This window comes from Nonomuraea sp. NPDC049655, assembly GCF_044465465.1.
GTDB lineage: Bacteria > Actinomycetota > Actinomycetes > Streptosporangiales > Streptosporangiaceae > Nonomuraea.
The window spans coordinates 225,634-338,722 of the sequence record NZ_JBITLS010000004.1 but is presented as its reverse complement, the minus strand read 5'-3'; the positions used below and the strand labels follow the sequence as shown (position 1 = coordinate 338,722).

General features: G+C 72.0%; 101 protein-coding genes and 1 tRNA gene (2 of these 102 running past the window's edge). 55 read left to right on the top strand and 47 right to left on the bottom strand.

The features are described 5' to 3' along the window. Nucleotides 1-619 carry the 3' portion of an aspartate-semialdehyde dehydrogenase gene (locus ACIBQ6_RS15510; RefSeq protein ID WP_387671721.1) on the top strand. 440 nt of this gene lie to the left of the window's left edge, so only the last 619 of its 1,059 coding nucleotides appear in the window; the start codon falls outside the window, past its left edge; its stop codon occupies nt 617-619. A gap of 142 nt (nt 620-761) precedes the next feature. On the opposite strand, the gene ACIBQ6_RS15505 is transcribed toward ACIBQ6_RS15510, so the two are convergent. Continuing rightward, entirely contained in the window at nt 762-1,511 is a 750-nt protein-coding gene (locus ACIBQ6_RS15505) for a hypothetical protein (protein WP_358291302.1), read from the bottom strand. Between the two features lie 319 nt (nt 1,512-1,830). Between ACIBQ6_RS15505 and ACIBQ6_RS15500 the strand changes: the two genes are divergently transcribed. The 4 genes from ACIBQ6_RS15500 (at nt 1,831) to ACIBQ6_RS15485 (ending at nt 5,364) form a co-directional block, all read left to right on the top strand. Next, nucleotides 1,831-2,499, top strand: coding sequence for a TetR/AcrR family transcriptional regulator (locus ACIBQ6_RS15500; RefSeq protein WP_397035889.1), 669 nt, complete (start codon nt 1,831-1,833; stop codon nt 2,497-2,499). Nucleotides 2,500-2,565: 66 nt separating this feature from the next. Then, nucleotides 2,566-3,531, top strand: a complete 966-nt coding sequence (locus ACIBQ6_RS15495) for an LLM class F420-dependent oxidoreductase (protein WP_397212512.1) — start codon at nt 2,566-2,568, stop codon at nt 3,529-3,531. Beyond that, the gene (locus ACIBQ6_RS15490; RefSeq protein WP_397212510.1) at nt 3,531-4,949 is read left to right on the top strand and encodes an amidase; all 1,419 of its coding nucleotides are present in this window, start codon (nt 3,531-3,533) and stop codon (nt 4,947-4,949) included. The genes ACIBQ6_RS15495 and ACIBQ6_RS15490 overlap by 1 nt, the downstream gene beginning before the upstream one ends. Nucleotides 4,950-5,013: 64 nt before the next feature. Continuing rightward, a complete protein-coding gene (locus tag ACIBQ6_RS15485; protein ID WP_397178722.1) occupies nt 5,014-5,364 on the top strand; it encodes a YkvA family protein in 351 nt (116 codons plus the stop codon). Here the strand turns inward: ACIBQ6_RS15485 and ACIBQ6_RS15480 are convergent. The 4 genes from ACIBQ6_RS15480 to ACIBQ6_RS15465 all read right to left on the bottom strand — a co-directional run bounded on the left by ACIBQ6_RS15480 (nt 5,361) and on the right by ACIBQ6_RS15465 (nt 8,803). Continuing rightward, nucleotides 5,361-6,557 (bottom strand): amidohydrolase family protein, encoded by a 1,197-nt coding sequence (locus ACIBQ6_RS15480; protein ID WP_352362172.1) that lies wholly within the window; start codon nt 6,555-6,557, stop codon nt 5,361-5,363. The genes ACIBQ6_RS15485 and ACIBQ6_RS15480 overlap by 4 nt on opposite strands. 158 nt (nt 6,558-6,715) lie before the next feature. Then, nucleotides 6,716-7,459, bottom strand: a complete 744-nt coding sequence (locus ACIBQ6_RS15475) for a tyrosine-protein phosphatase (RefSeq protein WP_358291310.1) — start codon at nt 7,457-7,459, stop codon at nt 6,716-6,718. 10 nt (nt 7,460-7,469) lie between these two features. Then, the gene (locus ACIBQ6_RS15470; protein ID WP_397212508.1) at nt 7,470-8,291 is read right to left on the bottom strand and encodes an SURF1 family protein; all 822 of its coding nucleotides are present in this window, start codon (nt 8,289-8,291) and stop codon (nt 7,470-7,472) included. Between the two features lie 32 nt (nt 8,292-8,323). Next, nucleotides 8,324-8,803 carry a helix-turn-helix domain-containing protein gene (locus tag ACIBQ6_RS15465; protein WP_358291314.1) on the bottom strand — a complete coding sequence of 160 codons (480 nt, stop codon included), beginning with the start codon at nt 8,801-8,803 and terminating at the stop codon, nt 8,324-8,326. Between the two features lie 58 nt (nt 8,804-8,861). Here ACIBQ6_RS15465 and ACIBQ6_RS15460 point away from each other — a divergent pair, with 58 nt between their 5' ends. The 3 genes from ACIBQ6_RS15460 to ACIBQ6_RS15450 are packed head-to-tail and all read left to right on the top strand — an operon-like array spanning nt 8,862 to nt 10,981. Then, entirely contained in the window at nt 8,862-9,374 is a 513-nt protein-coding gene (locus ACIBQ6_RS15460) for a GNAT family N-acetyltransferase (RefSeq protein ID WP_358291316.1), read from the top strand. Beyond that, a complete protein-coding gene (locus ACIBQ6_RS15455; RefSeq protein WP_352318387.1) occupies nt 9,371-9,970 on the top strand; it encodes a TetR/AcrR family transcriptional regulator in 600 nt (199 codons plus the stop codon). The genes ACIBQ6_RS15460 and ACIBQ6_RS15455 overlap by 4 nt, the downstream gene beginning before the upstream one ends. A 33-nt stretch (nt 9,971-10,003) precedes the next feature. Next, complete coding sequence (locus tag ACIBQ6_RS15450) at nt 10,004-10,981, top strand: NAD(P)-dependent oxidoreductase (RefSeq protein ID WP_387671706.1); 978 nt, start codon at nt 10,004-10,006, stop codon at nt 10,979-10,981. On the opposite strand, the gene ACIBQ6_RS15445 is transcribed toward ACIBQ6_RS15450, so the two are convergent. Beyond that, on the bottom strand, nt 10,953-11,255 hold the full coding sequence (locus tag ACIBQ6_RS15445; protein WP_352318383.1) for a hypothetical protein: 303 nt from the start codon (nt 11,253-11,255) through the stop codon (nt 10,953-10,955). The genes ACIBQ6_RS15450 and ACIBQ6_RS15445 overlap by 29 nt on opposite strands. A gap of 124 nt (nt 11,256-11,379) precedes the next feature. On the opposite strand from ACIBQ6_RS15445, the gene ACIBQ6_RS15440 reads away from it, so the two are divergent. Continuing rightward, nucleotides 11,380-12,792 (top strand): methyltransferase, encoded by a 1,413-nt coding sequence (locus ACIBQ6_RS15440; protein WP_397212506.1) that lies wholly within the window; start codon nt 11,380-11,382, stop codon nt 12,790-12,792. Between the two features lie 255 nt (nt 12,793-13,047). On the opposite strand, the gene ACIBQ6_RS15435 is transcribed toward ACIBQ6_RS15440, so the two are convergent. From ACIBQ6_RS15435 to ACIBQ6_RS15425, 3 genes are all read right to left on the bottom strand, one after another. Next, nucleotides 13,048-16,068, bottom strand: a complete 3,021-nt coding sequence (locus ACIBQ6_RS15435) for an AfsR/SARP family transcriptional regulator (RefSeq protein WP_397212504.1) — start codon at nt 16,066-16,068, stop codon at nt 13,048-13,050. A 255-nt stretch (nt 16,069-16,323) separates the two neighbouring features. After that, nucleotides 16,324-16,968, bottom strand: a complete 645-nt coding sequence (locus ACIBQ6_RS15430) for a GNAT family protein (RefSeq protein ID WP_352318377.1) — start codon at nt 16,966-16,968, stop codon at nt 16,324-16,326. A gap of 141 nt (nt 16,969-17,109) precedes the next feature. Beyond that, nucleotides 17,110-18,396, bottom strand: a complete 1,287-nt coding sequence (locus ACIBQ6_RS15425; RefSeq protein ID WP_397212502.1) for a pyridoxal phosphate-dependent aminotransferase — start codon at nt 18,394-18,396, stop codon at nt 17,110-17,112. A gap of 79 nt (nt 18,397-18,475) precedes the next feature. Here ACIBQ6_RS15425 and ACIBQ6_RS15420 point away from each other — a divergent pair, with 79 nt between their 5' ends. The 3 genes from ACIBQ6_RS15420 to ACIBQ6_RS15410 are packed head-to-tail and all read left to right on the top strand — an operon-like array spanning nt 18,476 to nt 21,090. Next, a complete protein-coding gene (locus ACIBQ6_RS15420) occupies nt 18,476-19,411 on the top strand; it encodes a LysR family transcriptional regulator (RefSeq protein ID WP_352362154.1) in 936 nt (311 codons plus the stop codon). Between the two features lie 9 nt (nt 19,412-19,420). Then, nucleotides 19,421-20,092, top strand: a complete 672-nt coding sequence (locus ACIBQ6_RS15415) for a ribonuclease HII (RefSeq protein ID WP_358291326.1) — start codon at nt 19,421-19,423, stop codon at nt 20,090-20,092. A 17-nt stretch (nt 20,093-20,109) separates the two neighbouring features. Next, a complete protein-coding gene (locus tag ACIBQ6_RS15410) occupies nt 20,110-21,090 on the top strand; it encodes an LLM class flavin-dependent oxidoreductase (protein ID WP_397212499.1) in 981 nt (326 codons plus the stop codon). Nucleotides 21,091-21,125: 35 nt separating this feature from the next. Here ACIBQ6_RS15410 and ACIBQ6_RS15405 read toward each other — a convergent pair whose 3' ends face one another. The 3 genes from ACIBQ6_RS15405 to ACIBQ6_RS15395 all read right to left on the bottom strand — a co-directional run bounded on the left by ACIBQ6_RS15405 (nt 21,126) and on the right by ACIBQ6_RS15395 (nt 23,892). After that, nucleotides 21,126-21,512: an SCO5389 family protein gene (locus ACIBQ6_RS15405; RefSeq protein WP_358291377.1), complete on the bottom strand. Its 387-nt coding sequence runs from the start codon at nt 21,510-21,512 to the stop codon at nt 21,126-21,128. A 77-nt stretch (nt 21,513-21,589) separates the two neighbouring features. Beyond that, entirely contained in the window at nt 21,590-22,519 is a 930-nt protein-coding gene (locus tag ACIBQ6_RS15400; RefSeq protein ID WP_397212497.1) for an ATP-binding protein, read from the bottom strand. A 98-nt stretch (nt 22,520-22,617) separates the two neighbouring features. After that, nucleotides 22,618-23,892: an LCP family protein gene (locus ACIBQ6_RS15395; RefSeq protein WP_397212495.1), complete on the bottom strand. Its 1,275-nt coding sequence runs from the start codon at nt 23,890-23,892 to the stop codon at nt 22,618-22,620. Nucleotides 23,893-24,124: 232 nt separating this feature from the next. On the opposite strand from ACIBQ6_RS15395, the gene ACIBQ6_RS15390 reads away from it, so the two are divergent. Together ACIBQ6_RS15390 and ACIBQ6_RS15385 are read left to right on the top strand one after the other, a co-directional pair. Further along, nucleotides 24,125-24,853: a class I SAM-dependent methyltransferase gene (locus ACIBQ6_RS15390; protein ID WP_397212493.1), complete on the top strand. Its 729-nt coding sequence runs from the start codon at nt 24,125-24,127 to the stop codon at nt 24,851-24,853. A gap of 41 nt (nt 24,854-24,894) precedes the next feature. Next, nucleotides 24,895-26,325, top strand: a complete 1,431-nt coding sequence (locus ACIBQ6_RS15385; protein ID WP_358291383.1) for an MFS transporter — start codon at nt 24,895-24,897, stop codon at nt 26,323-26,325. Here ACIBQ6_RS15385 and ACIBQ6_RS15380 read toward each other — a convergent pair. From ACIBQ6_RS15380 to ACIBQ6_RS15370, 3 genes are all read right to left on the bottom strand, one after another. Then, nucleotides 26,303-26,863 (bottom strand): hypothetical protein, encoded by a 561-nt coding sequence (locus ACIBQ6_RS15380; RefSeq protein ID WP_358291385.1) that lies wholly within the window; start codon nt 26,861-26,863, stop codon nt 26,303-26,305. The genes ACIBQ6_RS15385 and ACIBQ6_RS15380 overlap by 23 nt on opposite strands. Before the next feature lie 48 nt (nt 26,864-26,911). Then, entirely contained in the window at nt 26,912-27,586 is a 675-nt protein-coding gene (locus ACIBQ6_RS15375) for a hypothetical protein (RefSeq protein WP_358291387.1), read from the bottom strand. 84 nt (nt 27,587-27,670) lie between these two features. After that, nucleotides 27,671-28,654, bottom strand: a complete 984-nt coding sequence (locus tag ACIBQ6_RS15370; RefSeq protein WP_397212490.1) for a polyprenyl synthetase family protein — start codon at nt 28,652-28,654, stop codon at nt 27,671-27,673. 124 nt (nt 28,655-28,778) lie between these two features. Between ACIBQ6_RS15370 and ACIBQ6_RS15365 the strand changes: the two genes are divergently transcribed. Further along, nucleotides 28,779-29,729 (top strand): serine hydrolase, encoded by a 951-nt coding sequence (locus ACIBQ6_RS15365; RefSeq protein ID WP_358291391.1) that lies wholly within the window; start codon nt 28,779-28,781, stop codon nt 29,727-29,729. A gap of 5 nt (nt 29,730-29,734) precedes the next feature. Here ACIBQ6_RS15365 and ACIBQ6_RS15360 read toward each other — a convergent pair whose 3' ends face one another. After that, complete coding sequence (locus ACIBQ6_RS15360) at nt 29,735-30,688, bottom strand: zinc-binding alcohol dehydrogenase family protein (protein ID WP_397212488.1); 954 nt, start codon at nt 30,686-30,688, stop codon at nt 29,735-29,737. An 84-nt stretch (nt 30,689-30,772) separates the two neighbouring features. Between ACIBQ6_RS15360 and ACIBQ6_RS15355 the strand changes: the two genes are divergently transcribed. Further along, nucleotides 30,773-31,360, top strand: coding sequence for a helix-turn-helix domain-containing protein (locus ACIBQ6_RS15355; RefSeq protein ID WP_358291395.1), 588 nt, complete (start codon nt 30,773-30,775; stop codon nt 31,358-31,360). Nucleotides 31,361-31,391: 31 nt separating this feature from the next. Here the strand turns inward: ACIBQ6_RS15355 and ACIBQ6_RS15350 are convergent, their stop codons facing one another. Beyond that, nucleotides 31,392-32,261, bottom strand: a complete 870-nt coding sequence (locus tag ACIBQ6_RS15350) for a LysR family transcriptional regulator (RefSeq protein WP_397212486.1) — start codon at nt 32,259-32,261, stop codon at nt 31,392-31,394. 71 nt (nt 32,262-32,332) lie between these two features. Between ACIBQ6_RS15350 and ACIBQ6_RS15345 the strand changes: the two genes are divergently transcribed. From ACIBQ6_RS15345 to ACIBQ6_RS15335, 3 genes are all read left to right on the top strand, one after another. Further along, nucleotides 32,333-33,211, top strand: a complete 879-nt coding sequence (locus tag ACIBQ6_RS15345) for a 4-hydroxy-tetrahydrodipicolinate synthase family protein (RefSeq protein WP_387671679.1) — start codon at nt 32,333-32,335, stop codon at nt 33,209-33,211. Nucleotides 33,212-33,454: 243 nt separating this feature from the next. Continuing rightward, nucleotides 33,455-33,895, top strand: a complete 441-nt coding sequence (locus tag ACIBQ6_RS15340; RefSeq protein ID WP_358291403.1) for a MarR family transcriptional regulator — start codon at nt 33,455-33,457, stop codon at nt 33,893-33,895. Nucleotides 33,896-34,053: 158 nt separating this feature from the next. Beyond that, nucleotides 34,054-35,721, top strand: a complete 1,668-nt coding sequence (locus tag ACIBQ6_RS15335) for an ABC-F family ATP-binding cassette domain-containing protein (protein WP_397212483.1) — start codon at nt 34,054-34,056, stop codon at nt 35,719-35,721. 44 nt (nt 35,722-35,765) lie between these two features. Here the strand turns inward: ACIBQ6_RS15335 and ACIBQ6_RS15330 are convergent, their stop codons facing one another. From ACIBQ6_RS15330 to ACIBQ6_RS15320, 3 genes are read right to left on the bottom strand one after another with little or no spacing between them, the layout of a single operon-like run. Beyond that, nucleotides 35,766-40,616 carry a DNA repair ATPase gene (locus tag ACIBQ6_RS15330; protein ID WP_397212481.1) on the bottom strand — a complete coding sequence of 1,617 codons (4,851 nt, stop codon included), beginning with the start codon at nt 40,614-40,616 and terminating at the stop codon, nt 35,766-35,768. Between the two features lies 1 nt (nt 40,617). Continuing rightward, nucleotides 40,618-42,714, bottom strand: a complete 2,097-nt coding sequence (locus tag ACIBQ6_RS15325) for a flotillin family protein (protein ID WP_397212479.1) — start codon at nt 42,712-42,714, stop codon at nt 40,618-40,620. Then, the gene (locus ACIBQ6_RS15320; protein WP_397212477.1) at nt 42,714-43,265 is read right to left on the bottom strand and encodes a hypothetical protein; all 552 of its coding nucleotides are present in this window, start codon (nt 43,263-43,265) and stop codon (nt 42,714-42,716) included. The genes ACIBQ6_RS15325 and ACIBQ6_RS15320 overlap by 1 nt, the downstream gene beginning before the upstream one ends. A 155-nt stretch (nt 43,266-43,420) precedes the next feature. On the opposite strand from ACIBQ6_RS15320, the gene ACIBQ6_RS15315 reads away from it, so the two are divergent. Then, complete coding sequence (locus ACIBQ6_RS15315) at nt 43,421-44,335, top strand: NADP-dependent oxidoreductase (RefSeq protein ID WP_397212839.1); 915 nt, start codon at nt 43,421-43,423, stop codon at nt 44,333-44,335. 78 nt (nt 44,336-44,413) lie between these two features. Here the strand turns inward: ACIBQ6_RS15315 and ACIBQ6_RS15310 are convergent, their stop codons facing one another. After that, nucleotides 44,414-44,935: a CGNR zinc finger domain-containing protein gene (locus tag ACIBQ6_RS15310; protein ID WP_397212475.1), complete on the bottom strand. Its 522-nt coding sequence runs from the start codon at nt 44,933-44,935 to the stop codon at nt 44,414-44,416. A gap of 97 nt (nt 44,936-45,032) precedes the next feature. Here ACIBQ6_RS15310 and ACIBQ6_RS15305 point away from each other — a divergent pair, with 97 nt between their 5' ends. Then, nucleotides 45,033-45,893: an alpha/beta fold hydrolase gene (locus ACIBQ6_RS15305; protein ID WP_397212473.1), complete on the top strand. Its 861-nt coding sequence runs from the start codon at nt 45,033-45,035 to the stop codon at nt 45,891-45,893. A 12-nt stretch (nt 45,894-45,905) separates the two neighbouring features. Next, nucleotides 45,906-46,553, top strand: a complete 648-nt coding sequence (locus ACIBQ6_RS15300) for an HPP family protein (protein WP_397212471.1) — start codon at nt 45,906-45,908, stop codon at nt 46,551-46,553. A 4-nt stretch (nt 46,554-46,557) separates the two neighbouring features. On the opposite strand, the gene ACIBQ6_RS15295 is transcribed toward ACIBQ6_RS15300, so the two are convergent. From ACIBQ6_RS15295 to ACIBQ6_RS15285, 3 genes are read right to left on the bottom strand one after another with little or no spacing between them, the layout of a single operon-like run. Beyond that, nucleotides 46,558-47,475 (bottom strand): aminoglycoside phosphotransferase family protein, encoded by a 918-nt coding sequence (locus ACIBQ6_RS15295; protein WP_397212469.1) that lies wholly within the window; start codon nt 47,473-47,475, stop codon nt 46,558-46,560. A gap of 34 nt (nt 47,476-47,509) precedes the next feature. Beyond that, on the bottom strand, nt 47,510-48,388 hold the full coding sequence (locus tag ACIBQ6_RS15290) for a 1,4-dihydroxy-2-naphthoyl-CoA synthase (protein ID WP_352366206.1): 879 nt from the start codon (nt 48,386-48,388) through the stop codon (nt 47,510-47,512). Nucleotides 48,389-48,398: 10 nt separating this feature from the next. Beyond that, entirely contained in the window at nt 48,399-48,911 is a 513-nt protein-coding gene (locus tag ACIBQ6_RS15285) for a PadR family transcriptional regulator (RefSeq protein WP_357702057.1), read from the bottom strand. 76 nt (nt 48,912-48,987) lie between these two features. Here ACIBQ6_RS15285 and ACIBQ6_RS15280 point away from each other — a divergent pair, with 76 nt between their 5' ends. Continuing rightward, entirely contained in the window at nt 48,988-49,551 is a 564-nt protein-coding gene (locus ACIBQ6_RS15280) for a hypothetical protein (RefSeq protein WP_358291420.1), read from the top strand. Here ACIBQ6_RS15280 and ACIBQ6_RS15275 read toward each other — a convergent pair. Continuing rightward, on the bottom strand, nt 49,544-49,876 hold the full coding sequence (locus tag ACIBQ6_RS15275; RefSeq protein WP_090938046.1) for a helix-turn-helix transcriptional regulator: 333 nt from the start codon (nt 49,874-49,876) through the stop codon (nt 49,544-49,546). The genes ACIBQ6_RS15280 and ACIBQ6_RS15275 overlap by 8 nt on opposite strands. Before the next feature lie 86 nt (nt 49,877-49,962). Here ACIBQ6_RS15275 and ACIBQ6_RS15270 point away from each other — a divergent pair, with 86 nt between their 5' ends. Next, the gene (locus tag ACIBQ6_RS15270) at nt 49,963-50,133 is read left to right on the top strand and encodes a DUF3073 domain-containing protein (protein ID WP_358291422.1); all 171 of its coding nucleotides are present in this window, start codon (nt 49,963-49,965) and stop codon (nt 50,131-50,133) included. A 152-nt stretch (nt 50,134-50,285) separates the two neighbouring features. Here the strand turns inward: ACIBQ6_RS15270 and ACIBQ6_RS15265 are convergent, their stop codons facing one another. After that, nucleotides 50,286-51,113 (bottom strand): alpha/beta hydrolase, encoded by an 828-nt coding sequence (locus tag ACIBQ6_RS15265; protein WP_358291424.1) that lies wholly within the window; start codon nt 51,111-51,113, stop codon nt 50,286-50,288. 115 nt (nt 51,114-51,228) lie between these two features. Between ACIBQ6_RS15265 and ACIBQ6_RS15260 the strand changes: the two genes are divergently transcribed. Beyond that, nucleotides 51,229-51,795: an NAD(P)-binding domain-containing protein gene (locus tag ACIBQ6_RS15260; RefSeq protein ID WP_358291426.1), complete on the top strand. Its 567-nt coding sequence runs from the start codon at nt 51,229-51,231 to the stop codon at nt 51,793-51,795. Between the two features lie 76 nt (nt 51,796-51,871). Here ACIBQ6_RS15260 and ACIBQ6_RS15255 read toward each other — a convergent pair whose 3' ends face one another. The 3 genes from ACIBQ6_RS15255 to ACIBQ6_RS15245 all read right to left on the bottom strand — a co-directional run bounded on the left by ACIBQ6_RS15255 (nt 51,872) and on the right by ACIBQ6_RS15245 (nt 55,215). After that, nucleotides 51,872-53,281, bottom strand: coding sequence for an LCP family protein (locus ACIBQ6_RS15255; protein ID WP_358291428.1), 1,410 nt, complete (start codon nt 53,279-53,281; stop codon nt 51,872-51,874). Between the two features lie 147 nt (nt 53,282-53,428). After that, complete coding sequence (locus tag ACIBQ6_RS15250) at nt 53,429-54,088, bottom strand: response regulator (protein WP_397212466.1); 660 nt, start codon at nt 54,086-54,088, stop codon at nt 53,429-53,431. After that, complete coding sequence (locus ACIBQ6_RS15245; RefSeq protein WP_358291432.1) at nt 54,085-55,215, bottom strand: sensor histidine kinase; 1,131 nt, start codon at nt 55,213-55,215, stop codon at nt 54,085-54,087. Before ACIBQ6_RS15245 ends, ACIBQ6_RS15250 begins: the two co-directional genes overlap by 4 nt. A gap of 166 nt (nt 55,216-55,381) precedes the next feature. Here ACIBQ6_RS15245 and ACIBQ6_RS15240 point away from each other — a divergent pair, with 166 nt between their 5' ends. Further along, complete coding sequence (locus ACIBQ6_RS15240) at nt 55,382-56,419, top strand: carboxymuconolactone decarboxylase family protein (RefSeq protein ID WP_397212464.1); 1,038 nt, start codon at nt 55,382-55,384, stop codon at nt 56,417-56,419. Here ACIBQ6_RS15240 and ACIBQ6_RS15235 read toward each other — a convergent pair. After that, nucleotides 56,408-56,890, bottom strand: a complete 483-nt coding sequence (locus ACIBQ6_RS15235) for an MSMEG_6728 family protein (RefSeq protein ID WP_358291436.1) — start codon at nt 56,888-56,890, stop codon at nt 56,408-56,410. The genes ACIBQ6_RS15240 and ACIBQ6_RS15235 overlap by 12 nt on opposite strands. 88 nt (nt 56,891-56,978) lie before the next feature. On the opposite strand from ACIBQ6_RS15235, the gene ACIBQ6_RS15230 reads away from it, so the two are divergent. Next, entirely contained in the window at nt 56,979-59,258 is a 2,280-nt protein-coding gene (locus tag ACIBQ6_RS15230) for a xanthine dehydrogenase family protein molybdopterin-binding subunit (RefSeq protein ID WP_397212462.1), read from the top strand. A gap of 61 nt (nt 59,259-59,319) precedes the next feature. Next, the gene (locus ACIBQ6_RS15225; RefSeq protein WP_358291440.1) at nt 59,320-60,003 is read left to right on the top strand and encodes a DUF2267 domain-containing protein; all 684 of its coding nucleotides are present in this window, start codon (nt 59,320-59,322) and stop codon (nt 60,001-60,003) included. 35 nt (nt 60,004-60,038) lie between these two features. Here the strand turns inward: ACIBQ6_RS15225 and ACIBQ6_RS15220 are convergent, their stop codons facing one another. Beyond that, nucleotides 60,039-60,299: a hypothetical protein gene (locus ACIBQ6_RS15220; protein WP_397212460.1), complete on the bottom strand. Its 261-nt coding sequence runs from the start codon at nt 60,297-60,299 to the stop codon at nt 60,039-60,041. 194 nt (nt 60,300-60,493) lie between these two features. On the opposite strand from ACIBQ6_RS15220, the gene ACIBQ6_RS15215 reads away from it, so the two are divergent. The 5 genes from ACIBQ6_RS15215 (at nt 60,494) to ACIBQ6_RS15195 (ending at nt 70,179) form a co-directional block, all read left to right on the top strand. Then, a complete protein-coding gene (locus tag ACIBQ6_RS15215; RefSeq protein WP_397212458.1) occupies nt 60,494-60,961 on the top strand; it encodes an ATP-binding protein in 468 nt (155 codons plus the stop codon). Between the two features lie 47 nt (nt 60,962-61,008). After that, on the top strand, nt 61,009-64,299 hold the full coding sequence (locus ACIBQ6_RS15210; RefSeq protein ID WP_397212456.1) for a BTAD domain-containing putative transcriptional regulator: 3,291 nt from the start codon (nt 61,009-61,011) through the stop codon (nt 64,297-64,299). A gap of 51 nt (nt 64,300-64,350) precedes the next feature. Continuing rightward, nucleotides 64,351-66,066, top strand: a complete 1,716-nt coding sequence (locus ACIBQ6_RS15205; protein ID WP_358291448.1) for an acetolactate synthase large subunit — start codon at nt 64,351-64,353, stop codon at nt 66,064-66,066. 90 nt (nt 66,067-66,156) lie between these two features. After that, nucleotides 66,157-68,943: a BTAD domain-containing putative transcriptional regulator gene (locus tag ACIBQ6_RS15200; protein ID WP_397212454.1), complete on the top strand. Its 2,787-nt coding sequence runs from the start codon at nt 66,157-66,159 to the stop codon at nt 68,941-68,943. A gap of 45 nt (nt 68,944-68,988) precedes the next feature. Further along, entirely contained in the window at nt 68,989-70,179 is a 1,191-nt protein-coding gene (locus tag ACIBQ6_RS15195) for an alpha/beta hydrolase (protein WP_397212452.1), read from the top strand. On the opposite strand, the gene ACIBQ6_RS15190 is transcribed toward ACIBQ6_RS15195, so the two are convergent. Further along, nucleotides 70,171-71,550: an MFS transporter gene (locus ACIBQ6_RS15190; protein ID WP_397212450.1), complete on the bottom strand. Its 1,380-nt coding sequence runs from the start codon at nt 71,548-71,550 to the stop codon at nt 70,171-70,173. The genes ACIBQ6_RS15195 and ACIBQ6_RS15190 overlap by 9 nt on opposite strands. Before the next feature lie 85 nt (nt 71,551-71,635). Here ACIBQ6_RS15190 and ACIBQ6_RS15185 point away from each other — a divergent pair, with 85 nt between their 5' ends. From ACIBQ6_RS15185 to ACIBQ6_RS15175, 3 genes are all read left to right on the top strand, one after another. Beyond that, nucleotides 71,636-72,616: an AsnC family transcriptional regulator gene (locus ACIBQ6_RS15185; protein ID WP_358291456.1), complete on the top strand. Its 981-nt coding sequence runs from the start codon at nt 71,636-71,638 to the stop codon at nt 72,614-72,616. Nucleotides 72,617-72,677: 61 nt separating this feature from the next. Then, nucleotides 72,678-73,652 carry a zinc-binding dehydrogenase gene (locus tag ACIBQ6_RS15180; protein WP_397212448.1) on the top strand — a complete coding sequence of 325 codons (975 nt, stop codon included), beginning with the start codon at nt 72,678-72,680 and terminating at the stop codon, nt 73,650-73,652. 40 nt (nt 73,653-73,692) lie between these two features. Next, nucleotides 73,693-75,924: a polysaccharide lyase 8 family protein gene (locus tag ACIBQ6_RS15175; protein WP_397212446.1), complete on the top strand. Its 2,232-nt coding sequence runs from the start codon at nt 73,693-73,695 to the stop codon at nt 75,922-75,924. 5 nt (nt 75,925-75,929) lie between these two features. Here the strand turns inward: ACIBQ6_RS15175 and ACIBQ6_RS15170 are convergent, their stop codons facing one another. The 6 genes from ACIBQ6_RS15170 to ACIBQ6_RS15145 form a co-directional block, all read right to left on the bottom strand. After that, nucleotides 75,930-78,068, bottom strand: a complete 2,139-nt coding sequence (locus ACIBQ6_RS15170; protein ID WP_397212444.1) for a peptidase domain-containing ABC transporter — start codon at nt 78,066-78,068, stop codon at nt 75,930-75,932. Further along, nucleotides 78,068-78,310, bottom strand: coding sequence for a hypothetical protein (locus tag ACIBQ6_RS15165; RefSeq protein WP_358291463.1), 243 nt, complete (start codon nt 78,308-78,310; stop codon nt 78,068-78,070). The genes ACIBQ6_RS15170 and ACIBQ6_RS15165 overlap by 1 nt, the downstream gene beginning before the upstream one ends. A gap of 154 nt (nt 78,311-78,464) precedes the next feature. After that, on the bottom strand, nt 78,465-79,151 hold the full coding sequence (locus ACIBQ6_RS15160) for a hypothetical protein (protein ID WP_397212442.1): 687 nt from the start codon (nt 79,149-79,151) through the stop codon (nt 78,465-78,467). 151 nt (nt 79,152-79,302) lie between these two features. Next, complete coding sequence (locus ACIBQ6_RS15155; protein WP_397212440.1) at nt 79,303-80,505, bottom strand: cytochrome P450; 1,203 nt, start codon at nt 80,503-80,505, stop codon at nt 79,303-79,305. A gap of 9 nt (nt 80,506-80,514) precedes the next feature. Further along, nucleotides 80,515-81,174, bottom strand: coding sequence for a TetR/AcrR family transcriptional regulator (locus ACIBQ6_RS15150; RefSeq protein WP_397155341.1), 660 nt, complete (start codon nt 81,172-81,174; stop codon nt 80,515-80,517). A 79-nt stretch (nt 81,175-81,253) separates the two neighbouring features. Continuing rightward, a complete protein-coding gene (locus ACIBQ6_RS15145) occupies nt 81,254-82,132 on the bottom strand; it encodes an NAD(P)H-binding protein (RefSeq protein WP_358291471.1) in 879 nt (292 codons plus the stop codon). Between the two features lie 111 nt (nt 82,133-82,243). Here ACIBQ6_RS15145 and ACIBQ6_RS15140 point away from each other — a divergent pair, with 111 nt between their 5' ends. The 3 genes from ACIBQ6_RS15140 (at nt 82,244) to ACIBQ6_RS15130 (ending at nt 85,278) form a co-directional block, all read left to right on the top strand. Continuing rightward, nucleotides 82,244-83,131 (top strand): LysR family transcriptional regulator, encoded by an 888-nt coding sequence (locus ACIBQ6_RS15140; RefSeq protein WP_397212437.1) that lies wholly within the window; start codon nt 82,244-82,246, stop codon nt 83,129-83,131. A gap of 177 nt (nt 83,132-83,308) precedes the next feature. Next, nucleotides 83,309-84,640 carry a sensor histidine kinase gene (locus tag ACIBQ6_RS15135; RefSeq protein WP_397212435.1) on the top strand — a complete coding sequence of 444 codons (1,332 nt, stop codon included), beginning with the start codon at nt 83,309-83,311 and terminating at the stop codon, nt 84,638-84,640. Then, entirely contained in the window at nt 84,625-85,278 is a 654-nt protein-coding gene (locus tag ACIBQ6_RS15130) for a response regulator transcription factor (protein ID WP_358291475.1), read from the top strand. The genes ACIBQ6_RS15135 and ACIBQ6_RS15130 overlap by 16 nt, the downstream gene beginning before the upstream one ends. Nucleotides 85,279-85,316: 38 nt before the next feature. Here the strand turns inward: ACIBQ6_RS15130 and ACIBQ6_RS15125 are convergent, their stop codons facing one another. The 3 genes from ACIBQ6_RS15125 to ACIBQ6_RS15115 all read right to left on the bottom strand — a co-directional run bounded on the left by ACIBQ6_RS15125 (nt 85,317) and on the right by ACIBQ6_RS15115 (nt 87,894). Further along, nucleotides 85,317-86,759, bottom strand: coding sequence for an MDR family MFS transporter (locus ACIBQ6_RS15125; RefSeq protein ID WP_397212433.1), 1,443 nt, complete (start codon nt 86,757-86,759; stop codon nt 85,317-85,319). 108 nt (nt 86,760-86,867) lie between these two features. Next, nucleotides 86,868-87,629, bottom strand: a complete 762-nt coding sequence (locus ACIBQ6_RS15120; protein WP_397212431.1) for a hypothetical protein — start codon at nt 87,627-87,629, stop codon at nt 86,868-86,870. Between the two features lie 115 nt (nt 87,630-87,744). Next, the gene (locus tag ACIBQ6_RS15115; protein WP_397212429.1) at nt 87,745-87,894 is read right to left on the bottom strand and encodes a hypothetical protein; all 150 of its coding nucleotides are present in this window, start codon (nt 87,892-87,894) and stop codon (nt 87,745-87,747) included. A gap of 693 nt (nt 87,895-88,587) precedes the next feature. Between ACIBQ6_RS15115 and ACIBQ6_RS15110 the strand changes: the two genes are divergently transcribed. After that, the gene (locus ACIBQ6_RS15110; RefSeq protein WP_397212427.1) at nt 88,588-88,767 is read left to right on the top strand and encodes a hypothetical protein; all 180 of its coding nucleotides are present in this window, start codon (nt 88,588-88,590) and stop codon (nt 88,765-88,767) included. 28 nt (nt 88,768-88,795) lie between these two features. Here the strand turns inward: ACIBQ6_RS15110 and ACIBQ6_RS15105 are convergent, their stop codons facing one another. Together ACIBQ6_RS15105 and ACIBQ6_RS15100 are read right to left on the bottom strand one after the other, a co-directional pair. Further along, entirely contained in the window at nt 88,796-89,446 is a 651-nt protein-coding gene (locus tag ACIBQ6_RS15105; protein WP_397212425.1) for a hypothetical protein, read from the bottom strand. A gap of 4 nt (nt 89,447-89,450) precedes the next feature. Beyond that, entirely contained in the window at nt 89,451-90,017 is a 567-nt protein-coding gene (locus ACIBQ6_RS15100; protein ID WP_397212423.1) for a hypothetical protein, read from the bottom strand. A gap of 632 nt (nt 90,018-90,649) precedes the next feature. Between ACIBQ6_RS15100 and ACIBQ6_RS15095 the strand changes: the two genes are divergently transcribed. Next, a complete protein-coding gene (locus ACIBQ6_RS15095; RefSeq protein WP_397212837.1) occupies nt 90,650-91,141 on the top strand; it encodes a hypothetical protein in 492 nt (163 codons plus the stop codon). 527 nt (nt 91,142-91,668) lie between these two features. Here the strand turns inward: ACIBQ6_RS15095 and ACIBQ6_RS15090 are convergent. Continuing rightward, nucleotides 91,669-91,754: transfer RNA gene (locus ACIBQ6_RS15090), tRNA-Leu, on the bottom strand. A gap of 373 nt (nt 91,755-92,127) precedes the next feature. Between ACIBQ6_RS15090 and ACIBQ6_RS15085 the strand changes: the two genes are divergently transcribed. Further along, entirely contained in the window at nt 92,128-92,655 is a 528-nt protein-coding gene (locus ACIBQ6_RS15085; RefSeq protein ID WP_358291479.1) for a hypothetical protein, read from the top strand. A gap of 198 nt (nt 92,656-92,853) precedes the next feature. Beyond that, entirely contained in the window at nt 92,854-95,022 is a 2,169-nt protein-coding gene (locus ACIBQ6_RS15080) for a chaplin family protein (RefSeq protein ID WP_397212421.1), read from the top strand. Nucleotides 95,023-95,144: 122 nt separating this feature from the next. Here ACIBQ6_RS15080 and ACIBQ6_RS15075 read toward each other — a convergent pair whose 3' ends face one another. Beyond that, entirely contained in the window at nt 95,145-95,312 is a 168-nt protein-coding gene (locus ACIBQ6_RS15075) for a DUF5703 family protein (RefSeq protein ID WP_379478577.1), read from the bottom strand. 207 nt (nt 95,313-95,519) lie between these two features. Between ACIBQ6_RS15075 and topA the strand changes: the two genes are divergently transcribed. The 9 genes from topA to ACIBQ6_RS15030 all read left to right on the top strand — a co-directional run bounded on the left by topA (nt 95,520) and on the right by ACIBQ6_RS15030 (nt 108,533). Continuing rightward, the gene (gene topA, locus ACIBQ6_RS15070; RefSeq protein WP_397155353.1) at nt 95,520-98,204 is read left to right on the top strand and encodes a type I DNA topoisomerase; all 2,685 of its coding nucleotides are present in this window, start codon (nt 95,520-95,522) and stop codon (nt 98,202-98,204) included. A gap of 13 nt (nt 98,205-98,217) precedes the next feature. Next, nucleotides 98,218-99,447: a metallophosphoesterase gene (locus ACIBQ6_RS15065; protein ID WP_397212419.1), complete on the top strand. Its 1,230-nt coding sequence runs from the start codon at nt 98,218-98,220 to the stop codon at nt 99,445-99,447. A 72-nt stretch (nt 99,448-99,519) separates the two neighbouring features. Continuing rightward, nucleotides 99,520-100,092, top strand: coding sequence for a helix-turn-helix transcriptional regulator (locus ACIBQ6_RS15060; protein WP_358291487.1), 573 nt, complete (start codon nt 99,520-99,522; stop codon nt 100,090-100,092). 141 nt (nt 100,093-100,233) lie between these two features. Then, entirely contained in the window at nt 100,234-102,270 is a 2,037-nt protein-coding gene (tmk, locus tag ACIBQ6_RS15055) for a dTMP kinase (RefSeq protein WP_397212417.1), read from the top strand. A 9-nt stretch (nt 102,271-102,279) separates the two neighbouring features. Further along, entirely contained in the window at nt 102,280-103,461 is a 1,182-nt protein-coding gene (locus tag ACIBQ6_RS15050; RefSeq protein WP_358291491.1) for a DNA polymerase III subunit delta', read from the top strand. A gap of 179 nt (nt 103,462-103,640) precedes the next feature. Then, on the top strand, nt 103,641-104,168 hold the full coding sequence (locus ACIBQ6_RS15045; RefSeq protein WP_397212415.1) for a SigE family RNA polymerase sigma factor: 528 nt from the start codon (nt 103,641-103,643) through the stop codon (nt 104,166-104,168). An 8-nt stretch (nt 104,169-104,176) separates the two neighbouring features. After that, the gene (locus ACIBQ6_RS15040; RefSeq protein WP_397212413.1) at nt 104,177-105,211 is read left to right on the top strand and encodes a permease-like cell division protein FtsX; all 1,035 of its coding nucleotides are present in this window, start codon (nt 104,177-104,179) and stop codon (nt 105,209-105,211) included. 114 nt (nt 105,212-105,325) lie between these two features. Then, nucleotides 105,326-106,192: a stage 0 sporulation family protein gene (locus ACIBQ6_RS15035; protein WP_397212835.1), complete on the top strand. Its 867-nt coding sequence runs from the start codon at nt 105,326-105,328 to the stop codon at nt 106,190-106,192. 1,168 nt (nt 106,193-107,360) lie between these two features. After that, nucleotides 107,361-108,533 carry an AI-2E family transporter gene (locus ACIBQ6_RS15030; protein ID WP_397212411.1) on the top strand — a complete coding sequence of 391 codons (1,173 nt, stop codon included), beginning with the start codon at nt 107,361-107,363 and terminating at the stop codon, nt 108,531-108,533. Between the two features lie 102 nt (nt 108,534-108,635). On the opposite strand, the gene ACIBQ6_RS15025 is transcribed toward ACIBQ6_RS15030, so the two are convergent. Continuing rightward, entirely contained in the window at nt 108,636-108,992 is a 357-nt protein-coding gene (locus ACIBQ6_RS15025; RefSeq protein WP_397212409.1) for a hypothetical protein, read from the bottom strand. 371 nt (nt 108,993-109,363) lie between these two features. On the opposite strand from ACIBQ6_RS15025, the gene ACIBQ6_RS15020 reads away from it, so the two are divergent. From ACIBQ6_RS15020 to ACIBQ6_RS15010, 3 genes are all read left to right on the top strand, one after another. Further along, a complete protein-coding gene (locus ACIBQ6_RS15020; RefSeq protein WP_358291499.1) occupies nt 109,364-109,858 on the top strand; it encodes a DUF1269 domain-containing protein in 495 nt (164 codons plus the stop codon). A gap of 188 nt (nt 109,859-110,046) precedes the next feature. After that, nucleotides 110,047-110,565 (top strand): hypothetical protein, encoded by a 519-nt coding sequence (locus ACIBQ6_RS15015; RefSeq protein ID WP_397212407.1) that lies wholly within the window; start codon nt 110,047-110,049, stop codon nt 110,563-110,565. 294 nt (nt 110,566-110,859) lie between these two features. Further along, on the top strand, nt 110,860-112,260 hold the full coding sequence (locus tag ACIBQ6_RS15010) for an MFS transporter (RefSeq protein WP_397212405.1): 1,401 nt from the start codon (nt 110,860-110,862) through the stop codon (nt 112,258-112,260). Nucleotides 112,261-112,369: 109 nt separating this feature from the next. Here the strand turns inward: ACIBQ6_RS15010 and ACIBQ6_RS15005 are convergent, their stop codons facing one another. After that, nucleotides 112,370-113,089: the final stretch of a glycoside hydrolase family 15 protein gene (locus ACIBQ6_RS15005; protein WP_397212403.1), read on the bottom strand. Its footprint extends 1,113 nt past the window's final position; the window shows 720 of its 1,833 coding nt (coding positions 1,114-1,833); its start codon lies off the right edge, out of view; the stop codon is at nt 112,370-112,372.

Here is a 113,089-nt window from a genome sequence, read left to right as displayed (position 1 = left end):
GCTCAAGGAGCTCGTCGTCGCCTCCTACCAGGCGGTGTCGGGCGCGGGCGTGGCCGGCTCGGCCCGGCTCTACGACGAGGTCGAGGCCCTGGCCGGCGACCGTTCGCTCGGGCAGACGGCCGGCGACGTGCGTAAGGCGCTGGCCGGCAAGCTGCCCGACGAGTCGCCGTTCCCGGCGCCGATCGCGTTCAACGTGGTGCCGTGGGCGGGCTCGTACAAGGACGGCGGCTGGGCGTCCGAGGAGCTCAAGCTGCGCAACGAGTCGCGCAAGATCCTCGGCATCCCCGACCTGAAGGTCTCGGCGACCTGCGTCCGCGTGCCGGTGATCACCACCCACTCGCTGGCCGTGCACGCCCGCTTCGAGCGTGAGATCACGGTCGAGGACGCCCACCGCGTGCTCTCGGCGGCGCCGACGGTGGTGCTGATGGACGACCCGGCCAACGGCGTCTTCCCGACGCCGCTCGAGGTGGTCGGCAACGACCCGACCTACGTGGGCCGCGTCCGCCAGGCGATCGACTTCCCGAACACGCTCGACCTGTTCGTCTGCGGCGACAACCTGCGCAAGGGCGCCGCGCTCAACGCGGCTGAGATCGCCGAGCTGGTGGCCTCCGAGCTGTAGCCCGGCCCGACTCCGTGGGGACGCCGTGCGGGTGTGCGGCGTCCTTCGCGTTTTCCCGGAGAGTTCTGTCGTCCCGGAAGAGTCGCGTTTCCCGGCGATTCGTGCTTCCGAGGGAGTCGTGTTCTCCCGCGGGCGGGGCCTGTCACCGGAAGAGGATGTCCCAGTGGCTGCTCTCGTTGGCGAAGACGGTTCCGGTGGCGGAGCGGTAGAGCGCGGCGCCGTCGCCGCGGACCCCCGTCTTGCGGTGGTGCCTGGTGATGTAGCGGTCGATGCACGCGTTGTGCGTGATGTCGAGCTTGTAGCCGTTTCCGTGGCTGTACTGGCCGGGCGCGTGACCCGCCTCGGTGCCGCCGGTCACCATGACCGGGCAGCCGCTGTCATGCTTGAGGTCGATGATCCGGGCGATCGTGCCGGCCCTTACGGAGTCGAGCGAGGTGCAGTGGTGCATGTGGCGGCTCGTACAGTGGCCCGACGACTTCGTGCGCAGGCCCGAGCTCTTGAGCCAGCGGGCGGCCAGGGCGTGGGTCATGTGCATGGCGGCCTGCCTGGGCAGCACACGCGCCAGATCAAGCTGAGATCGCTTCTGCGACCTCTGCGGCCGACTCTGAGGCGCCACCGCCTCCTCGACGCTCGCGGGCCTCGTGACGGCTTCTGAGCGCTCGGCGTGGTCCTGCAGGTCCGACTGCGCGGCGAACGCGTCCTCGGCCTCGGCCCAGGCGTCCTCCGTCTCCTCGGAGTCCTCCTTCGACAGCTGTGACTTGGCGGACGCGGGGTCCGCCTGGTGCTGCTCGACCTGGTATGTCTCCGCCAGGGCCGCCTCGACGGCGGCCTGCCGGATGTTCGTCCACGGTCCGTCGATCCCCTCCGGGAACCACAGGGACAGGTCGAGCATCCCCCCGGTCTCGTCAGGACGGTTGAACGGTGTTGGCGCCTGAACCCGCTCTCCACCTGATGGGTGGGAGGCGGCGGAAGCGGCCGACGCCAGCGCGATTATGGTGATCTGAATGCCGAGGAGCGCCACCACGAAGGTGCGCGCTGTTCCACGTATCCACATGTCGATGCCTTTTCGCGGAAAAGAGCCCTTCCGCCTGAAACGACAATCCCACCATTCCCAGGAGATAACTCATGTCTCATAGTCATCTTTGCCCTGTGGCGGCGATCACCGTGCCACTCCATGACCCACCGCGCTTTCAAGACGTAAAGTGACGAACGTGTCCGAAGCCCGAAACAGAGGATCGGAGAGCACCCGAGAGGTCATCGTCGAGACGGCCTTGCGACTGTTCCGTGAGCGTGGCTTCGACGCGACGACCATGCGCGCCATCGCCGCCGAGGCAGGGGTGTCAGTGGGCAACGCCTACTACTACTTCGAGAGCAAGGAGGCGCTGATCCAGGCCTACTACGACCGTGCGCAGGCCGAGCACGAGCAGGCCTGCCGGGAGTTCCTGGCCACGGAGAGGTCGTTCGCCGCGCGGCTGAGCGGGGTGCTGTGCGAGTGGGTGCGCGTGTCGGAGCCGTACCACGAGTTCGCGGTGAAGTTCTTCAAGCACGCGGCCGAGCCGACGAACCCGCTGAGCCCGTTCAGCGCGCAGTCGTCGCCGGCGCGGGAGGCGTCCATCGGGATCTACCGCGAGGTGGTCGAGGGGTCGAAGGACCGGATGAACGCCGAGCTGCGGGCGGAGCTGCCCGAGCTGCTGTGGTTGTTGTCGATGGGCATGGTGCTGTTCTGGGTGCACGACACCTCGCCGGGGTGCGTGCGGACGTACCGGCTGATCGAGGTCACGGTGCCGCTGGTGGACCGCCTGGTCGGGCTGTCGCATCTGCCCGGGTTGCAGGGGATAACGAAGGACTTCATCGCCGCGGTGCACGAATTGCGCGCCTAGGGGGCTCCTTCTGGCGACATACCGCTTGGTATGGTCGGCTCACCGTCGCCGAACCGGAGGCCATGAATGACGCCGAACTGGGGCATGACCATCCCCTTCTACGACCGTTCCCTGGCCAGGTCGCAGGAGCTGATCGCGGAGCTGCCTGGCCTCGGCTACACCGACGCCTGGTCGGCCGAGGTCAACGGGAACGACGGGTTCGTCCCGTTGGCGATGGCCACGCAGTGGGCTCCGGGGATGAGGCTCGGGAGCGCGATCGTCCCGGTCTCCACGCGGGGGCCGGGGCTGCTGGCCATGTCCGCGGCCACCCTGGCCGACCTGGCCCCGGGCCGGTTCGTGCTCGGCATCGGCTCCTCCTCGCCGGCGATCGTCGAGCGGTGGAACGCCGTGGAGTTCGCCAAGCCGTACGCCCGCACCCGCGACACGCTGCGCTTCCTGCGGAGGGCGCTGGCGGGGGAGAAGGTCTCCGAGCGGTACGAGACGTTCGAGATCAAGGGCTTCAAGCTGGAACGGGCGCCGAAGACCGCTCCCAAGATCGTGCTGGCCGCCCTGCGGCCCCGGATGTTGCGCCTGGCCGCCGAGGAGGCCGACGGCGCGATCACCAACTGGCTCGCCCCCGAGGACGTGCCCAAGGTGCGCGCTGAGATCGGCCCGGACACCGAGCTGATCGCCCGCCTGTTCGTCTGCGTGAGCGAGGACGCCGACAAGGTGCGCGAGATGGCCAGGTGGATGCTGGCGAGCTACCTGACCGTGCCCGCCTACGCCGCCTTCCACGACTGGCTGGGCCGGGGCGAGGTGCTGCGTCCCATGCACGAGGCGTGGGCGGCGGGCGACCGCCAGGCCGCGCTCAAGGCCATCCCCGACGAGGTGGTCGACGCCCTCGTCGTGCACGGCGACGCCGCCACCTGCCGGGCCAGGATCCGCCAGTACGTCGACAACGGGCTCGACACGCCGGTGCTCGCGCCCATCCCCGGCGGCGAGGTGCCGATCGAGCAGGCCGTGCGCGACCTGGCCCCGGTCCGGGAGGGCTGATGGACGACGTGCTGCGGCTCGACGCCGTCGGCCAGGCCCAGGCGGTCAGGGACGGGCAGGTGTCGGCCCGCGAGCTGGCCGAGGCCGCCATCGCCGCCGTCGAGGCGCACGACGGCGAGCTCAACGCCGTCGTCCACCGGCGGTTCGAGCGGGCGCTGGCCGACATCGACGGCCTCCCGGCGGACGCGCCCTTCCGCGGCGTGCCGATCCTGCTGAAGGACCTGGGCTGGCGGCAGGCCGGCGAGCCGTACGCCGCGGGCTCGCGGGTGCGCGACGACCTGGACGCCGCCGAGGACGGCCATGGCGTGGTCCGCCTGCGCCGGGCCGGTTTCGTGCTGCTGGGCCGGACGAACACCCCCGAGTTCGGCAGCACGGTCACGACCGAGCCGGTGGCGTACGGCCCCACCCGCAACCCCTACGACCCGGCGTACTCGGCGGGCGGGTCGAGCGGCGGGTCGGCGGCGGCGGTGGCCGCGGGCATGGTCGCGCTGGCCACGGCGAGCGACGGCGGCGGCTCGATCCGCGTCCCGGCCTCGCTGTGCGGCCTGGTGGGGCTCAAGCCGACGCGCGGGCGGTTGAGCATGGGCCCGTCCATGGGCGAGGGCTGGAGCGGGTTCTCCTGCCCCGGCTTCGTGAGCAGGACCGTGCGCGACACGGCGGCCGCGCTCGACGCGGTCTCCGGCTACGAGCCGGGCGACCCCTACGACGCCCCCGCGCTGCCCGGCCCCCTGACCGCCGAACTGCACGCCGACCCGGGACGGCTGCGCATCGGCTTCCTGACCGCCCACCCGAGGCCGGACGTGCCCGCCGACCCCGACCTGGCCGAGGCCGTCACCCGGGCGGCGGCGCTGCTGGAGAGCCTCGGTCACGACGTGACCCCCGGCGGCCCGCCGGCGCTCGCCGAGCCGGAGTTCGCCCGGCACTTCGGCGCCATCGTCGCCAACAACCTCGCCGCGCACGTCGTGAGCCTGGGCGCGGCCCGCGGCAGGCCGGTGGAGCTGCACGAGCTCGAACCGCGCAACGCGGCCATGGTCACCGCCGCCCGCGCCAACAGCGCGGCCGACCACATACTGGCCACCCAGTGGGTGGACGGCTTCCGCCGCCGCATGGCGTCCTGGTGGGCCGGGGGCAACGACCTGCTGCTGATGCCGTCGTCGGGGGCGGCGCCGTTCCGGCTCGGCTGGATCCCGCCTGCCGATCTCAGCACCGCCTTCGGCAGGACCGCGCAGGTGGTGGCCTACACCTCGCCGATCAACGCGACCGGCCAGCCCGCCGTCTCGCTGCCGCTGCACAGGGACGCGGCGGGCATGCCGGTCGGCGTGCAGCTCGTGGCGGCGGCCGGACGGGAGGATCTGCTGATCCGGGTGGCCGCGCAGATCGAGCAGGTCAGGCCGTTCGAGCACGCCGCCATGCGCTGACGTCAGGAACCCCTCACCCGGCTGACGCGTTATGTCGTGAGAAGCCGGGGGTAGGAGGATCCTCATGATGGCGAAGGCAGCACGGGCAGCGGCGGCGTGGCGGACGTACCGCGAGGTGACCAAGCCTGGCACGCCGGGGATGTTGACCAGGGTGCGGGCGATCCCGCGCATGATCGGCGCGGTCACCCGCGGCCGCTACGACGGCATGGGCAAGGGCAAGCTCGCCCTGATGGCGCTCGGCGTGGTCTACATCCTGTCGCCGGTCGACGTCATCCCCGACTTCCTGGTGCTCATCGGGGTGGCCGACGACTTCGGCGTGTTCCTGTGGCTGATCGCCTCGCTGCTCGGCGAGAGCGGTCGCTACGTCGAGCACGAGCGCAGGATCATCCAGGGCAGGCTGGCGGAGGAGGGTTAGATCTCCTCCATCCGCAACCAGGCGCGCGAGGGCAGCGGGTGCCCGAACAGGCGGGCGGCGTTGCCGTAGGCGACCCTGGCGATGTCGGCGGGCGGCAGCGCGCCGAGGTTCGCGGCCACGGCCTTCTGGGTGTCCGGCCAGGTCGAGTCGGAGTGCGGGTAACCGCTCTCCTGGAGCACGTGGTCGAGGCCGACCGCGAGCCGCACGCCGGACAGCGCGTGGTCGTCGAGCGTGCCGAAGAAGAAGTTGCGGCGCAGCACCTCGCTGGGCTTGAGGCCGCCGTCCCAGGCGGCCTCGCCCGCGACCGGGTGGTCGAGCGCGTAGTCGGCGCGCTCGGCCAGCATCGGCAGCCAGCCGACGCCGCCCTCGACGATGAGGATGCGCAGCCCGGGGAAACGCAGCGGCAGGCCCGACCAGAGCCAGTCGGCGCAGGCGAACATGGCGCTGGTGGGCATCAGCGTGGTGATCGCCTCGATGGGCGTGTCGGGCGAGGGCACGGGCGACCAGGAGGAGTCGCCGGTGTGCAGGGCCACGACCGTGCCGGTCTCCTCGCAGGCGGCGAAGAACGGGTCCCAGTGGCCGGTGTGGATCGACGGCAGCCTGAGCCTGGTCGGGAACTCGGGGAAGACCACGGCCTTGAAACCGCGGGCGGCGTTGGCCCTGATCTCCTTGGCGGCGATGTCGGGATCGGGCAGCCAGGGCAGTTGCAGGCCGATGATCCGCTCGGGGTAGGTGCCGGCCCAGACGTCGATGTGCCAGTCGTTCCACGCCTTGACCAGGGCGAGGCCGAGCTCCTGGTCGCGGGTGCGGGCGAACGGCATGCCCGCCTGGCCGGCCAGCATGCCGGGGAAGCACAGCGCGGCCCAGATGCCGGCGACGTCCATGTCCTGGACGCGGGCCTCGATGTCGTGGCAGCCGGGACGCATCTGCTCGAACCTGACCGGATCCAGGGTCCACTGCTCGCGCGGCAGCCCGGCGCCCACGTCGATGCCCGCGCACGGGTACGTGGCCCCGCCGTAGCGCCAGACCTGGTGACCGGCGTCCGTCTCCACGACCTTGGGCGCGACGTCGGCGTATTTCTCCGGGAGCCTGTCCTCGAAGAGGTCAGGAGGCTCGATCAGGTGATCGTCGGCAGAGATGATCACATAGTCGCGCCGCCGGGGGTCAGGGTCGGGGAGCAGCGGCGTAGTCACGCAGGTAACCGTACGACGGCGGCATAACGTCGAACAAGCTGCGACGTATCCGTTGGGTATCCATGCATTCGTACCCGGGACCGCCTGGAGGGGGATGGGGGCGATCCCGGGCTTGTGGGGTCCTTGAGGATGCTGCCCCTTGCGGACCCCGGCGCCTTCTACCCGCGGGAGATCGAATCAGTCAGGAGATTTTCGCGAAGTTCGGCGATGGTGGCCCGGTCGACCTGGAGCACGCCGGTGACGTAGCCCTCGACGGAGCCGTGCCGGTCGATCAGGTCGTCCAGGAACAGGCGCATGGCCTGGGCGGGGGCCCGGCCGAACCCCGGCCACAGCAGGGCGTCCGGGTGCCTGGTGCGCTGGTCGGCGATGAAGCGCTCGGTCGCCAGGCCGGTCAGGGCGTAGTCGGCGACGATGTCGTCCTCGGCGACGCCGACGAGCGAGAGGATCAGCGCGGTGAGCAGGCCGGTGCGGTCCTTGCCCACCGCGCAGTGGATGACGACCGGCGCGTTGTCCGCGACGGCGACCGTCTCCACGGCGGCGCGCAGGTTCTCCACGCCGTCCTCGGTCACCTCCAGGTACCGGTCGGCGAGGTAGCGCTCGACGCCGATCTCCTCGCTGAACCGGGCGATGTCCCAGGGACGGCCCTCGATCGGCAGGTTGCGGTAGTGCAACCCCTCGGTCTCCGGCACCCGGCCGGCCCGCTCGACCTCGGCGGGATGCCTCAGGTCGATCACGGTGCGCACGCGCAGCGCGTGGAAGGCCCGCAGGTCGTCGCCGGCCAGCCAGCCCAGGGAGTCGGCCCGGTAGAGCCGCTGCCACCGGACGGTGCGCCCGTCTTCGGTGGCATATCCACCTACGTCACGAAAGTTGCGGAGATTGGTGAACTCAATGTGGCGGATCACCCTTCACACCTTAGTTGGCGGCGGTTTCCGCTTCCTGGGTCGCCGCCGTCTCACCGGCGGGTTTCCCGGACTTCCGCTCGGCCACCTCGCGCCGGATCAGCAGGATCCAGCCGCCGATCGCGATGCCGATGAACAGCCACCATTGGACCCCGTAGGCCAGGTTGAGGCCGCCGCCGGAGCCGACGTCGGGGGCGGGCACCAGAGCGGGCGCGGCGGCGGCCTGCGGCTGCTGCCCGGTGAGCTCGACATAGCCGCCCACCAGCCGGTACGGCATGCGCTGCCCGATCTTGGCCGCGTCGATCAGCAGCACCTGGCCGTCCGGCAGCCCGGACCGCTCGCGGATGCCGGTGGAGTCTTCGGTCTCGCTCTGACGTAGCCGCCCGGTGACAGTTACCTGTCCGGTGGGCGGGGCGGGGACCTCGGGAGCCGCGTCGGCGCTGGCGGCGGCCGGGATCCAGCCGCGGTTGACGATCACGGCGCTGCCGTCGCCGGTGACGAGCGGGGTCAGGACGTAGAAGCCGTTGCGGCCCTCCTGCGGGCGGCGGCGGACGAGCAGGCCGTGGGAGGTGTCGTACGTGCCGGAGGCGACGACCGTGCGGTAACGGTCGCCCTCGCCGACCTGCCGGCCGGGAGCCGCGAGCCGGTCGAGCGGGACGGCGGGGGCCTCGATGTTGGCGGTCACCCTGTCCTTGTTGTCGGACCGCTCCTCGAAACGCCCGAACTGCCACCTGCCCAGGAACACGAAGGCGGGGATGACCAGCAGCACCACGACGTGGAGCGCCAGCCACCGGGGCGTCAGCAGGAACCGGTACACGCCTTCAAGGTTAGGCACCGGGGCGGGTGCTCCCTCACGCGGCTCGCCCGCTAGACGCTCCGCACCCCGGGGCCCGGCCCCGGGACCGGCGTGACCTCGCGCGGCCCGGCCACCTCGTGGCCCTCGGCGCAGCGGAAGTGCAGCTCGATGGGGGCGCCGCAGTCGCGGTGGGTGAGCAGCACCGGCGGGCCCTCCTCGTCGGCCAGGTATTTGTCACCCCAGTGCATGAGCGCGACGAGCAGCGGATAGAGGTCGCGGCCCTTGTCGGTCAGCCGGTATTCGTCGCGCTGGCGCTGGCCGGGCTCGCGGTAGGGCACCTTGCGCAGCAGGCCCTCGTCGACCAGCCGGGCCAGGCGCGCGCTGAGCACCTGGCGGGGTGCGCCGGTGACCGCCTGCATGTCGGCGAACCTGCGCACGCCGCTGAACGCCTCGCGCAGCACCAGGAAGGTCCACTTCTCCCCGACGATGTCCAGGGTGCGCTCGATCGAGCAGTTGTCCACCCGGAAGCCCAATCGGAACGGCACGTTCATCTCGGCATTATATCTGAGTTCAATTGACAGACTCAGCTTCGAGGAGCAGGCTGAGTCTATGCACGGAACCCAGATCCGCCCGGTCCGCCCGGACGACGAGGAACGGATCAGACGCTTCCTGACGGGGTTGTCGCTGCACACCCAGACGCTGCGCTTCTTCACCGGCGTGACCGTCCCGGCCGCCCACCTGGTGCGCACTCTGCTGACCCTGGACGAACGCCGCGACGCGCTCGTCGTCACCGCCGGGGACGAGATCGTCGGGCACGCCATGAGCTACCGGGGCGGCTGCGCCGACGTCGAGGTGGCCGTCGTCGTGGCCGATCGCTGGCAGGGGAACGGGCTCGGCCCGCGACTCGTCGACACCTTGCTGCTCAGGGCCGCCGTGCGGGGGGCGCGTACGGTCGGGATGGACGTGCTGGGCGAGAACCGGCGGGTGCTCAGGCTGGTCCGCAGGCTGTGGCCGGACGCCGAGATGAAGGTCGCGTCCGGTACGGTCGAGGTGACCGCTATGATCGATCTGGCCGGAGTATTTGCGGAACAACGTTCTGGTAGCACACCATTGACAGTGTGAAGAGTGTCAAGAACGGACGCGACGGCCGCACCCGCATCATCGAGGGCGCCCTCCGCCGCTTCAGCCAGGACGGTGTCTCGGCCACCACGCTGGCCAGTCTGCGCGAGGAGAGCGGTGTAAGCGTCGGCAGCTTCTACCACCACTTCGCCAGCAAAGAGCACGTCTACGGCGTCCTGTACGCCGAGATCCTCGACGCCTACCAGCAGGAGTTCCTCGCCGAGCTGGTCCGGCACGACGACGCCCGCGCCGGCATCGAGGCCGTCGTCGCCTTCCACATGCGCTGGGCCGGCGAGCACCCCGAGCGGGCCAGGATCCTGGTCAGCGAGCGCCCGCCGCGCAAGCACGAGCCAGGCGGCGCCGAGGTGGCCGAGGCCAGGCGCGCGTTCTTCCGCCAGGTCTCCGACTGGTGGAAGCCGCACATGAAGAACGGGCAGCTCCAGCCCGTCCACGCCACCATGTGCTACGTCCTGTGGCTCGGGCCGGCGCAGGAGATGTGCCGCCTGTGGTTCGCCGGGGCGCACACCCCGACCGAGGAAGAGATCAAGGGCCTGGGCGAGGCGGCCTGGCAGAGTCTCCGCCAGCGCGGGGAGCAATGATCTGAGTACCGTCTGTGGTGTTATTGTCCAAATGTGAGAAGACCTCGGGCGCTCGTGCTGCCCGACCTGCCGGAGAGCGCGCTCGCCCGTCTGGGCGAGGTCGCCGACGTGGCCGAGGCTCCTCCCCGGCCGAGCGTCGGCTTCACCGACGAGCAGCTCGCCGACCTGGTCATCGAGACCGGCGCGAACGTGCTCATCACCGACGGCGACCAGGTTCGCACCTCGGTGCTCGGACTCCACATCGACATCGTGGCCAGCCTCGGCGCCCCCACGGGGGTCGACCTGCGCCTGGCCGCCGAACGCGGGGTCACCGTCCTGCACGCCCCCGACCGCGACCCCGAGGCGGTGGCCGAGCTGACGCTCGCGCTGCTGTTCGCGGTCAGCAGGAACATCGTCACCGCCGACCGTGAGGTGCGCAGAGGCCGCGCCCATCGCGGCAGGGTGCCCCCCGCCCAGCGCCACCGCGGCAGACGGCTCACCGGACGCACGTTCGGCATCGTCGGCCTCGGCCGGGTGGGCCGGGCCATGCGGTGGCGCTGCCAGGGGCTGGGCATGCGGGTGGTCACCTGCGACCCGTACGTCCCCGAGGCCACGCACACCCTGCCCGCGCTGCTGGCGGAGGCCGACGTGGTGTCGCTGCACGTGCCGCTGACCGCGGACACGCGGGGCCTGTTCGGCTACAGCGAGTTCGGCGCGATGCGCCAGGGCGCGATCTACCTCAACACCTCGCGCGGCGCCCTGCACGACCTGACCGCCCTGGTGGACGCGCTGCGCCAGGGCCAGGTGGGCGGCGCCGGGCTCGACCACTTCGAGGGCGAATGGCTCGATCCGGCCCACCCGCTGACCAGGCTGCCGAACGTGGTGCTCACGCCCAGGCTCGGCGAGGCCACCGGGGAGAGCCTGGAGGAGCTGGCGGAGGCGCTGGTGGAGGACATCGCGCGGCTGCTGCGCGGCGAGCCGCCCGCGTACGCGTGCGCGCCGGTCAGGCCGGTTGCCGGATCCGCGTCCTGACCTGCCAGCGGGAGCGGTCGAGGGAGATGTCCAGCCGCAGGTCGCCGCGCTGCCTGCGCAGGCCGGGCACGCGCAGCCGGTCGTGCACGTCGAACCTGCCCCGCGAGGGGTAGCCGAACCCCAGCTCGCCGGGCAGCACCCGCAGGTCGTCGCGGTTGCCGCAGCGCGGGCAGGTCCACGAGACCAGGTCCAGGCCCCGGTTGTAGTCGGAGCAGGCGTTGAAGTACTCGTCAGGCCCGAATCGCGACTCGCAGGCCAAGCAGGGGATCAGCATGGGGGCGCGCTCCTCGGTACGGCGTCTTGCACCCCTAGAGATACCGCCACCCACTTGTCCATGGCTTGCAGAACGCTTGGGCGCGTAAGTAACAGTATGAGCACTGTCGGTGGCTGGTGAAAGGATGGTGTCCGTGGAACGACTGCGCCATCACCTCCTCGAAACCGGCTACACGATCGACGGCGTCCGCGACCGGCTCGGCGCCATGGCGGCCTCGGCCCTGGCGCGGGAGGAGCTCGTCCCGGCCCTGCGGGCGACCGCCGACGGCGACCCCTTGGGCACCCTGATCAGGCTCTGGTGGCTCGGCGTGCCGGTGCCGGCCAAATCCGTGCCGGCCGCCGTCCTGGAGTCGGGGCTGGTGTCGGCCGACGGCGACCTGATCAGGGCGACCGTGCACCTCCAGCCGTGGGAGACCGGCGGCTACGTGGTCTCCGACCGCAAGGTCCGGCCCGGCGACCCGGCGCTGCGGGCCGACCACGTCGTGGGAGCCGGGGGCGCCTCGGCCAACCTGGCCCAGCTCGTCAGCCGCCGGCCCGTCACGCGCGCGCTCGACCTCGGCACGGGCTGCGGCGTCCAGGTGCTCCACCTCGACGGGCGGGCCGAGCAGGTGGTGGCCACCGACCTCAACCCGCGCGCCGTGGAGCTGGCCCGGCTGAGCTGGGAGCTGTCCGGCGTGACGGGCGTCGACGCGCGGGTGGGGTCGATGTTCGAGCCGGTCGAGGGCGAGCTGTTCGACCTGGTCGTCAGCAACCCGCCGTTCGTCATCGCCCCCGGGGCCGAGCGCACGCTGACCTACCGCGAGTCCGGCGGCGAGGCCGACGACTTCTGCCGCGACCTGGTCCGGCGCACCCCGCGCCACCTCGCGCCCGACGGGCAGGCCCACTTCCTGGCCAACTGGCTGCACGTCGAGGGCGAGGACTGGCACGACCGGGTCGGCGGCTGGCTGCGCGAGACCGGCTGCGAGGCCTGGGTCGTCCAGCGTGACGTGCAGGATCCGGCCGAATACGTCGAGCTGTGGCTCAAGGACGCGGCCGAGCAGGGCACCAAGGGCTACACCGACCACTACGACCGGTGGCTGGCCTGGTTCGACGAACGCAAGGTCGAGGGCATCGGCTTCGGCTGGATCACCATGCGCAACTCGGGCACCCTCGACCCGGTCGTGCGCGTGGAGCACCTGCCCCACCAGGTGGCCCTGCCGGTCGGCGACTACGTCGACGACGTGCTCGACTCCATCGCCGCCGCCCACCGCGCCGCCGACCTCGACGCGGCGCTGCTGCGCACGGCCGACGGGGTGCTCGACGAACGCGTCGGCCTGCCTGGCGCCGAGGACCCGATCCGCATCGTGCTGCGCCAGACGCAGGGGCTGCGGCGCAGCAGGGAGGTCGGCACCGTCGAGGCCGCCCTGGCCGGCGTGTGCGACGGCGAGCTGGCGCTCGGCCCGCTGCTCAACGTGATCGCCGAGCTGGTCGGCGACGGCGAGATCCCCAACGCCGACGCGATCCGGCCGCTCATCGCCGAGGGTTATTTCCTGCTTTGATTCACCGTTGATCCGACGTTGACCGCGCCGGTGGAGGCTTCTGACCGAGACGCGGGCCTGGGGGGTTCGAAGGTCCGCGTCGAGTCCGGCCGGTCGTCTGTGTGAGGCGGCTAGCCGTCACGCGAAGCATCCGGATGACCGGGCCCCCTGGCGACGCGTGGCGGTCAGGATGACCGGCCGGGCTGCCATCGGCATTGACTAAGGACAGCCTTGATCAACCATGTGTGGATGACACGTCTGGACGACGAGCTGTACTCAGGACTCGACGACGGACCGTTCGACGGCGAAGCCGTCCAGCAGGAGCTTCAGGTCACCGGCCTCGGGGGCGCCGAGCCTGGTGAAGACGTCGTAGGCCTGCCTGAGGCAGTCGAGGCTCCGCGCGGTGCTGCCCAGTCCGCGTAGCGCCCGGCCGAGCACGGTGAGCGAGAGCGCCTCGCCGTAGGGGTGGCCGATCTCGCGCGAGACCATGAGCGCCTGCTCGGCGTGGCGTACGGCGTCGGGGTAGCGCCCGGCGGCGATGAACGTCTCGGCCAGCCGGGAGCACACGCGTTGCTCCCAGACCCGCTGCTTGCTGGAGCGGAAGAAGGCCAGGCACTCGGCGTGGTGGTGCACCGCCTCGGTGAGCCGGCCGACCCGGCTGAGGACGATGCCCAGGTGGTAGCGGGCGCGGGCGGTGCCGGCGCCGCTGCCGATCTCGGTGAAGATGGCCAGGCCCTTCTCCGCCGCGGCGATGGCGTCCTCGGCGTGACCGAGGCCCAGGTGGTCGCGGGCCGAGTAGCTGAGCACCAGGGCCTCGCCGGCGGGGACGCCGTTCTCGCGGTAGTAGCGGGAGGCGGCGTCGAACAGGGCGAGGGCCTCGGTGTGGCGGCGCTGCCGGCCGACGACGACGGCCAGCGCGTTGAGCACCTCGCCGGTGACGATCTTCTCGCCGCGGGTGTCGGAGAGCTCGTACACGCGGCGGAAGTGGGTCTCGGACTCCGAGAGCTGGTTGCCGGCGAACAGCACCCGGCCCAGCACGTACCGGGAGCGCAGCTCGCTGGCCTCGTCGCCCAGGTTCAGCGCGGCGGTGAGCACCGCGCGGGTGCCCTGGTCGAACTCGCGGGTGTGGGTGCCGGCCTCCAGCAGCGGTTCCATGGCCACCAGCATGTCGGCGGCGGGCAGGAGCTGCTCCCCGGCTGCCGGAGCAGGGGCGGTGGACGTGGTCGCGGCCTGGTTGATGGCCGCGAACAGCGAGTCGCCCTCGGAGATCAGCCAGGCCACGGCCTCGTCGACGGTGGTGAAGGTGAGCCCGCTGCCGACCACGGCCAGGTTGTCGGGGATCATGCTGCCCTCGTAGGCCAGCCGGTGGGCGGACCGGGACGAGGCCAGGTAGAAGCCGAGCAGCCGGCGCAGCGCCAGCGTCTTGTCCTCGGGACGCTCGGTCTTGTCCAGGACGCGCCTGGCGAACAGCCTGAGCAGGTCGTGGAAGCGGTAGCGGCCGGGCGCGGTGGCCTCCAGGAGGCTCATGTCGACCAGCGACTCCAGCAGCTCCTCGGTCTCGTACATGTTCATCGCCAGGACGGCCGCGGCGGCCCCGATCGAGATGTCGGGGCCCTTCGGCAGGGACAGCAGGCGGAAGGCGCGGGCCTGGGCCGGTTCGAGCTGGCCGTAGCCGAGCGCGAAGGTGGCCTCGACGGCCAGGTTGCCCACGCGCAGCTCGTCGAGGCGGCGCTGCTCGTCGGCCAGCCTGGGCGCCAGGGAGGCGACCGTCCAGGAGGGGCGGGCGGCCAGCCGGGCGGCCACGATCCGGACGGCCAGCGGCAGGAAACCGCAGGCGGCGACCACGTCCATGGCGGCGCCGTGCTCGGCGGCCACCCGCTCGGGCCCGGCCACGGAGGAGAACAGCGACAGCGCCTCGTCCGGCTCCATGACGTCGAGGTCGATCAGCCGGGCCGCGGGCAGGTCGGCCAGCTTGGCCCGGCTGGTGACGATCGTCGCGCAGCCCGGCGAGCCCGGCAGCAGCGGGCTGACCTGGTCGGCGTCGCGGGCGTTGTCCAGCAGCACGAGGATGCGCCGGTCGGACAGCAGCGAGCGGTAGAGCGCCGAACGTTCGGCCAGGCCGTCGGGGATGACGTCGGGCGGGATGCCGAGCGCGCGCAGGAAGCCGCCGAGCGCCGACTCCGGAGCGGTCACCTCGTCGCTGTGGCCGCGCAGGTCGGCGTAGAGCTGGCCGTCGGGGAACAGGTCGTCGGCCGCGTGCGCCACGTGGACGGCCAGCGTGGTCTTGCCGACGCCGCCGATGCCGCACAACGCCACCACCGGCACGCCCTCGGCCGACGACTGCGCGGACAGCAGGGTGTGGACGCGGACGGCCACCTCCTTGCGCCCGGTGAAGTCGCTGACCGCGGCCGGGAGCTGCGCCGGGCGGGGCAGTTCGAGCGCGGGCGGCTCCTCCTCGGCCGCGGGCTCGCCGGCGGCCTGCTCGGCCGGGGCGGCGGCCGGCGGCACGAGGGTGAGCGCCGGGTCGGCGGCCAGGATGCGCTGGTGGAGGGCGGTCAGCTCGCTGCCGGGCTCGATGCCCAGCTCGTCGATCAGCGCCTCGCGGGTCTCGGTGAACACGTTGAGGGCGTCGCCCTGCCGTCCGCACCGGTAGTAGGCCAGCATGAGCTGGGCGCGCAGCCGTTCGCGCAGGGGGTGCTCGGCGGTGAGCGCGATCAGCTCGGACACGACCGCGGCGTGCCCGCCCAGCTCCAGGTCGAGGTCCATGAGCGTCTCGATGACGCTGACGCGGCGTTCGGCCAGGCGGTCGCGCTGGTGCTCGGCGTACGGGCCGACGGCCCCGGCCAGCGGCTCGCCCTCGAACAGGGTCAGCGCGGCCCGCATGCCCTCGGCGGCGGCGGAGAGCCGGCCGGCCTTGCGGGCGCTCTCGGCCTCGGCGAGGCCGCGTTCGAAGCGGGTCAGGTCGAGCGCGTCGTCGGGCAGGCGGAGGGCGTAGCCCCGGCCGATGGAGGTCAGCAGCTCGGGACGGGAGCGGGCGGGCCTGTCGGGTTCCAGCACCGTGCGCAGGCGGGAGACGTAGGTGCGCAGCGCGCCCAGGGCGCGGGGCGGCGCGTCCTCTCCCCACACGGCGTCGATCATCTCGGCGGGAGTGACCGCGCGGCCTTCCCGCAGGAGCAGCATGCCGAGGATCGAACGTTGCAGCGGGGTGCCCAGGTCGAGTTCCTGCCCCTCGCGCCACGCGCGGACGGGACCGAGCACGGCGAACCGCAGCCCGCCCTCAACGCTCTGACCAGCCATGCCGTCTGTCTCCCGGGCAATGGAACGATTTGTGTCCAAATGATAGATCCAGTACCGCTTACCACCTAGAACTGGGCTGATCGCCGGAACGAACCGTTGATCCGCCTTTGATCAGGTGTTGACCGTGCCTCCGCATGCTGATGGCAGGCCGTACATGGCGCACCGACACGGGGGCGTGTCATGTAGAGCCGATGGGGACGCAGAAAAATACAGGCCCCGCCCGGAAAAGTATGGGCGGGGCCGTTGCCGATGTTCCTACGCTGCCTCTACCAGTCCGAGCCGCATGGCCAGCCGTTCTCGGACGAGCGGCCATTCGGAGTTCAGGATCGAGTAGAAGGCCGTATCTCGGACCGTGTTGTCGGCGCCTCGGCTATCCGCTCGCCGCACCCCGTCGAAGTGTGCGCCGAGGGCCTCGATGGCGGCCCGGGATCGGACGTTCCTGACATCTGCCTTGAGTGTGATGCGGTGGACGTTCCAGGTCTCGAAGGCGAGTGAGAGCATGAGGAACTTGCTCTCCCGGTTGACGCCGGTGCCCTGGGCGCAGGCGCCCAGCCAGGTGTAACCGATGTCCGCCACGGACGGGATGTCGCCCACCGCACCCCGTGTACCCGGAGGCCAGGGCATGGGGCCCTGCCAGTACTCCAGGTGCATGAGACGGGTGGCACCGACCACGCGGTCGGTGTTCAGCCACCGGATGGCGAAGGGCAGCGTGCGGCCCTCCGCCTGCTCAGCCATGGCGGCCTCCACATAGGAGACCATCTCGTCCCGGCCGTCCGGGACGCGAGTGAAGGCGTAAGTGGAGCGGTCTTCACTCGCCGCGGCGACGAGATCGTCGATCACCGCGTGGCTGAGAGGTTCCAGGCGCACGGAGCGCCCGGACAAGGTGACAAGAGCGGGCATGAGCACATGATGAGGCTCGCGCGGCGCGCGCGTAACCAGGCTCTCGAAGCCATCTTTCCCGGGTTTCTGGATGTGCGGTGTTTCCGCAGGTCAGAGGGCTGATTTGGTGGATGGTAAACCAGCTCTTGGGGAAAGATTCGCCTAACCGTGACATGGTGCCGGCACCAGCGCCGGGTGACGTTCACCCACGACGCCGTGACGGACCAGAGCGAGCTCCTTCAGACCCATGGACAGATGGTTCAGATTCGCTGCGATCCATGGCAGTTGAAGGGGATCTGTGCTGTTCAGCGCGGTCAGTCGTTCTTCGGGCGAGTCGCCGTAGAGCAGGCTCACCGCCACGCGTACCCGGGCGGCCGACGGGTCGTCGCCGAAGGCGTGTCCGGGCAGGACGCCGATGCCGTGCTCGTCCAGCAGGATCCGGGTGATCTCGGCGGAGCCGCCGAGCCTGAGGTGGCTCAGGTCGGGATAGAGGTAGAAGCCTCCCTGGGGTCGCGGCACCGAGGCGCCGATCTCCGTGAACCGCTCGTGGACGGCCCGCGCCACGAGGCCGTGCAACCTCCGGCTGCCGGCGACCCGGTCGGTCAGCTCACGCGGCTCGTCGAAGGCGTAGGACGCGGCCTCCTGGACGGGCGCGGCCGGCGCCGACCAGATCTCGCTGGCCACCGCCAGCAGCCGGGCACGCAGCCCGTGCGCGCCCTCGGGCAGCCGGGCCACGCCGATCCGCCACCCGCCGAGCGCCAGGCTCTTGCTCAGCCCGGTGGTGATGATCGTGCGCTCGGGCGCGAGGTCGGCCGGCGAGGTGTAGCCGGCCGACTCGTCGTGGACCAGGTCGCGGTAGATCTCGTCGGAGATCACGATCAGGTCCAGCTCGCGGGCCACGGCCGCCAGGCGGGCGACGGTCTCCGGCGTGGCCAGCCGGCCGGTCGGGTTGTCGGGCAGCGTGACCAGCAGGGAGCTGACCGTCCTGCCCGCCGACCGGGCCTTGCGGACCGCCGCGACGACCAGGTCGGGGTCGGGCACCCCGCCCTCTCCTGGCGGTGCGGGCACCAGGATGGGGCGGGAGCCCACCAGATCGGCCTGCGCGGCGTAGCTGACCCAGCTGGGCATGGGCAGGACGATGTCGCCGCCGATCGCCAGGAGCAGGCCGTACAGCAGCGACTTGCTGCCAGGTCCGCAGACGACCAGCTCGGGGTCGGTCAGGAGCCCCCGTCGTGTCCAGTAGCCCGCTGCCGCGGCCCGGAGCCCGGACGCGCCCGCGACCGGCCCGTAGCCGTTGCGCTCGGAAGCGGCGGCCAGCTTGTCGCGCAGCGCCGGGTGGACGGGCAGACCGGCCTCGCCGAAGGCCAGGTGCAGCACGCGTTCCCCAGCGCGCCGTCTTCGTTCGATGTCTTCGTTCGCCGCCAAGGTGGCGGACAAGGTCACGGTCATGTTTGTCACGTTCCCAGGGTGATTGTATGAAGGCATCAGTACAAGCGAGGCTTTTTGTGGGTAGGCGTAAGGAAGTCTGATGCTCGAATTCCGGCGTTTGGCGCTGATCTGTGAGTTCGCTCGCCGGGGCAGCATCGCGGCCGCCGCCGAGTCATTGGGCTACAGCCCCTCGGCCGTCTCCCAGCAGCTCGCGGCGCTGGAACGGGAGACCGGCACCGCGCTGATCGACAGAACCGCGCGCAGCGCGGAGCTGACCGACGCCGGACGCCGGCTCGTCCAGCACGCCGAACGCATCCTGTCAATGGTCGAGGAGGCCGAGTCCGACCTCTCCGCCCATGCGGGCACCCCCTCGGGGCGCGTCGTCGTCACCGCCTTCCCCACAGCGGCCGTGGCATTCGCGCCGGCGCTCGCGCGTTCGCTGCGCCGCCACACCGAGCTGACGCTCCGCCTGGGCCAGAGCAGGTCGGGGCGCGGCATGCGGGAGGTCCAGTCGGGCGAGGTGGACATCGCCCTCGTCGACGACTGGTACGGGTCGGTCCGCGAGAGCGAGAGCCTGCGGGTCTTCCCCCTGCTGCGCGACCCCATCGTGCTCGTCGTGCCGCGCAGGCACCGGCTGGCCGACCCCGGAGTGCCGCTCGACCTGCGCGAGCTGCGCGACGAGCCGTGGATGGCCACCCCCGACGGCGAGCCCTCGCGCCTGGCCGTGGACCGGCTGTTCGTGGACGTCGGCGGCACCCGGCCGACGCCCTGGGAGTTCGAGGGGCTCGGGACGATCCTGTCCCTCGTCGCCAAGGGCATCGGCATCGCCGCGGTGCCCGCGCTCGCGCTGGCCGCCGGGGTGCGCGGGCTGGCGGTCAGGGAGTTCCCCGGCAACCCGGTCGGCCGCGACGTGCACGCGGTCGCCCGCAGGTCCAGCGTGCACCGGCCGTCGGTGTCGGTGACGTTGCGGGCGATCCACGTGGCCGCCCGGTACATCGCCGGCGATCTGGAACCGGTGACCCCGGCCGAGCGGTAGCGTCTGCCCATGGCGCCGACGTACGAGATCGAGCAGCTCCTGCTGTCCATGCCGAGCACCCGCACGGTCGCGGGCGTCGACGAGGTGGGCAGGGGCGCGTGGGCGGGGCCGGTGACGGTCTGCGCCGTCGTGACCGATCTGTCCGAGCCGCCGCCCGGCCTGACCGACTCCAAGCAGGTCTCGGCCGCCAAGCGCGGCCCGCTCGCCGGCGAGCTGGCCGCATGGGCGGCCGGCATCGGGTTCGGCGAGGCGAGCCACGCCGAGATCGACGCGCTCGGCATGACCGAGGCGCTGCGCAGGGCCGCCCGCCGGGCGCTGGAAGCCCTGCCGGTGCGCCCCGACGCCGTGATCCTCGACGGCAAGCACGACTACATCGGCGCACCCTGGCCGGTCCGCCTGGAGATCAAGGGCGACGCGGCCAGCGTCTCGGTCGCGGCGGCCTCGGTCCTGGCCAAGGTGCGGCGGGACGCCTACATGGGCACGATCGGGCATGAGGAGTACGGCTTCGCGGAGAACGCCGGATACCCCTCGCCCGCGCACCAGGACGCCCTGGCCCGGCTCGGCCCCACACCGCATCACCGGCTCTCCTGGTCCTACCTGGACGACCTGCCGCAGTGGCGGCATCTGAAGCAGGTCAGGGATCCGCTCGTGGGTGAAGGGCAGGCCGCGCTGTTCGGCTGAGCCGTAGGATCGGGGGAGTGCGGATCGGGATCTTCGTCATCGCGGCCTGCTTTCCCGGCCAGGATCCAGGGCAGGTCCTGCGGAACTCGGTGGAGCTGATCGAGGCCGCCGAGGCGGCCGGGTTCCACGACGCCTGGATCGCCGAGCACCACTTCATGTCCTACGGCGTGTGCCCGTCGGCGGTCACGCTGGCCGCCGTGGCGGCGGGGCGTACCAGCCGGATCGGGCTCGGCACGGCGGTCAGCGTGCTGTCGTCCCAGCATCCCGTGGCGCTGGCCGAGCAGGCGGCCATGCTCCACCACCTGTCGGGCGGGCGGTTCACGCCCGGCGTCGGCAGGGGCGGCCCGTGGGTCGACCTGGAGGTGTTCGGCACCGGGCTCGACCGGTTCGAGCGGGGCTTCGCCGAGTCGCTCGACCTGCTGGTCGAGGCCCTGTCCGCGGGGTCGGTGGCGGCCGAGGGGGAGTTCTTCCGGTTCAGGCAGGTCGCCGTGGTGCCGCGGGCCCGGCTGCGGCCCGTGGTGGCGTGCACGTCGGGCTCGACGGTGGCGCTGGCGGCCGAGCGCGGGCTGCCGATGCTGCTCGGCATGCACATCGGCGACCACGACAAGGCCCTGCTGGTCGCCGAGCACGTCGCGCGGGGCGGGAGCCCCGTGGGGCACCTGGCGGCCGGGGTGGCGCACGTGGCCGACTCGACCGAGGCGGCCGTCCGGGAGCTGAAGGAGTCGATGCCCGCGTGGCTGGGCCCCGGGCTGGCCGGTTACCTGCCGGTGGACGGCCGGCCGCGCCCCTCGCGGGACGTCACCGCCTACGTCGACCTGCTGACGCGCATCCATCCGGTCGGCACGCCCGCCCACTGCGCCGAGGTGTTGCGGCGCACGGCCGAGAGCACCGGGATCGAGCACGTGATCCTGACCGTGGAGGGCATCGGAGACCACCGGCGGGCCCTGGAGGACGTGCGCCGCATCGGCGCCGAGGTCCTCCCCCTGTTGGCGGACTGACGGGCGAGCCGGGACGGCCCGGCTCGCCCATGGGTTCAGCAGTCGACCAGCTCCGGTTTCTGGTTGAGGATCTGGGCCCGCGGGGTGACGAACTCGTCGAGGGCCTTGGTGGCCGACGGGTCGAAGACGGCGACCCGGTGGCAGTTCTGGAAGGCCAGCCGTACGCCGAAGTGGCGTTCGAGCGCGCCGCGCATCGCGTCGCTCGCCAGACACCGCAGGAGCTGGCCGCGTGCCTCCTCGGACGGCGGTGGCACCTGGTTGTCGGCGAACTCGGCTCCGCTCTGCGCGCGCTCGGCGACCAGCTCGCTGATCAGCGACCACGCGTAGGGGAGTGAGTCGCGGACGCAGGCGACGAACGCGGCGTCGTCCACGTCTCCGGCTCGGGCCTGGTCCAGCAGATCGTTCGGGACGGTCAGCGACATGCTGTCTCCTCTCGAAGGGGATCGAATCTGACGTTATGTGGGAGAAGTGGGTAGCTCCAGAGGCTTGGAGGTGCGTTTTAGGGGCCGTAGACGAAGTCAGGATCGATCTGCTCGGCCAGGTCGGCTCCCGTGCGGGCGTTGGCCCACGCGCGGGCGTTGCGCAGGTGGAACTCCGCGGTCTGGCGGCCGAAGCGCGGCCAGTCCTTCTCCTGCGCGTCGAGGGTCTTGCGCAGGACGGCCAGCGCCTCGGTGTTGGCCGGCTCCAGGTCGTCGAGCGTGAAGTGGCGGCCCTGCTCCATCGCGCGCACCGCCGAGGAGTGCTCCATCCAGGTCAGCAGGTCGTCGCCCACGTGCGCGCGGAGGAACTCCACGTCGGACGGGCCGTGGACCTTGTTGCCGACCACGGCGAGCGCGACGTCGTACTTGGCGGCGTGGTCGCGGTACTGCTGGTAGACGCTCACGCCCTGCCTGGTGGGCTCGGCGACGAGGAAGGTCAGGTCGAACCGGGTGAACAGGCCGGAGGCGAAGGAGTCGGAGCCGGCGGTCATGTCGACCACGACGTATTCGCCCTGGCCGTCGATCAGGTGGTTGAGCAGCAGCTCCACCGCGCCGACCTTCGAGTGGTAGCAGGCCACGCCGAGGTCGTCGTCGTCGAACGGGCCCGTGGCCAGCAGGCGCAGGCCATGGGGGGTGGTCACGGCGTAGTCGAGCGCGGCCAGGTCGTCGAAGCCCAGCAGGCGCGAGCCGCGGCCCGGCGGGGTGGTCTTGACCATGGTCTCGGCCGAGGCGATGCGCGGGTTGTCGCCGCGCAGCAGGTCTTTGATCTCGGTGAGGTGGGCCCCGAGCGGCTCGGGCTGGGCGTCGAGGCCGAGCACCAGGGCCAGGTGCTGGTTGATGTCGGCGTCCATGACGACCACCGGGTCGCCCTGGGCCGCCACGTGCCGCGCGAACAGCGCCGAGATCGTCGTCTTCCCGCTGCCGCCCTTGCCGACGAATGCCACTCTCACGTGCGCTCCTGAAATGACGATGAAAATCGTTTCCGTTGGGCCCGTGCATCATCATGCCACACTCCGTGCTGGGGTGATGGCTGTCGGAAAGGTGAGGTTCAGCCGCAGGCGGCGTCCAGGCTGACCGGGTTCTCCGGGTCCTGGGTAGGGGCGGCGGAGTGGTGCGCGCTCGCCGACCGGTTGGCCGGGCGCTCGTCCAGGGCCTCGGAGACCTTGCGCCTGATCAGGTACCAGTCGGGCGTGACGGTGCTGATCAGCGGCGGGACGAAGCTGAGGCTCCGGATCCTGGTGTCCTTCACCTTGTCCGACAGCTCGATCAGGGCGGGCAGCAGGTCCTGGGGCACGTCGCTGGAGATGGCCCGCTTGGTGGCCGCGGCCAGCTTCTCGAAGCTCTTGAGCACGGTCATCGGATCGGCCTGCTTGGCGACCGCGTTGAGCAGGCACTTCTGGCGGCCCATGCGGACGTAGTCGTCGCTGTCGGTGCGGGACCGGCCGTACCAGAGGGCCTCCTCGCCGGACAGTTTGCGGGTGCCGGCGGGCAGCAGGCCCTCGCGGTACTTGCCGTACACGATGGGGTCCTTGACGGTGACCCGGACGCCGCCCATCGCGTCGACGATCTCGGCGAAGCCCTTCATGTCGACCATGGCGTAGTAGTTGACCGGGATGCCGAGGATGTCGCTGACGGTGCGCTTGAGCAGCGACGGGCCGCGCTTGCCCTTGCCCACGCCGGGGACCGTCTCCGGGTGGTCCTCGGCGTACTGGAAGATCTCGTTGAGCAGGCCGGGGGTGCTGGGGCCGTCGCCGGTGAAGCCGAAGGGGAAGCGGCTCCTGGCCGGGCCGTGCGGGAGCTGGACCTTCTGCAGGTTGCGCGGCAGGCCGAACAGGGTGGTGGCGCCGGTCTCGGTGTCCACGCTGGCCACCGTCATGCTGTCGGTGCGCACGCCGGGGCGGCCGGGGGCGGCGTCCGCGCCGATCAGCAGGAAGTTGACGCGCTTCGCGCCGTTCCACGGGTCCTGGGCGACGACGGGGGCGCTGCTGGTGGTGGTGGCGAAGACGTGGCTGACGACGTCGCGGGACAGGTAGGCCATGCGGGTGGCGTACGCGGTGGGGGCCAGGACGAGCGCGCAGAGGGCGGCCGCGAGCGTGGTGGTCAGGAAACGTCCGGCGGTGTCGGAGGAGTCGGGACGGACGAGCAGGAACGACCGGATGATCACGGCGGTCCACGCCAGCGCGATCCCGACCAGCGCCACGGTGAGCACCGTGAGCCAGCCGGGCTGGACCGCCAGCGACAGCAGCCGGGTGCTGAACGCGGTGAACACCGTCAGGACGCCGGCGAGCATCAGCACATAGGCCGCCATGAGGGCGATGCCCATCCGGTGACGGTGGGTGGCCAGGTGCGCCACCCCCCAGAGCGCGGCCGACGCCACCGTCAGTGCGATGCTCGCTCCTAGGCCGAATTCGCGTTGTTTCCCTGTCATGCCTGGTCAAACCCCCAATGCCAGCCCATCCAAGTCACCATAGTTATTGCGTTGCGGGCCAATTGAGGGTGAAGGGGAAGTGTTTGCTCAATTCCCGGTCAAGACCCTCTTGAGATATAACGTGTGAGTGAGCACTCGACACGGTAGCTACGGATTCGACGCACCGTGGGCCCTCGGCGGACTGCTCTTCGGGGCGATCGTCCTGCTGGCTCTCGCGGCGCTCTCCTTCGGGCTGGACATCCCCGCCGCCGGGATCGCCTTCGCCTTCGGCGGGCTCTACACGCTGGCCAGCGCGGCCAGCTACCTCTACACCACGCGCCGGGGCAAGTTCGCCGTCTGGGCCGAGCTGCTGGAGCCGCTCGAAGGCGGTGAGCGGGTGCTCGACCTCGGCTGCGGACGCGGCGCTGTGCTGCTGGCCGCCGCCGCCCGGCTCACCTCCGGACGGGCGGCCGGCGTCGACCTGTGGAGCTCGAAGGACCAGTCGGGCAACGCCGCGGCCGTCACCCTGGCCAACGCCGCGGCCGAAGGCGTCGCCGACCGGATCGAGCTGGTCACGGGCGACATGCGTGACCTGCCGTTCGAGGACGGCGCGTTCGACGTCATCGTGTCGAGCCTGGCGATCCACAACATCCCCTCCACCGAAGGCCGCCGGCGGGCGATCGGCGAGGCCCATCGGGTGCTGCGGCCCGGCGGGCTCATGCTGATCGCGGACTTCCGGCACGCGTCCGACCACGAGGACGCCCTGCGCGACCTGGGGGTGATCGACATCCGCCGGCGCGACCTGGGCGCCCGCCTGTGGTACGGCGGCCCCTGGTTCGGCACCACCCTGGTCGAGGCCAGAAAACCTGCCTTGTAGGGAACGTTTGCCGTCCGTTTACCGGGTACCCAAGTGCCCTTATGAGCGACGTGGATACCGGCACCGTAACTACCAAGGTGCCCGCACGGCTGGACCGGCTGCCGTGGTCCCGCTGGCACTGGATGATCGTCATCGGTCTCGGCACGGTATGGGTGCTCGACGGGTTGGAGGTCACCATCGTCGGCAACCTGTCCGGGCAGCTCGCCAAGCCCGGCAGCGGCCTGGACATCACCCAGGCGCAGGTCGCCGGCCTCGCCGCGGCCCTCTACGTGGCCGGGGCCTGCGTGGGGGCGCTGTTCTTCGGCTGGCTGACCGACAGGTTCGGCAGGAAGAAGCTGTTCCTGCTGACGCTCGTGGTCTACCTCGCGGCGACGCTGATGACCGCCCTGTCCTTCGACGCGTGGTGGTTCTTCCTGTTCCGCTTCATGACCGGTTTCGGCATCGGCGGCGAGTACGCGGCCATCAACTCGGCCATCGACGAGCTGATCCCGAGCCACCACCGGGGACGCATCGACATCATCATCAACGGCAGCTACTGGCTCGGCGCGGCGGGCGGCGCCCTGCTGACCGTGCCGCTGCTGAACGACCTGCCGGTCAACATCGGCTGGCGGGTGGCGTTCGGGCTGGGCGTGGTGCTCGGCCTGGCCATCCTCCTGGTGCGCAGGAACGTCCCGGAGAGCCCGCGCTGGCTGTTCATCCACGGCCGTGACCGCGAGGCCGAGCAGATCGTGGACGACATCGAACGCCAGATCGGCCGGGACCTGCCCGAGCCGCAGGAGTCGATGACCATCCACCAGCGCAGGTCGATCGGCTTCCTGAGGATCGCGCACACGATGGTCGCGCTCTACCCCAAGCGCACGGTCCTCGGGTTGTCGCTCTTCATCGGCCAGGCGTTCCTCTACAACGCGATCACCTTCGGGTACGCCCAGATCCTGACCACGTTCTTCAAGATCGACTCGCACACGGGCTACTACTTCGCGATCATCGCGGTCGGCAACTTCCTCGGCCCGCTGCTGCTCGGCAGGCTCTTCGACACCGTCGGCCGGGTCCCCATGATCTCGGCGACCTACATCGGCTCCGGGGTGCTGCTGCTCGGCACCGCCTGGCTGTTCAACCAGGGCGCGCTGACCGCGATGACGCTGACCCTCTGCTGGTCCGTGGTGCTCTTCGTGGCCTCGGCGGGGGCCAGCGCGGCGTACCTGACGGTGAGCGAGATCTTCCCCATGGAGACCCGGGCGATGGCCATCGCGTTCTTCTTCGCCATCGGCACGGCCGCCGGCGGCATCGCCGGCCCGCTCGTGTTCGCCTCGCTGGTCGAGAGCGGCGCGCCGGGCGACACGGCGCTGGCGTTCTCGATCGGCGCGATCGTGATGATCGTCGCGGGGCTGGTCGAGCTGGCCTTCGGGGTCAAGGCCGAGCGCAAGGGGCTGGAGGAGATCGCCGCGCCGCTCACCGCCGCGCGGGCCGCATGACCCGCAGCACCTGGGTGCTGTCGGCCAGGTACAGGTGCGGCACGTCCACGAACACCCGCATCGGCCCGCGGTCCAGTTCCAGGTCGCGGGCCATGGTCGCGTGCACCTCGGCGAGCGGCAGGTAGTTGAGGTAGCTGGTGAAGGCGTTCTGGGAGCGGAAGGTCGCGGTCATGGCGAGCGCGCCGTCCCGGATCCGGAACGCCACGCCGATCAGGCAGGGCACCGCGTCGTACGGCTCGCCGGGGATGGTCAGCGAGATCCACGCGCTCTTGCTGTACGGCTTGACCCGCAGCAGGTCGGCCGCCCAGGCGAGCTGCCCCCTGATCCGGGCGCCGTAGCTGTACTTGAACGGCGGCACGACCACGTCCTCGCTGAACTTCCTGCTGTACAGGGCCAGCCGCTCCGCGTCGCCGTACCGCGCGATGATCGGGTCGTCGCCCCGCACCTCGGCGATCTCGAACAGCACGGACGGCGCCTCGATCACGGGGCCGCGGTCGTCGTCGGCGAGTGTGCCCGCCGTCCAGACATGTCGCATCATCCACATCCACGCCTCCCCACATGACGCCCATGACGCAGGGCCGGGCATTCAGGTCTCCTGATCCGGGAACTCGTAGGGGTCGCGCGGGAGCCGGCGCCGCCTGGTCACGTTGCAGCGCACGTAGTAGACGGCGTAGTGGACCAGCGTGACGAGGAGGATGCCGAAGGTGAGCAGGAGCAGGCTGGGCGCCTGCCCGCACAGGCCGGTGAGGCCCACCGTCAGGTAGGCCGAGTTCGCCAGCGCCAGCGTCGTCACGTTGATCCCGGGCCAGGCCAGCGGCGCGTACGTCTCCGGGAAGCGGGGGTCGATCGGCAGGTTCGGGCTCCAGCCGAGCCGGTCCTTGAGCCTGGTGGCGTACAGCAGGCGGAAGTTGTTGATCGCGCGGGCCGTCCTGGCGTGCGCGCGGACCGCCTCGATCAGCCGCAGGAACGGCAGCACGCTGAGCACCCCGAACGCCGTGACCAGGGCGAACAGGTACCACGGCACGCGCTGCCACTCCGTGAGGCTCTGCGGGTCCACCACCTTGGCGCTGGTCAGGGCGATGGCCGCGAGGAACGGCCCCGACAACAGGCTCATGGCGAGCCTGGTCATCTTCAGTCGTTCTTCCTTCGCGGCCAGGTGGACCGCGTAGATGCCGGTGAAGTCCACGGCGGCGAGCTGGAGGAAGTGACTGGACTCAAGCCCGTCGTCCCGGATCATCATGCGAGGGGGGATCTTTCGCATGTGCGCTCCTGTAGTGCGTGACTCCAGTATTAGCGCGATTCGCCGGGTTGTGGAGGAGATTCCTACCAATTGTTCCAACAAATCTCAACTGACGCCCGTCAACTGCGACGACACCTCCGCGACGTGGTCGATGTAGGCCGTCGGGAGGCCGTACAGCAGGGCCGCGATCTCCCTGTCGTGGATCACCGGGAGGGCGGCCAGCGCGTCCGAGGCCAGGCCGCGGCAGAACTCCAGTGTGTTGGCCACCAGGTCGCCCGCGCGCAGCCGGCGCAGCGCCTCGTCCACCTGCTCGTCGCTAATGTCGCGGCCGAGCAGGTCGCCGAGATCGGTGCCGGACAGGAGCAGCGGCAGGCTGTAGACGCCCTGCCGCAGGTCGTTGCCGGCCGGCTTGCCGAGCTGGGCGCTGGAGGCGGTCAGGTCGAGCAGGTCGTCCAGCACCTGGAAGATCAGCCCGAACTTCTCGCCGTACGCCGCCACGCGCGCCCGGTCCTCGGTCGAAGCCCGCGCGCAGACGGCCGCCACCAGGCAGCCGGCCCGGAACAGCGCGGCGGTCTTGCCGGTGATCGAACGCAGCGCGCTCTCCCTGGTCCTGGCCGGGTTGAACAGGTCGCTCGTCTCCAGGTACTGGCCCTCGGCCAGCTCCACCACGGTGGCCGCGAGCACCTCGGCGACCGGCCTGGACACCGCGGTGATGGCCGCCAGACCCGCCCTGGCCAGCATGAAGTCGCCGATCACCAGGGCCTTGCCCTCGCCCAGCTCGGCGTTGAGCGTACGGGTGCCGCGCCGCTCGGTCGCCCGGTCCATGAGGTCGTCGTGCACGAGCGAGCCGGCGTGGATCAGCTCCACGCACGCGGCGGCCGTGATCACCCGGCGGTCGGGGGCCTTGCCGAGGGCGAGCGAGGTCGCCAGCGTCAGGGCCGGACGCAACCGCTTGCCTCCGGCGCTGACGATCCGCCCGGCGCCCGCGTTGATCCCCGGCAGCGCGGACGAGCCGCTGAGCCGCCTGATCCTGGCCTCGACCTTGCGCAGACCCTGGCTGACGGCGGGGCTGTTCACGAGTTGCTCCATGGGGCCAAGCCTGCTCCCGCGCCGCTGTGCCCCTCCTGAGAGACGCTGAGGACGCTCTCAGCCCTTGACCCTGACATCGTGGGAGCGGGTACGACAGGATGTCCCCCGGGCTTAGGAGGACATCATGGGAATGGCGGAGCGGGTCGAGGCGGTCCTGAAGGCCGGCACGGCGCCCAATCTGCACGGGGTCGTGGTCATGCGGGGCGGCGAGGTCGTCGTCGAGCACTACGGCGCGGGCGTCGACGAGCGGATCGGCGAGGACCCCCGGCACGCCGTCTTCGACCGCGACACGCTGCACGACGTGCGGTCGGTCACCAAGAGCGTGGTCGCGCTGCTGTACGGCGTGGCCCTGCGCGACGGGCTGGTGCCGCCGCCGGACGCCAGGCTGGTGGAGCAGTTCCCCGAATATCCGGACCTGGTGGCTGATCCGGGCCGGGCGCACCTCACCGTCGCGCACGCGCTCACCATGACGCTCGGGATCGACTGGAACGAGGACCTGCCGTACACGAGCCCGGCCAACAGCGAGATCGCGATGGAGCTCGCTCCTGACCGGTACCGGTTCGTCCTGGAACGTCCGGTGGTCGAGGAGGCCGGGAAGCGGTGGCTGTACTGCGGTGGCACCGCGGCCCTGCTCGGCGGGCTCATCGCGCGGGGGGCGGGCGAGCCGCTTGAGGAGTACGCCGCCAAGGCGCTGTTCGAGCCGCTCGGGATCACCAGGACCGAGTGGGTCAAGGGGATGGACGGCGTGGCGATGGCCGCGGCCGGGCTGCGGCTGCGGCCCCTCGACCTGGCCGCGCTCGGCCGGCTGGTGCTCGGCGGCGGGCTGGGCATCGTCCCCGAGCAGTGGGTGCGCGAGATGACGCGGCCCCGCGTCGTCATCGACGGCGACTTCCGCTACGGCTACCAGTGGTACGTGAGCACCGGCGACCGGCCGTGGACCGAGGCCATCGGGAACGGCGGCCAGCGGCTGCTCGTGCTGCCCGGCGAGGAGCTGGTCGTCGCGGTGACGGCCGGCGACTACAACGCCGAGCAGGTCAGCGCCACGGCCGTGCTGGACGCCGTCCTCGACCGCTGAGCCGCTCACGGCACCAGCAGGACGCGGCCCGTGACCGCGCGCGACTCCAGGAGGCGGTGGGCCTTCGCCGCCTCGGCCAGCGGCAGGGTCTCGTGGACGACGGCGCGGCTGCGTCCTGAGCCGAGCCGGGCCAGCATCTCGGGATAGTGCGTGCCGAACACCTGGCCGGCCCAGCCGGGGCCGCCGCAGCCGACGACGGTCACGCCGCGTTCCATCAGGTCGGCGGCCGTGACGGCGGCGGGCTCGCCGCTCAGCATGCCGTAGAACAACATCCGCCCGGTGCCGGGCACGAGCCGTTCGAGCACCCGCCGGGCCGACGCGCCGCCGATAGACTCGAAGGCCACGTCGACGTCCGGCAGCGCGTCCGGCCAGGTCGGGTCGCCGTGGTCCAGGGCCTGGTCGGCGCCCAGGTCGAGGGCCCGCTGCCGCTTGGCCGGCGAGCCCGCGGTGGCGATCACCCGGGCCGCCCCGAACTCCTTGGCGTGCGCGACCAGGTAGCCGCCGATCGTGCCGGCGCCCGCCTCGACCAGCACGGTCTCCCCGCCGCCGAGCCGCGCCCGGTGCAGCAGGGCGAGGGCGATCGCGCCGGGCGCGGCCCCGGCCAGGGCCTCCAGGGGCGTCACGTCCTCGGGGACGGGGCAGGTCAGGGCCGCGGGCATGGCCACGTACTCGGCGTAGGCGCCCAGGCCGCCGGTCACCCCCACGCGTACGGTGCCGAGCAGGCCGTCGTCCACGCCCTCGCCGATCTCGACGACCTCGCCGACCGCTTCCGCGCCGGGCACGACGGGCAGCGGCAGCGGGAACGGCAGCGCGCCCGAGCGGATCCGCGTCTCGGCGTAGCTGACGCCGATCGCCTGTGCGCGGAGGAGGACCTGGCCCGCCTCGGGGCGCGGGCGGGGCAGGTCCACCGGCCGCAGGGTCTCGGGGCCGCCGAGGGCGTCGAGCTGGATGGCGCGCATGGTTGTTCCCGTCTCTATCTGAACCGTTGGTCCAGTTAATATATGGACCGCTGGTCAAGTTTGTCCATGGGCAACAATGACCGGATGGAACGTCAAGAGCGGGCCGACGCCGCGCGCAACAGGCGGGCGATCCTGCGGGCGGCGGAGGAGCTGCTCCGCCGCCACCCGCCCGAGCAGGTCTCCGTCGAGCGGGTGGCGGTGGCCGCCGGCGTGGGCAAGGGGACGGTGTTCCACCGGTTCGGCAGCCGTACCGGGCTGATGCGGGAGCTGATGAGCGAGCGGGCCCGCGAGCTGGACAAGGCGGTGGCCGAGGGCCCGCCGCCGCTCGGCCCCGGAGCGCCGCCCGTCGAGCGGCTGGTCGCCTTCCTGGGCGCGGTGGCCGAGCTGGCGGCGCGCAACGGCAACCTGGTGGCCGCGCACGAGCACGCGGTCGCGACCAGCAGATCCGAGCCCCGGGAGACCAACCCGATCTACACCGGCTGGCACCGGCACGTCACCGCCCTGATCACCGAGGGCCGCCCCGACGTGGACGCGGACGAGATCGCGCACCTGCTGCTCGGGTCCCTGCACATGGAGCCGATCGCGAGCCGGTTGCGGGCGGGGGACAGCGCGCGGCTCGCCCGCAGCTTCGCCGCCCTCGCCGAGGGCCTGCTCGGCCGGCCCGCCCCGTAGACCTCAGGACCGGCGGGCGCCGGAGGGGCCGTCAGAGGGGGAGGGTGGTGGCGGCGGTGTGGAAGGCGGCGACGGCCGCGCGGACCGCCGGGTGGTCGCCGTAGCCGCGGCGGAAGGCCGCCCGCGTGCGGCGGCTCAGGGGCAGGCGGGTCAGCGAGACGCCGTCCGGCGGGGTGAGCGCCGCCAGCCTGGGCACGAGCGCGACGCCCTGACCGGCGGCGGCGAAGGCGAGCACGGTGTCGAAGTCGTCGATGTGATGCCGGACCCTGGGCTCGAACCCGGCCGCCTGGCAGGCCCTGATCGCCATGGTGTGGCAGAGCGTGCCCGGCTTGCCCATGATCCACGGGTCGTCGCGGGCGTCGAGGACGCGGGCCCGGTCGGTCAGGTACATCGGCTCGGTGAACAGCGGCTCGGTCTCGATGGAGGCGTCGGTGACCGGGGGCACGAAGTCGTACTCGTGCACGAGGGCGACGTCGAGCTCGCCCGCCCGCAGCGCCGCCGAGACGTCGGCGGGGTCGATCTCGGCCACCATCGGCTCCAGCCCCGGACAGTCCGCGGCCAGGCGGGCGAGCGCAGGGGGCAGCAGCACGCGGGTGGCCGTCGGGAACGCGCCGATCCGCAGGGGCCCCGACGGCCCGCCCCGGGCCGCGGCGAGCGCGGCCGAGGCGCGTTCGAGCTGTTCCAGGACGGCCTGCGCGTGCTCGACCAGCAGCAGCCCGGCCGGGGTGAGCGTGACCGTGCGCCCGGTGCGTTCCAGCAGCGGCACGCCCGCCTCCCGTTCCAGGGCGCTGAGCTGCTGCGAGACCGACGAGGGGGTGAACGTGACCGCCTCGGCCACGGCGGTGATCGTGCCGCGCCTGGCCAGCTCGCGGAGCAGGTGGAGCTTGCGTGGATCGAGCATAAGTCCATCTTAAGCTCGAACGAAGAAATCCGAACTGGACCTAACAGGTCTGCGGGCGGCAGGCTCGGAGCATGCTGAGAGGAATCCACGTACCGCTGGTCACGCCGTTCACGTCGTCGGGGGAGGTGGCCGCCGACGCGGTCGAGAAGCTCGCCCGGCAGATGCTCGACGAGGGCGCGGCCGGTCTGGTGGCGCTGGGGACGACGGCCGAGGTGGCCGCCCTCGACCCCGGCGAGCGGGCCCTGGTGGTCGAGACCTGCGTACGCGTGTGCGCCGAGCGCCGGGCGCTGCTGACCGTCGGCGTGACCGGGAACGACACCCGCACGACCGCCGCGGCGCTGCGCGAACTGCCCGCCGGGGTGGACGCGGCCCTGGTGACCGTGCCGTACTTCCTGCGGCCCGGCGAGCGCGGCGTGATCGCGCACTTCGAGGCGCTGGCCGAGGCGTCACCCGTGCCGCTGGTGATCTACCACATCCCCTACCGGACCGGCCAGGCCGTGGGCGCCGCGACGCTGCGGGCCGTCGGGGAGCACCCGAACATCGCGGGCGTCAAGTACGCCGCCGGCGGCATCGACCAGGACACGGTGGACCTTCTCGCGGACCTGCCCGACGGCTTCGAGGTGCTGGGCGGCGACGACGCGTTCGTCTCGCCGCTGCTCGCGCTCGGCGCCACCGGCGGCATCCTGGCCTCGGCGCACGTGCTGACCAGGAGCTTCGTCGAGCTGGTCGACGCCTGGCTGGCCGGCGACGTGGCCACCGCGCGTCCGCTCGGGCACCGGCTGGCCCAGGTCTCCCGCGCGCTCTTCGCCGAGCCCAACCCGACCGTGATCAAGGGCGTCCTGCACGCCAGGGGCCTCATCCCGACGCCGGACGTGCGGCTGCCGCTGCTGCCCGCCTCCGCCGCCGCGGTGTCACAGGCCGACCTGGTGGCGGTACATCCAGGCCAGTGACTCCTGGCTCGCGCCGCGCTTCAGGAACATCGGCGGCATCAGCCGACGTTCTCGGCGCCCCGCGGGTACGCCTCGTGGATCTCGGCGTCGATGCCGGCCGCCTGAAGGGCGATCGCCGTGACGGGCCCGCCGATCCCGCAGCCTATGATGAGCCTTCATGCTGGTTTCCTTTCGTTCGGCCGAACGAAATATGTGAGCGCGGGTGGCGGGATGTCCAGGGATATTTCGGAGCATCGAAAGAAATTGTTGGACGAACTGGTCGAGGCGGGCCGGGAGAGCAGCAACGCCGCGGTCATGTACCACAGCGCCATGGGCGAGCGGCTGGGCCTGGGGATGACTGAGGAGAAGACGCTCGATCTGCTCCAGCGCCTCGGGCCGCTGACCGCCGGGGAGCTGTCCCAGCACACGGGCCTCGCCCCGGCCTCCGTCAGCGGGCTGATCGACCGGCTGGAGGCCAAATGGCTGGTCCGCAGGGTGCGCGACACCAAAGACCGCCGCCGGGTCATCGTCGAGATCAACTGGGAGCGGCTGGCCGGCTTCGGCGAGCTGTTCGAGCCGTTCGTGGCCGCCATGTCCGGCCTGTACGACCGCTACACCGACGACGAGCTGGCCCTGATCGTCGACTTCCTCCGGCGGTCCACGGCCCTGCAACGGGAGGCCACCACGTCGCTGCGCACCGAATAAAGGGCTGTACACAATCCCGCTTATGGGCTACGGTGTCCGCCGATATGGGTTACTGCTTCCTGTGATTCTCACGCCCGAGGCGCATACGCGTTGAGCCGACCGCTCCGCCGCGCCTCGTACCGGTCATGTCCGCGTTGAGACAAGGAGGTGGAGCCTCTATGCGTACCGCTGCCCAATTGGCACTGAACGAGATCACCAAGCGTTACGACACCCGAATCGTCCTGGACCGGGTGTCGCTCACCGTCCGGCCCGGCGAGAAGGCCGGGGTGATCGGCGACAACGGCTCGGGCAAGTCCACGCTGCTCAGGCTCATGGCGGGCGTCGAGCGTCCGGACAACGGCGAGCTGACCGTGGTCGCGCCCGGCGGCGTGGGGCACCTGCCGCAGTCGCTGGAGCTGCCGCCGCACGCCACCGTGGCCGACGTCGTCGATCTGGCCCTGGCCGAGCTGCGCGAGATCGAGGCGCGCATGCGCGCGCTCGCCGGCACCGACCTGGACGCCTACGCCGCCGCCGTCGCCGAGTTCGAGGCGCGCGGCGGCTACGAGGCCGACACCCGGGTGGACGTCGCGCTGCACGGCCTGGGCCTGCCCGGCCTGGACCGGGACCGTCCGGTCGCGACGATGTCGGGCGGCGAGCGGTCCAGGCTCGCCCTGGCCGCGACGCTGGCCGCCGCGCCTGAGCTGCTGCTGCTCGACGAGCCGACCAACGACCTGGACGACCAGGCCGTCGCCTGGCTCGAACAGCACCTGCGCGAGCACCGCGGCACGGTCGTCGCGATCAGCCACGACCGGACGTTCCTCGACCGGGTCACCACGGTGATCCTGGAGGTCTCCGACGGGCGGGTGCGCCGCTACGGCGACGGCTACTCGGGCTACCTCGCGACCAAGGCCGCCGAACGGGCCGCGCACGTGCGGGCCCACGAGGAGTGGCGGTCCGAGCTGGCCCGGCACGCCGGGCTGGTGGCGGCCAACGCGGGGCGGATGGCGGCCATCCCGCGCGGGATGGCCAAGGCCGGGATGGGCACCGGCGCGTGGCGGGCGCGGTCGCGTACGCACGGCGCCGCCGGACGCGTCCGGCAGTCGCACGCGCGGCTGCGATGGCTCGAAGAGCACGCGGTGCCGCCGCCTCCCGTGCCGCTCCGCTTCACCGCCGCCATCACCGCCCCGCCCCCCGCCGACGCGCTCCCGCCGGATCACCCGCAGGGCGCGGGCGTCCCGGCCGACGTGTTCGGGGCGGGGCGGTCCATGGTGGTCGTGCTCGACGGGGTGCGGGTGGCGGGGCGGCTGCGGATCGACGGGCTCGCCGTACGGCGGGGGGAGCGGCTGCTCGTCACCGGGCCGAACGGCGCGGGCAAGACCACGCTCATGCGGGTGCTGGCCGGCGAGCTGCGTCCCGACGAGGGGACCGTGCGCCGGACCGGACGGGCCGGTCTGCTGCGTCAGGAGGACCGGGCGGCCCGGCTGGACCGCACCGTCCTCGCGGCCTTCGCCGAGGGACGGACGGGCAGCCCCGACGAGCACGCCGACCGGCTGCTCGGCCTGGGCCTGTTCCGGCCGGACGACCTGCGGCGGCGGCTGGCCGACCTCTCGTACGGACAGCGCCGCCGGGTCGAGCTGGCCCGCCTGGTCACCGAACCGGTGGACCTGCTGCTGCTCGACGAGCCGACCAACCACCTGTCGCCGATGCTGGTGGAGCAGCTTGAGGAGGCGCTGGCCCACTACGAGGGCGCGCTGGTGGTCGTCACCCACGACCGCCGCCTGCGCGCCGCCTTCACCGGCACCCACCTGGAGCTCGCACCCGCCCCGCCCAGCGAGCGGGCCCGCTGAGGGCCGGGCCCGCTCCCCTCAGGGATCGGGCCTGACGGGCGCGGTCAGCGGTCCGACTCCCTGATGGCCGTGCCCACCTCGCTCACCCGGTCGGCGAGGAGGCCGAGGGCGCCCACGGCCCTGGTCATCGGGTCGTCGCCGGAGCCGCCGAGCGCCCTGGCCCGGAGGAAGGCCGCCTTGATCTCCGCCCAGCGCGCCGCCTGGGCGGCGGTGAGGCGGCCGCGCAGCTCGGCCAGCTTGAGCAGGTTGGCCTCGGCGTCCTGGGTGAGGGTCTGCGCCTCGCCCAGGTAGTGGTCGTCGATCACCGCCTCCAGCTCCTCGTCGTTCATGGCGGGCACGATGCGCTCGGCCAGCTTGTTCATGTTCCGGTACGACCCCTGCAACCGGTACGGCGGCTCGGTCCTGGACGCCTCCGCCTGGGACGCCGACGCGATGTAGGCCGCGTTGTTGGCCAGCACCACCTCCTGCGCCCGCACCAGCTTGCCCAGCACGCCGAGCACCTGCTCCAGCTCGGCCTTGCCGTACGGGTGCCGGAGCTGGTCAGGCCGGACGGCCGGGTCGCCCTTGGCCAGGCGCACCAGGAGCTCGACGTCGGCCCGGTCGCGGCCCGAGAGGGGGGCGAGCACCGGGTTGGAGGTCAGCGCGTTGTCCACGTAGCTCAGCGCGAACAGCTCGTCCTTGCCGGAGAGCACGTCGCCCAGGTTCCACACGTCGGCGCGGTTGGCCAGCATGTCCGGGATGCGGAAGCGCTGTCCGGACTCGGTGTACGGGTTGCCCGCCATGCACACCGCGAAGCGCTTCCCGCGCAGGTCGTACGTGCGGGTCCGGCCGTTCCAGACGCCCTCGATGCGGCGCTGGGCGTCGCACAGCGAGATGAACTTCTGCAGCAGCTCCGGCGAGGTGTGCTGGATGTCGTCCAGGTAGAGCAGGGTGTTGTTGCCGCTCTCCAGCGCGAAGGAGATCTTCTCGACCTCCTGCCTGGCCGTGGCGTCGGGCGCGTCGGCCGGGTCGAGCGAGGTGACGCCGTGGCCGAGCGCCGGGCCGTTCACCTTGACGAAGACCAGGCCGAGGCGGCTGGCGACGTACTCCATCAGCGTGGTCTTGCCGTAGCCGGGCGGTGAGATGAGCAGCAGCAGGCCCATCTGGTCGGTGCGCTTGCCCGCGCCCGCCGCGCCGAGCTGCTTGGCCAGGTTGTCGCCGATCAGCGGCAGGTAGACCTCGTCCAGCAGCCGGTTGCGGACGAACGCGCTCATGACCTTGGGCCGGTACTCCTCCAGGCGCAACCGGCGGCGTTCCTGCTCGATCAGCTCGTTGCGGCGGCGCTGGTAGGCCCGGTAGGCCGGGACCCGGTCCTGCCTGAAGGCGCGCGCCCTGGTCAGCAGCTCGTCGAGCCTGACCCGCAGCCTGCGGTCCTGCACGCGCGGATGCGCGCCGAGCAGCCCCTCGACGGTCTCCTCGACGGCGGCGCCGGAGTCGTGCCGCGGCAGGTCGCACAGGAGCACGGCGACGGCCTCGGCCACCTCGGGGCCCTGCCGGTAGGCGCCGATCCAGGCGTGGGCGAGCTGCAGCCGCTCGGGCAGGGGGAGCCCGGCCAGCTCCTCCTCGAACTCGCGGGTCCTGGCCGGGCCGAGCGCCTGCCTGAAGCCGTCGAGGAGGTCGCGCGCCGCCTTGCCGGTCACGAAGCCCGACGGCGTCGCGCCCAGCTCCTCGACCAGGTACTCGCCGGCCAGCGCGGCCGTGCTCTGCCCGGCGTCCCGGCCGGTGTCTTGGCCGGTGTCGTGGCCGGTGTCGTGGGCGGTGTCGTGGCCGGGGGAGAAGGCGGCGATCCGGCCGCCGAGCTCGGCGGCCAGCGCCTCCAGGGCGGGCGTCCGGCCGAAGACCGCGCGGGCGCGGACCAGGGAGGCGGCCCTGGTGGCCAATGTTTTACGTGAAACCTCGTCCGTGCCGAAGGCCCAGAAGAGCTGCGCCGCCGCGCGGGCCTCGGGCGGGTAGCGCAGCAGGCCGGCGCCCTCGCGCAGGCGGACCAGGCTCTCCAGGACGAGGATCGCGTCGTGGTCGTGCACGCCGCGCTCGTAGCCCTCGTCGTAGCGCTGCTCGGCGGCCTGGCGTACCAGGTCGGCCAGGGGAGCGCCGGGCTCCGCGGAGTCCAGGAGCGAGGCGGCCAGGTGCTCGGCCCGGTACATCTCCGGCGTCTCCGACACCAGCAGCTGCTCCCAGAACGGCCGCGTGTCGGCGAACGACGCCGGCACGGGCGCGCGGTAGTCGGTGCCCGTGATCGCGAAGTGCATCTCGCCGTCGTGCGGGACCAGCGTCAGGTCGATCGGCTGGGTGTTGACGGCGAACAGGTGACGGCCGAGGCGCAGCGTCTCGCCGCCGTCGGTGAACAGGTCCAGCCGGTCCCGCAGGGCGCGGCCGGCCTCCTGCTGGGCCGCCTTGACCCGGCCGTCCAGCTCCTCGGCCCGGACGGCGTCGCCCAGGGAGCGCAGCTCGGCCGCCGCCGTACGGACCCTGCCGACCATCGGATCAGTGGCGAAGTACGTGTTGACCTCGTCCATCGACCCCAGCGACGCCAGCCGCCTCGTCACGCTGCCCAGGATGCGCTCGGCCGAGGCGAAGACCCGGTCGGCCCGCCGGGCCAGGCCGTCGAGCTGGGTCTGCTTCCTGGCCGAGAACGCCTCGTAGACCTCGTCCCGCTTGCCCGCGAGCTGGGCGGCGAAGTCGTCGAACTCGCCGAACCGCGCCTCCAGGTTCTCCACCTGGAGCATCAGGCGGCCGAGCTGCTCGTCGCACTTGTCCGGCGTGTCGGCCATCGCCAGCGCCCCCGAGACGGCCTGCCCGAACAGGGCGAACTCGGCGGCGAAGGCCGCGCGCCCCTCCGAGCCGAGCAGCTCGCGCCGCCGCCCGTCGAGCACGGCCCGCGCCCGGTTCACCCCGGCCAGCACCTCGGCGATCCGGCCCAGGATCGACGTGCGGACCGTGGCGTCGGCGATCTCCAGCGAGCCGACGACCTCCGTCACCACCTCCAGGCCCTCCGCCTGCTCGGCCAGCCGGTCGGCGACGGGCGCGGCCTCGGCCACGGTCGCGATCGCGGCAGCGTCGGCGGCCAGCCGTTCGACCGCCACGTGGTAGGCGGTGAACGCCTCCGCGCCCTCCAGGAAGGCGACCGCGCGCCGGCCGGTCGCGGCCAGCTCCGCGGTCACGGCGGCGGACAGCTCGTCCAGGCGGGCGAGGTCCAGGTAGCGGACGTCGCGCAGGGTCACCAGGCGGCCCTGCTGCCTGCGCAGTCCGGCCAGCGTGGTGACCCAGGCGTCGGCGGTGGCGGGGGTGTCGGCGGCGGCCGCGCGTACCAGGTGGGCGGTCTCCTCGGCGGCCGCGGCCAGGGCGTCGGCGGCCTGGCGGGTGAGCTGCTCGACGTTCTCGTACTCGTCGAGCACCTGCTCGGCGGTGGCGCGCATGTCGGCGAGCGGCTCGGCGAGCCCGTGCTCGCCGAGCCAGTGGTAGGAGTCGGCGGCGCGGGTGCAGGCGGCGATCAGCGCCTCGAACGTGGCCTCCGACGCCGCCATCTCCTCGACCATGCGGGCCACGGACAGGCAGTCGGAGATGCCGCGCACCAGCTCGGCGTTGCCGATGCGCTCCAGGGGACCGGTCCCGGCGGGCTGGGCGGCGGCGTAGGTGTCGGACACGTACGGCGTCTGCCACACCTGCATCGGATGGACCCGGGTCGGCTCCTCGGAGAGGGCGCGGAAGACCACCATCGTGCCGTCGTCGAACAGGGAGTACCCGTGGCAGACGATGGGGTTGGCCACCTCCTTCCTGATCACGTTGTACGGCAGCAGCAACGAGCGGCCGTCGCCGCGGGCGTGGAAGACGTACAGGACGTCCTCGCCGTTGGGCGAGCGCACGACCCGCTCGAACTCCAGGTCCGCCACGTCCGTGTCGAAGGTCTTGCTGATCCCGGTGGCCAGGTAGTAGCCGCCCGGGAAGATCAGCCCCTGGTCCTCGGGCAGCCGCTGGCAGGACTGGCCGATGCCGTCGAGCCTGGTCACCGCCTTGGTACGGGTGTTGAACACCAGATGCCGCCAGTCCGGCTCCTTGTACGGCCTGATCCGCATGAGGACGAGCGGCCCGACCCTGGCGTACTCGACGTCGGCGTCGGCCAGCGACTGGAGGCGTTCGGTGACCGGCTCGGAGTAGACGCCCGCGCCGGTCTCGGTGTTGTTCTCGACCTTGATGGTGAGGTCGCCGCCGATCGTCTCGACGAAGACCTCGCCCTCGATGGAGATGTGCGGATGGCGGCCGAGGACGTGGTCGTCGCGGGTGGTCGGCGTCCACTCGAAGTCGTGGGACGGGGGGAAGACGTGGTCCCGCTCCCCCCTGTTATCCAGATATTTCGGGACACCGCCGTTGCTGACCGTCCACCTGAGCACCCGCGTGTCCGCCGGGCCCGTCCGGAACACCGCCAGCAGTTTGCCCTCGACCCGGCGCAGCTGCTGGAGCCTGGTCTCCTTGTAGTACCGGTACAGCTCGGCGAAGTCCTTCCTGAACGCCGGCTCCTCCAGCGTCTCCAGCTTCCCCGTCTCGAACGTGAACGCGTCCCCGTCCCTGGTGAAGCGGTGCACGGCGAACACGTCGGCCACGGTCGTCTCCGGCTTGAGCCCGATGAAGACGTTGTAGCCGAACAACATCACCTCGCCCAGCGAGACGATGTCCCTCGGGACGCAGTTGTTCTCGGTCCTGATCCGCTCGGTGCCGAGCAGGCGCAGCTCCGCGCCGCCGAAGACGCGCAGCCGCTGCCCGTTGACCTCCTCCGCCGCCACCGCGAGGGCCTTGGCCTGCGCCTGGAGACGGTTCCGCAGAACCTCGTAGGTCCCGGCTTCCAGCTCGGTGGTGCTCACGTCAGCCCTTCGCCGCCGCCAGCGCGGCCACGGGGGAGTCGGCCACGCCCAGCCGGCGCGCTGTCTCCAGCAGCTCGCCGAGCGCCGTCGACTGCGGGCCGCCGTCCTGGATGAGCCGCATGAGCAGGGCCGAGACGGTCAGGTTCTTGATGTCCTCGGTGCGCACCCCGCCGACCACGCTCGCGATGTCCGCCGCCAGGCTGGCCGTCCCGTTGAGGTACGGCGCCGCGAGGGCACTCGCGACGTTCGAGTGGCCGACGAAGCCGTCCACCGCCTTGCCCGTGGTGATCGAGCCGACCACCTTGTCGAAGAACATCGTGTCGCCGCCGACGATGTCGATGTTGGCCTTGGCCAGCCCCGCCGCCAGCACGCTGGCCTGCGACTCGGCCACCTGGCGGGTGACGTCGATGTGCTTGAGCCTGATCTCCTTGTCGGCCTCCAGGCGCAGGCGGTACTCCTCGTGGCCCCGGCTGGCCTCGTCCAGGGCGGCCATCGCGGCGGCCTTCTGGGTCAGGCCCTCGGCCTCGGCCTTCAGCTTCTCGCCGATCGCGGTGGCGCCGGCCAGCGCCATGGCCTGCTCGCCCTCGGCCTGCGCCTTGAGCCGGTCGCCCTCGATCAGCGCCATGGCCCGCGCGCCCTCGGCCTCGGCCCGCAGCCTCTCGCCCAGGGACAGGGCCTCGGCGCGGCCGACCTTCTCGATGGCGTCCGCGTCGCGCTCCTTGACCTGCACCTGCGCCAGCCCGGCCGCGGCGGACTCGGCCTGCACGCCCTCCGCGAGCCGGATCTTGGCCCGCGCCTCCAGCTCCGCGGCCTGCTGCCGGGCCTCGGCCAGCACCAGCTCCTCGCGGGCCCTGAACTTCGAGGCCGCCTCGGCGGCCTCGGCCGCCTTGATGTCCTTGACCAGGTTCTCCTGCGCCTCGGCCTCGGCCGCGATGATCACCTGCTGACGGGTGCGCTCGGCCTCCTCGACCACCCGCAGCCGCTTGATGCTCTCCTCCTGCTCGGCCACGGTCTTGTCGACCGCGATGCGCTCCCGGATGACCTCGGCGATCGACCGCTTCTCGGTCTCGACCTCCTTGTCCTTGGCGATGCGCGACAGCTCGGTCTCCCGCTCGCGGGCGATGACCTCCAGCAGGCGGTCCTTCTCGATGCGCTCGCTCTCGATCGCGATCACCCGCTCGCGGTTCTTCTCGGCGACCGCCACCTCGCGGGCCTGGTTCTCCCGCTGCACGCCGATCTGCTCGTCGGTCTTGATGCCGGCCGTCTGCGCACGCAGCCGCTCCTCGGCCTGCACGCGGGCGATCTCCGCCTCCTCGCGGGCCTTGACGGTCTCGATCTCGCGGCGCTGCTTGAGCTCGGCGTCGGCCTGGCGGCGCTGGAGCTCCAGGATGGCCTCGCGGGCGTCCACGTTCTGGCGGGTGATCTCCTTCTCCTCGGCCCGCTGGAACTCGTTGGTCCGTACGTGCTCCAGCGCGGTCAGCTCGGTGATCTTCCTGATGCCCTGGGCGTCCAGGATGTTGCTGGAGTCGAGCTGGGTGAGCGCGGTCTGCTCCAGGTAGTCGATGGCGGCGTCTTCGAGGCTGTAGCCGTTCAGGTCGGTGCCGATGAGCCGGATGATCTCGTCGCGGAACTCGTCCCGCTTGGTGTAGAGGTCGACGAAGTCGAGGTGCTTGCCGGCCGTCTTCAGCGCCTCGGAGAACTTGGCGCTGAACAGCTCCTGGAGGGTGTTCTCGTCGCTGGCCCGCGCGGTGCCGATGGCCTGGGCGACCTTGATGACGTCCTCGGCGGTCTTGTTCACCCGGACGAAGAACGTGATCTTGATGTCGGCCCTGATGTTGTCCCGGCAGATCAGCCCCTCACGGCCGGTACGCGTGATCTCGATGGTCTTCACCGAGATGTCCATGGTCTCGGCCTTGTGGACGACCGGCAGCACGATGGCGCCGGTGAACGTCACGTCCACCTTGTTGACCTTCGACACGATCAGCGCCTTGCCCTGTTCCACCTTGCGGAAAAGGCGGCCGATGATGACCAGCAGGCCAATCACGATGACCAGGACGACGGCGAGAAATACGCCGAAGCCCGTGGAGATGACGTCCATCAGATCTCGCTTTCGTAGGGCATGACCCAGAAGAATTCGCCGTCTTTGTCGTATTCGAAGATGAGTGCTTTGTCGCCGCGGCCCAGGCGGTCCCGTCCGGTCGTCCGGACCTGGACGACCGCGGTCGAGCCGTCCTCGGCGGTGACCTCGGCCTGGCCGAAGTCGGCGGTGGCGGCGCCGGTGCGGATGACGCACGGGCGGCCCACGAGGTCGCCGCGCGAGTGCTGCCCGCCGTCCTGGAAAGCCCTGCGCAGCGGCCCGATCAGGGCGCGCGTGGCGAGCCAGCCGCCCGCCGCCGCGGCGAAGGGCACGGCGGCCAGCGCGGCGTCCGGCAGCACCTGGCCGCCGACCAGACTCAGCAGCCACGCGACCGCCACCAGCAGGGAGATGACGATCCCGGCGGGGACGCCCCCGAATCCCAGCCATGGCGCGTCGTGGTCGAGGTCCAGCAGGCCCGCGATGACGGCCAGCCAATAAGCCAGGACCGCCGCGAGGAGGAAAGTGAAAATGACGGTCGGAAAGCCCAGAGCGGCGTGGAAGAACTCGGTCATCAGCCCTCGGTTTGCCCCATCCCCCGGTGTGTCCTGACGGACTATATACATATAAAGCGCGACTAAAGCGGAAAGTTCCCGACTTCATATCGAAAGTTAGCCGACTTGACCTCAAGGGCGGTTGAGGTAGCACGCTCGACGGCATGACTGACGTGATGAGGGCGGCGGCGTTCGCCGAGCCGGGCGGCCCCGAGGTGCTGAAGGTGATGGAGGTGCTCGCGCCGCAGGCGGGCCCGGGACAGGTGCGCGTCCGCGTGCGGGCGGCCGGGGTGCAGCCGTTCGACACGGCCGTACGGGCGGGGTGGCTGCCGCCGTACCTGGGGGACGTGCCGTGGCCGCGCATCCCGGGCAACGAGTTCGCCGGCGTGGTCGACCAGGTGGGCGAGGGGGTCGCCGGGGTGTCGGCCGGGGACGAGGTGCTCGGCTTCTCGCGCCTGTTCGCCTACGCCGAGTACATCGTGGTCCCGGCGGCCGACGTGGCCCCCAAGCCCGCCGGGACGCCCTGGGAGGTGGCCGGCGGGCTGACCTCCGGCGTGCAGACGGCCGAGCTGGCCCTCGACGCCTTGGCGGTCGGCGCCGGCGAGACGCTGCTCGTGCACGGCGCGGCCGGGTCCGTGGGCACGGCGGCCGTGCAGATCGCCCGCATGCGCGGCGCCACGGTGATCGGCACCGCCCGCCAGGCCAACCACGACCACCTGCGCGACCTCGGCGCGATCCCGGTCGCCTACGGTGACGGGCTCGCCGACCGGGTCCGCGCGCTCGCCCCCGGCGGCGTGCACGCGGCCCTCGACGGCGCCGGCGGCCACGCCCTGGAGGTCTCGCTCGACCTGGTCGCCGACCGCGGGCGCATCGTCACGCTGGTCGAGCACGGCCGGGCGGCCGAGCTGGGCGTCAGGGTCGTCCAGGGCGAGCGCACGGCCGAACGGCTCGGCCGGTACGCCGCCCTGTACGCCGAGGGCCGCTTCGCCTTCCCGGTGCGGCGGACGTATCGGCTGGAGGAGGCCGCCGACGCCCACCGCGAGATCGAGACCGGCCACGGCCGGGGGAAGGTCGTCCTGGTGACGGACTGAGGTCCGCCCCGAATCCCCGGACGGGCCGGTTCGGACGGCGTTCCTGTGACGCCGGCCGAGCCGGCCCGCCTTCGCGGTTCAGACGGCGTTCCTGTGGCGCTGGTTGAACCGGCCCGCCTTCGCGCGGTTGCCGCACACCTCCATCGAGCACCACCTGCGGCTGCCGTTCTTGCTCACGTCGAGGAACCACAGGACACAGGCCGGGTTCGCGCACTTGCGCAGCCGTTCGGGACGTTCGCGCAGGAGCCGGACGAAGTCGGCGGCCGCCGTCCAGGCCGCCTCCCAGGCCGGATCGCTCACCACGACGCTCTCGCGCGGCCCGTCGGAGTCCACCCGCGGCCTGGTCGAGCCCTCGGCGAGCACCGCGTTGAGCGCGTCGTGCCCCCGGCCTTCGAGCGAGCCGCGCAGCGCGTCCCGCGTCCGGACGAGCCGGTCGCGCACCCGCTCCAGATCGTCCTCGCCCGGCAGGCCGTGGTCGCCGAGCCAGGAACGCACGCCTTCCAGGTCGTCGAACTGGTCGAGCAGGGCGCCGTGCTCCACCCAGACGGTGTCGACCAGGTCGAGCGCCATGGGCTCGTCGCGAAGCGGCCGTATTCTCACTGCCTCTAACCCCCCAAAGCGATTTGACCGGTTACGGATCGCCATGCTACCACTTAACCAGCAAAACGAATTTAGCCGGTTATAGCTGGAGGATGAGATGACTGTTCGGTACCGCACCGCTGTGGTGGACGGCCTCGACGTGTTCTACCGGGAGGCCGGTGACCCGTCGGCGCCCACGCTGGTGCTGCTGCACGGGTTCCCGACCTCGTCGGTGGCCTACCAGGAGCTGATCGCCGACCTGGCGGACGAGTTCCATCTGATCGCGCCGGACTACCCGGGCTTCGGTCACAGCTCGGCCCCCGCGGCCGAGGAGTGGGAGTACAGCTTCGACCACCTGGCCGACGTGGTGGACAGCCTCCTGGACACCCTGGGCGTCACCAAGTACGCCCTCTACGTGCACGACTACGGCGCCCCCGTCGGCTTCCGCCTCGCCGTCCGGCACCCGGAGCGCATCACCGGCATCGTCACCCAGAACGGCAACGCGTACGAGGAGGGCCTGACGCCGTTCTGGGAGCCGCTGCGCAAGGCGTGGGCCGACCCCTCCGAGGAGAACACCTCCGCACTGCTCGGCCTGCTCACCCCCGAGGCCACCCACTGGCAGTACACGCACGGCGTCCCCGACGCCGCCATGGTCAACCCCGACAAGGCGGCCCTCGACCAGGCCCGCCTCGACCGGCCCGGCAACCACGCCGTCCAGCTCGCCCTGTTCGTGGACTACGGCCGCAACCCGGGCCTCTACCCGCAGTGGCAGGAGTACCTGCGCACGCACCAGCCGCCGGTGCTGGCCGTGTGGGGGCGGCACGACGAGATCTTCGGCCCCGACGGCGCCCTCGCCTTCGACCGGGACACCAAGCGCGCCGAGATCCAGCTCATCGACGCGGGCCACTTCGCCCTGGAGACCCGTGGCCGGCAGATCGCCGCGCTGGTCCGCGACTTCCTCCGCCGCCTCTCCGACTGACGGGAGCCTCCGATGCCCCAGCCCCGCCGCCGCGGGAACACCACGGCCCGCCCCGGCCTGTCCGCCGCGGCCGTCCACACGCACCGATCCCTGGGCTCCCGCCGCGCGCCCGCCCCCCACGGGCGCGCGGCGGGCCCGACGGACGGGCCGCCGCCCACCCGGAGGTGGGGGTGGGCCGGGACGTCGGGGGCGCCCGCCCGTCCGTCCGGCAGGGCGGTGGCCCTGGCCACCGCGGCGGCGCTGGCCGGACTGTCGTTACTGGCCCTGCTGGCCGGACTCACCGGCATGGAGCTGTTCGCGCTGCCGTTCGCCGCCACCGCCGGGATCGTGGCCCTGGCGCCCGCCGCGCCGTTCGCCCAGCCGCGCAGCATCCTCCTCGGCCACCTGAGCGCCACCGCGCTCGCCCTGGCGCTCACCGCCCTCACCGGCCCCTCGGTGTGGACGGCGGTCGCCGCGGCGGCGCTCTCCACGGCCCCGATGCTGCTGCTGCGGGCCCCTCACCCGCCGGCCGGGGCCACGGCGGCGCTGATCGGGCTCACCGCCCCCGACCCGGTGTACCTGCTCGACCCGGTCCTGGTCGCGAGCGTCGTGGTGATCGCCGCCGGGGTGGCGCTCGGACGGGCGCTGCCGGGCCACAGATATCCCGCCTACTGGCGGTGAACCGTCACTGCCGGTGGCGCACGGCCTCGGCGATCACCAGGGCGGTCTCGTCGAGCTCGTGCTCGCCGTCCTCGACGTCCCACAGGGCGTTCTGCAGGATCCGGCCGAGGGTCCAGCCGGCCGCCCTGGCGGGGTCGAGGCCCAGCCCGTCCACCATCAGGTCGAACCGCCGCAGCACGCCCCTGATCGGGTCGCCGGTGGCGACGACGGCGTCCCAGCGGTTGTCCAGGGCGGGCCACAGGTCGAACCCGGGGTCGCCGGCCAGCGGCTTGGGGTCGATGGCCAGCCACGGCTCCCGCTCGGCGGCCAGCACGTTGTCGTAGTGCAGGTCCCAGTGCAGCAGCCGGTCGCCCGGCTCGGCGACGAGCTCGGCGACCGCGTCGGCGCACCAGCGCAGCCAGTACCTGTCCTGCTCGCGGGGCAGCGCGGCGGTCGCGCGGTCGACGTCGGCCAGCATCTGCGCGGCGATGTCGCCCAACCGGCGCAGCCCCGGCGGGGCGGGGAAGGCGGTCAACCGGCCCAGCAACCCGGTCAGGATCGTCAGCGCCTCGGTGTCGTCCGGGACGGCCGACAGCGGGCGGCCGGAGTCGAGGCGTTCCAGCAGCAGGGTGCCGGTCTCGGGGTCGTCGTCGAGCAGCAGGACCGAGCCCTTCCCGGCCCACGTGCGCAGGCCGGGCGCCTCGGTGGCGTTCTCGTCGGTGACGGGCTGGAGCTTGAGCGCCGCCCTGGCGCCGTCCTCCCGTACGACGGGCAGCACGAGGGAGACCACGCCGTGCATGGGGCGGCCCTCGTCCAGCCGCAGCCCCCACTCCTCCAGGTAACGCTCGGCCAGCGCGGGCAGGCCGGCCGACCAGGCCCGCCCCCGCTCGCCGTCGATCTTCACATGTGATGCGGTCAACGCCTCGGGAACCATGATTCTCATCGCCCCAGTCTGCCTCCGGCCGGGGCGCCCGCGGCTAGAAGTGCCAGGGGAAGGGCGACCAGTCGGGCGCCCGCTTCTCCAGGAAGGAGTCGCGCCCCTCGGCCGCCTCGTCCGTCATGTACGCCAGCCGCGTCGCCTCGCCCGCGAACACCTGCTGCCCGACGAGCCCGTCGTCGATCATGTTGAAGGCGAACTTCAGCATGCGCTGCGCGGTCGGCGACTTGCCGTTGACCTTGCGCGCCCACTCCAGCGCCGTGGCCTCCAGCTCCGCGTGCGGGACGACGGCGTTGACCATGCCCATGCGGTGGGCGTCGGCCGCGCTGTAGGTGTCGCCCAGGAAGAAGATCTCGCGGGCGAACTTCTGCCCGACCTGCCGCGCCAGGTAGGCCGAGCCGAAGCCGCCGTCGAAGCTGGCCACGTCGGCGTCGGTCTGCTTGAAGCGGGCGTGCTCGGCGCTGGCCAGGGTGAGGTCGGCCACGACGTGGAGGCTGTGCCCGCCGCCCGCGGCCCAGCCGGGCACCACGCAGATCACGATCTTGGGCATGAAGCGGATCAGGCGCTGCACCTCCAGGATGTGCAGGCGCCCGGTGGCGGGGGTGCCGTCGGCGTACTGGTAGCCGTCTTTGCCCCTGATGCGCTGGTCGCCGCCGGAGCAGAAGGCCCACCCGCCGTCCTTGGGCGAGGGGCCGTTGCCCGTGAGCAGCACGCAGCCGACGTCGGTGGCCTGCCTGGCGTGGTCGAGCGCCCGGTAGAGCTCGTCGACCGTCTGGGGCCTGAAGGCGTTGCGCACTTCGGGCCGGTTGAACGCGACCCGCACCGTGCCCTGGTCGAGGGCCCGGTGGTAGGTGATGTCGGTGAAGTCGAAGCCCTCGACGACCTGCCACATCTTCGGATCGAACAGCTCGGAGACCATGGGGGCGAGCCTAACGGATCTGCCCCTCGGCCCACTCGGCCCACTCCTTCTGCACGGCGCCGAGCCGCAGGCCGTACTCCAGGGCGAGCCGGCCGTAGACCGACAGGTTGTCCTGGCCGCTCTCGACGAAGCCCTTGATGGCCTCCATGTGCTCCAGGTGCTTGCCCACCACCTCGGCCTGGCGGCGCAGGTAGGCGCGGGCCTGCTCGGGATCGACCTGGCCGAGGAAGAACACGCGCAGCAGCATGTCGCTGCGCCCGACCCTGACCGGCTCGACCTCGGTGATCCAGCGGCGCAGCTCGGCCCGGCCCTCCTGGGTGATCGCGTACTCCTTGCGGCCGCGCGGGCCCTCGGCCGCGACGCTCACGAGACCGGCGTCGGCCAGCTTGCCGAGCTCGGCGTAGAGCTGGCTCTGCGTGGCCGGCCAGACGTTGGACAATGAGACGTCGAAGGTCTTCAGCAGGTCGTAGCCGCTGGCCGGCCCCTCGGCGAGCAGACCAAGCACGGCGTGTCTCAAGCTCATATTCCTATATTGACATATCTCCACAGGAGGTTCTACATTCGACATGTCTACTTAGGAATGTCAAAGGAGTTGCGCGATGCGCGGTCTGCTCGGTTTCCTCCCCTGGGTCGTCTACGCGGTCATCGCCACGGGTGACGAGTGGCGCTGGGGCGCCATCACCGGCCTCGTGATCGCCCTCGCCCTCGTGGTCATCGACCGGCGGTCCGGCCGGGCCTGGGACGAGATCGTGATCGAGACGAGCGCCGCCGCCTTCTTCGCCCTGCTCACGGTGCTCTCCCTGGCGGCCCCGCACTCGCCGCTCACGCCGTACGGGCCCGCGCTGGTCAACGTCTGGCTGGCCGGCACCGCCTGGGGCTCGCTGGCCATCGGCAAGCCGTTCACGCTGGGCATCGCGCGCACGATGGCGCCGAAGGAGATCTGGGAGACCCAGGCGTTCCGCCGCGTCAACGTGGTGATCACGACGGTGTGGGCGGTGGCGTTCACGCTCGCCGCCGTCGCGCTGACGTTCGTGCTGGCCGCGACCCCCCACGCCACCACGGTCGTCATCGCGATCAAGGTGCTCTCGTTCGTCGTCCCCGCCGTCTTCACCGCCCGTTACCCGAAGGTGGTCAGGCGCCGCGCCGAGGCCGCCGCTAAGTGACCTCCGCCCGCAGCTCGGCCAGGAGCTCCCCCTGGTCGGCCAGCATGTCGGTGAGGATGCGGCGGGCGGCCCCGAGCAGGTCTGCCAGCTCGGGAGTGGCCAGGGTGTAGACCACCGTGCTGCCTTCGCGGATTGCGCTCACGATCCCGGCCCTGCGCAGGACCGCCAGCTGTTGTGAGAGGCTCGACGCCTCGATGTCGATCTGGGCCAGCAGGTCCCTGACGGGCAGTGGACCTTCCTGGAGTAGCTCCAACACTCTGATGCGAGCGGGGTGGCCGAGCGTCCTGAAGAAGTCGGCCTTGGCCTGGTGGACCTCCACGTGCATATTGCAAGACTAATCGAGCGCAGTTGCATAATTCTTCAAGTCGTAACGTTGTTGGATAGCATGACAGCGGGGACTAGGGAGTAGCCATGGGCCGAGGAAGAGCCAAGGCGAAGCAGACGAAGGTCGCTCGCCAGCTGAAGTACGCCAACCACAACATCGACTACGACCGGCTGCGCGAGGAGCTGGGTGCGGACACGCCGCGCGAGGAGATGTACACGTCCACGGCGTCCGAGCAGGAGTCCGAGCGCGCGCAATGACGCGCGCCGGCTTCGCGGGGGCGTCCGCGACGTTCTCGGGCCGCCTGGCCTCCGGCGCCTGACCGGTCGCCGCGAGTTCCAGGCGGTGTTCCCGTGCCCGCCCGGCGGCGTGCCGCAGGGCGCGGGCCGGGCCACGGTGGTCCGGCGGGCTGCTAGCCCGTCACCGCTTCGAGCAGGCGGCGCGCGTCGGCGAGCAGGCGGCCGGTGGCGGCCCGCGACACCGGGTCGGCGTTCTGCTGGAAGCCGTGCGTGAGGCCGGGCTCCCTGCGGCACGTGACCGGCACGCCCGCCTCGGCCAGCCGGCGGGCGTACGCCTCGCCCTCGTCCCTGAGGGCGTCGTGCTCGGCGGTGACCACCAGCGTGGCGGGCATCCCGCTCAGGTCGGGCACGAGCAGCGGGCTCAGCCTGGGGTCGGCGCGCCGCGCCGGATCGGGCGCCCACTGCCGCACGGCCCAGGCGAGGAAGCTCTCGTCGAGGCCGTGACCGGTGCCCTTCTCCCGCACGCTCGGGCAGGAGAGCGTGAGGTCGGTGTTGGGGCAGACCAGGATCTGGGCGGCGGGCGACGGGTCGCCCGCGTCCCGCAGCGCCAGGCAGGCCATCGTGGCCAGGTAACCGCCCGCGCTGTCCCCGGCCACCGCGACCGGACGGGCCTCGCGCAGCACGTCCACGACGTCCTCGACGGCCGCCGGGTACGGGTGCTCGGGCGCCAGCCGGTAGTCCACGGCCAGCACCTCCACGTCGCACTCGCGGGCCAGCAGGCGGCAGATCCGGTCGTGCGTGTCCAGGTCGCAGAGCACCCACGCGCCGCCGTGCACGTACACCACCAGCGGCCGCCGCTCCCGCGCGGGCCGGTAGTGCCGCAGCGGCAGCCCGCGCGGCCCGGCCAGGTCGGTCACCTGCGGCAGCTCGGGCCCCCGCGCACGCAGGTGCGCCCGCTCGGCGCTGCCCCTGCGCAGCTCATGGACGTCGGGATCGTTCATGGACGACGAGTGTAGGGATCACCGGCGGGCAAAGATCTCGCGGCGCAGGCGCAAAGCCGGGCATGCGGGGAAGGCCGATGGGCAGGTGCCGATCGGCCGACAAGGAGATCCAGACATGCGCGTAGGAATCGTGGGCTCGGGCCGGCTCGGCGCGCCGCTCGGCCGGCTGCTCGCGGCGGCCGGTCACGACGTGCTCTTCAGCGACGCCCGGCCGGCCCTGGCCGAGGAGGCCGCGGCCGCCGCCGAGGGGCAGTCGGGCGTCGGCTCGCCGATCGAGGCGGCGCGCTTCGGCGAGGTCGTCGTCATGGCGGTGTGGTGGGAGGCGTTCCCCACCGTGGTCGAGGAGCTGGGCGCGGCGCTGGGCGGCAAGATCGTCATCGACCCCAGCAACCCGATCACCCGGCTCGACGGCGCCGAGGCGGTGGTGGCCGTGCCGGACGGGCTCACCAGCCCGCAGTACCAGCAGCACGTGCTCGGCCGCGAGGTGCGGCTGGTGCGCACGTTCAACACCAAGTACCCCAACGAGCTGCTGGACCTGGGCACGGCCGGGCAGCGGGGCGGCCCGCGGGCCGACATGCCCTACTGGGGCGACGACGAGGCCGCCAAGAAGGCCGTGGTGCCGCTCATCGAGGACGCCGGCTTCACCGCCATCGACGGGGGCGGGCTCGCCGACGCCCTGTGAGCCGGGACGAGCCGGGCTGGGCCCGGCCGGCCCTGCGTGAGCCGGGACGGGCCTGGGGGAGCCGAGGGGGCCGGAATCAGGCCGCGCAGGTGTCGTGGGTGGCGTCGAAGCCCTTGATCGCCTCGGTGTCGTCGGCGCGCAGCGGCTTGAGCCCCTTCCAGTCGTCGCCGATCACCAGCACCAGGTGGTTCGTCCGGGCGCCGGGGACCAGCTTGGGCGTGGCGGCGAGCAGGTCGTTGGTGAGCGTGGGCACCCGCGTCTCGGCGTTGGGGCCGTAGAGCAGCGTGGTCTTCGCCTGGGGCTTCCTGGCCGTGTCGCCGATCTTGCTGATGTGGTAGCCGCGCTGTTCCAGGAAGGCGGCCACCTGCGTGCCGAGGCCGCCGCGGTAGGTGCCGTTGCGCAGCTCGATCTGGATCTTCGACCGCCCCACCTTGGCCTGGCCGCCCTTGACGCCCTGGACGCTCTGGTCCCTGGCGACGATCTGGAACAGCCGCCCGGCCTGCGGCTGCACCCACTCGACCCGGCCCGGCTGGGTCAGCGAATAGTGCCAGGGGGTGGTGATGAACCGGATCTGCCCGGCGTTGAGGCCCTGGAGGCTGGTGGCGAGGTCCTTCATGACGCCCACCGACAGGTCGTCGTCGACGGTCACCGACTTGGTTCCGGCGTCGAGGAAGCCGAACAGCTTGGACGGGTCGGTGAGCGTCTCGCCGCTCATCACCTTCTTGAGCATCGAGGCGATGAACATCTGCTGCCGCTGGATGCGCCCGATGTCGGAGCCGTCGCCGAGGCTGTAGCGGGCGCGGACGTAGCCGAGCGCCTGCTCGCCGTTGAGCGTCTGCCGCCCGGCGGGCAGGTGGAGCAGGGCCTTCTTGTCGTTCACCGGGGAGGGCAGGCAGACCTCGACGCCGCCCACGGCGTTGACCATGCTCTTGAAGCCGGTGAAGTCGACCTTCACGAAGTGGTCGATGTGGATGCGGGTGAGCGACTCGATCGTCTTCCAGGTGCAGGCGATGCCGCCGGAGTTGAACGACTCGTTGATCATGCCCAGGTGCGGCTGCTGGCCGGGCAGGCCGCCCGTGGCCCGGCAGGCGGGGAGCTGGACCAGCGAGTCGCGCGGGAAGCTGATCACCATGGCGTTGTCCCGCTTGGACGACACGTGCGCCAGCATGATCGTGTCGGTGCGCTCGCCCGCGATGCGGCGGCCGTACCTGGCGTTCTTGCCGTCGCGCTGGTCGGAGCCCACGATCAGGACGTTCATCGCCGAGGTGGCGACCTTGGGGGGCCGCGTCTCGCCGAGGTCCTCCTTGGTGACCGTGGAGCGCTTGAGGTTGCCGCTGAGTTTCGCGGTGACGCCGACGGCCACGCCGGCGACCAGGAGGACGACGGCGACCGCGATCGCGATCACCCAGCGTAGCCAGCGCCCGTGGCGCCTCTTGGGGGCGCCGGGGTCGCTGGAGGGCGGAGCATCGACAAGCCCGCTGCTCACGTGACTCCAGAGGGACGGGGGCCGAGGGGCCACCGCCCCGGGCCAAGAGCCTCGCCGTACAAGTCTCGGCCGTTGAACGTGCCCGAGTGTACTCAGTCCGGGACGGGTATGCGGAGGGACCGCGTTCCTTGACGGTCAAGCCTCGGGTCAGCGCTCGCGCGGGGTCACCAGGCCGGACTCGTAGGCGAAGACCACGAGCTGGGCGCGGTCGCGGGCGTGCAGCTTGGTCATCGCCCGGCTGACGTGCGTCTTGGCGGTGGTCGGGCTGATCACCATCTGGGCGGCGATCTCGTCGTTGGACATGCCGCGGGCGACCAGGGCGGTCACCTCGCGTTCGCGGTTGGTGAGCACGTCCAGGCCTTGGGGTTCGGGCTCGGGGCGGCGGGCGACGTACTCGCCGATCAGGCGGCGGGTGATGGCGGGGGAGAGCAGGGCGTCGCCGCGGGCGGCCACCCTGACGCCCTGGAGCAGGTCCGCGGGCTCGGTGTCCTTGACCAGGAAGCCGCTCGCGCCGGCGCGCAGGGCCTGGAAGACGTACTCGTCCAGGCCGTAGTTGGTCAGGATCACCACGTGGACCTCGGTCAGGCGGTCGTCGGCGGCGATCCGCCTGGTGGCCTCGATGCCGTCCATGACGGGCATCTGCACGTCCACGAGCGCCACGTCGGGGCGGTGTTCCAGGGCGAGGGCGACCGCCTGCTCCCCGTTGGCGGCCTCGGCGACGACCTCGATGTCGTCCTCGGCCTCCAGCAGGGCGCGGAAGCCGCCGCGGATGAGGGCCTGGTCGTCCACCAGCAGCACGCGGATCACCGGGCCTCCTGCAGCGGCAGCTCGGCGCGCACGGTGAACCCGCCCTCGGGACGCGGCCCGGTCGCCAGCCGCCCGCCGAGCGCCGTGACGCGCTCGCGCATGCCCAGCAGGCCCACGCCGGGGTCGCAGGGGCCGCCGTTCGCGCGGCCGTCGTCGTCCACCTGCACGATCAGCTCCTCCTTGCCGTAGTCGACGCGTACCGAGGCGGTGGCGGGCCCGGCGTGCTTGGAGACGTTGGTCAGCGCCTCCTGGACGATCCGGTAGGCCGCCCGGTCGACCTCGGCAGGCAGGTCGCGGCGGTCGCCGGTGACCGTCACCGTGGCCGGGACGCCGGTCGAGCGGGCCCGTTCGACCAGGTGGGTGAGCCGGTCGAGGCCGCTGGCCGCGGGGGCGTCGTCGTCCTCGCGCAGCACCTCCAGCGTGGCGCGCAGCTCGCGCATGGCCTCGCCGCTGGCCTCCTGGATGGCCAGCAGCGCCGCCGGCACCTCCTCGCCGCGCTTGCGCGCGAGGTGCACGGCCACGCCCGCCTGCACCTTGATGACGGAGATGGTGTGGGTGAGCGAGTCGTGCAGCTCCCTGGCGATGCGCAGCCGCTCCTCGCCCGCCCGCCGCAGCGCCGCCTCCTCGCGGGTCCGCTCGGCCTCGGCGGCCCGCTGTTCGACCTGCACGAGGTACGCCTGCCGGTGCCGGGTCACGGTCGCGGTCACCCCGGCCGCCAGGAACCAGCCGAGCAGCAGCGTCGTCTTCTGCACGATCTCCTGCGCGGTCTGCCCGTCGGGGGTGGCCAGGTTGACCGCCAGGGTCCCGCCCAGGAACACCGCGCCGGCCGCCGCCGCGAGCGCCCGGTGACCGGCCCTGACCGTGGCGAACACGGTCACCATCACCGGGAAGGCGGCCGGCGGGCCGGGCTGGGCGTGCGCGGAGTAGACCAGCATGCAAAGCGTGGTGACCAGCAGCGCCGGGACCGGCGCCCGCCGCCAGGCGACCAGCGCGAGCGACCCGGCGAGCACGGCGGCGTAGTCCGCGGGCCCCGCGTCCGGCGTGGCCACCACGGTCGCCGTCAGCAGCACGGCCACCACCGCCGCGAGCGCCGCGTCCATGACGGCGGGGTGCCATCGCAAGCTCATGCCAAGCACAGTAGAGCCTGATGTGTCGATAATCGTCCTCACATGGGCGGAATGGGGGACTACTCCCGCCGTCGTACGCCGTCCGCCTCTGCGCCCCGCGCCGTAGCCGCGGAAGTCATCCCGGGCAGGACGACTCCGGCCCGTCCCGCGGCCCACCATGGCGGCCATGAACACGACGCAGACGGCCGCAGGCCAGTTCCGCTACGTCACGCCCGTCCGGCCGCAGGACGCCACGGGCCGGGTGGCCCAGGTCTACGCCCGCCTCGCCGACGACTTCGGCATGGCCCGCATGGCGGTCTTCCTGACCTTGTCGCCCGCTCCCGCCGTGCTGGCCGGGACCTGGGCGCTGCTGCGGGAGTCGCTGCTGGCCGGGCCGGGGTCCAGGACCGGCAGGGAGGTGGTGGCGCTGGGGGTGTCGCTGGCCAACCGGTGCCCGTTCTGCGTGGCCGCGCACACGACGCTGCTGCACGCCACCGGCGACCACAGGCTGGCCGAGACCGTCGCGGCCGGGGGCGTGCCGGCGGATCCCGGGCACGCCACGCTGCTGCGGTGGGCCAAGGACCGGCGGGTGCCCGCGCCCTTCCCCGCGGAGGAGGCGCCCGCGTACGTCGGCACCGCGCTGACCTTCCACTTCGTCAACCGGATCGCCTCGTCCCTGCTCACCGAGAACCTGCTGCCGGGCAACCTGCAGAAGTCGCGCCTGGTGCGCAGCGTCGGCGGCCGGGCCATGTCCCGGACGGTGCGCAGGGAACTCCCGCCCGGCGCGGGCCTGGACGTGCTGGACGGCCTGCCCTCCGCGCCCGAGCCCGCCTGGGCGGCCGGCACGCCGGTCGGCACGGCGTACGCCACGCTCATGGCCGTCGCGGTGACGGGCGGGGAGCTGCTCGGCGAGGCGGCGCGGACGGCCGTCACCGAGGCGGTCGCGGCCTGGGACGGCGAGCACCCGCCGATGGGCGGCGACTGGCTGTCGGGCCCGCTGACCGGCGTGCCCGGCGGGGAACGGGCGGGAGCCAGGCTCGCGCTGCTCGCCGCCCTCGCGCCCTACCGGGTCACCGACGCGGACGTCGCCGCCTGGCGCGGCGCCGCGCCGACGGACGAGGACCTGGTGCGGCTCGTCGCCTTCGGCGCCGCCACGGCGACGCGGCACGCGGAGGGCGTCCTCACCGGGACCCGCGTGGGCGCCGGCGGCAGGTCAGGCCGGTAGGCAGGCGGGCGGGCGGCCCGAGGCGGGCCAGACGTATTCCAGGTCGTCGGGCTCGTCGCCGAAGAGCGGGCGGTAGTGATCGGGGTCCTTGCGCAGGAGGGCGGAGCGGTGGCTGAGGTGGAAGGCGTCGTCGCCGAGCCAGGGCGGCAGCTCGCCGGCCGCCGCCAGCTCGTGCTGGGTGCGGATGACGGGGGTGCCGCAGGCGCGGCCCAGCTCGACGGACATCGTGGCCGCGCAGGTGTCGGCCCGGCCGGTCGAGCACCAGCGTTCGCACACGTCGAGCCCGTAGCGGACCAGGGCCTCCTCGTAGCCGGCCCACATCTTGACGGCGGGGTGGTGGCGCCAGCCGTAGCCGGGGACGGTCAGGGCGCGCAGCACCTGCAGAGCTTCCACCCGCTGCTTGCCCAGCCGCAGCGCGTCCAGGACTCCGGCACTGGCCGCGAAATCCGGATACGGAAGAAATGTCTGCATCTATGCCCCCGCTGACCTGGTCTTTCCCGCCTGCCGCCCCGCGAGATCGTATATGGACCGCACGGCTCGCGGCGCGCACAATCGGCCCATGGGCTATGTCGGCGCGCGGACGCCTCGCAGGGAAGACGCCAGACTGCTGACCGGAAAGGGGAGATACGTCGGCAACGTACGCCTGCCCGGCATGGCGTACGCGGTGGTGGTGCGCAGCCCCGTCGCGCACGGACGGCTCCTCGGCTGCGACGCCAAGGCCGCCTGGACGGTCGAGGGGGTGCTCGACGTCATCACCCCCGCCGACGCCGCGGAGCTGCTGCTGCCCTGCGTCACCCTCGCCCCCGGCCAGCGGCTGACCTCCTACCGGGTGCTCGACGACACGATCAGGTACGCCGGCCAGCCGATCGCCGTCGTCGTGGCCGGCACCCCCGCCGCCGCCCGCGACGCCGCGGACCTGCTGGACCTGGAGCTCGACCAGTCGCCCGCGACCGTCGGCGCGGAACGCGCACTCGACGAGGACGCGCCGCTGCTCTACCCCGAGTGGGGCACGAACCTGGTCACCGACTTCCTGCTCGGCGACGCCGACTGCGCGGAGTTCGTCGAGTCCGCCGAGCACGTCGTCGAGATGACGTTCAGGATGGGCCGGATCTCGCCGCATCCCGTCGAGCCGCGCGGCGTGGTGGCCGCCTACGCCGACGACGAGCTGACCGTGCACCTCTCCTCCCAGGCCCCGCACCACGTGCGCGAGCACCTGGCCGACGCGTTCGGGCTCACCCACGACCGGGTACGCGTGATCAGCCGGGACGTCGGCGGCGGGTTCGGCGGCAAGGAGCACGTCTACCCCGACGAGGCGCTCGTCTGCCTGGCCGCGATGCGGACGGGCCGCCCGGTGAGCTGGACCGAGTCGCCCGGCGACCGGCTGACGGCGACCCTGCCCGCGCGGGCCGCCGTCCACCGGGCCAGGCTGGCGCTCGACGACCAGGGCCGGTTCGTCGCCCTGGACGCCGACATCCTCGGCGACCTCGGCGCCCATCCCTCGAACGTGGGCATCTCGCCCTTCGCGGTCTCGGCCACCCTGCTGCCGGGGCCGTACCGGTTCGAGCGGGTCGGCGTACGGGTGCGCGGAGTGGTCACCAACACCACCCCGACCGGCTCCTACCGCGGCTTCGGGCAGCCCGAGTGCACCTGGACCAGGGAGCGCCTGATCGACGAGGCGGCCCGGCGGCTCGGCCTGGACCCGGTCGAGCTGCGGCTGCGCAACATGCTGACGCCGGACGAGCTGCCGTGCACGAGCCGGGTCTACCAGCAGTACGACTCCGGCGACTACCCCCGGGCCCTGCGCACCCTGCGCGACCTGGTCACCCCGGTCACCGGCGTGGACGACGGCCGCCTTCGCGGCGTGGGCTACTCCTGCCACGTCGAGACCACCGGCCTGGGCCCGTCGATGGAGATGAAGGCGTCGGGCATCCAGGCGGGCGGCTACGAGACGGCGGTGCTGCGCATGGAGCCGGACGCGTCGGTGGTGGTGTCGTCCGGGGTGGTCTCGATCGGGCAGGGCATCGAGACCGCGCTGGCCCAGGTCGCGGCCGACCGGATGGGGGTGCCGATCGAGCGGGTGCGGGTGGTGCTGGGGGACACGGCGGCGACGCCGTACTCGTCGATCGGGTCGATCGCCAGCCGGTCGCTGGCGGTCGGCGGCGGGGCGCTCGTCCAGGCCGCCGCCCGGCTGCGGGACAAGCTGCTGGCCATCGCCGCCCACCGGCTGGAGGCGGCGCCCGGCGACCTGGAGATCGCCGAGGAGTGCGTGCGCGTCAAGGGCGACCCGCGGGCGTCGGTGTCGCTGCGGGAGCTGGCCACGTCCGCCTGGCGGGCCTGGGACCTGCCCGAAGGCGTCACGCCGGGGCTGGAGGAGCGGGTCAGCTACGACCCGGCCGCCTACACCTTCGCCTACGGCGCGCACGCCGCCGCCGTCGCGGTGGACCCCGAGACCGGCGCGGTCGAGGTGGAGCGCTACTGGGTGGTCAACGACGCCGGGACGCTGGTCAACCCGTCCGTGGTCGAGGGCCAGATCCGCGGCGGGGTCGCGCAGAGCATCGGCATGGCGCTGACCGAGGAGATCGTCCACACCGAGGACGGGCAGCCGCTCGCCGAGTACCTGCTGCCGACCACCCGCGAGGTGCCCGACATCGAGGTCGTGCTGCTGGAGACTCCCTCGCCGCTCACCCCGGGCGGCATGAAGGGGGCGGGCGAGGCGGGCACGATCGGCCCGCCCGCCGCCATCGGCAACGCGGTCGCCGCCGCCATGCCCGAGCTGGCCGGACGCGTCACCGACGTGCCCCTCACCCCTCAGGTCGTGTGGAGGTGTCGGCACCTCTGACCTGGGCACGAGGAGCCTGAAGGTTCGGATCGGGGGACGAATCATGGAATATCGTGCACTCTTGGCGTCCATCGGCCGCATGACGGGCCTGGGCGCCGGCCCGGCCAGAGCGGCGGCGGAGGCCACGCTGACCACGCTCGCCCGCACACTCGACGACGACGACCGGCGCGAGCTCATCGACGCCCTGCCGCCCGAGCTGACCAACGACTTCCCCATGGACCATCCGCGCAACGACGGCACCGAGGAGGGCTTCGTCCGGCAGGCGGCGCTGCTCGGCCGTCGTCCGCCCGAGCAGGCCAGGATCAGGGCCCAGGCCGTGCTGGCCGCCGTCGCCGAGCAGGACCCCGAGCTGATCGCCCGGTTGCACATCCCCGAGCAGGTACGCCCACTGTTCGACCCGCCGGACAGCGGCGGCGGCATCACCGGCCCCAAGGGGCACGCCGCCCCGCTCACCGCCGACGAGATCGCCGCGGCCCTCGCCACCCTGCCGCTGTGGACCGGCGACCGCTCGGCGCTGCGCCGCGAGATCTCCCTGCCGCGGGAGAACCTGCGTGCCGTCCGCCGCGCGCTCGACCGGCTCAAGGCCACCTACGGCCGGCAGCCCCAGCTCCACGACACCGCCGACGGCCTGGCCATCGTGGTCAGGACCGTCTCCGTGGGCGCGGTGACGGCCCTCGACGTGCAACTGGCCAGGCGGGTCGACGACCTCATCGAGGAGGTGGGCGCCGGCATCGGCCGCCCGTAGCCGCGGGCCCGGCCGGTCTCGGGGCGCGGGCCTGGCTAGCCGCGCGGCCGGTCGGGCGTCGTCTCGCCGGTCAGGTCCTCCAGGTGCTTGCCCGACTGCGACAGGGCCTGTTCCAGCGCCGCCTGCCCGGCGGTCTTGTGCTCCGCCGGGATCCTCCCCGCCACGCCCGGACGCCCGGCCGGGCGCTCACCCGGACGTTCACGCGGACGTTCACCCGGGCGCTCGGCCGGACGCCTGGCCGCGTCGAGGAGCGGCGTGGTGTCGGTCTCGGGGGTGTTCTCGTCAGGACTGCTCATGGCCCTGTCCGTACCCGCTGACCTGGGAAGACATGTCGGAGCGCGAAGAAAGTCAGGATTTCTCGAAAACGTTCGACCCGAACGGCCCTCGCGTGCGTACAGGTTTGGACAGCCGCATGTCCGACAACTCGGAGGCAGGTCTCGTGTTGACTGAAACGAGCATTCGTCGCCGCCCTTCCCAGGATGGAGAGGCCATGTCCAGGCTGCGGTCGGCCCGGCGGATCCGGATGCAGTACGTATGGCCGTTGCGCCCGGACGCCCGGACCGTCGGCCACGCCCGGTCGATCGTCCGTGAGGAGCTGTCCGGGCTCGACCTGCACGACGACGTCGTGGACGACGCCGTCCTCATGGTGAGCGAGCTGGTCACCAACGCGTTCATGTACGGCGAGGGCCCCTACGAGCTGCTCCTGCACGTGGACGCCAAGGAGGTCATGTGCGTCGTCGTGGACGCCGGCCCGCCCCTGCCCGCCCCCTCGGTCCCCGACCCGTCCGCCGAGCACGGACGGGGGCTGCGCATCGTCGCCCGGCTCTCCGACGGCTTCTACGGCTGCCATCCCCAGCGTTACCTGACCCACCCCGACCTGGTCGGCAAGGCCACCTGGTTCGCGCTGCCACGCCGCGGCGGGCCCGGCAACGTCGTGCCGATCAGGGCGGGCACGTAGAGGGTTTCCAGTCTCCTGCAAGTCGGCCCGACCATACTGTGATCGATTTGGACGAAGCCGATGAGTGGGACAACGTGGAATTCCGAGTTCTGGGGCCGCTGGAGGTCCGCGACGCCGACGGGGGCGCGGTCGGTCTCGGCGGCCCCCGTCCGCGAGCCGTGCTGGCCCGGCTGCTGGTCGCGCAGGGGGCCGTGGTCCCCGCCGAGACGCTGATCGACGACCTGTACGGCGACGCCGCCCCGCCCAGCGCCCTGCCCACCCTGCACTCCTACGTCTCCAACCTGCGCCGCGCGATCGAGCCGGACCGGGGGCCGCGCGCCCGGCCCAGGACGCTGATCGCCCGCCCGCCCGGCTACCTGCTGGCCGCCGCCGACGTGGACGCGCTCCGCTTCGCCGAGCTGGTGAACCGGGCCGAGTTCCGGTCGGCAGAGGAGGCGCTGGCCTGCCTGGAGGAGGCGCTCGGGCTGTGGCGCGGCTCGCCGTACGAGGAGTTCCAGGACGAGCCGTGGGCGATCGTCGAGGTGAGCCGCCTGCGCGAGCTGCGCCTGGTCGCGGTCGAGCGGCGGGCCCGCGCGCTGCTCGACCTGGGCCGTCCGCAGGCGCTGATCACCGAGTTGGAGGCCGAGACCGTCGCCAACCCGCTGCGCGAGCGCCTGTGGTGCCTGCTCGCGCTGTCCCTGTACCGCACCGGCCGCCAGGCCGAGGCGCTGGCCGTGCTGCGCACGGCGGCCAGGCGGCTGTCCGAGGAGCTCGGCCTCGATCCTGGGCCCGAGCTGCGGTCGCTGGAGTCGGACATCCTGCGCCAGGCCGGCTCGCTCGCGCCGGTGGACGACACTCCGGCGCTGGTGGCCGCGCCAGGCCCCCTGGACGTCCCGCACGGGCGGGAGGCCGAGCTGGCCGAGCTGGTGGCGGTGGCCGAGCGGGCCGCGCCCGCCGGGCTCGCGGTCGCCGAGGTCAGCGGTGAGCCGGGGATCGGGAAGACGCGGCTGCTGGAGGCGTTCGGCGAGCACTGCGCGCGGCTCGGCCGGCTCGTGCTCCACGGACGCTGCCACGACGCCGAGGGCACGCCCGCGCTGTGGCCGTGGACGCAGGTCTTCCAGGCGCTGGAGCCGCACTGCCCGCCGCCGGACCGCGAGCCCCTGTCCGGCCTCCTCGACGCCCGCCCCGAAGCGCCCCCGGACGCCGGGGACCCGGCCGAGGCGTTGTTGTCGCGCCGGAACCAGGCCGCCGCCCGGTGGCTGGTCACGGCCTCGCGCGCCCAGCCGCTCGTCATCGTCCTGGACGATCTCCAATGGGCCGACCCGGCCTCGCTCGACCTGCTCAGGCATCTGGTCATGCTGCTGCGCGGCGGCGCGGTCACGCTGGTCGCGGCCTTCCGCACCGGGACCGGCGACGTGCTCGGGCGGCTGGTCCGCTACGACCTGTCGCGGGTGCGCCTGACCGGCGTCGGCCCCGAGGCGGTCCGGGCCATCGCGGCCGACCTCGGCGTCGAGCTGGACGACGAGTCGTGCGCCAGGATGGCCGACCGCACCGGCGGCAACCCGTTCTTCCTGCGCGAGAGCATCAGGCTGCTGGCCCAGAACCCGGATGTGGACGAGGTGCCCGAGGCGGTGACCGAGCTGGTCCGCCTGCGGCTGGACGCGCTCGCCGGGGTCACGGACGTGCTGGCGGTCGCGGCGCTGGCCGGCCGGGAGTTCGACCCGGCCGTGGTGGCCCGGGTCGCGGGGGAGGAGGCGTACGGGCCGCTCGACCGGGCCGTGCGCGGCGGCCTGCTGGCGGCGCGGGCCGGCGGGCGGCTGGCGTTCGTGCACGACCTGGTGCGCGAGGCGCTCGTCAGGGACCTGCCGCCGCTGCGCAGGGCGGCGTTGCACCGGGACCTGGCCGCCGCGCTGTCCGCCCGTCCGGCGACCGACGTCGAGGTGATCGCCCACCACGCCGTGCAGGCCGGTCCGGTGGCGTACGGGGAGGCGGTGCGGTGGGCGCGGGCCGCGGCCGAGCAGGCCGAGCTGCGCCTGGGCTACGCCGAGTCCGCGTCCTGGCTGGGGCACGCGGTGGCCGCGCACGACGCCTGCGGCGGCGACCCGGCCGAGCACGTGGAGCTGCTGCTGCGGCAGGTGCGCGCGCTGCTCGCGGCGGGCGAGCCGGCCGCCGCCCGCCGGGTCAGGGACCAGGCCGTGCGGGCGGCCGACCGCGTCACGGACGGGGGAGCGGCGCTCCGGGTCCGGGCGCTGACCTCGTTCGACACGCCGACGATCTGGACGCTGCGGGACCCGTACGGCACGGCCGACCCGCTGCTCGTCCGCCGCTTCGAGAACGCGCTGCGCGAGCTGCCGGAACCGGACGGACCCGAGCGCGCGATGCTGCTGGCCGGGCTGGCCCAGGAGCTCTACGACGCCTCCGGCGACCCGCGGGCCGAGGGGCTGTCCGCGCAGGCCGTGGCCATGGCCCGGCGGCTGGGCGACCGGCGGCTGCTGATGCGCGCGCTCAACGCCAGGCACCTGTCGCTGCCGCGTCCGCCGCACGTGCACGAGCTGGCGGACCTCGCCGCCGAGCTGCACGAGCTGGCGGACGGCGAGCCGGCCTACCAGCTGCTGGCGAACATGATGGACACCCACAACCGGCTGGAGCTGTTCGACGTCACCGGCGCCGACCTGGCCGCGGCCCGCTGCGACGACCTGCTCGACCGGCTCCCGCTGCCCTGGCCGCGCTTCCAGCACACGCTGTGGCGGGCGGGCCGGCTGGTGCTCGGCGGCCACTTCGACCAGGCGGACGACCTGTACGCCGACGCCGCCGACCAGGCGTCCTGCCTCGGCATCTGGCACGCCACCCGCGCGGTGACCGCCGGCCGCCTGGCCCTGGACTACCACCGGGGCACGATGGCCGCCGCGGGCCCGCTCATCGACGTCCTGCGCGGCGCGAACCACGCCCTGGACCAGGCCGCCCGCACCCTCCACCGGCACGCCCAGGGCCGCCTGGACGAGGCCCGCAAGCTGGACGGCCAACCGCTGCTCGACCGGTCGCGCCCGTCCACCCTGTGCCTGCGGGCCGCCGCCGCGGCGGCGCTCGGCCGGGTGCACGAGTGCCGCCTGCTCTACGAGGCGCTGCTGCCCTTCGGCGGCCGGATCACCGTCCTGTCGGCCTGCGCCTGGGTGGGGCCGGTGGACTGGCACCTCGCGCTGCTGGCCGAGGCGACCGGCCGGCACGAGAGCGCGGTCCGGCACCTGACCGAGCTCGAACGGCTGGCCGCCCGCAACGGCCTGACCTGGTGGCGCGACCGGGCGGCCGAGGCCCGCCGGGGGCCCGGCCGCAAGCACCTGCAACTGGCCACCAGCGGATGACAAGGGCCCCCTGATCGACTCTCCTGACGATCGCCGGGAGGGGAGTGCGGGATGACGGGTGCGCAGGCTTTGGTGAGGGCGCTTGAGCGGGTCGGCGTGGACACCGTGTTCGGCATCCCCGGCGGCGCCGTCCTGCCCGCCTACGACCCGCTGTACCGCTCGACCTCGATCAGGCACGTGCTGGTCCGGCACGAGCAGGGCGCCGGGCACGCGGCCGAGGGCTACGCGCAGGCCACCGGCAAGGTCGGGGTCTGCATGGCGACCAGCGGCCCGGGTGCCACGAACCTGGTGACGCCGCTCGCCGACGCCTACATGGACTCGGTGCCGATCGTCGCGATCACCGGCCAGGTGCCCAGCTCGCAGATCGGCACGGACGCCTTCCAGGAGGCCGACATCACGGGCATCACCCTGTCGATCACCAAGCACAGCTTCCTGGTCACCGACGCGGCCGACATCCCCCGCACGATCATGGAGGCGTTCCACCTCGCCTCCACCGGCCGTCCGGGTCCGGTGCTGGTGGACATCACCAAGGACGCGCTCCAGGCCGAGACCGCCTTCGTCTGGCCGCCGGTCATGCGGCTGCCCGGCTACCGCCCGGTCACCCGGCCGAACGCCCGGCAGATCAGGGCCGCCGCCGAGCTCATGGCCACGGCCAGGCGGCCGGTCCTGTACGTCGGCGGCGGCGTGCACAAGGCGGGCGCGTCCGCCGAGCTGCTGCGCCTGGCCGAGCTGACCGGCATCCCGGTTGTCACCACGCTCATGGCCCGCGGCACGTTCCCCGACAGCCACCCGCTGCACATGGGCATGCCCGGCATGCACGGCTCGGTCGCGGCCGTCGGAGCCCTCCAGCGGGCCGACCTGATCGTCGCGCTCGGCGCCCGGTTCGACGAGCGCGTCACCGGCGACCTGGGCACGTTCGCGCCGCACGCCAAGGTCGTGCACGCCGACGTGGACCCGGCCGAGATCTCCAAGAACCGGCACGCCGACGTGCCCGTCGTGGGCGACTGCAAGGAGGTGCTGGCCGAGCTGACCGCCGCCCTGGACGGCCGGCCGGGCGACCGCGCGGACTGGTTGCGCACGCTGGAGGGGTACCGGCGCACGTACCCGCTGGGCTACGAGACGGTCGAGGGCGCGCTCGCCCCGCAGTACGTCATGCAGCGGCTGAGCGCCCTGGCCGGTCCTGAGGCCGTCTACACCTCCGGCGTGGGCCAGCACCAGATGTGGGCCGCCCAGTTCATCGCCCACGAGCGGCCGGGCTCGTTCGTCAACTCCGGCGGCGCGGGCACGATGGGCTTCGCGATCCCCGCCGCGATGGGGGCCAAGATCGGCTGCCCGGACCGCACGGTGTGGGCGATCGACGGCGACGGCTGCTTCCAGATGACCAATCAGGAGCTGGCCGTGTGCGCGCTGGAGGGCGTGCCGATCAAGGTGGCCGTCATCAACAACGGCAGCCTCGGCATGGTCCGCCAGTGGCAGACCCTCATGTACGACGGCCGCCACTCCAACACCGACCTGCGAGCCGCCCGCCGCATCCCGGACTTCGTCGCGCTGGCCGAGGCATACGGCTGCCACGGCCTGCGCTGCGAGCGCCCCGAGGACGTGGACGCGGCCGTCGAGCAGGCCATGGCGATCGACGACCGGCCGGTGGTGGTGGACTTCGTCGTGCACCGGGACGCGATGGTGTGGCCCATGGTGCCCGCCGGCACAAGCAACGACGACATCCGGATCGCCAGGAACCTGGCTCCGAACTGGGGAGATGACGAATGAGTCAAGTCGTAACAAAGCAGCCAAAGGTGCCGAACCTCATTTAAGCTTCCTTGACCCGGGGCGGCCCGGGCCGCGGAACCGAGGTGGAAAGTGGCGCTGCGCGTCAAGGTGCTGGGGCCCATCGTGGCCGAGATCGACGGGGTGGAGGTCGCGCTCGGCGGCCCGAGACAGCGCGCGGTGCTCGCCGTGCTGGTCGCGGCGCGCGGGCAGGTGGTCTCGGCCGAACGCGTGCTCGACGCCGCCTGGGACGAGGGCGAGCCCGCCTCGATGCCCACTCTGCACTCCTACATCACCAGGCTGCGCAGAGCACTCGAACCCGGCCGGACCAGCCGGTCGCCGCAGAGCGTGCTGGCCCGCGTCGGCAACGGCTACACGCTGCGCGTCGAGCCCGACGCCGTGGACGCCGAGCGGTTCGCCCGCAAGGTCGCCGAAGGGCAGCTCCTGCTGGAGTCGGGCGACCACAGCTCGGCGCTGGCGGTGCTGAGCGAGGCCGTGGAGCTGTGGGGCGGGCAGCCGTACGGGGAGTTCGCGGGTGCGGCCTTCGCCGTCCCGGAGATCGCGCGGCTCCAGGGGCTGTTCCTGTCGGCGCGGGAGAGCCTGTTCGCCGCGCAGCTCGCCCTCGGACGGCACGCGGCCGTGGTGCCGGAGCTGGAGAAGCTCACCGCCGAGCAGCCCATGAGCGAGCGCGGCTGGGAGCTGCTGGTGCTGGCCCTGTACCGGTCGGGCCGCCAGGGCGACGCGCTGGCCGCGCTGCGCTCCGCCCGCCGCGTGCTGGCCGAGGAGCTGGGCATCGATCCGGGGCCGGGGCTGCGCGAGCTGGAGGCGGCGGTGCTGGCCCAGGACGACGCGCTGCGTCCCGGCGGCGCCGCGCCGCTGCCGGAACGCGGCGGCAACCTGCCCTTCCCCGTGACCGCGCTGGTCGGCCGGGCGGCCGAGGTCGAGCAGGTGGCCGCGCTGCTCGCCGAGCACCGGCTGGTCACGCTCAGCGGGCCGGGCGGCATCGGAAAGACCCGGCTGGCGCTGGAGACCGCGCGGGCCAGGGACGACGCCGACGGGCCGTGGCTGGTCGAGCTGGCCGGGCTGGCCGACCCCTCGCTGGTGGCCGGGGCCATCGCCCAGGTGCTCGGGCTCACCGGGCCGGTCACCGGGCAACGCCTGGCGTACGCGCTGCGCGGCCGCAGCCCGCTGCTGGTGATCGACAACTGCGAGCACCTCGTGACGGCCGTCCGGGACACGGTGTCCGAGCTGCTGGCCGGGGCGGGCGGCGTACGCGTGCTGGCCACCAGCCGCGAGACGCTCGGCGTGCCGGGCGAGGCCCTGTACGACGTGCCGCCGCTGTCCACGGCCGACGCCCGCGACCTGTTCCTGAGCCGGGCCAGGGCCGCCGCCCCCGGCTGGGAGCCGACGCCCGCCGAGCTGGCCAACGCCGAACGCCTCTGCCTGGGGCTCGACGGGCTGCCCCTGGCGGTCGAGCTGGCCGCCGGACAGTGCCGCATGTTGTCGGTCGAGCAGATCCTCACCTCGATGGACGACAGGTTCAGCGTGCTCACCGACGGCGCCGGCCCGCAGCGGCACCGCACGCTGGCCCGTACCGTGGAGTGGAGCTACGACCTGCTCGAACCCGCCGAGCGCGAGCTGTTCCACCGGCTCGGCGCGTTCGCCTCCGGCTTCGACCTGGACGCCGCGGCCGCGGTGTGCGGGCGGCCGGTCCTGGGCGGCCTGGGCGCGCTGGTGCGCAAGTCGCTGGTCGCTGTCGAGCCCGGCACCTCGCCGCGCCGCTACCGGCTGCTGGAGACGATCAAGGAGTTCGCCCGCGCCCGGCAGGACCCGGCCGAGCTGGCCGAGGCCCAGGCCGCGCATCGCGCCTGGGTGCTGACCCGCGCCGAGGCCGCCGACGCCAGGATCCGCGGCGAGGGGGCGACCGCCGCGATGGAGGTGCTCCTCGCCGACCAGGCCGAGCACCGGGCCGCGTTCACCTCGGCGATGCTGGCCGGCGACGGCGGTTACGCGCTGCGGCTCACCGGCCTGCTGTCGTGGTTCTGGTACCGCAGGGGCCACGTCGCCGAGGGGCTGGCCAGCCTGTCGGCGGCCATGGAGCTCTACCCCGACGCCGAGCCCGGCGTGCGCTCCCAGGCGCTGATCGGCATGGCCGGTCTGCACTACCTGGCCGGCGACTTCGTCGCCGCGAGCCGGCGGGCCAGGGAGGCGGCCGAGATGGCCCGCCTGGCCGACGACCTGGTCGCCGAGGGGCGCGCCCTGACCTACCGCGCGCTGTTCGGCGGCCTGTGCGGGGCGCCGAACGCCCTGGCCGACGCCCGTGCCGCGCTCGACCTGGCCGAGGTGGCCGGCATGGCGTGGCTGCACGCCGAGGCGCTGATGGTGCTCGGCATGCTGCTGGTGTTCGCCCGGGAGACCGGTGAGGCGGCCGGCTGGCTGACCCGGTCGATCGAGGTGGCCACCAGGACGGGACACCGCTTCGTCACCGCCTCCTCGACCTGGCTGCTGATGAAGATCGACCTGCTGGGCGGCCGTACCGACCGGCCCCTGGCGTCCGGGCTGCCGATCCTGCGCATGCTCGACGAGGACAAGGACGTCACGTCCTGGCTGGTCATGGCGCACACGCTGGCCGGGGTGCTCACCGCGGGCGGGCTACCGCGGGACGGCGCCCGCCTGCTCGGCGCGGTCGAGGCGGTCGGGGCCCGGGTCGGCTTCTCGCCGCCGGAGCTGGACCCGGCCGACGGCGCCGAGCGGGAGGCGCTGATCCGGCGTGCGCTGCCCGCCGCCGAGCTGGCCGAGTGCCTGCGCGAGGGCGCCGCCCTGTCACCCGCCCAGGTGCACGCCCTGCTCGACCGGCTGATCCGGAGCCGCGTCCACTGACCTGGGATTCTTGCGCCGGGCGGGTCGGCAGGCTTTGGTACAGGTATGCCCCCAGGTGATCGGCTCGCCGTGCAGACCATCGAGTTCCACGGTGACAAGGTCGCCTTCGGCGAGGCCGGCGTGACGGACGAGGAACGCGCCGCCGCCGGCCGCGAGACGCTCGCCCAGCGCAACCAGGCGCTGCTGCGGGGCAACCGCCGCCGGGCCAGGCGCCGCTACGCCCACGAGCTGCCCGACGGCGTGCACTTCGCGCGCGTGTGGCGGCGGCGCGCCCTGGCGGAGCTGCGGCCCATGCTGACCGGCGGGCCGCTGGCCGTCTGGGGCGAGGACGACGACGTGCTGCACGTGCTCTGGCAGGGGCCGAACGCCCAGCTCGTCGCGGGCGTGCGATTCCCGATGTGGCCGGTCAAGGGGGCGGCCGACCTGTGGGAGCTGTCCCTGCGCGTACGGCACCTGGACCGGGCCGTGATCGGCGTCACCGCGGTGCCTCCCGGCGGCCGGCCGGTGGAGCGGATCTGGCACGGCTCCCGCGCCGCCCCCGCCCCCGCGACGGCCGCCCGGCTCGCCGGCACGTTGGTCACCCGCGAGATCAGCAGCGTCCACCTGGGCGAGCGCCGCGCGATCACCGTCTACCGGCCGCCCGGCCCGATCCGGCCGATGCCCCTGTGTCTGCTGGCCGACGGGCAGGCCGCCGAGTCGCACGCCCGGGTGCTGGAGCCGGCGATCCTGGCCGGCGCGCTGCCGCCGCTGATCCTGGCCGGCCCGCACGCCGCCGGCGCGCCGGGGCCGTACCCGGACGGGCGGGCCAGGGAGTACCTGCCCTACGCCGACCCGCGGCGCTTCGCGGCGCACCTGGCGTTCGTCGTCGGCGAGGTCCTGCCCGGCTTCCCCGAGGCGAGCCACGTCATCAGCGCAGGCTTCTCCGAAGGCGCGGCCTTCGCGCTGACCGCCGCCGACCGGTGCCCTGGCCGGATCGCCGCGGCCGTCGCCCTCAGCCCCGACCTGCTGCCGCAGCTCCTCGACACCTCCGTACGGGTGCCCCGCTACCTCGCGGCGGGCACGCTCGAACCGGCCTCGCTCGACTGCGCGCGCTCGCTGGCCGCGCGCCTGGCCGGGGCGGGCGTGGCCCACCGGTGCACGGCGTGGATCGGCGGCCACGACGGCTACTGGTGGCGGGTGCACCTGCTGGCCGCCCTCACCTGGCTGGCCCGCGAGCCGCCGCCCCGCTCACGCTGACCGCGCCGGCCGGACGGCGGCCAGCACCAGCAGCCCGGCGGACAGCCCGGTGACCGCGGCGGCCAGGTAGACGGCGTTCAGCGCCGAGGGGAACGAACCCGGCCCGGTCATGCCGTCCTGGAACAGGATGCCGAAGGCGGCGACGCCGAGGGCGTACCCGAGCTGCCTGACGGTGTTGACCGCGCCCGCCGCCATCCCGGCCCGGTGCGGCGGGACGTGCGCCATGGCGGCCGAGCTGAGGGCCGGGATGGCCAGGCCGACGCCGATCCCGGTCACCACCAGGCCCGGCGCGAGCGCCGTCCACGTGGAGTGCTCGTCGAGCATGCCCTGCAGCAGCGCGCCCGCGGCGATCAGCAGCAGCCCGCCGCCGACCGCGGCGCGCGCCGTCAGCCGGGGGAGCAGGCGGGCGGCGGCGACCGAGACGACCAGCGAGGTGCCGGCCATCGGCGTCAGCGCCAGCCCCGCCTGGACCGGCCCGAGCCCCAGCCCGCCGGCCTGCTGCAACCACAGCGAGGTGAAGGCCAGGCAGGCGAACGCGGCCGGCATGAGCAGCCCGGCGCCCGCCATGATCCCGCTGAACGCCTTGTTCGCGAACAGCCGCAGGTCCACCATGGGATGCGCGCCGCGCGACTCCACCAGCACGAACGCGGTGAACGCAAGGACCGCCACGGCGAGCGGCGCCAGCGTGCGCGCCGACGTCCAGCCGTTCGGCCCGGCCTCGATCAGCCCGTAGGTGAGCGCGCCCGCCGCCAGGGTGAACGTGCCCATCCCGGCCAGGTCCAGCCGGCCCCCGCCCGGCAGGCGGGACTCGCCGACCGTGCGCCAGGTCATCCAGGCGGCGGCCAGGCTGATGGGCAGGTTCACCAGGAAGACGGCCCGCCAGTGCAGGTGCTCGGTGAGCAGCCCGCCGAGCACGGGGGCGAGCGCCGCGGCGGCCCCGTTCACGCCGCCCCACACGCCGAACGCGATGCCGCGCTCCCGGCCGTGGTAGGTGGCGCTGATCAGGGCCAGCGTCGTGGCCATCATGGCGGCGCCGCCCGCCCCCTGCAGCACGCGGGCCGCCAGCAGCAGGCCCCCGGTGGGCGCGAGGCCGCAGGCCAGGGAGGCGAGCGCGAACACGCAGAGGGCGATCAGGTACACCTTGCGCCGCCCTGCGTGGTCGGCGACCGAGCCGGCCGCCAGCAGCAGCGCGGCCAGGGCCAGGGCGTAGCCGTCCAGGAGCCATTGGGCGTCGGTGAAGGACATCTTCAGGTCGGCGGTGATGCCGGGCAGGGCCACCATGACGATGGTCACGTCCACCAGGAGCATGAAGGCGCCCAGGCAGGCGGCGGCCAGCGGCCACCAGCTCGTACGGGTCAGTGTCGTGTTCATGGCGGCAAGGGTCCGGCCCGGACGGGGGATGACCCTAGCCGTCGAGGCTCTTCTGCCGGTTTTCCGCGCTCAGTAGCCTGATCTGGTGGAAAACGTCACCCTCGACGAGGTCGACCGCGGGCTGCTGCACGCGTTGCAGGTGGACGGGCGGGCCTCGTTCAGCCGGATCGCCGAGGTGCTGGGGGTGTCCGACCAGCGGGTGGCCCGCCGCTACCGGCGGCTGCGCTCCGGCGGCGGGATCCGGGTCGTCGGCGTGGTGGACCGGCAGCGGCTCGGCCACCAGTCGTGGGCCATCCGGCTGCGCTGCACGCCCGACGCCGGCGCCTCGATCGCCGAGGCACTCGGACGGCGGCCCGACACGTTCTGGGTGCACCTGCTGTCCGGCGGCACCGAGATCTCCTGCGGCGCCATCCAGCGCCTCGACCGGGAACGCGAGCCGCTGCTGCTGACCAAGCTGGCCAGGACCAACCGGGTGCTCGCGGTGTCGGCGCACCGGACCCTGCACATGTTCGTCGGCGGCCGCATCGGCTGGGCCGGGCTCGCCGCGCTCTCCGCCGACCAGGTCGCCCACCTGCGGGCCGGCCGCGTGTACGCCCCCCGCGACACCGGCGAGGACGTGACGCTCGGCCCCGGCGACGACGCGCTGCTGGCCGAGCTGTCCCGCGACGGCCGCACCGGCCACGCCGACCTGGCGGCGGCGACCGGCTGGTCGGAGTCCACGGTCCGGCGGCGGATGGAACAGCTCTGCGCGGCCGGCGCCCTGTTCTTCGACATGGACGTGCTGCCCCGGCTCCTGGACTACCGGGTCGAGGCCCAGCTGTGGATGTCGGTGCCGCCCGCCGACCTCGACGCCACCGGCCGGGCGCTGGCCGAGCACCCGGAGGTCGCCTTCGCCGGGGCGACCACGGGCCCGACGAACCTCGCGGCCAGCGTGGTGTGCCGCGACGACACCGCCTTCTACCGCTACCTCACCGACAGTCTGGGCGCGCTGCCCGCCATCCGGCACATCGAGACCGCGCCGATCATCAGGACCATCAAGCGGGCGGGCGCCGGGCTGACGAGTTGACCTCAAGTCGTCTTGAGGTTGCACGCTGGCCGTGGACGTTTTCGCGGGATGAGGAGTGGTCATGAGAGTGGTGCAGGTGACGCGGTTCGGCGGGCCCGAGGTGCTGGAGACGCGGACCGTCCCGGACCCGGTGGCCGGGCCGGGCGAGGTCGTGGTGAAGGTCGGCTTCGCCGAGATCAATTTCATCGAGACGCAGCTCAGGCGGGGGATCACGCCGGGGCCGCCGCTGCCGGAGCCGCCGTACGTGCCGGGTGCGGGCGTCGGCGGGCTCGTGCTGTCCGTGGGCGATGACGTCGATGCCGGGCTGGTGGGGCGGCGGGTGGTGACCCGTACGCCGGGCTTCGGCGGGGGGAACGCCGAACTGGTCGTGGCCAGGGCCGCGGACCTGATCGAGGTGCCGGACGGGCTCGCGCTGGCCGACGCCACGGCGCTGCTCATCGACGGCAACACGGCCGTGGGCCTGTTCGCGAACGCCGCGATCCGGCCCGGCGAACGGGTGCTCGTCCAGGCCGCGGCCGGCGGGCTCGGCAGCCTGCTCGTGCAGCTCGCGCGCGCGGCCGGTGCCCGGGTCATCGGGGCGGCGGGCGGCGCGGCCAAGCTGGCGGTGGTCGCCGGGCTCGGCGCCGAGGCGACCGTCGACTACTCGCGTCCCGGCTGGACCCAGAAGGTCCTCGACGCGACCGGCGGGCACGGCCCCGACGTGGTCTTCGACGGCGTGGGCGGCGAGCTCGGCCGCCAGGCGTTCGAGGTGACCGCGCGCGGCGGGCGATTCTCCGTGCACGGCGCGTCCAGCGGCAGCGCCACGACCGTCGATCCGGCGGAGGCCGACCGCCGGGGCGTCACGGTGATCGGTCTGGAGCAGCTGGCCGCCCTGGGCCAGGACGGGAACGAGCGGGCCGTGCGCGCGCTCGCCGAGGCGGCGGCCGGGCGGCTCAAGGCGGTCGTCGGGCGCACGTTCCCGCTGGAGCGGGCGGCCGAGGCGCACGCGGCGATCGAGGCCCGCGCGGTGAACGGCAAGACCCTCCTGGAGGTCTGACCGCCCGCGGGCCCTGGGATGCCGGGGTCATAATCGAGGCGTGCACCGGCCGTCCAGGCGACTCCTCCTCCAGGCGGGCGCGGTCGCCGTGGCCGCCGTGGCGGGGGCGCTCGCCCGGTCCGAGCCCGCCCACACGCCGGACGACTCCTTCGTCAGGCTGCGCCGCCAGTGGCGCGAGGTGACGCTTGGGTCGGGGTTCGACGCGGGCGCGGAGCCGTACCGGACGCGGCTGGCCGAGACGGGGCGGCGGGCGGCCCGGTACCGCGCGGCCATGGCGTACACGGGCACGTCGCTCTGGGCGGACCAGCCGTTCCCGTCGTTCGCCGCGACGCCGGGGCGGCTGCTGGCCATGGCCCGCGCGTACGCGCTGCCGGGGACGGGGCTGACCGGCGACGCCACCCTGGCCGCCGCCGTCGCCGCCGGGATCGACCACTACCGCCGCCACGTGTACGCCGCCGGCGCCGACCCGGCGGGCAACTGGTGGCACTGGGAGATCGGCGTGCCGAGGGCGCTGCTCGACGCGGCCGTGCTGGTCGGGCCGCACCTGGGCGAGCGGCGCAGCGCCGCCCTGCGGGACGCGGTCGACCACTTCGTGCCCGAGAGCCGCCTCGGCGACTACAGCGGCACCAGCACCGCCGCCAACCGGGTGGACCTGTGCGTGGTGACGTTGCTGCGCGCCATGCTCAGGGCCGACCCCGGCAAGGCGGCGCTGGCGGCCTCGGCGCTCGCCCCGGTGTTCCGCGTGGTCGCCGAGGGAGATGGTTTCTACCGGGACGGGTCCTTCGTCCAGCATTCGACCGTGCCGTACCAGGGCGGCTACGGGGTGACGCTGCTCACCGGGCTCGCGACGTTGTTCGCGGTGCTGCGCGGCACGCCGTGGGAGGTCGTGGACCCGACCGTGTTCGCCATGGTGGAGCGGTCGTTCGCGCCGTTCGTGCACGACGGGTTCTGCATGGACCTGGTGCGCGGCAGGGGGATCGGCAGGAAGCCGTTCGGCGACCACGACAGGGGCCGCGAGCTGGCCGCCGCGATCCTGCTGCTCGGCGAGGTGGCCCCGGCCGCCGACCGGGCCCGCTGGCAGGCGATGGTCAAGGGCTGGGCGGTACGCCAGACGTGCCGTCCCATGCAGGACGAGGCCGGCCCGGCCTTCCACGCCCGCCTGACCGCCGTCCTGGCCGACGACGCCGTGCCCGCCGCGCCGGAGCCCGTCGGCCACCGGCTGTTCCCGATGAGCGCGCGGGCCGTGCACCGCCGGCCGGGCTGGTGCGCCGCGCTCAGCATGGCCTCCGCCACGATCGGCCACTACGAGCACGGCAACGGCGAGAACCTGCGCGGCTGGCACACCGGCTCCGGCCTGCTCTACTGGTGGGCCGGCGGCCACGCCGACCAGTACTCCGACTCGTTCTGGACGACCGTCGACCCCTACCGGCTGCCCGGCACGACCGTCTCCACCCGGCGGCTGCCCGACGGCGCGGGCCCGGCCTGGGGCGACACCTGCCCGCCCGGCCGCTGGGTCGGCGGCGCCACGGACGGCACGTACGCCGTCGTCGGCCAGCACCTGAACGGCTTCGACAGCACGATGGAGGCGTTCAAGTCGTGGTTCTTCCTCGACGACGCCGTGGTCTGCCTCGGCGCGGGGATCAGCGCCGCGGACGGCGTGCCGGTCGAGACGATCGTGGACAACCGCAGGACCGCCGCCCCCCTGACCGCCGATCTCCGGGCGGGGTGGGCGCACCTCGACGGCCACGGCGGCTACGTGGTGCCGGACGGCCTGCGCACCCTGCGCGAACGGCGCGGCGACCGCGACTACGTCACGCTCTGGCTCGACCACGGCGTCGATCCGGACCAGGCGGACTACGTCTACCTGCTGCTGCCGGGCGCGAGCCGCGCGCGCACGGCCGCCAGGGCCGCCGATCCCGGGTGGGCCCGCGTGCTCGCCAACACCGCGCGGCGGCAGGCCGTCCGGGTGGACGCGCTGGGCGTCACCGCGGCCGCCTTCTGGAACGAGGGCGCCGCCGGCCCGCTCGCCGCCTCCGGGCCCTGCGCCGTGCTGGTCAGGGAGGACGCCGCGGGCACGGCCACCGTGACCGTGGCCGACCCCCGGCGCGACCTGGACGGGCTCACCGTGACCTGGGACCGGCCGGTCGCCGGCGTGCTGCGCGGCCACCCGCTGCTCACGGGGGCGGCGACGGGCGACCGGCTGAGGCTCGTCTTCGGGCCGACGGCCGACCTGGAGGGCGCTTCGGTGACGGTGACCGTCCGGCTGTCGTGACGGGGTCAGGAGAGCACGGCCTGGGCGGCGACCAGCTCGGCGTACTTGCCGCCGATGGCCGTCAGCTCGTCGTGGGTGCCGCGTTGCACCACCCGGCCCGCGTCGATCACGAGGATCAGGTCGGCGTCCCTGACCGTGCTGAGCCGGTGGGCGATCACGATCCTGGTCTGGACGAGCCGGCTCAGGTTCGCCTCGATGGCCGCCTCCGTGGCGCTGTCGAGGTTGCTGGTGGCCTCGTCGAGCAGCAGCACCTTCGGGCGCGACAGGACGGCGCGGGCCAGGGCGAGCCGCTGCCGCTGTCCACCCGACAGGCCGCCGCCGTCGGTGAGCATCGTCTCGTACCCCATGGGCATGTCCATGATCTCGTCGTGCAGCGCCGCCAGGCGGGCCGCGGCGACCACCCGCTCCAGGGACGCGCCCGGCTCGTTCAGCGCGATGTTCTCCCTGATCGAGCCGCTGAACAGGGACGGATCCTGGGTGACCACGCCGAACTGGCGGCGCAGCGTGCGCAGGTTCAGCTCGGCGGCCGGGACGCCGTCGTAACGGATCTCGCCGAGCACGGGCGTGTGCAGCGCGAGCAGCAGCCGGGCCAGCGTGCTCTTGCCCGAGCCGGACGCGCCCACCAGGGCGACCTTCTGACCAGGGCGGATGGAGACCGAGACGTCGCGTACGGTCCAGGGGGCGCGCGGGTCGTGGCGGAAGCTCACCCCGCGCAGCTCGACCGCGCCCCGCAGCCGCAGCACCTCGATGCCGTTGCTCGGCTCCGGCTCCGAGGCCAGGATGTCGGACAGCCGGTCGAAGTGCGCGCCGGCCTGCTGGAGGCTCTGCAGCCCGGTCATCAGCGAGCCGAGCGGGGTCAGCGCGCCGAGCGCGATGGCGTTCAGCGCCACCAGCGCGCCCACCGTGAGCTGCCCGTCGAGCACCCGCCAGGCGCCCAGCCACAGCAGCCCGAGCGGCGCCGTCACCCGGATCGCGGCCAGCGCCGACTCCAGCAGCCCCCTGGTCAGCCCGGCCCGCACGTCCGCGTTGAGCTGCCTGGCGAAGTGCGACGACCACTGGTCCACGGCCCGCTTCTCGGCGCCCGACGCCTTCAGCGTCTCGATGCCGGTGATCGTCTGGATCAGGCTGGTCTGGGACGCCGACAGCGCCGTCAGCTCCTGCCGGGTGAGCGTGGCGATCCGGCTGGTCGTGGCCAGCAGCAGGACCGTCTGCAGCACGGCCAGCCCGGTCAGCGCCAGCCCGAACACCGGGTCCCAGAGGTAGACCAGCACCAGGTAGCCCACGGCCAGCGGGCCGTCCAGCAGCGCCGCCACGACCTGCCCGGTGAGGATGTCGCCGAGCGTCGAGACGCTGCCCGCCCTGGTCACCAGGTCGCCCTTGCCGCGCTGCTGGAAGTACCGGTACGGCAGCGTCACCAGATGGCTGACCAGGCTCTCGGTGAGCTCCTGGTCGGCACGGGCCCGTACGGCGACCAGCAGCGCCGCCCGCAGGTACCCGATCACCAGCTGGGCCGCCCCCGCGAGCAGCACGGAGACGCCCAGCAGGGACAGCACGTCCACCGCCCGCCTGGGCACGATGGAGTCCAGGAGCAGCTGCGAGAACATCGGCAGCGCCAGCCCGAGCACCTGCAGCAGCAACGAGGCCGCGATGAGCTGCGCGAGCAGCCCCCTGCGCCGCCGGAACAGCGTCCGGACGAACTCCCTGCGCCAGGCGCTCGCCGCCGAGGTCGTGCCGCGCCGGAACCCCTCGCCCGGCTCGAACACCAGCAGCACGCCGGTGAACCCGGCCCCGAACTCCTCCGGCGTCAGCCTGCGGCGGCCGTGCCCGGGGTCGACGACGTCCACGCGGTCGGGGGACCAGCGTTCGACCACGATGAAGTGGTTGAACTCCCAGTGCGCGACGGCGGGGAGCGGCACGCGGGCCAGGTCCTCGGGGGCCAGGGAGAAGGCGCGGGCCTTGAGGCCGTGGTCGCGGGCGCCGTCCACGACGGCCTTGGCGCTCAGGCCGTCCCTGCCGACCTGGAGGCGCTCGGCGACCTGGTGGAGCGTGGTGCGGTGCCCGTGGTGACACAGCACCATGGCCAGGCAGGCCGCGCCGCACTCGGTGTCGGTGTTCTGGAGCAGTACGGGCAGGCGGCGCAACATCAGGCGACCGCCTCCACCGCGGCCATGGTCAGCAGGAGGCCGGTGGCGAGGAGCGCGGCCACCAGCAGCCACAGCGCGAGGAACGACGGGGTGCTGATCACCGGCGGCATCCGGGTGACCCGCGACATCGCCCGGTGCCGCAACGCCTCCTCCCGGTAGATGCCCTGCCCTTCCCGCGGGTCCCGCGCGGCGGGTGCCGCGTGGCGCGGGGCAGGGCGCGTCTTGCCGTACGGATCGTTCAAGGCCGGCGTCCCCCGCCTGGAACCGTCACCCGCCACCCCCATGGCTCACCCGCCTCTCCACTCGACTCCCGGCAAGCCTAGGAACGCCTACTTGGAAGCCACTTGGGATCCACTGCTCGGCGCACCGCCCGCCGGCGACCGCCTGACAGCCGGGTCAGCGGAAGAGGAGGTCGCCGAAGTTCGGGTCGGCCGGCTCGCCCGGGTCCCTGTCGGTCGGCGAGGGCAGGGCGGTGGGGACGGGGTCCGAGGGGGTGGCGTCCGGCGTGGCCGTGGGGGACGGGCCGGCCGACCCCGTCCCGCCCGGCGTGGGCGTCGGCGTGACCGTGACCGGCACGGACGGCGTGGGCGTCGCGGACGGGCCGGTGGACGGCCCGGGTGACGGCGTCGGGCTCGGCGGCCGGGTCGCGGGACGTTCGTGCCGCGGCTCCCCGGCCGCCCGCCCGTCCCGGCGGTCCTTGCGGCCGGGGGACTTGCCGGCCTGGCCCGGGGTCCGTCCGGCGACCTGGTCGGCCACCGTGCGGTCCGCGATGACCTCGTAGATCACGATGCTGCCCATGCTGACGGTGAACACCAGGGCCGCGGCGCCGCCCACCCTGGCCCACCGCGGCCTCTTCCCGCGCAGGGCGACCGCCGTGCGCTGCTTCACCCTGTCGCCCGTGCGCTTGAGGTAATGCGTGTAGACGTCGGCGATGACGGTGCTGGCCACGCTCATCATCGCGGCGCCGATCACCGTCCCCGCCGTCCCGAGGTAGGAGGCCGCGACCGCGGCGGTGACCGCGGCCAGGGCGCTTCCCACGATCTGCGGCACGCTCAGCTCCAGCTTCCGCTGCTTGCCGCTCATAGCCAGGATCGTCCCCTCTTGTGGTGCGACGAAGGTGAACAAGCCACCTTGGCCCCCACAGGACGGGACGCCCACGGCGACGCGCGGCACTTTGCCGCGTCCTGGACCCGCGCTTGACGAGGGCGGGAACCGGCCCCCGTCCAGCGGCGGGTCACCGCACGAGCGGAAGCCGGTTCACCCCCGTCATGGTCGGCGTGGGCATGAAGACCACCGGGTCGCCGGGATCGGTGCGCAGGACGCCGACCCGGTCGAGCAGGATGTTCAGCGCCACCCGCCCTTCCAGCCGGGCCAGCGGAGCGCCCAGGCAGAAGTGGATGCCCCGGCCGAAGGCGAGATGCGGGTTGGGGTCGCGGCCGGCGTCGAAGACGTCGGGGTGGGGGAACTGCGCGGGGTCCCGGTTGGCCGAGCCGAGCCAGAGCATGACCACCTTGTCGGCCGGGATCGTCACCCCGCCCAGCTCGACCTCGCGGGTGGTCGACCGGCCCAGCGCGGCGAACGGGGTGAACAGCCGCAACGACTCCTCGATCACGGCCGGGACGGTGGAGCGGTCGGCCCGTACCTTGTCCTGCTCGCCGGGGAAGGCGTCCAGGCACACCACCGTGTTGCCGAGCAGCATCGTCGTGGTGATGTGCCCGGCGAGCAGCAGCAGGATCGCGAAGTTGACGACCTGGTCGTCGGGCAGGCGCTCGCCGTCCACCTCGGCCTCGACCAGCTTGGTGAGCAGGTCGGCGCGGGGCCGCGCGCGGCGCTCCGCGGCGTGCCCGGCGAGGTACTGCGTCATCTCCCGCCATGGTTTGAGGGTGTTCGCCACGTTCGCGCTCTGGTCCTCCACCGGCTCGGCGAGCGAGACCTTGGCGTCGCGCTGGAAGAGCCCGTCGGCCCACTGCCTGAACAGGGCGCGGTCGCTGCTCGGCACCCCCAGCAGCTCGGCGATGACGATGACGGGGAGCGGGTAGGCCAGGTCGGCCACCAGCTCCAGGCGGTCGCGGCCGTCGGCCGCGTCGAGCAGCTCGTGGGTGAGCTGGGCGATCCGCGGTTCGAGGTCCGCGACGACCTTGCGGGTGAACGCGCTGCTGACCAGCTTGCGCAGCTTGCCGTGCTCCGGCGGGTCGATCTGGGTGATGAACCCCTTCATCGAGAAGTCCTCGCCCTCCGGCAGCAGCCCCTTGGGGATCAGCCGCATGGTGTCGGAGGAGAACGTGACGGGGTCGGCGAGCACGTCGTGCACTTCCTGGTAGCCGTGGACGTTGTACATCCCGGCGGCGGCGTCGTACTCGACGGACGGGCCCGATCGCGGCCCGTGCAGCCAGAAGTGCTGTTTGGAGATGTTGTACCGTTCGACGATGTCGGACATCGCCTCTCCTTAGTCGTAGATCCACTTTCGGTAGGGCGGGATCAGTTCCTCGAGAATTGCGACGTACTCCGCCGCTGCCGCCTCCAGAACCTCGGCGGACGGCTGCACGGCGGGCTCGAAGGCGTGGCGCACGGTGAAGGCGAGCGCGTCCGCCTGCTCCTCGACGCTCAGCTCCGTCCCGACGGTGTCGATGCCGCCGAGCAGGTAGAAACCCGTGGACGCGGCGCTCAGCGTGTACCGGGGGTGCGGCATGTCGGGCCTGAGCAGGCCGTACCGGTCGGCCACCCGCTGGAACCGCTCGGCCGCGAGGACGTCGTGGCTGCGCAGCGGATGCTTGGCCAGCTTGCCCAGCAGCTCGATGTCGGTGGTGAACAGCGCCCGCAGCAGCGGCCTGCGGCTCATGGAGACGAAGGCCGCCCGCGAGAAACGATGCGGCAACACCTGGGCGGGGTCGTGCCGCAGCAGCGCCGCGAACTCCTCCACGACCTCGATGGACTCCCGCAGCAGCAGCGCCTCGAACAGCTCGTTCTTGGTCCGCCAGTGCAGGTAGATGGTGCCCTTGCCGACCCCGGCGCGGCCCGCGATGTCGTCGACGGTGACCCTGCGGTAGCCGTGACGCAGGAGCAGCTCGCCCGCGGCGTCGAGGATCCGGTCCGCCCTGTCCGCCATGCGCCACACCTCGTGACTAGATATGAAATCTGGTCATCAGTCACGCTACGCCGCACCCGAGCCCCGCACAAGGGACCGCTCAGCCCAGGACGGCCGGCCGCAGCTCCTCCTCGCACCACTGACGGAAACCGGTGGGCGTGCCGGCCTGCGGGGTACGCGGCTCGGCGTTGTCCAGCCCCTGGTTCTTGGCCTCCATCATGTCGGCCATCCCCTGGGCCATCGCCTCCGACCAGCCCTGCTCGGCCAGCATGGCCCTGAACGCCGCCATCGGCACGTGCCGCAGGCCGACCGGCCGTCCCAGCACCTCCGACATGATCCGCGCCATGTCCTCGCCCGACAGGTCCTCCGGACCGAGCACCGGGACGTCGGCCCGCCCGGTCCAGTCGCGGTCGAGCAGCAGCCCGGCGGCCACCGCCGCGATGTCGCGGGTGGCGCAGGCGGGGGCCTTCAGGTCACCGTGGACCGGTGAGAAGAACACGCCCTGGTCCCTGATCACCGCCGCCTGGTCGAGCAGGTTGTCCATGAACGAAGGCATTGTCAGGGCCCGGTAGGGCACGCCCGTGGCGGCGATCAGGTCGTCCATGGCCAGCGAGGCCGTCACGAGACCGGCGTTCAGCGGCAGGCCGCGGCCCAGGGCCGAGACCCCGACCACCCGGCCCACCCCGCGGCGCACGAACGCCTCGCAGGCCGGACGGCTGAAGTCCAGGTAGGCCGCGTCGAGGCCGGCGGCCCGCGGATTCGGCGGGACGATCCAGAGCACGGCGTCGGCGCCCGCGAACGCCTCCTCGACGACGCGGGCGTCGCCGTGCGAACCCGGCACGACCTCCACCCGCTCCCGCACGGCCGCCGGCAGCCGGGCCGGGTCCCGCACGACGACGCGGACCTGCTCGTCCGCGGCCAGGACGAGGTCGAGAACCTGCCGGCCGATCCGGCCGGTGGGCGTGGTGATGACGATCAAGGAGAACTCCAGGGGGAATCGGTGACAGTCGTGCTGGGGGGCACGGCCAGTCAACCGAGCGCGGCGGCGAACCTGAAGGACCGATCCGATCACCATTGATACCCTGCGGATATGAATGACCTGGAGGTCCGCGAGCTCCGCTACTTCGTGGCCGTGGCCGAGGAACTGCACTTCGGGCGGGCCGCCGAGCGGCTGGGCATGGCGCAGCCCCCGCTGTCCCGGGCGATCCGCGAGCTGGAACGCCGGCTGGGCGTGCGCCTGCTGGAGCGCACCACGCGGCAGGTCGCGCTCACCCCGCCGGGCGAGGTCTTCCTGCGCGACGCCCGGGCCGCCCTCGACGCGGTCGCCGCGGCGGCCCGCCGGGTCCGGCACGCGGCCCGTCCCGAGCCGGGGCTCCGGGTGGCGCTCAAGGCCGACTACGACGCCGGGCTGCTGCCGCGGATCCTCGCGGCCTACCGCGACGAGGAGGGCGCGCTCCCGGTCGAGCTGCTGCTGGGCGGGCGCAACGAGCAGGCCCCCGCCCTGCGCGACGGCCGGGCCGACGTCGCGCTGCTGACCACTCCCTTCGACGACCGCGACCTCGACACCGAGCCGCTGCTGAGCGAGCCCCGTCTGGTCGCGCTGCCGACCGCCGACCCGCTGGCCGCCCGGCCCGTCCTCGCCATGGCCGACCTGGCCGGCCGGCCGCTGCCCGACGGCACCCCTGCCGAGCGGGACGGCGCCGACCCCCTCCCCGGCCACCGGCCGCGCCGCACCGGCCTGGACCTGGCCCAGGTCTGCAACCTGGTGGAACTGGGGAGCGCCGTCTGGTTCGTCCCCGTCTCGGTGGCGCGGCGGCACCCCCGGCCGGGCATCGCCTACCGGGAGGTCGCCGACCTGTCGCCGTCCGAGCTGGCCGTGGGGTGGCCGCGGGGGTCCCGCTCGCCGGCGGTGGCCGCGTTCGTCCGCGCCGCCGTCGCCGTCGCGGTGGGTCTGGGCCCACTTCGTACGGGGGCGTAGCGGGATACCGGGGGAGGGGCATGCAGCCGTACGTTCTCCCAGGTCGGGCGGCACCGCCCGGGAACCGGAGAAGACAGACGTGACAGCCCGCCCGCTCAGGACGATCAAAGGGGTGCCCGGACCTCGCCGAAAAGGGCAGCCTGGCACAATTGGCGCCGTGCCGAAGGACGCTGGCAGGTGAGACCGCCCGCGAGGGGCGGGCCCCTGCGCTGGGGCGCCGAGGTCGTGCTCGGGCTCTGCCGCTCGGCCGTCCTGGTCCTGCTGACCTGCCTGATGCCGGTCGTCGGCGTCGTCGTCGGCCACTTCGGCGCCGCGCTGGCCTACTCCTGGTCGGCGAACCTGACCGCGCCCCCGTTCGTCGTGGCCCTGGCGCTGCTGGGCGAGACGCTGGTGGTGATCCTGTGGATCGCCGTCGCCCTCTGGGTCGTGCACCCGCTGACCAGCCGCACCTTCAGCCAGGCCGCCCGCCGGCTCGCCGCGCGCTGGCTCGGCCTGCGCATCGAGGTCGCCTACCGCACCCCCTCGCCGGTCACCCGCATGGCCACCGGCCACTGGTGGGACGGCGAGGAGTACCACAAGTCCGAACGGGAGGCCCGCCGCCGCGCCCGGATGAACGCCCGCTTCCACGACCCCCAGCTGCACTGGGACGGGCTGTGGTGCGTGCTCGCCGGGCTGACCGTGCTGCCGGTCGCCGCCCTGCCACTGGTCGGCCTGGCCGGCGGCGCCTACCTGACGCTCGTCCCGGACTTCCGCGGCCTCGGCCTCGCGCTCATCGTCGCCGGGCTGGCCGCCGCGCCGTTCGCCTGGCGCGTCCTCGGCCCCCTGGCCGGCCGCTTCCTCGGCCCCATCCCGGACTCGCGGCTCGGCCGGCGGGTGGCGGAGCTGGAGGCCGTCCGCGCCGATCTCACCCAGACCCAGGCCGCCGAGCTCGAACGCATCGAGCGCGGCCTGCACGACGGGGCCCAGGCGCGGCTGGTCGGCATGGGCATGTCGATGCAGGCCGCGGAACACCTCCTGGAGACCGACCCCGCCGCCGCCCGCGCCATCCTGGCCGACGCCCGCGCCTCGTCGATCGCGGCGCTGGCCGAGCTGCGCTCGCTGGTCCGCGGCATCAACCCGCCGGTGCTCACCGAGCGCGGCCTGGTCGACGCCGTCCGGGCCCTGGCGCTCGACGCGCCCGTCGAGGTCGCCGTACGCAGTTCCGTGCCCGCGCGGCCCGAGCGTCCGGTCGAGTCCGCGGTCTACTTCGCCGTCGCCGAGCTGCTGGCGAACGTGGCCAAACACGCCCGCGCCACCCGGGCGACCGTCGAGCTCGGCTACCAGCCGCAGGCGCGGACCCTCACCGCGACCGTCACCGACGACGGCGCCGGCGGGGCGAGCGCGTCCGCCGGCTCCGGGCTGGACGGCGTCAGACGCCGGATGGCCGCCTTCGGCGGCCGTCTGGACATCGACAGCCCCCTCGGGGGGCCCACCCGCGTCTCAGTGGCGGTGCCGTGCGAATTGTCATAGCCGAGGATCTCTTCCTGCTCCGCGACGGGCTCGTCCGTCTCGTCCAGGCGTACGGGCACACCGTCGTCGCGGCCGTCGACTCCGGGCCCGCGGCGCTCGAAGCGCTGGTCGGCCACCGTCCCGACGTGGCCGTCGTGGACGTGCGGCTGCCGCCGACCTTCTCCGACGAGGGGCTCCAGGCCGCGCTCGCCGCCCGCCGCGAGGTGCCGGGCCTGCCCGTGCTGATCCTCTCCCAGCACGTGGAGCAGCTCTACGCCCGCGAACTGCTGGCCGACGGCCAGGGCGGCATCGGCTACCAGCTCAAGGACCGCGTGCTCGACGCCGGCCAGTTCATGGACGCGCTCGCCCGCGTCGCCGACGGCGGCACGGCGCTCGACCCGACGGTGGTCGCCAAGCTGCTCGGCCGCCCCGCCCACGCCGACCCCCTCGCCACCCTCACCGAACGCGAACGCTCGGTGCTCGAACTGATGGCCGAGGGCCTGTCGAACGCGGCGATCGCGGCCCGGTTGTTCCTCAGCGAGGGCGCCATCAGCAAGTACACGACCACGATCTTCGCCAAGCTCGGCCTCGCCGCCGACGACGACACCAACCGCCGGGTGCGCGCCGTCCTCACCTACCTGGGCGCCACCGCCCCCTAGCGCTCGACGGCGCGCTCCTAGCGCTCGACGGCGCGCTCCTAGTGCTCGGCGGCGCGCTCCGCCCGGGACGGCAGCAGCAGCGCGGTCACCACCACCGCCACCGACAGGACCGCGCCCACCACGAACGCCAGCCGCATGCCGCCGAGGGTCGCCAGCGCCTGCGTCAGGCCCTCGGCCCGCAGGGTGTCGGCCCGCGCGCTCATCACGGTGACCACCAGCGCGGTGCCGATCGCCGCGGCGACCTGCTGGAGCGTGCTCAGGATCGAGCTGCCGTGCGGGTACAGGTGCGGCGGGACCGCTCCGAGCCCGAGCGTGAAGACCGGGGTGAAGGTCGCGGCCAGGCTCACCATGAGCAGCGCGTGCAGGCCCAGCAGCTGCCAGTACGGCATCGTCATCGTGACCTGGGTGAACCCGGCCAGCGCGAGCATGATCCCGATCGCGCCGGGGATGACCAGCACCCGGCCGCCGTGGTTGTCGAAGACGCGGCCGACGGCCGGGCCGAGCAGGCCCATCGCCAGCCCGCCCGGCATCACCAGGAGCCCGGTCTCCAGCGGGCTGAGCGCCCGGACGTTCTGCAGGTAGAGAGGCAGCAGGATCATCGACCCGAGCATCGCCATGAAGGCCACCGACATCAGCACCAGCGCCACCGTGTACGTGCGGTGGCGCAACGTGCGCAGGTCCATCAGCGGCGCGCCGCGCCTCTGCAGCACGAGCTGGCGCACCACGAAGACGGCGATGGTGACCAGCCCGGCCGCCGTGATCGCGGCGGCGACGCGCACGTCCCCGCCCTCGAACCGGCTGAGCCCGTAGACCAGCCCGCCGAACCCGGCCGCCGCCGTCACCACGCTGAACCAGTCGATCGTGCTGACCTCGGGCTCACCGGTGTTCCTGAGCTGCCGCAGGCCGCTCCACGTGATCAGCCCGGCGATCGGCAGCACCACCGCGAACAGCAGCCGCCACGACCCGAAGTGCAGGATCACCCCGGAGATCGCCGGGCCCATGGCCGGGGCGACGGAGATCGCCAGCGTCACGTTGCCCATCACCCGCCCTCGGTCCTTCTCCGGCACGACCTGCATCAGCGTGGTCATCAGCAGCGGCATCATCACGGCCGTGCCGGACGCCTGGACGATGCGGGCCCCCAGCAGCACCCCGAACACCGGCGCGACCGCGGCCAGCGCCGTGCCCAGCAGGAACAGCCCCATGGCGGTGGTGTACGCCGTGCGGGTGGTGACCCGCTGCAGGAACCAGCCGGTGATCGGGATGACCCCGGCCATGGTCAGCATGAAGGCCGTGGAGAGCCACTGGGCGGTCTGCTCGGTGATGTGCATGGCGTCCATCAGCCGGGGGATCGCGTTGATCATGATCGTCTCGTTGAGCACGACCACGAACGTCGCCAGCACCAGCAACCGGATCACGGCGGGCGTACGGCCCGAACCGGCGGACACGCCCTGGGCGGATGATTCGAGTTGTGGGCTGGACACGGTACCTCTATCGGTCTCGGGCCCGACCTCGTCACGGCCGGCCTGGCGGTCATGGGTTTCGTCAGCAGTCCTCGTCACCCCCATACTGACCACCCCCACCGACGAAACTCATCGCTGCCCCCCGACCCCGATCTCCGACGACGCCGAGCTGCCGGCCCTGATCGGCCCTCTCCCCGTTCCGAGGCGCCGTCCCGGCTCACCCTTTCCGCAGGTCAGGCATGGGGATCGAACGTGATGCCCTGCGGCGTGGCCTTGTCGAGGTGCGAGGCGAAGGCGCCGTCCTTGAGTCCGAAGAGCGCGCTGCCGAAGTCGGGCTGGGCGAGCCGGCGGGTGGCCGTTCCAGGCCACCAGACTGGGGTACTGCCATGCCCCCAGGCGGTTCTCCGGAGCTTCGTTGACGGTCGCGGAACGGAAGGCCCGCATCCGCCCGCGGTGATCCCTCACCCTCGATGTCGCGCAGCGCCTCCAGCGTGGCCTCCGCCTGATCGCGGTACGGAGTGACAATCCGGTGTCCTCACCGCCTGCGGCGTGCGACTCGGCCAGCGCGCGCGACGGCCTCGCGTGCCAAACGCGCGCAGCAGGTGGATGACGCACGTCCGCACGACAGTCTGCGGCCAGACCTGCTCGATGGTTGGCCTGCGGCAGCCCCTTGAGGCCGTCGCAGACCACCATCAGCGCATCATCCACCCTGCGGGTCTTGATCTCGGTCAGCACGCGCAGCTTCACGTGGACCACGTCGGCGAAGATCACCGCGGAGATCTCGCCGGTGGTCAGCCTTTGGCAGCCACGGAGATGACCATTTTCTCGGCTCCACCGCTGCCGCCTGCGCACGACCTTCGGCTCGAAGCTGCCGTCCCGATCACGCGGCACGCTGATCTCGACGGCCCGACGTCGGTGAGCACGGTCTTGGACCGGCTGTCGTGACGGCTGTCACCTGTCTCGCCCCGCCCCGCCCGTGTTGTCGTAGCCGAGACGGTCGGTGATCTCACCCTCCAGAGCGGACTCCAGCACCAGTTTGGTCAGCCGGGCCCAGCAGCCCGTTCTCACCGACCGGTTCCACGCCGTCGGCGCGGGCCTGCTCGACCAGCCGGGCGACCAGCTCCCTGTCGGAGTCCTTGGGCTCTGTACGCGCCACGGCAAGGTCCTCCAGATCGATCTCCGTCGAGGCGTGGATCACAGCTCATCAGTGCGTTCTCCTTGATCAGGAGTTACACCGTTGTTCTTACGCTCCCGTACATGGCGTTTTTCGGAATTCTCGTTGGCGGAGCTTTCGCCAGATCGGGCTACCGGGAGGAATCGCCCACTTGCGGAGCTCGCGCCTTAATCTGGCACCACACGCCATCGTGAGTCGCAGGCGCGTCCGGCCCCGCCACCACTCGTGCACGCCCTCACCCAGACGTCAGCTGTGTCGGGTACCCATGCCGACACCCCCACGCTCGACTCGCCACTTCCTGGTGTCACCTGCGTCAGTAGATAGCTGGCTCCGTTCTGACGATGCAACCAGGCTTCTGCGGTCCTGGAATCACCGGGGTTGGTGTCGCGGAGCAGCCCGGTAACGGTTGTACCTGCGCTGTCCCAGCACACCTTGAATGAGATCGTGGCGCCCGATATGCTGCTGGAGCTGTTTCTGCATTGAAGTGTCTCGGCGGAGGCGGCGGGTAGGAATATCAATGAAAACATTCCGACACTCGCGAATGCCGCACCCGCTAGCCCGATTGATCGGATCGCCGCGGACATATGTATCCTCCTTGGTCGTAATTGCTGAAGAGTCCCGCCGCAACCGGCCCATCCTGGAATATGAACCAGTTGCGGCGAGAGATTGCAGGTCGTGAAATTGGACGCGCTGTGGGTGCTGGGAGTCTTCTCCGCCTTGGCCGCGGTATGCGCCGTGACGGCCTCCATCGTGACGACCCGAAGACAGACGGGGCTGAGCCGTCTGCTCGCCGGGATCGCCGTCGCCCTGGTCGCGATTTTCATCATCGTCGCGTGGACCAGGAATCTTCGTTGACCGAAGAACTCGTGGCGAATGCGCGACTCTAGTGCGAGTGGTCGTGGCTTTCGTGTCCGCGTGCGCCTGCGCCGCTGCGCGGCGATTCCGGAACAAGGGAGGACCTTTCCACGCCCCCCTCGACAGCAGCAATACGGACGACTCGGCCGCCCGAGGAAGTGGACATGGGCTGTTTCGCAGCGATCACGAAGGCGCCGGTGGACGGGTCCACGACAGCGTTGAGATGCCCACCGTCGGCCAGGTCGGCCTTGACCTCACAACCACATCCAACCATGCCCTGGACCAGAGTGAGGGTCTGCCCGTCATCGGTGACCATGTCACCTGTCGCCACGATTGTCAGACCGGAAGCTGAGGCCGCCGTCTTGGAACGAGCCTCCTGAACGGTGAGATTGGGATCTCCATAGAGCCCGCAACCGCCCATGAAACCCAAGGGCCGGCCATTGCTGCCCGTCACCGCCACGTCAAGGCAGTTTCCCTTCTCCAACGAGCGGTCGGCCCGTATCTGCACGGTCTCTCCTGAAGCGAGTTTCGTGGAGAGCAGTATTGGACCAGGGACGATGTCTCCACCGTTATCCCGCCCTACCGGCGCGGCCTGCGCATTGACCACGCCTATGCCGACTGCGCTGATGACGCCTGCGACGCCGCCGCAAACGAGAAGGGTTCGTACGCTCTTGCGCATCGACCTACTCCATTTCCGTGTGCAGGCAGAAGCCGTGGCCGTCGGAGTAGCCACACCATCCGGACGGCTCCGACGCTTCCTGCGTAGCTCCTCCGGTGCCGCTGAAGTAAAGCTGGATATGTACGCGTGAACTCGATCCCGTGATGCTGCCTTTAGGGTAGACGCACTGCCCCAGGTAGTTGCAGCCAACGAGCTGGATGTATCTCGTTCCGTGATTGTGGTCCGACCAGGCGTAGTGGCGACGACTGCTCCCGGATCCTTCGCCGTGGACGCCGTGATACACCCCGCCCAGGGTGTGGGAATAGGCCAATGCAGGGGTCATGTGCAGGCCGAGAAGGGTGACCGTGGCAGCGGCCACGAAAACGGTTCTGCCCAGCCGGGACGATCTTAACGATCTTTCTGTTCGTCGAGGTTTTCCGGAGAGCGCCATCTTGCTCCATTCTGTTGTCGGCCGTTCGTCCTGAACTCGACATCGAAGAGTGCTTCCTGACGCAAGGAAACGATGAATATCTACCGATGTCAAGGTATCGAAGACAATAAAACGCATTAGGAAATCCGTACCCCACTTCATGGTCTGTAGAATTTATGTAGGATTTCGGCGTAGCATGACCGCCGCCATTTGTCGTGGGACCACGGCTTTAGCGCAGTGGTGTTATGTTCTGCCACGATCACGCACGCCGAAGCCGGTGAGAGTGCGGGCTGACGCCTCGCGAGACGCGCCGGATGGCTTGAGCGGTGTCGTCTGTGTCGGGCAGTGAGGGGTGAGCGGCGATCTTCGTTAGTCGCAGACGATTCCGGCTGTCGTCGAGCGGGGCCCTTGCGACCGAGACGCCGGGCCGTATCGGCGATGGCGGCTCAGCGGGTGACGGCCTCCGAGATCTTCGGATTCCGTTCGTGGCCGCGGGCCGGACGGCGACAGGCGGCCGGCCGGGTTGGTGTTCTGTCCACCATCCAACGGCGGGAGATGACGCCGAAACCTCGCTGATCAGAGGGGGGCGCGGACCCGGTCCACCAACCAGTCGGCAAATCCCCGGCCAGCGAAGACGTATTGGATCGGGGTGGTCGGACACGCCGGCACCAAGGCCGTCGGGACGGTCGGCGCGTGGGAATGGGTTTCCTCGGTGGGGTTTGACGCCGACGTCGGTTCGAACGGTGTGCGCATCACGCCCGCTCAGGCGCAGCGGCTCGCCCTAGCCCGCCTGCCTGGCTTGCCATCGGAGGCGTCGACTCGACGGTCGAGGTGATGCCCGAGTCCATGATGACGTCCGAGGCCGGAATCAACATAGCCTCCGACGGCGGGGTGAGCGTCGGGCCGGAGTTTCTGGAGGTGCAGGCGGCCTGGCGGGACTCGACGTCCTGTGGGTCGGCGTCAGGTGTGACGGAGCGGTCGCCGCCGAGCGCGAGCGGGCTCGGGGGGACCGCGTCCCCGGCATGGCCGAGGCCCAGGCGGCGGTGGTGCACGACGGAGTGCCCTATGGTCTGGAAGTGGACACCGCGAGCACTGCATCGCTGACATGCGCGGAGACCATCGCCACCTGTATCACCCAGCGCGGGCATCCTGTACCCACGAAGTGGTCAGGCGCATCTTCCGCGAGTTCCGAGCAGGCAAGGGACTCCTCGCCATCGCGGAAGGGATCACCAGAGACGGAATTTCATAGCCGTCCGCCCAGGATCCGGCCAGAAATCGGCACATGACGGAATCGCCTGGTCCAAGAGCGCCATCCGGGTGATCATCACCAATCCGGGGTACACGAGTCGTTGGTCACACCTGAGAAGTTCGAGCAGGTCCAGCAGATCCTTGCAGGCGTCTCGACGATACGGCGTGTGCCCTTGCCGACCACGTTCAGGAGCCCAGGGACGGAGCGGCGGAGTCGCGGAAACTTGAGATCGCCGAGTGCGACCGCAGACTCGCTCAGCATCGAGCGGCACTGGAGGCCGGTGCGGAGCCGGCGCTCATCGCTCAATGGATGGCCGAGCCCCAGACGCAAAGGGGCGCAGCTCAGGCGCAGCTGCGACAGTCCAGTGGTCGACGCCGCATGACACGGGAGGAGATTCACGCAGTGATGATCGCGCTCGGTGACCTCACATAGGTCATTCAGGAGGCTGATCCGCTCGACAAGGCCGAGCTCTACGCCCAGCTGGGGCTGCGACTCACGTATCGGCGCAGAAACAGCTAGTGGAGGCTCAGGTTGTACCTGGCCTCCACGTGTGCAGAAGGTTTGTGTCCGAGGGGGGACTTGAACCCCCATGCCCATCACTGGGCACTAGCACCTCAAGCTAGCGCGTCTGCCTATTCCGCCACCCGGACTTGGTGCCTGCACGCGGGACGTCATCTCGCGTCGGCTCCGTAAGGTTAGCAAACTCTGGGGGGTGAGTCATACCAAGTATCGGCACAGGGGAGGGGCGCCGACTCTCCGGCGGCCCGCCGGCGGCCCCGCCGGACCGTGCTGATGACCCTCACAGGTGTCTTCCGTGAAGCGGACCAGCGTGCCCTTGGCCTTTTTCGGGGTCTCTGCTGAAAAGCCCTTGCGGCAACTTTGGGTGCTGCTACGGTTACGGATCGTTGAGGGGTGAGTCCACGGACCGGCCTCACGACGTGAGGCCGGTTCCGGAAGCTGGGAGGTCACGTGGCACGCACGAAGGTCGGGCAGTCGAGGGCGTCGTCCCTCACTGTGCGCCGCGTGCCCACGACGCTCCCGGAGCAGGACACGACCGCCGAGCGGGCCGACCGGATGGCGCGGTTCGCGGCCGGTGCCCGCAGGGTTGTCGTGCGGGCAGTCACGATGGGCGCCCTCGTGGCGGCCGGATGGCTGCTCGCCGTCGTGTTCGGAGCCATGTCCGCCGCTCCGGCGGCCGCGGACGCCACCGCGGCCACCACAGGAGCCGCCGACGCGGCCCCCGCTCCCCTTTCGGTCCCCGGCTACCTCTCGGCGTCGGACAACGCCGAGGCGATGGCCGGCCGCACCGTGGACGGTCTCAACAGCCAGCAGGATCCTGGTCTGCCACCACCATCCTCCGCCGGAAAGATCTTGGACACCGATGGACTGGTGCCCAACGGTGGTGGCAGCGGCCCGTTCGGGCCCGGTATGGGGGATGTCGCGAGGTCCGGTGTCGACCCGCGGCTGCAGTACCAGTCCGCCGTCATGGCGCGTGTGCTGCCCCCCGTCGTCCGCACAGCGGCGGACGACCCTTCCTTCTCACCTGACTGATCCCGCCATCTCCACACGCCCCGGACGTCCCGTCCGGAGAGCGACGGCGGAGCGTGGTCAGATCCCCTCCGCCGGCGGGTGAGACGTCAGTCAACCTGTTCGCGAATCCGAGGTCACCGTTGTGTGCGACCTCGCACGGCCTCGGCTGCCCGCGAACCGTTTCAGGTATCCCCCCAAGAACCACTAGGAGCATTCACCATGCGTACGTGGGCTAGAGCATCTACTCCTGCGGCCCTTCTGGCGGTCGCGGTCATGTCGTTCGGCAGTGGTGCGGCCTTCGCCGACACCTCGGGCAACTCCTCCGTCGGCGGCGGCAACCAGGTCAACCTGCCGATCAACCTGCCCATCGACATCAGCGGCAACGCCGTCGGCGCGGCCGGCCAGTCGTCCGCCGGGTCCCACGGCGGCGCCTCGGTCGAGAACGCCGGCCCGAGCGACATCCCCAACCGCACCTCGGGAAACTCCAGCGTGCTGGGCGGCAACCAGGTCAACGCGCCGATCACCGCGCCGCTGAACGCCTGCGGCAACGCGGTCTCCCTGTTCGGCAAGTCGGACGCGGGCTGCCGGGGCGGCGCGACCGTCCACAACAAGGGCAAGGGCGGCGCCGGGGGCAACCAGACCTCGGGCGACTCCAGCCTCATCGGCGGGAACCAGCTCACGGCGCCGATCACGGCTCCGATCAACGCCTGCGGCAACGCGCTGGCCATCTTCGGCGACGCGACCGCGGGCTGCAAGGGCGGCGCCTCCGTGCACAACAGCGGCGTCGGCAACGCGGGCGGCAACCGCACGTCCGGGCGCTCGTCCGCGCTGGGCGGCAACCAGGTGATCGCGCCGGTCAACGGGCCGATCAACATCTGCGGGAACGCGGTGGCGGTGTTCGGGCGGGCGTTCGCGGGCTGCCAGGGCGGCGCCAGCGTCACCAACTCGGGCGGCGGCGGCTGGCTGCACCACATGGCCGCGCCGGGCTCCACGGGCAACGACACCGACGGGCGTTACGGCGCCGGCAGCGGCAACCAGGTGATCGCCCCCGTCAACCTGCCCATCACGGCCTGCGGCAACGCCGTCGGCAACGCGGTGGCCAACTGCCGGGGCGGCGCGACGGTGCTGAACACCCGCGCCGGTTCCGGGGCGGGCGGCAACACGACGTCCGGGCGTTCGGGCGTGCTGAGCGGCAACCAGGTGATCGCGCCGATCACGGCTCCGGTCAACGTCTGCGGCAACGCCGTGGCCGCCTTCGGCAAGGCGTTCGCCGGGTGCCGGGGCGTCGTCTCGGTCAAGAACGGCGGCCGGGGCGCCGGCGGCAACCACACCTCCGGGCAGTCGGGCGTCGGGGCGGGCAACCAGGTGATCGCGCCGATCACGGCTCCGCTCAACGTCTGCGGCAACGCGGCCGCGGTGCTCGGCGCCTCCAACGCCCACTGCAAGGGCGGCGCGGCCGTCTGGCCGCACAACGGTGTGGGCGGCGGCGGCAACGCGACCTCCGGGCGTTCGGGCGTGCTGAGCGGCAACCAGGTGATCGCGCCGATCACGGCTCCGGTCAACGTCTGCGGCAACGCCGTGGCCGTGCTGGGCGACGCCGCGGCGGGCTGCCTGGGCGGCGCGCACGTCGGCAAGCCGGGCTACCCGGGCGGCGGCTACAACCAGTTCCTGCGGTCCACCGGCCACCAGGCCGCGGCCAAGAGCGGGCTGCTGCCCGCGGTGCCCGCCGTCCCGGCGCTCAACGGTGTCAACGGCACCGGCGCCGTGCCCGGTCTGCCCGACGTCGGCGGCCTGCCGAAGGCGGGCGGCCTGCCGGTTCCCGGCAACGTGACGCAGCAGCTCCAGAGCTCAGGCCTGCCGCTCCCCGGCAACGTGACGCAGCAGCTGGAGGGCTCGGGCCTGCCGGTCGGCGGCGGCCTGTCCTCGCTGCCGCTCGTGGACGACGCGTCCAAGACCCTGGGCCTGCCCGCCCTGCCCGAGCTGCCCGGCCTTCCCGGCCAGGCGCAGGCTCCGGTGCAGGGTCCGGCGCAGGCCAGGCCCGGCGAGGTGGACATGCCGGCCAAGTCCTGGGAGAAGCGGGTGCCCGTCCGGCCCGGCAAGCGTCACATGGCCGACAGGACCGACCACGCGCGCAGGGCGCCGGCCCGTCCCTCTTCGCCGCTCTCCCCGGCCACCGACCTGCTCTCCTCCACCCCGGTCGGCGGCGCCGTGACCTCGGCCACCGGCGGCCTGCCGGTCGGCAACCTGGGCCTGATGAGCGCCGCCCAGCCCGCCGGTCTCACCGGGATGAACTCCAGCTCGCTGCTCGCGCTGCTGCTCGGCTCGATGTTCGCCGCGTCGGCCACGCTGTTCGCGACCGCCCGCCGGTTCCGGTTCGGCCGTAAGTAGATATACGGCATAGGTCGGTAACCACAGATACCGCTACCGCTCCACCGCCTGGGAGCGGTAGGCGATAGATGCTTTGCCCGTTCCGGGGGCGCGGCCCGGAGCGGGCAAAGCCATGTCCAGGCTCAGAGCGTGCTGCGGACACGGATGACCTTGCGTCGCAGCCGTACGTGCCGGCTCCCGTCGGGGTGCACCCGCACCCGCGCGAGCTCCCACTGGCCGTACTCTGCGTGTTCGGTCAGCAGTTGACGTGCGGCTTCGCGAGTGAGGTCGCGCGGAATGAAGATATCCATGTAGGAGTAGTCGAGCACAACGATTAGTCTCCAGGGTGAGTCAGGGCGCCATGCCGCTCGATGGGGCTTATTCTGCGTGCTTGTGGGTGGACCCGGAAGCTAGTGGGTAGCCCGGGGGAAGGAAATTTCCGCGAGTCGGGTTACCTTTCAGATCTATGCCGACTCCCGGCAGGGGGATTGCAAGCGAACAGTGAGGTAGGAAGCAGCGTGCCAGCCAAGAACGGCAGCTCCGGCGGAACACGCCTGGTGATCGTCGAGTCGCCCGCCAAGGCGAAGACGATCGAGAAATACCTCGGCGCCGGCTACACGGTCGAGTCCAGCATCGGCCACATCCGTGACCTGCCGGAGCGGGCCGACGACATCCCCGAGGCCTTCAAGAAGGAGTCCTGGGCGCGCCTTGGCGTGAACGTCGAGCACGAGTTCGAGCCGCTGTACGTCGTCAACCCCGACAAAAAGGCGCAGGTCAGCAAGCTGCGGCAGCTGTTGAAGGGTGCTGACGAACTCTACCTGGCCACTGACGAGGACCGGGAGGGCGAGGCGATCGCCTGGCACCTGCGCGAGGTGCTCAAGCCGACCGTGCCCGTCCACCGCATGGTGTTCCACGAGATCACGCCGCAGGCCATCCGCGACGCCGTCGCGAACCCGCGCGACCTCAACCTCCGCCTGGTCGACGCCCAGGAGACCCGCCGCATTCTCGACCGGCTCTACGGTTACGAGGTCAGCCCGGTCCTGTGGAAGAAGGTCAAGCCGCGGCTGTCGGCCGGCCGGGTGCAGTCGGTGGCGACGCGGCTGGTGGTGGAGCGCGAGCGGGAGCGCATGGCGTTCACCTCCGCCCACTACTGGGACCTGCAGGCATTGTTCGACTCGGGCAAGCCCGAGGAGCGGCCGCGTGACTTCACCGCGACGCTGACCTCGGTAGGCGGCAAGAGGGTGGCCCAGGGGCGCGACTTCGCCAGCACCGGGCAGCTCAAGACGGCCGACGTGCTGCACCTGTCCGAGGCCGCCGCCGGTGAGCTGGCCGGCCGGCTCCAGGGCACGTCGTTCTCGGTCAAGTCCGTCGAGCGCAAGCCGTACACGCGCAAGCCGTACGCGCCGTTCCGGACGACCACATTGCAGCAGGAGGCCAGCCGGAAGCTGGGCTTCTCCGCCAAGTACACGATGCAGGTCGCCCAGCGGCTGTACGAGCAGGGCTTCATCACCTACATGCGTACCGACAGCATCACGCTGTCGGAGACCGCGATCGCCGCCGCCCGCTCGCAGGCCATCAAGCTCTACGGCGCCGCGTACGTACCCGACAAGCCGCGCGTCTACACCAGCAAGGTCAAGAGCGCGCAGGAGGCCCACGAGGCGATCCGGCCCTCCGGCGAGGAGTTCCGCACGCCGGGCGAGACCGGGCTGTCCGGCGACATGTTCCGCCTCTACGAGCTGATCTGGCAGCGCACCGTCTCCTCGCAGATGAAGGACGCGGTCGGCGAGTCGATCAGCGTCAAGGTCGGCGGCCGTTCGGCTTCCGGCGAAGACGTCGAGTTCAGCGCCTCGGGCCGGACGATCACCTTCTACGGGTTCCTCAAGGCGTACGTGGAGGGGGCCGACGACCCCTCGACCGACCGAGACGACTCCGAGAAGCGGCTGCCCAACCTGGCCGAGGGCGACGCGCTGACCGTGTCGCGGCTCGACGTGGCCGCCCACTCCACCAAGCCGCCCGCCCGTTACACCGAGGCCTCGCTGGTCAAGGAGATGGAAGACCGCGAGATCGGGCGGCCCTCGACGTACGCGTCGATCATCGGCACGATCCTCGACCGCGGCTACGTGTTCAAGAAGGGCACCGCGCTGGTGCCGTCCTTCCTGGCCTTCGCCGTGGTCAACCTGCTTGAGCAGCATTTCGGCAACCTGGTCGACTACGACTTCACGGCCGAGATGGAGAAGGTGCTCGACGACATCGCCAACGACCGCGCCGAGCGGGTGCCCGAGCTGCAGCGTTTCTACTACGGTGCCGGCGACGGCGACGAGGGCCTGAAGGAGATGGTCACCGACCTCGGTGACATCGACGCCAAGGAGATCAGCTCGTTCCCGATCAAGGGGACGGACATCGTCCTGCGGGTCGGGCGTTACGGGCCGTACCTGGACAGAGACGGCGCGCGGGTCAACGTGCCCGAGGACACCACGCCCGACGAGCTGACGGCGGAGAAGGCCGAGGAGCTGTTCTCGCGGCCGACCGGCGACCGCGAGCTGGGGCGCGACCCCGTGAGCGGCCACATGATCGTGGCCAAGGACGGCCGTTACGGGCCGTACGTGACGGAGATCCTGCCCGAGCCGGCCGAGGACGAGACGCCGAAGAAGCGGACGAAGAAGGCAGACGCCCCCAAGCCGCGCACCAGCTCCCTGTTCAAGACGATGTCGCTCGACACGATCACCCTCGACGACGCGCTCAAGCTGCTGGCCATCCCCCGGGTGGTGGGCGAGCTCGACGGCGAGGAGGTCGTGGCGCACAACGGGAAGTTCGGGCCGTACATCAAGAAGGGCACCGACTCCCGCTCGCTCACCTCGGAAGAGGACCTGCTGACGGTCACGATCGAGCAGGCCAAGGAGCTGTTCGCGCAGCCCAAGCAGCGCGGGCGGCGGGCCGCGGCGGCGGCGCCGCTGCGGGAGCTCGGCGACGATCCGGCGTCGAAGAAGCCGGTCGTGGTCAAGGAGGGGCGTTTCGGCCCCTACGTGACCGACGGCGAGACGAACGCGTCGCTGCGCAAGGGCGACACGGTCGAGGACATCACCATCGAACGGGCCGCCGAGCTGCTGGCCGAGCGCCGCGATCGGGCGCCCGCGCCGAAGAAGACCACGCGGAAGGCCCCGGCGAAGAAGACGACCGCGAAGAAGCCGGCGGCCAAATCGTAAGTAGCATCGACGTGTGATCGTGCTGGTCTTCGTCGCCCTCGTCGTGGTGGCGCACCTTTATCTGTGGCATCGGATGGTGCGCTCCGCGACCCGCCCCGGGCGCGCCCGCAAGGCGCTGACCTGGGGCCTGGTCGGGCTCGTCCTGCTCGTGGTGGCCGCGTTCGCGGGCACGCGGATGGAGCTGGGCAACTGGCTGGCCTGGCCGGGCTACCTGTGGGTGGCGCTGATGTTCTACCTCGTGGTGTTCCTGCTGGTGCTGGAGGTGCCGCGGGCCGTCGCTTCGATGATCATCCGCAGGGGCGAGCGCGGGTCGGTGGCGGTCGAGGAGCCGGTCCCGGTCGCGGCGGTGGCGTCCGCCGCCCCGCCGTCCGGGCCCGCCATTGAGCCTGTTCCCCCTGCCGTGCCGCCCATGAGCAGGCGGCTCTTCCTGGGGCGCACCACCGCGGTGGTGGCCGGGGTCGGCGCGCTCGGTACGGTCGGTTACGGCATGACCAGCGCTCTGGGCGACCCGCTGCTGGAGCCCGTGCGGGTCCGGCTGCCCAAGCTCGACCCGAGGCTGAACGGCCTGCGCTTCGCCGTGGTGAGCGACATCCACCTGGGCCCGCTCACGGGCGTCGGCCACACCGAGCGCATCGTCAGGATGATCAACGGCCTGCGTCCCGACGTGGTGGCCATCGTCGGCGACCTGGTGGACGGGTCCGTGGCCCAGTTGGGCGCCCTCGCTAAGCCCCTCAAAAGCCTTGAGTCCCGCTACGGGGCATATTTCGTGACCGGTAACCACGAGTACTACACCCAGAACGGCCCCCAGGAATGGATCGAGGAACTCGACCAGCTCGGCGTTCGCTCGTTGCGTAACGAGCGCGTGGAGATCAGTCACCAAGGCGCCGTACTCGACCTGGCCGGGGTGAACGACCTCAACGGCGAGGCCGTCGGCGACGGGCCCGACTTCGCCAAGGCGCTCGGCGGACGGACGCCCGGGCGCTCCACCGTGCTGCTCGCCCACCAGCCCGTACAGGTGGACCAGGCGGCCGGATTCGGCGTCGACCTGCAGCTGTCGGGGCACACGCACGGCGGCCAGATCGCGCCCTTCAACCTGGTGGTGGGCCTGCAGCAGCCCGTCGTGTCGGGGCTGGCCACGGTCGACGGCGTGCAGGTGTACGTCACCAGGGGCGCGGGGTTCTGGGGGCCGCCGGTGCGGGTCGGCGCGCCGCCCGAAATCACTATGCTGGAGCTGCGCTCCTGACTTTGCGCGACGCGGTCGCCACGTGGTGTCATCGTGGCGTAGTATCCGACCGGATACTCGCAGGAGGTGAGCATGGTGTCCTCCCCGGCCGAAGGGGCGTTGCGTCAGGCGGCTTCGCTCGCGCCCGACGTCGCCTTCTGGGCCAGGCGCGGCGGGCTGCTGTTCAGGCAGGCGCGCCACGCGGCGAGCATGAACCAGAAGGCGCTGGCCAGCAGGAGCGGCACCTCGCGCACCACGCTGTCGGCCTACGAGCACGGCAGGAAGTCGCCGACGCTGGAGACCGCCGGGCGCATCCTCGACGCGGCCGGGTTCCGGCTGGCCCTTGAGCCCAAGGTCGAGTTCGCCGTGCAGTCGGCGGGCGGGCGCTGCTTCCACGTCCCGAGCCGGCTACGGCGGCTGCCGGTGGCCGCGGCGCTGGGCGTCCTGAGGTTCGGCGGCCGGGTCTACGACCTGGCCGACCGCCACCAGCGCCGGGCGGCCTACTCGGCGCTGCTGAGCGAGGGCGGCCCCGCCGACCTGCTCGACCACGTCGACGGCGCGCTGCTGGTCGAGCTCTGGGGCGAGCTGGCGCTGCCGGCCGCCGTCCGCGCCGCCTGGATGCCTCTGGTGGAGCAGATCAGGCAAGAGGCCGGAGTAATGAATTGACGACGTTTTCGAGGGCCTATTCCATGCGGGTAACCTGCACGCCGACCCGCGAACGTAATACCCTCAGCCACGGACAAGCGGGTAATTCCGCGTTGTCTCCTGCCTTCCCATGTCCGGCCGACACCTGGATACGCTGAAATCATGACTGCCCCTAGGCGCGCTGCACATGTGCTGGCCCATGCGCCGTTCCGCCGTCTCTGGACGGCCATGTCGGTGTGCAGTCTGGGCGACTGGCTCAACATCCTGGCCCTGACCGCCCTCGCCGGAAACCTCAACCAGGGCGACTACCGCATGCAGTCGCTGGCCGTGGGCGGCGTGTTCATCGCCAAGATGTTGCCCGCGGTGCTGCTCGGGCCGCTGGCCGGGGTGTTCGCCGACCGGTTCGACCGGCGGCTGACCATGTTCACCGCAGACCTGGCCAGGTTCGCGGTCGTGTTGTCGATCCCGGTCATCGGCACCTATCAGTGGGTGATCGTCGCGACCGTCCTGGTCGAGTGCGTCAACCTGTTCTGGGTCCCGGCCAAGGACGCCACGGTGCCCAACCTGGTGCCCAAGGACCAGCTCGAATCCGCCAACCGGCTCAACCTGCTGGTCACCTACGGCAGCGCGCCGATCGCGGCCCTGCTGTTCGCCGCGCTGTCCCTGGCCGGCGACATGGGGCGCAGCGTCCTGCCGCTGCTCAACGGCATGGACCCGACCGCTCCGGCGCTGATCGTCAACTCCCTGGCCTACCTGGTGTCGGCCTTCCTGATCTTCACGTTGCGCGGCATCCCCAAGCGCGACGGCGCGATCTCGACGCCCTCGGTGCTCAAGCAGGTCGTCGAGGGCTGGCGTTTCGTGGGCGGCAACCGGCTCGTGCGCGGCCTGATCATCGGCATGCTCGGCGCGTTCGCCGCGGGCGGGGCCGTGGTCGGCGTGGCGAAGATCTACGTGGTGGCCCTCGGTGGCGGCGACGCGGCCTACGGCGTCGTGTTCGGCGCGGTCTTCGTCGGCATGGCGCTGGGCATGTTCGTCGGCCTCAGGCTGTTGCGCGGGCTGTCGCGGCGGCGGCTGTTCGGCCTGGCCATCACCGTGGCCGGGGTGGTGCTCGTGGCCATCGCGCTGATCCACAACCTGCCGATCGTCGTCATGCTGACCGTGCTGCTCGGGGCGTGCGCGGGCATCGCGTGGATCATCGGCTACACCCTGATCGGGCTGGAGGTCGAAGACGCGCTGCGCGGGCGAACGTTCTCGTTCCTGCAGTCCACGGCGCGGGTCACCCTGCTGCTCGTGGTGGCGGTGGCCAACCCGCTGGCGGCGCTCTTCGGCGCCCACGAGTTCGGCCTCGGCTCCATCGCCTACCGCTTCGACGGCACCAACCTGGTGCTCGTCATCGGCGGCGGGCTCGCGATGGCCGTCGGGATCCTGGCGCTGCGCCACATGGACGACAGGCAGGGCGCCTCGCTGTCGGCCGACCTTCTCGCGGCGGTGCGCGGCGAGCGTTACCCCGCCGAGCCGGCCGAGCACGTGCCGGGGCTGTTCATGGCGTTCGAGGGCGGCGAGGGGTCGGGCAAGACCACCCAGTCGCGGCTGATCGCCATCTGGCTGCGCGACCAGGGCTACGACGTGGTCCAGACGCGGGAGCCCGGCTCAACCAAGATCGGCATGCGGTTGCGGGCCATCCTGCTCGACGCGGCCGAGCGAGGTCTGTCGGCCCGTTCGGAGGCCCTGCTCTACGCGGCCGACCGGGCCGAGCACGTCGAGAAGGTGATCCGCCCGGCGCTCTACCGGGGCTCGCTGGTGATCAGCGACCGCTACGTCGACTCGTCCCTGGCCTACCAGGGCGCCGGCCGGGCACTCGACCCCGAAGACGTGTCCAAGATCAACGCGTGGGCGACGGGCGGCCTCGTGCCGCATCTGACCGTGCTCATCGACACGCCGCCCGAGGTGGGGCTCACCCGGCTGGGCGGGGCGGCCGACCGCATCGAGTCCGAGCCGCTGGAGTTCCACCAGCGGGTGCGCAAGGAGTTCCGCGCGCTGGCCGCCGCCGATCCCGGCCGCTACCTCGTGGTCGACGGCACGATGCCGCCCGAGGTGCTGACCCGCCAGATCCAGGACCGCATCCGCGAGATCCTGCCCGACCCGGTGCCCCGGGAGTCCGAAGACGCCACGGGCACGATGCCCGCCATCCGCGACTAGCCTTACGCCGTGACAGTTTTCGATGACCTCGTCGGGCAGAACCAGGCGATCTCCGTGCTGTCGCGGGCCGCTGCGGCGGCCGGCGAGGCCGTCAAGGGCGGTCGCGGCGCCGGCATGACGCACGCCTGGCTGTTCACCGGCCCGCCCGGCTCGGGCCGGGAGGAGGCCGCGCGCGCCTTCGCCGCCGCGCTGCTGTGCCCCGACGCCGGTTGCGGCCACTGCGACCAGTGTCACCAGGTGCTCATCGGCTCTCACCCCGACCTGGAGTCCGTACGTCCTGAGGGCCTGTCCTACAGCGTCAAGCAGACCCGCGAGCTCATCCTGCGGGCCGCTGGCGCGCCCACCCAGGGTCGCTGGCGGGTCATCCTGTTCGAAGACGCCGACCGTGCCACGGAGTCGGCGGCCAACGCCCTGCTCAAGGCCATCGAGGAGCCGCCGCCGCGCACGGTCTGGCTGCTGTGCGCGCCCGCTCCCGACGACCTCATGATCACCATCAGGTCGCGCTGCCGCCAGGTCACGCTGACCACGCCGTCCACCGAGGCCGTCGCGCACGTGCTGGCCACCCGCGACAGCGTGCCGTGGGAGACCGCCGCGTTCGCCGCGCGGGCCGCGCAGGGGCACATCAGCAGGGCGCGGTCACTGGCCCTCGATGAAGGCGCCCGCCTCCGGCGGGAGGCCGTGCTCGGCATCCCGCGCACGCTGACCGGGGTGGGCGAGTGCGTGTCCGCCGCCGAACGCCTGGTCAAGACGGCTGAGGAAGAGGCCGCGGCGGCCACGGCGGCGCTCAACGAGAACGAGACGGCCGAGCTGCGCAAGATCTACGGTGAGGGCTCCACGGGCAAGGGGCTCAACCGGGGGCTGGTGCGCGGCGGGGCGGGCGCGCTCAAGGAGCTGGAGGACCGGCAGAAGTCCCGGGCCACCCGCATCAAACGGGATTCGCTCGACGCCGCGCTGCTGGAGCTGGTGTCGTACTACCGCGACGTGCTGGCCATGCAGTTCGGGGCGGGGGTGGAGCTGGCCAACGACGACATCCGGTTCGATCTCGACCAGCTCGCCAGGTCGTCCACGCCGGAGGAGACGCTGCGGCGGATCGACGCGATCATGCGGTGCCGGGAGCGGCTGGGGGCCAACGTCAATCCGCAGATGGCGGTGGAGGCGATGATGTTGTCGCTGCGCGGGGCGGCGGCCTGAGCCGATCCCGGCCACTGCCTGTGGTGGCTGCGCGGGCTGCTTGAGGGGTCGCCTGGGGAGGCTCGCCTTGGGGGCCTGGCCGCGGCTGCCTGCGGTTTCCGCCTTCTCGCTTGTCAGGAGGGCGAAAAGATAGCTGGGTGACCGGAGCAGCAAGTGAGCCCGCGAAGCGTCTCTGTAGCGTGGAAGTCGAACTGCTCTCCCAACAACAGGCCCTGGCGCGGCAACAGGTCGATGTGGCATCGATCTTCGCCGAGCATCATGTGGGCCTCGTGCGGCTCGCCCTGATCATGGTCGGTGATCAGGCCACCGCCGAAGACGTCGTACAGGAGGCGTTCGCACGTACGCACGCCGGCCGGGCCCGTCTGCGGGACGCCGACAAGGCGCTGGCCTATGTGCGTTCCGCCGTGCTCAACGGGTGCCGGTCCGTCCTGCGCAGACGGGCGACGGTGTTCCGGCGGGCGGTGCCCTACGAGCCGCCGGTCTGGTCGGCGGAGAGCGCCGCGCTGCTGGGCGAGGAGCGGCGGGAGGTGCTGCTCGCCCTGCGGGAGCTGCCGCGCAGGCAGCGTGAGGCGCTGACCCTGCGCTACTACTTCGACCTGTCCGACCAGGAGGTCGCCACGACCATGGGCGTCAACGCGAGCACGGCCAGGTCCACGATCGCGCGAGGGCTCGCCGCTCTCGGCCGGGCGCTTGGGGAGGAATCATGAACAGTCCGATGGAAGACAGGCTTCGCGCCGCGCTCGTCGAGGCCGGCGCGACCGTCGACACCGGCGCGCTCAAGCCGCTGCGCACGCCGGAGCGGCGCCGGAGCCGGGTGGACCTCCGGCTGGTGAGCGCGGCCGTGGCGGTGGTGCTCGCGGGGGCTACGACCGCCGTCTGGCTGGGCGTGCGAGGCGACGAGCACGTGGCGACGCTGGCCGGCCCCCCCGGCGGTCAGGCCGATGCCCAAGAGCTGACGATCTTCCTCTGTTCGAGGTCGGCCAGCGGGAAGGCGCCGTCCTGTCAGGGGCAGGGCGTCACGCCTGATCAGGCGAAGTCGATCGCCAAGGCGGCGAAGGAGGTGTCCGGCGTCACCTCGCTCATGTATGTGGATCAAGCCGAAGCCTTCGAGAGCTTCCGGCGCGACTTCGCACACAACCAGCGGCTGCTCGACGCGGTGACGGTCGACGACCTGCGTGCCTCGTTCCGGCTGCGGCTTGAGCCCGGCACGGACCCGGTGCCGGTGAAGCAGGCACTCAGCTCGCTCCCGGGGGTCGAGGACATCGACTTGGTGCCCTCCGCCGCTTCTCTTCCGTCATCCGGCACTCAGGTCAGCGTCTTCCTCTGCGGCGACGGTTCGGCGCTGCCCGCCTGCGGGGCCGAACGTGCGGCGGACGGCGAGAAGATCGTGAAGGAGGGCAAGGGGGCCACGACCAGACAGAAGGCCGAGATCGTCGCACTCCTGCGCGCGTCCAAGCAGGTCAAGTCCGTCCTCTTCGAGGACCAGTCGACGGCGTACGAGAACTTCAAGCGCAGCTACCAGGACAACAAGGCGCTGCTCGCCGCCACCAAGGTCGGGGACATGCCGGAGTCGTACCGGTTGCAGATGAGGTCGGAGCGCGACGACTGGAGCGCGCTGCTGAAGGCCCTGAGACGGCAGCGGGGTGTCGCATCCGTCGTCGACCGCCGTTGTACGGTCGACGTGGCTCTGGCCATGGCCCGCTACCGGGTCTCCCTGCCGAAGGGCCAGGACTGCCGAATGGGCGGTTGATTCAAGATCGGGCCCGGTGCCCCTCACGTTCACCGGGTGGACACACGTAGTGTGGCAACGGAAGGCCGTAACAACCCCCGAGGCCGTCAGGGAGGCGAGCTCGAGCCCATGGGAATGATCATGGCCGTGAGCTTCACGCGCTACGGGAGGCTCTACTACCTCGATCCGGGCGGGCACACCTTCAAGGTCGGCGACAAGGTGCTGGTACCGACCGATTCGGGCCCCGAGGTGGCGGAGTGTGTGTGGGCGCCGCAGTACACGAGCGAGGACATCGACGGTCTGCCCGTGTGCGAGGGGCCGGCGGGTGAGGAACACCTCTCGCGTGACGAGTCCAACAAACGCCGCAGGGCCGAGGCCCGCAGCGTGTCGAAGAAGCTGATCAAACGGCACACGCTGCCGATGAAGGTCGTCGGCATCGACTATCTCGACCAGGACAACGTCTACACCGTCTACTTCTCGGCCCCTCATCGGGTCGACTTCCGGGCCTTGGTCCGCGACCTGGCCCGTAACCTGCGGGCCAGGGTCGAGCTGCGGCAGATCGGTCCCAGGGACGAGGCGCGGCTGCAGGGCGGCATCGGTCCCTGCGGCCGTGACCTGTGCTGTGCCACGTTCCTGAAGGATTTCGAGCCCGTGTCCGTGCGCATGGCCAAAGACCAGGATCTGCCGGTCAACCCGTTGCGCATCGCCGGGGCTTGTGGGCGGCTCATGTGCTGCCTGAAGTACGAGCACCCGTTGTACGTCGAGAGCCGGTACAGGATGCCTCGCGCGGGAAGCCGGGTCAGCACGCCGCAGGGCGAGGGGATCGTCACCGGGCACAACGTCCCCGCCGACACGGTGACGGTGCGCCTGGACGATGGTGGGAGGCGCTGTGCGTGCCCTTCCGCATCGGTGTGTTCGCCCCGCATCCAGCACGACACGATGTACGGCAACCAGGAGGAATCGCCCGACCACAAGGCTTCCGGGGGCGGGGAGGACGTCTGAACGCTCATCCCGTCCTGGCCCAGGTGGCGCTCATGGGCGGCCGGTAACAGGCTGACGGCCTTCCCGAAGGCGGCGGGGAGGCCGTAGGGGCTACAGCGCGAGGGGCATGGCTGCGGCGGCTCCGTGCGGCCCCTCGTACGGCCCCGGGCTCATTGATGAGGCTCACTGTGGCAAAAAGCACCAGCTCACAGCAACCCATCCAAAGCGCCAGCCCACCACCGCAGTAGCTGCACCGGCGCGCCGCTCGGAGCCCTGACAACCCCACCGGAAGCGCTGTCTCACAGCCGTAGCAGCCCCAGCCAGGGCACCAGCCCGCCACTGCAGCAGCTCCATCGGAAGTGCCACTCGGAGCCGGAGTAGCCCCGTCGGTAGCGCCGATTCGCGGTTGTAAGAGTCCTGCCGAGGCGCCGCTCTCGACGCTGCCACCTGAGACACCAGTCCGCCGCGGCTCCGGCCTGCAGCACCAACTCGCTGCAGTCCCAACGGTGGGCCAGGCCCGAACAGCCTCAGCGGGGGATCAGCTCACAACAGCGCCGTCTGAACAGCCCCCGCAGCCGGCGGCGAGGCACCGGCCCATCGACCCCAGCAGAATCCCAGGTCCACCTCAGGCACCGGCCACAGCAGCGCGCCCGAAGCGCCACCTTCCGGTGCGTGTCTGAGGGGGCAGCTTGTGAAGTCCGTTCGAAGTGCCCGAGTCAGCCAGCCGCCCCGCCCGCGCCTCCGGCCTTGTCCCGCCCGCGCCTCCGGCCTTGTCCCGCCCGCGCCTCGGGCCTTGACCGCCCGCGCCTCCGGCCTCGTCACGCGTCGGCCTGGCCTGGCCTCGTCACGCGTCGGCCTGGCCTGGCCTCGTCACGCGTCGGCGTGGCTCGGCCCGGCCTTGGCTCGGCCCGGCCTTGGCTCGGCCTGGCTTGGTACGGCCTGGGTGTGCGGGGTGCCGTTCAGCAGGGGGCTGGGGTGGGGTGGTGGACAAGCCGGTCGGGTGGGAGATGCGGGGCTGGAGCGGCTGGTCGTCGTACGTTGGGTGCGTCACTTCCATGTACGACGCGTTCGGCCGCAGGCTACGGAGGCTGATGGCCGTGCGCCCGGGGTGGGGGCCGGACTCGTTGTCCTCTGCGGTCTCGTCGTTCGCCGTGGTCATCGGAGGTGGGATCTAGATCTCTGGAGAGTCATGAAGAAGCCGGTGCAGTCGAGCGACGGCGGGCCCGCAGTGCAGGTGATGCTCTCACCTGCCAACGTCTGGCGTGCCGGGCTTGCCATGGCGGCCGTCGTCGCGGTGGCGTTCTTCGTCCGGTTCGTGATCACGGACGCGGGTGCGCTGATCGCCATGCTGGTGATGGCCTGGTTCCTCTCTCTGGCCATGGAGCCCGCCGTGCGGCGCATGTCGCGGCACATGCGCCGAGGCAGAGCGACGCTGCTGGTGATGACGTTGTTCATCCTGGCATTCGTGATCTTCATGGTCCTGTTCGGCAGCATGTTCGTGCAGCAGGTCGCGGTGCTGCTGAAGGCTCTGCCCGACGTCATCGCGGGCGTCGTCGAGTGGGTCAACGCCCGTCTCGGCACTCGTTATGAGATCTCCGACATTCTCAAGTCCATCAAACTCACCCCGCAGCAGGCGGCCGAGTACGCGCAGGGCGCGCTCGGCGGGGTGCTGGGGCTGCTGGGCACGGTGACCGGAACGCTGTTCAACCTGTTCACCCTGGCGCTGCTGACGTTCTACTTCTCGGCGGACGGGCCGAGGCTGCGGCGGTGGCTCGCGCAGTTGCTGCCCGGCCGGCTCCAGCAGGTCTTCATCAGCGTCTGGGACGTCTCCACGATCAAGACCGGTGGGTACGTCTCCTCCCGGCTCATCCTGGCCGCCATCAACGGCACGGCGTCGGCCCTGGTGTTCCGGCTGCTGGACATGCCCTCCTGGCTGGCGCTCGGTGCGTGGACGGGGCTGGTCGCCCAGCTCGTGCCCACCATCGGCACCTACATCTCCATCGCCCTGCCGGTGGTGGTGGGACTGGTCTCGTCACGTCCCTGGGTCGGTCTGGCCGCGCTGGCGTGGGGCGTCGTGTACCAGCAGGTGGAGAACCTGACGCTGGAGCCGAAGATCAGCTCGCGGGCGGTGGACATCCATCCCGGGGTGTCCTTCGCCGCCGTGATCGCGGGGGCGTCGCTGTTCGGCGCGATGGGCGCGCTGCTGGCCATCCCCATCGTGGCCATGCTGTTGTCGCTGATCGACACGTTCGCCACCCGTCAGGAGCTGCGGGAGGCCATGGCCGCCGAATCGGCGCCGCCGAAGGGTGGAGGCGGAGGAACGTCCTCGAAGGACGGCCCCGGCTCGCCGCCGCCGAAGTGACGTGGACCGGAGCGGATCGACGATCGTTCCGGCAGGCTGCCGAGCGGAGACGCCCCGGGCCCTCCGGCCGGTGTCACGTGCGACGGTACGGGCGGTGGCCGGTCAGCCGCGGGGATAGCCGGGGATCTGGCGACGTTGGGTCGCGGTGCCGATCCAGTGGAAGAGGTCCAGCGCGACCGATACGGCGATCCAGAACCAGTCCGCGCCTCTCAGGCCGACGCCGGGCACGTACAGGATCACGTACATCAACGTGGTGAACGGCAGGAAGATCAGCCCGAGGAGAGGCCAGATCCACGTGTGGAAGGCGGCGCTGACCAGAGCGGGCCGCGCCACCCAGATGATGAAAACGGCAAGTCGCGGAAAGAGGCCCGCGAAGATCGCGAACAGACATCCCATGGCGGCCCACGTCCCTCCATCACGCCTCGCCGGAAGGTAGGCGAAGTGGATGGTCCCCGCCACCGGGGCTGCTCATCCTCGACGTTGTGCATGGAAAGTCCCTGCTTCGATTTGCCTGCCCGGGTGCTGTCTCGGCGCACTGAGGGTTATTTCCGAAAAATGCACACATTTGCTTGAGGGAAGTCTTTGCCTTCTCGCGGTGGCCGCCCGATCGGGAACAGGGGATCAGAAGCATGGACGGCGGCTTGGCAGGGCGATGCCGTCATATATGCCGTGATGCGGCCGTTGCGGATCTTCCGCTGGGAGTCCCGGGTCATGGGGGCCTGTCCGCTCGGAGAGCCGGTCACGGACCGGTTTCCCGGCGGCGACCCGCACTGCTTTCCGGGGCGTCCGCAGCTGCTCGTCGATGCAACCGATCAGGAGGAACAAGCCCAATGAGCAACCTCATCGCGATCTCCTATCCCGACCTCCCCACCGCCATCGCCGTACGTGACCGCCTCGCCGACCTGCAACGGCAGAACCTGATCACGATGGAGGACGTGGCCATCGTCGAACGCCGGGCCGACGGGACGATCAAACTCCACCAGACCAGCGGTACGACGGGTATGGGTGCGGCCGGCGGAGCGCTGTGGGGTGGCCTGATCGGGATGTTGTTCTTCGTGCCGCTCTTCGGCATGGCGATGGGCGCCGCCACCGGAGCGGCCGCCGCAGCGATGACCGACGCCGGCGTCAACGACGAGTTCATGAGGGAAATCGCCGGAAAGCTCGAACCCGGCACCGCCGCGCTGTTCGTCCTGGTCGTGCAGAGTACGCCGGACAAGGTCATCCCGGAGATCCAGTCGTACGGCGGACATGTCATCCAGACCTCGCTCAATCGTGAGGAGGAGGCGCAACTGCGCGAGATGATGGAGGGGATCGGCGCCCGGTGAACGGAACGCCGCACGCCGCCACGGATCCGCGGTGCGCCCGCCCCGCCCCGCCCCGCCCCGCCCCCGCCTCGCCCTGCCATGCCTCGCCTCGCCTCGCCGCGTGAGCGCGGCGCGTTCGCTTCGTCGCGAGGGTGAGAGTTGAGCACCCTTTGTCCAAGGGGGTCCGGTCATCATCAAGAGAGGTCGTCATGGGGAAGGTGCCCGATCCGGCCGACGGTCATCGGTCGCCGGCCGAAGGCGCCCACAGGGACTACACCGGTGCGGTCTACGGATCACTGCTCGCCGCCTCCGTGGTGGCCGGTGCCGCGTCGCTCGGCAGGTTCCCGCGTCTGGAGATGATCATCCTGCTGCTGGGGACCAGCACGGTGTTCTGGGCCGCTCATGTCCACGCCCGCCTGTTCGGCGCCCGTGCGGTCTTCCAGAGCATGAGCGTGGCCGACATCCGCCGGGCCTGCGCCGAGGAGTGGCCGATCGTCACGGCGGCCGTTCCGCCGGCCGTCGCCGTGGCCGTCGGGCCGTTGCTGGGCCTCGAACCGCAGGGCACCGCCTGGCTGGCCATCGGGGTCGCGGTGGCCGGGCAGGTCGGCTGGTCGGCCGCGGCGGCCGTGGGGATCGGCGCCTCCGCTCGCATGGTGCTGGTCACGAGCGTGATCAATCTGCTGCTCGGGCTGGTGATCGTGGTGCTGAAGGCCGCGTTCCACCATTGACCGGACGCCCGCCGGGACGGCCGCTCCGACCGCAGAGGCGGCCGGTCATCCGTGGCGACGGCCGCCACGGAACCGGCCGCCACGGAACCGACCGCCAGGGAGGCGGGCAGCACGGAGGCGGGCAGCACGGAGGCGGCGGGCATCATGCCGGATTCACATCGGGGTGGTCATGCGCAGGTGGATGATGTGCCGCAGTGATCCCGTCCTTGAAGGGGCCGGCGCCGGTTCGTACGGCGATGGCGCCGCCCCCGTCGCCACCGATCGAGCTCGGCGAGCGCGACGGCGGGGTGGACCGTGACCGGACCCGCAGCCCCCGGGAGCTCGGCCGCCTTCGCGAAGAGCCCGCTGACCCCGCTGGCCCTCGCCCAGTTCATCTGCAGCTTCGCCGGCTCGAACATGAACGTGATGATCAACGACATCGGCCGGGACCTGAACACCACGGTGAAGGGCGTGCAGAGCACGATCACGCTCTTCCTGTTGATCATGGCCGTGCTGATGATCCCGTGCAGCAAGCTGACTGATCGCTGGGGACGCAAGAAGTGTTTCCTCGCGGGCCTCACCCTGTACGGGATCGGCGCTCTGACCAGCGCGTTCTCGCCCAGCCTCGCGGTGCTGATCCTCGGCAACTCGGTTCTCGAAGGGGTGGGGACAGCGTTGCTGATCCCGCCCGTCTACATTCTCGCGACGATGGCCTTCGACGATCTGCGGTCGCGGGCCCGCGCCTTCGGCCTGATCAGCGGACTGGGAGGTGTCGGCGCGGCCGCGGGCCCGCTGATCGGCGGTTTCATCGCGACGGCGATCACCTGGCGTGCCGCGTTCGTCTTCCAGGCGGTGGTGGTCGCGGTGATCGTCTTTCTCAGCCGCCGGATCGCCGACCCGGTGCCGCCGGATCCGACCCGGCCCTTCGACACCGCCGGCGCGGTCCTGTCGGCCGTCGGCATGTTCTTCGTGGTGTTCGGGATCCTCCAGGCCGGCAAGAACGCCCTGCTCATGACGGCGTTCCTCGTCGTCGGAGTGGGCTTCCTGATCTGGTTCTTCCTGCACATCCGGGCCCGGGAACGCGCCGGGAAGGAGCCGTTGCTCACGACGCGCCTGTTCCGGAACCGTACGTCCGATCTCGGCCTCGTCACCCAGAACATGCAGTGGCTGGTGCTCATGGGGACGTCCTTCGTGGTCGCGGTCTTCCTGCAGAAGGTCCGCGGGTACAACGCCGTCCAGACGGGTGTCGTCTTCACCGCGGCGACCGCGGGCATCCTGGTGAGCTCCCTGGCGGCGGAGCGGCTCACCAAGAAGCACGCCCAGAAGAACCTGATCTCGGCGGGTTTCGCCATGACCGTGGCCGGGATCGTCGTCCTGCTCGCCCTGGTGGAAGCGTCGTCGCGGGTCGTCGCCTTCGTGCCGGGGCTGTTGCTGATCGGGCTGGGCGTGGGCGTGATGCTCACGCCGTCGGTCAACGTCGTGCAGTCCAGTTTTCCCGAGGAACAGCAGGGCGAGATCTCCGGATTGTCGCGCAGCGTGTCCAATCTCGGCTCGTCGTTCGGCACGGCGATCGCCGGCACGATCCTCATCTCCGGGCTGGCCGAAGGGAACCGGTCCTACGCCCTCGCCATGATCGCTCTTGCGATATTCGCCCTGGTGGGCCTGGCCGCCGCGATCCGGCTCCCCGCCGACCCCGGTGACGCCGACCCCCGGTGACGCCGAGACGCCGAGACGCCGAGACTCCGAGACGCCGAGACGCCGAGACTCCGAGACGCCGAGACTCCGAGACGCCGAGACGCCGAGACGCCGAGACGCCGTGCGCGGTCTACCGCCCGCCCGGTTCGGCACGGTCGAGTTGTTCGTCGAGGGCGACGGCCGCGGCGATGAGCGCCAGATGGGTGAACGCCTGCGGGAAGTTGCCGAGCTGCGCGCCTGACGGGCCGATCTCCTCGGCGAACAGGCCGACGTGGTTGGCGTAGGTGAGCATCTTGTCGAAGGCGTAACGGGCCTGCTGCAGCCGTCCGGCGCGGGCCAGGGCCTCGACGTAGAGGAAACTGCACAGGTTGAACGTCCCCTCCGACCCGCGCAGGCCGTCGGGGGAGGCGGCGGGGTCGTAGCGGTAGACGAGGCTGTCGCTGACCAGCTCCTGGTCGATGGCGTCCAGGGTGCTCAGCCAGGCCGGGTCGCGGGGGGAGATGAACCCGACCCGGGGCATGAGCAGCAGCGAGGCGTCCAGCACGTCGGTGCTGTAGTGCTGGACGAAGGCCTGCCGGTCAGAGCTCCAGCCGCGGTCCATGATCTGGTTGAAGACGGCGTCCCGGACACTCATCCAGCGCACGAGGTCAGCGGGACGCGAGTGGGTGGTGGCCATCCGGATGCCGCGATCGAAGGCGACCCAGGTCATCAGCCGGCTGTAGGTGAACTCCTGCCGCCCGCCACGGGTCTCCCAGATGCCCTCGTCGGGACGGTCCCAGGTGTCGGCCAGCCAGTCGAGCAGCTCGGCGAAGGACCGCCAGCCGCGGATGCCGCCGATCTCCTGGGCCTG

Bases quoted from the DNA above. Each gene is read 5' to 3' on its own strand.
- ACIBQ6_RS15485 (WP_397178722.1), top strand. From the start codon at position 5,014: ATGATGGCGAAGGCAGCACGGGCAGCGGCGGCGTGGCGGACGTACCGC.
- ACIBQ6_RS15325 (WP_397212479.1), bottom strand. From the start codon at position 42,714: ATGGACGTCATCTCCACGGGCTTCGGCGTATTTCTCGCCGTCGTCCTG.
- ACIBQ6_RS15075 (WP_379478577.1), bottom strand. From the start codon at position 95,312: ATGGATATCTTCATTCCGCGCGACCTCACTCGCGAAGCCGCACGTCAA.
- ACIBQ6_RS15490 (WP_397212510.1), top strand. From the start codon at position 3,531: ATGGACGACGTGCTGCGGCTCGACGCCGTCGGCCAGGCCCAGGCGGTC.
- ACIBQ6_RS15415 (WP_358291326.1), top strand. From the start codon at position 19,421: ATGGCGCCGACGTACGAGATCGAGCAGCTCCTGCTGTCCATGCCGAGC.
- ACIBQ6_RS15360 (WP_397212488.1), bottom strand. From the start codon at position 30,688: ATGCGCGCCATCCAGCTCGACGCCCTCGGCGGCCCCGAGACCCTGCGG.
- ACIBQ6_RS15345 (WP_387671679.1), top strand. From the start codon at position 32,333: ATGCTGAGAGGAATCCACGTACCGCTGGTCACGCCGTTCACGTCGTCG.
- ACIBQ6_RS15180 (WP_397212448.1), top strand. From the start codon at position 72,678: ATGAGAGTGGTGCAGGTGACGCGGTTCGGCGGGCCCGAGGTGCTGGAG.
- ACIBQ6_RS15375 (WP_358291387.1), bottom strand. From the start codon at position 27,586: ATGCGAAAGATCCCCCCTCGCATGATGATCCGGGACGACGGGCTTGAG.
- ACIBQ6_RS15430 (WP_352318377.1), bottom strand. From the start codon at position 16,968: ATGCCCGCTCTTGTCACCTTGTCCGGGCGCTCCGTGCGCCTGGAACCT.
- ACIBQ6_RS15265 (WP_358291424.1), bottom strand. From the start codon at position 51,113: ATGAACGATCCCGACGTCCATGAGCTGCGCAGGGGCAGCGCCGAGCGG.
- ACIBQ6_RS15505 (WP_358291302.1), bottom strand. From the start codon at position 1,511: ATGCTCGACCTGTCCCTGTGGTTCCCGGAGGGGATCGACGGACCGTGG.
- ACIBQ6_RS15465 (WP_358291314.1), bottom strand. From the start codon at position 8,803: ATGAACGTGCCGTTCCGATTGGGCTTCCGGGTGGACAACTGCTCGATC.
- ACIBQ6_RS15260 (WP_358291426.1), top strand. From the start codon at position 51,229: ATGCGCGTAGGAATCGTGGGCTCGGGCCGGCTCGGCGCGCCGCTCGGC.
- ACIBQ6_RS15040 (WP_397212413.1), top strand. From the start codon at position 104,177: ATGGAAGACAGGCTTCGCGCCGCGCTCGTCGAGGCCGGCGCGACCGTC.
- ACIBQ6_RS15100 (WP_397212423.1), bottom strand. From the start codon at position 90,017: ATGAAGTGGGGTACGGATTTCCTAATGCGTTTTATTGTCTTCGATACC.
- ACIBQ6_RS15440 (WP_397212506.1), top strand. From the start codon at position 11,380: ATGGTGTCCGTGGAACGACTGCGCCATCACCTCCTCGAAACCGGCTAC.
- ACIBQ6_RS15235 (WP_358291436.1), bottom strand. From the start codon at position 56,890: ATGCAGACATTTCTTCCGTATCCGGATTTCGCGGCCAGTGCCGGAGTC.
- ACIBQ6_RS15240 (WP_397212464.1), top strand. From the start codon at position 55,382: ATGAACACGACGCAGACGGCCGCAGGCCAGTTCCGCTACGTCACGCCC.
- ACIBQ6_RS15380 (WP_358291385.1), bottom strand. From the start codon at position 26,863: ATGATGCGACATGTCTGGACGGCGGGCACACTCGCCGACGACGACCGC.
- ACIBQ6_RS15080 (WP_397212421.1), top strand. From the start codon at position 92,854: ATGCGTACGTGGGCTAGAGCATCTACTCCTGCGGCCCTTCTGGCGGTC.
- ACIBQ6_RS15205 (WP_358291448.1), top strand. From the start codon at position 64,351: ATGACGGGTGCGCAGGCTTTGGTGAGGGCGCTTGAGCGGGTCGGCGTG.
- ACIBQ6_RS15140 (WP_397212437.1), top strand. From the start codon at position 82,244: ATGAATGACCTGGAGGTCCGCGAGCTCCGCTACTTCGTGGCCGTGGCC.
- ACIBQ6_RS15405 (WP_358291377.1), bottom strand. From the start codon at position 21,512: ATGTCGCTGACCGTCCCGAACGATCTGCTGGACCAGGCCCGAGCCGGA.
- ACIBQ6_RS15150 (WP_397155341.1), bottom strand. From the start codon at position 81,174: ATGGCGGACAGGGCGGACCGGATCCTCGACGCCGCGGGCGAGCTGCTC.
- ACIBQ6_RS15290 (WP_352366206.1), bottom strand. From the start codon at position 48,388: ATGGTCTCCGAGCTGTTCGATCCGAAGATGTGGCAGGTCGTCGAGGGC.
- ACIBQ6_RS15355 (WP_358291395.1), top strand. From the start codon at position 30,773: ATGGAACGTCAAGAGCGGGCCGACGCCGCGCGCAACAGGCGGGCGATC.
- ACIBQ6_RS15315 (WP_397212839.1), top strand. From the start codon at position 43,421: ATGAGGGCGGCGGCGTTCGCCGAGCCGGGCGGCCCCGAGGTGCTGAAG.
- ACIBQ6_RS15195 (WP_397212452.1), top strand. From the start codon at position 68,989: ATGCCCCCAGGTGATCGGCTCGCCGTGCAGACCATCGAGTTCCACGGT.
- ACIBQ6_RS15230 (WP_397212462.1), top strand. From the start codon at position 56,979: ATGGGCTATGTCGGCGCGCGGACGCCTCGCAGGGAAGACGCCAGACTG.
- ACIBQ6_RS15170 (WP_397212444.1), bottom strand. From the start codon at position 78,068: ATGTTGCGCCGCCTGCCCGTACTGCTCCAGAACACCGACACCGAGTGC.
- ACIBQ6_RS15030 (WP_397212411.1), top strand. From the start codon at position 107,361: ATGAAGAAGCCGGTGCAGTCGAGCGACGGCGGGCCCGCAGTGCAGGTG.
- ACIBQ6_RS15495 (WP_397212512.1), top strand. From the start codon at position 2,566: ATGACGCCGAACTGGGGCATGACCATCCCCTTCTACGACCGTTCCCTG.
- ACIBQ6_RS15275 (WP_090938046.1), bottom strand. From the start codon at position 49,876: ATGCACGTGGAGGTCCACCAGGCCAAGGCCGACTTCTTCAGGACGCTC.
- ACIBQ6_RS15425 (WP_397212502.1), bottom strand. From the start codon at position 18,396: ATGACCGTGACCTTGTCCGCCACCTTGGCGGCGAACGAAGACATCGAA.
- ACIBQ6_RS15435 (WP_397212504.1), bottom strand. From the start codon at position 16,068: ATGGCTGGTCAGAGCGTTGAGGGCGGGCTGCGGTTCGCCGTGCTCGGT.
- ACIBQ6_RS15215 (WP_397212458.1), top strand. From the start codon at position 60,494: ATGTCCAGGCTGCGGTCGGCCCGGCGGATCCGGATGCAGTACGTATGG.
- ACIBQ6_RS15160 (WP_397212442.1), bottom strand. From the start codon at position 79,151: ATGAGCGGCAAGCAGCGGAAGCTGGAGCTGAGCGTGCCGCAGATCGTG.
- ACIBQ6_RS15285 (WP_357702057.1), bottom strand. From the start codon at position 48,911: ATGAGCTTGAGACACGCCGTGCTTGGTCTGCTCGCCGAGGGGCCGGCC.
- ACIBQ6_RS15320 (WP_397212477.1), bottom strand. From the start codon at position 43,265: ATGACCGAGTTCTTCCACGCCGCTCTGGGCTTTCCGACCGTCATTTTC.
- ACIBQ6_RS15420 (WP_352362154.1), top strand. From the start codon at position 18,476: ATGCTCGAATTCCGGCGTTTGGCGCTGATCTGTGAGTTCGCTCGCCGG.
- ACIBQ6_RS15305 (WP_397212473.1), top strand. From the start codon at position 45,033: ATGACTGTTCGGTACCGCACCGCTGTGGTGGACGGCCTCGACGTGTTC.
- ACIBQ6_RS15445 (WP_352318383.1), bottom strand. From the start codon at position 11,255: ATGCTGATCCCCTGCTTGGCCTGCGAGTCGCGATTCGGGCCTGACGAG.
- ACIBQ6_RS15350 (WP_397212486.1), bottom strand. From the start codon at position 32,261: ATGCTCGATCCACGCAAGCTCCACCTGCTCCGCGAGCTGGCCAGGCGC.
- ACIBQ6_RS15190 (WP_397212450.1), bottom strand. From the start codon at position 71,550: ATGAACACGACACTGACCCGTACGAGCTGGTGGCCGCTGGCCGCCGCC.
- ACIBQ6_RS15280 (WP_358291420.1), top strand. From the start codon at position 48,988: ATGCGCGGTCTGCTCGGTTTCCTCCCCTGGGTCGTCTACGCGGTCATC.
- ACIBQ6_RS15335 (WP_397212483.1), top strand. From the start codon at position 34,054: ATGCGTACCGCTGCCCAATTGGCACTGAACGAGATCACCAAGCGTTAC.
- ACIBQ6_RS15270 (WP_358291422.1), top strand. From the start codon at position 49,963: ATGGGCCGAGGAAGAGCCAAGGCGAAGCAGACGAAGGTCGCTCGCCAG.
- ACIBQ6_RS15300 (WP_397212471.1), top strand. From the start codon at position 45,906: ATGCCCCAGCCCCGCCGCCGCGGGAACACCACGGCCCGCCCCGGCCTG.
- ACIBQ6_RS15020 (WP_358291499.1), top strand. From the start codon at position 109,364: ATGAGCAACCTCATCGCGATCTCCTATCCCGACCTCCCCACCGCCATC.
- ACIBQ6_RS15460 (WP_358291316.1), top strand. From the start codon at position 8,862: ATGCACGGAACCCAGATCCGCCCGGTCCGCCCGGACGACGAGGAACGG.
- ACIBQ6_RS15035 (WP_397212835.1), top strand. From the start codon at position 105,326: ATGATCATGGCCGTGAGCTTCACGCGCTACGGGAGGCTCTACTACCTC.
- ACIBQ6_RS15015 (WP_397212407.1), top strand. From the start codon at position 110,047: ATGGGGAAGGTGCCCGATCCGGCCGACGGTCATCGGTCGCCGGCCGAA.
- ACIBQ6_RS15155 (WP_397212440.1), bottom strand. From the start codon at position 80,505: ATGTCCGACATCGTCGAACGGTACAACATCTCCAAACAGCACTTCTGG.
- ACIBQ6_RS15060 (WP_358291487.1), top strand. From the start codon at position 99,520: ATGGTGTCCTCCCCGGCCGAAGGGGCGTTGCGTCAGGCGGCTTCGCTC.
- ACIBQ6_RS15295 (WP_397212469.1), bottom strand. From the start codon at position 47,475: ATGAGAATCATGGTTCCCGAGGCGTTGACCGCATCACATGTGAAGATC.
- tmk (WP_397212417.1), top strand. From the start codon at position 100,234: ATGACTGCCCCTAGGCGCGCTGCACATGTGCTGGCCCATGCGCCGTTC.
- ACIBQ6_RS15105 (WP_397212425.1), bottom strand. From the start codon at position 89,446: ATGCGCAAGAGCGTACGAACCCTTCTCGTTTGCGGCGGCGTCGCAGGC.
- ACIBQ6_RS15370 (WP_397212490.1), bottom strand. From the start codon at position 28,654: ATGGAGCAACTCGTGAACAGCCCCGCCGTCAGCCAGGGTCTGCGCAAG.
- ACIBQ6_RS15395 (WP_397212495.1), bottom strand. From the start codon at position 23,892: ATGGGCATCGCCCTCATGGCGGCCTATGTGCTGATGCTCGCCGGCGTC.
- ACIBQ6_RS15220 (WP_397212460.1), bottom strand. From the start codon at position 60,299: ATGAGCAGTCCTGACGAGAACACCCCCGAGACCGACACCACGCCGCTC.
- ACIBQ6_RS15245 (WP_358291432.1), bottom strand. From the start codon at position 55,215: ATGAGCTTGCGATGGCACCCCGCCGTCATGGACGCGGCGCTCGCGGCG.
- ACIBQ6_RS15365 (WP_358291391.1), top strand. From the start codon at position 28,779: ATGGGAATGGCGGAGCGGGTCGAGGCGGTCCTGAAGGCCGGCACGGCG.
- ACIBQ6_RS15385 (WP_358291383.1), top strand. From the start codon at position 24,895: ATGAGCGACGTGGATACCGGCACCGTAACTACCAAGGTGCCCGCACGG.